The sequence below is a fragment of the Solimonas flava DSM 18980 genome (genome assembly GCF_000426685.1).
In the GTDB taxonomy this organism is placed as follows: domain Bacteria; phylum Pseudomonadota; class Gammaproteobacteria; order Nevskiales; family Nevskiaceae; genus Solimonas; species Solimonas flava.
This window is the reverse complement of record NZ_AUFV01000001.1, coordinates 114388-228490: the sequence shown is the minus strand read 5'-3', so window position 1 is coordinate 228490 and position 114103 is coordinate 114388. Positions and strand designations below refer to the sequence as shown.

The 114103-nt window shown below is 69.0% G+C and carries 101 protein-coding genes and 3 tRNA genes (2 of these 104 running past the window's edge); 51 read left to right on the top strand and 53 right to left on the bottom strand.

All coding sequences use genetic code 11. The features are described from left to right. From K343_RS0101030 to K343_RS0101000, 6 genes are all read left to right on the top strand, one after another. Positions 1-295: the final stretch of a TetR/AcrR family transcriptional regulator gene (locus K343_RS0101030; RefSeq protein WP_028006492.1), read on the top strand. The gene continues 341 nt to the left of window position 1, outside the view; the window shows 295 of its 636 coding nt (coding positions 342-636); its start codon lies off the left edge, out of view; its stop codon occupies positions 293-295. A gap of 138 nt (positions 296-433) precedes the next feature. Then, entirely contained in the window at positions 434-2800 is a 2367-nt protein-coding gene (locus tag K343_RS0101025) for an efflux RND transporter permease subunit (protein WP_028006491.1), read from the top strand. A gap of 52 nt (positions 2801-2852) precedes the next feature. Continuing rightward, positions 2853-4199, top strand: a complete 1347-nt coding sequence (locus K343_RS0101020; RefSeq protein ID WP_028006490.1) for a DUF1329 domain-containing protein — start codon at positions 2853-2855, stop codon at positions 4197-4199. A 254-nt stretch (positions 4200-4453) separates the two neighbouring features. Beyond that, a complete protein-coding gene (locus K343_RS20320) occupies positions 4454-4747 on the top strand; it encodes a hypothetical protein (RefSeq protein ID WP_154662411.1) in 294 nt (97 codons plus the stop codon). A gap of 52 nt (positions 4748-4799) precedes the next feature. Further along, on the top strand, positions 4800-5477 hold the full coding sequence (locus tag K343_RS0101005; protein WP_028006489.1) for a response regulator transcription factor: 678 nt from the start codon (positions 4800-4802) through the stop codon (positions 5475-5477). Then, positions 5456-6835, top strand: a complete 1380-nt coding sequence (locus K343_RS0101000; RefSeq protein ID WP_245585085.1) for an ATP-binding protein — start codon at positions 5456-5458, stop codon at positions 6833-6835. The genes K343_RS0101005 and K343_RS0101000 overlap by 22 nt, the downstream gene beginning before the upstream one ends. A 20-nt stretch (positions 6836-6855) precedes the next feature. Here the strand turns inward: K343_RS0101000 and orn are convergent, their stop codons facing one another. Next, positions 6856-7428 (bottom strand): oligoribonuclease, encoded by a 573-nt coding sequence (gene orn / locus K343_RS0100995; protein ID WP_043111811.1) that lies wholly within the window; start codon positions 7426-7428, stop codon positions 6856-6858. 197 nt (positions 7429-7625) lie between these two features. Here orn and K343_RS0100985 point away from each other — a divergent pair, with 197 nt between their 5' ends. Continuing rightward, positions 7626-7961 (top strand): 4a-hydroxytetrahydrobiopterin dehydratase, encoded by a 336-nt coding sequence (locus K343_RS0100985; RefSeq protein WP_028006486.1) that lies wholly within the window; start codon positions 7626-7628, stop codon positions 7959-7961. 56 nt (positions 7962-8017) lie between these two features. Here the strand turns inward: K343_RS0100985 and recR are convergent, their stop codons facing one another. The 3 genes from recR to ppsR all read right to left on the bottom strand — a co-directional run bounded on the left by recR (position 8018) and on the right by ppsR (position 11333). After that, on the bottom strand, positions 8018-8617 hold the full coding sequence (gene recR, locus K343_RS0100980) for a recombination mediator RecR (RefSeq protein WP_028006485.1): 600 nt from the start codon (positions 8615-8617) through the stop codon (positions 8018-8020). Between the two features lie 93 nt (positions 8618-8710). Further along, positions 8711-10405 carry an alkaline phosphatase D family protein gene (locus K343_RS20315; RefSeq protein ID WP_043111809.1) on the bottom strand — a complete coding sequence of 565 codons (1695 nt, stop codon included), beginning with the start codon at positions 10403-10405 and terminating at the stop codon, positions 8711-8713. Between the two features lie 115 nt (positions 10406-10520). Beyond that, positions 10521-11333, bottom strand: coding sequence for a posphoenolpyruvate synthetase regulatory kinase/phosphorylase PpsR (gene ppsR / locus K343_RS0100970; RefSeq protein WP_028006484.1), 813 nt, complete (start codon positions 11331-11333; stop codon positions 10521-10523). A 256-nt stretch (positions 11334-11589) separates the two neighbouring features. On the opposite strand from ppsR, the gene ppsA reads away from it, so the two are divergent. From ppsA to K343_RS20310, 3 genes are all read left to right on the top strand, one after another. Continuing rightward, positions 11590-13962 carry a phosphoenolpyruvate synthase gene (gene ppsA / locus K343_RS0100965; protein ID WP_043111921.1) on the top strand — a complete coding sequence of 791 codons (2373 nt, stop codon included), beginning with the start codon at positions 11590-11592 and terminating at the stop codon, positions 13960-13962. 125 nt (positions 13963-14087) lie between these two features. Then, the gene (locus K343_RS0100960; RefSeq protein WP_028006482.1) at positions 14088-14708 is read left to right on the top strand and encodes a ribonuclease T2 family protein; all 621 of its coding nucleotides are present in this window, start codon (positions 14088-14090) and stop codon (positions 14706-14708) included. Between the two features lie 172 nt (positions 14709-14880). After that, a complete protein-coding gene (locus tag K343_RS20310) occupies positions 14881-15276 on the top strand; it encodes a response regulator transcription factor (protein WP_051277805.1) in 396 nt (131 codons plus the stop codon). 104 nt (positions 15277-15380) lie between these two features. Here the strand turns inward: K343_RS20310 and K343_RS0100950 are convergent. Beyond that, a tRNA-Glu gene (locus K343_RS0100950) sits at positions 15381-15456 on the bottom strand. A 15-nt stretch (positions 15457-15471) separates the two neighbouring features. Continuing rightward, a tRNA-Ala gene (locus tag K343_RS0100945) sits at positions 15472-15547 on the bottom strand. Between the two features lie 155 nt (positions 15548-15702). Here K343_RS0100945 and K343_RS0100940 point away from each other — a divergent pair. Continuing rightward, positions 15703-18690 carry a discoidin domain-containing protein gene (locus K343_RS0100940; RefSeq protein WP_028006481.1) on the top strand — a complete coding sequence of 996 codons (2988 nt, stop codon included), beginning with the start codon at positions 15703-15705 and terminating at the stop codon, positions 18688-18690. A 1-nt stretch (position 18691) separates the two neighbouring features. Next, positions 18692-21955 carry a GH36-type glycosyl hydrolase domain-containing protein gene (locus tag K343_RS0100935; protein ID WP_028006480.1) on the top strand — a complete coding sequence of 1088 codons (3264 nt, stop codon included), beginning with the start codon at positions 18692-18694 and terminating at the stop codon, positions 21953-21955. Here K343_RS0100935 and K343_RS0100930 read toward each other — a convergent pair. Beyond that, positions 21948-23648 (bottom strand): ABC transporter ATP-binding protein/permease, encoded by a 1701-nt coding sequence (locus tag K343_RS0100930; protein ID WP_028006479.1) that lies wholly within the window; start codon positions 23646-23648, stop codon positions 21948-21950. The genes K343_RS0100935 and K343_RS0100930 overlap by 8 nt on opposite strands. A 277-nt stretch (positions 23649-23925) precedes the next feature. Between K343_RS0100930 and K343_RS23780 the strand changes: the two genes are divergently transcribed. The 10 genes from K343_RS23780 (at position 23926) to K343_RS0100885 (ending at position 37234) form a co-directional block, all read left to right on the top strand. Continuing rightward, positions 23926-24297: a c-type cytochrome gene (locus K343_RS23780; protein WP_161628842.1), complete on the top strand. Its 372-nt coding sequence runs from the start codon at positions 23926-23928 to the stop codon at positions 24295-24297. A gap of 342 nt (positions 24298-24639) precedes the next feature. Continuing rightward, on the top strand, positions 24640-25512 hold the full coding sequence (locus K343_RS0100920) for a transporter (RefSeq protein WP_051277804.1): 873 nt from the start codon (positions 24640-24642) through the stop codon (positions 25510-25512). A 7-nt stretch (positions 25513-25519) separates the two neighbouring features. Further along, positions 25520-25696 carry a hypothetical protein gene (locus K343_RS24295; protein WP_154662410.1) on the top strand — a complete coding sequence of 59 codons (177 nt, stop codon included), beginning with the start codon at positions 25520-25522 and terminating at the stop codon, positions 25694-25696. Next, positions 25693-27129, top strand: coding sequence for an aldehyde dehydrogenase (gene aldA / locus K343_RS0100915; RefSeq protein WP_028006476.1), 1437 nt, complete (start codon positions 25693-25695; stop codon positions 27127-27129). Before K343_RS24295 ends, aldA begins: the two co-directional genes overlap by 4 nt. A gap of 53 nt (positions 27130-27182) precedes the next feature. Continuing rightward, the gene (locus K343_RS0100910; RefSeq protein ID WP_043111807.1) at positions 27183-29360 is read left to right on the top strand and encodes a PQQ-dependent dehydrogenase, methanol/ethanol family; all 2178 of its coding nucleotides are present in this window, start codon (positions 27183-27185) and stop codon (positions 29358-29360) included. Positions 29361-29612: 252 nt separating this feature from the next. Then, entirely contained in the window at positions 29613-30548 is a 936-nt protein-coding gene (locus tag K343_RS20300) for a PD40 domain-containing protein (protein ID WP_051277803.1), read from the top strand. Positions 30549-30731: 183 nt separating this feature from the next. Further along, entirely contained in the window at positions 30732-30938 is a 207-nt protein-coding gene (locus K343_RS0100900) for a hypothetical protein (protein ID WP_154662408.1), read from the top strand. Next, on the top strand, positions 30935-33403 hold the full coding sequence (locus tag K343_RS0100895) for an AAA family ATPase (protein WP_028006473.1): 2469 nt from the start codon (positions 30935-30937) through the stop codon (positions 33401-33403). Before K343_RS0100900 ends, K343_RS0100895 begins: the two co-directional genes overlap by 4 nt. A gap of 9 nt (positions 33404-33412) precedes the next feature. Next, positions 33413-35677: an nSTAND3 domain-containing NTPase gene (locus K343_RS0100890; protein WP_028006472.1), complete on the top strand. Its 2265-nt coding sequence runs from the start codon at positions 33413-33415 to the stop codon at positions 35675-35677. Between the two features lie 111 nt (positions 35678-35788). Then, positions 35789-37234 carry an IS1182 family transposase gene (locus tag K343_RS0100885; protein WP_028006471.1) on the top strand — a complete coding sequence of 482 codons (1446 nt, stop codon included), beginning with the start codon at positions 35789-35791 and terminating at the stop codon, positions 37232-37234. Between the two features lie 198 nt (positions 37235-37432). On the opposite strand, the gene trhO is transcribed toward K343_RS0100885, so the two are convergent. Beyond that, on the bottom strand, positions 37433-38302 hold the full coding sequence (gene trhO, locus K343_RS0100880; RefSeq protein WP_028006470.1) for an oxygen-dependent tRNA uridine(34) hydroxylase TrhO: 870 nt from the start codon (positions 38300-38302) through the stop codon (positions 37433-37435). A gap of 432 nt (positions 38303-38734) precedes the next feature. Between trhO and K343_RS0100875 the strand changes: the two genes are divergently transcribed. Next, a complete protein-coding gene (locus K343_RS0100875; protein ID WP_028006469.1) occupies positions 38735-39385 on the top strand; it encodes a glutathione S-transferase family protein in 651 nt (216 codons plus the stop codon). Between the two features lie 90 nt (positions 39386-39475). Here K343_RS0100875 and K343_RS0100870 read toward each other — a convergent pair whose 3' ends face one another. From K343_RS0100870 to K343_RS0100855, 4 genes are all read right to left on the bottom strand, one after another. Next, positions 39476-41455, bottom strand: a complete 1980-nt coding sequence (locus K343_RS0100870; protein WP_028006468.1) for a sigma-54-dependent Fis family transcriptional regulator — start codon at positions 41453-41455, stop codon at positions 39476-39478. 86 nt (positions 41456-41541) lie between these two features. Next, complete coding sequence (locus tag K343_RS0100865; RefSeq protein WP_028006467.1) at positions 41542-43023, bottom strand: LutB/LldF family L-lactate oxidation iron-sulfur protein; 1482 nt, start codon at positions 43021-43023, stop codon at positions 41542-41544. Next, entirely contained in the window at positions 43020-43706 is a 687-nt protein-coding gene (locus tag K343_RS0100860) for a LutC/YkgG family protein (RefSeq protein WP_028006466.1), read from the bottom strand. Before K343_RS0100860 ends, K343_RS0100865 begins: the two co-directional genes overlap by 4 nt. Then, positions 43703-44488, bottom strand: coding sequence for a (Fe-S)-binding protein (locus K343_RS0100855; protein ID WP_028006465.1), 786 nt, complete (start codon positions 44486-44488; stop codon positions 43703-43705). Before K343_RS0100855 ends, K343_RS0100860 begins: the two co-directional genes overlap by 4 nt. 88 nt (positions 44489-44576) lie before the next feature. On the opposite strand from K343_RS0100855, the gene K343_RS0100850 reads away from it, so the two are divergent. Continuing rightward, positions 44577-45284 (top strand): FadR/GntR family transcriptional regulator, encoded by a 708-nt coding sequence (locus K343_RS0100850; protein WP_028006464.1) that lies wholly within the window; start codon positions 44577-44579, stop codon positions 45282-45284. Positions 45285-45492: 208 nt separating this feature from the next. On the opposite strand, the gene K343_RS0100845 is transcribed toward K343_RS0100850, so the two are convergent. The 6 genes from K343_RS0100845 to K343_RS23080 all read right to left on the bottom strand — a co-directional run bounded on the left by K343_RS0100845 (position 45493) and on the right by K343_RS23080 (position 53873). Then, a complete protein-coding gene (locus K343_RS0100845) occupies positions 45493-45714 on the bottom strand; it encodes a DUF1161 domain-containing protein (protein WP_028006463.1) in 222 nt (73 codons plus the stop codon). Between the two features lie 107 nt (positions 45715-45821). Next, entirely contained in the window at positions 45822-49220 is a 3399-nt protein-coding gene (locus K343_RS0100840; RefSeq protein WP_051277876.1) for a pyruvate carboxylase, read from the bottom strand. A 260-nt stretch (positions 49221-49480) separates the two neighbouring features. Beyond that, on the bottom strand, positions 49481-50755 hold the full coding sequence (locus tag K343_RS20295) for a serine hydrolase domain-containing protein (RefSeq protein ID WP_051277802.1): 1275 nt from the start codon (positions 50753-50755) through the stop codon (positions 49481-49483). Positions 50756-50782: 27 nt separating this feature from the next. After that, on the bottom strand, positions 50783-52129 hold the full coding sequence (locus tag K343_RS0100830) for an amidohydrolase (RefSeq protein WP_028006461.1): 1347 nt from the start codon (positions 52127-52129) through the stop codon (positions 50783-50785). Next, positions 52126-53106, bottom strand: a complete 981-nt coding sequence (locus tag K343_RS0100825) for a nucleoside hydrolase (protein WP_043111804.1) — start codon at positions 53104-53106, stop codon at positions 52126-52128. Before K343_RS0100825 ends, K343_RS0100830 begins: the two co-directional genes overlap by 4 nt. 41 nt (positions 53107-53147) lie before the next feature. Next, entirely contained in the window at positions 53148-53873 is a 726-nt protein-coding gene (locus K343_RS23080) for a GntR family transcriptional regulator (RefSeq protein ID WP_051277801.1), read from the bottom strand. A gap of 96 nt (positions 53874-53969) precedes the next feature. On the opposite strand from K343_RS23080, the gene tsgA reads away from it, so the two are divergent. Next, the gene (gene tsgA, locus K343_RS20285) at positions 53970-55199 is read left to right on the top strand and encodes an MFS transporter TsgA (RefSeq protein ID WP_161628841.1); all 1230 of its coding nucleotides are present in this window, start codon (positions 53970-53972) and stop codon (positions 55197-55199) included. Positions 55200-55252: 53 nt separating this feature from the next. Here the strand turns inward: tsgA and K343_RS0100810 are convergent, their stop codons facing one another. The 3 genes from K343_RS0100810 to cysC all read right to left on the bottom strand — a co-directional run bounded on the left by K343_RS0100810 (position 55253) and on the right by cysC (position 58179). Then, positions 55253-56233, bottom strand: a complete 981-nt coding sequence (locus K343_RS0100810; RefSeq protein WP_028006459.1) for a hypothetical protein — start codon at positions 56231-56233, stop codon at positions 55253-55255. A 91-nt stretch (positions 56234-56324) separates the two neighbouring features. Continuing rightward, on the bottom strand, positions 56325-57521 hold the full coding sequence (sat, locus tag K343_RS0100805) for a sulfate adenylyltransferase (protein WP_028006458.1): 1197 nt from the start codon (positions 57519-57521) through the stop codon (positions 56325-56327). Positions 57522-57561: 40 nt separating this feature from the next. Continuing rightward, on the bottom strand, positions 57562-58179 hold the full coding sequence (gene cysC, locus K343_RS0100800) for an adenylyl-sulfate kinase (RefSeq protein WP_020650334.1): 618 nt from the start codon (positions 58177-58179) through the stop codon (positions 57562-57564). Positions 58180-58310: 131 nt separating this feature from the next. On the opposite strand from cysC, the gene K343_RS0100795 reads away from it, so the two are divergent. After that, positions 58311-59201 (top strand): LysR family transcriptional regulator, encoded by an 891-nt coding sequence (locus K343_RS0100795; RefSeq protein ID WP_028006457.1) that lies wholly within the window; start codon positions 58311-58313, stop codon positions 59199-59201. A gap of 23 nt (positions 59202-59224) precedes the next feature. Here K343_RS0100795 and K343_RS0100790 read toward each other — a convergent pair whose 3' ends face one another. The 5 genes from K343_RS0100790 to K343_RS0100770 form a co-directional block, all read right to left on the bottom strand. Continuing rightward, a complete protein-coding gene (locus K343_RS0100790; RefSeq protein ID WP_161628840.1) occupies positions 59225-59737 on the bottom strand; it encodes a thermonuclease family protein in 513 nt (170 codons plus the stop codon). Between the two features lie 10 nt (positions 59738-59747). Further along, positions 59748-61019: an ATP-dependent Clp protease ATP-binding subunit ClpX gene (gene clpX, locus K343_RS0100785; protein ID WP_028006455.1), complete on the bottom strand. Its 1272-nt coding sequence runs from the start codon at positions 61017-61019 to the stop codon at positions 59748-59750. Positions 61020-61118: 99 nt separating this feature from the next. Continuing rightward, positions 61119-61739 carry an ATP-dependent Clp endopeptidase proteolytic subunit ClpP gene (gene clpP, locus K343_RS0100780; RefSeq protein WP_028006454.1) on the bottom strand — a complete coding sequence of 207 codons (621 nt, stop codon included), beginning with the start codon at positions 61737-61739 and terminating at the stop codon, positions 61119-61121. 120 nt (positions 61740-61859) lie between these two features. Next, positions 61860-63185: a trigger factor gene (gene tig, locus K343_RS0100775; RefSeq protein ID WP_028006453.1), complete on the bottom strand. Its 1326-nt coding sequence runs from the start codon at positions 63183-63185 to the stop codon at positions 61860-61862. A 50-nt stretch (positions 63186-63235) separates the two neighbouring features. Continuing rightward, positions 63236-63320 (bottom strand) — tRNA-Leu (locus tag K343_RS0100770). Positions 63321-63463: 143 nt separating this feature from the next. On the opposite strand from K343_RS0100770, the gene hemP reads away from it, so the two are divergent. The 3 genes from hemP to K343_RS0100750 are packed head-to-tail and all read left to right on the top strand — an operon-like array spanning position 63464 to position 65494. Beyond that, complete coding sequence (gene hemP, locus K343_RS0100760; RefSeq protein WP_020650316.1) at positions 63464-63643, top strand: hemin uptake protein HemP; 180 nt, start codon at positions 63464-63466, stop codon at positions 63641-63643. 37 nt (positions 63644-63680) lie between these two features. After that, complete coding sequence (locus K343_RS0100755; protein ID WP_043111802.1) at positions 63681-64718, top strand: FecCD family ABC transporter permease; 1038 nt, start codon at positions 63681-63683, stop codon at positions 64716-64718. Continuing rightward, positions 64718-65494, top strand: coding sequence for a heme ABC transporter ATP-binding protein (locus tag K343_RS0100750; RefSeq protein WP_043111801.1), 777 nt, complete (start codon positions 64718-64720; stop codon positions 65492-65494). The genes K343_RS0100755 and K343_RS0100750 overlap by 1 nt, the downstream gene beginning before the upstream one ends. A gap of 6 nt (positions 65495-65500) precedes the next feature. Here K343_RS0100750 and qhpR read toward each other — a convergent pair whose 3' ends face one another. Next, entirely contained in the window at positions 65501-66520 is a 1020-nt protein-coding gene (qhpR, locus tag K343_RS23075; RefSeq protein WP_051277798.1) for an AraC-like transcriptional regulator QhpR, read from the bottom strand. 183 nt (positions 66521-66703) lie between these two features. On the opposite strand from qhpR, the gene K343_RS0100740 reads away from it, so the two are divergent. From K343_RS0100740 to K343_RS0100725, 4 genes are read left to right on the top strand one after another with little or no spacing between them, the layout of a single operon-like run. Beyond that, positions 66704-67270 carry a TetR/AcrR family transcriptional regulator gene (locus tag K343_RS0100740; RefSeq protein ID WP_028006450.1) on the top strand — a complete coding sequence of 189 codons (567 nt, stop codon included), beginning with the start codon at positions 66704-66706 and terminating at the stop codon, positions 67268-67270. Between the two features lie 41 nt (positions 67271-67311). Next, positions 67312-67680: a c-type cytochrome gene (locus tag K343_RS0100735; protein WP_028006449.1), complete on the top strand. Its 369-nt coding sequence runs from the start codon at positions 67312-67314 to the stop codon at positions 67678-67680. A gap of 20 nt (positions 67681-67700) precedes the next feature. Further along, on the top strand, positions 67701-69089 hold the full coding sequence (locus K343_RS0100730) for a D-arabinono-1,4-lactone oxidase (RefSeq protein WP_028006448.1): 1389 nt from the start codon (positions 67701-67703) through the stop codon (positions 69087-69089). 45 nt (positions 69090-69134) lie between these two features. Further along, positions 69135-70412, top strand: a complete 1278-nt coding sequence (locus K343_RS0100725; RefSeq protein WP_028006447.1) for a DSD1 family PLP-dependent enzyme — start codon at positions 69135-69137, stop codon at positions 70410-70412. Between the two features lie 17 nt (positions 70413-70429). Here the strand turns inward: K343_RS0100725 and K343_RS0100720 are convergent, their stop codons facing one another. Then, entirely contained in the window at positions 70430-71131 is a 702-nt protein-coding gene (locus K343_RS0100720) for a Crp/Fnr family transcriptional regulator (RefSeq protein WP_028006446.1), read from the bottom strand. An 88-nt stretch (positions 71132-71219) separates the two neighbouring features. Here K343_RS0100720 and K343_RS0100715 point away from each other — a divergent pair, with 88 nt between their 5' ends. After that, the gene (locus K343_RS0100715; RefSeq protein ID WP_028006445.1) at positions 71220-71693 is read left to right on the top strand and encodes an Mpo1 family 2-hydroxy fatty acid dioxygenase; all 474 of its coding nucleotides are present in this window, start codon (positions 71220-71222) and stop codon (positions 71691-71693) included. A gap of 69 nt (positions 71694-71762) precedes the next feature. Here K343_RS0100715 and K343_RS20275 read toward each other — a convergent pair whose 3' ends face one another. Both K343_RS20275 and K343_RS20270 read right to left on the bottom strand, forming a co-directional pair. Beyond that, positions 71763-72605: an SDR family NAD(P)-dependent oxidoreductase gene (locus K343_RS20275; RefSeq protein WP_043111800.1), complete on the bottom strand. Its 843-nt coding sequence runs from the start codon at positions 72603-72605 to the stop codon at positions 71763-71765. Between the two features lie 42 nt (positions 72606-72647). Next, positions 72648-74171 (bottom strand): flavin-containing monooxygenase, encoded by a 1524-nt coding sequence (locus tag K343_RS20270; protein WP_043111799.1) that lies wholly within the window; start codon positions 74169-74171, stop codon positions 72648-72650. A 75-nt stretch (positions 74172-74246) separates the two neighbouring features. Between K343_RS20270 and K343_RS0100700 the strand changes: the two genes are divergently transcribed. The 6 genes from K343_RS0100700 (at position 74247) to K343_RS0100675 (ending at position 79302) form a co-directional block, all read left to right on the top strand. Then, positions 74247-74942 carry a TetR/AcrR family transcriptional regulator gene (locus tag K343_RS0100700; RefSeq protein WP_028006444.1) on the top strand — a complete coding sequence of 232 codons (696 nt, stop codon included), beginning with the start codon at positions 74247-74249 and terminating at the stop codon, positions 74940-74942. A 58-nt stretch (positions 74943-75000) separates the two neighbouring features. Further along, positions 75001-75942 carry an alpha/beta fold hydrolase gene (locus tag K343_RS20265; RefSeq protein ID WP_043111798.1) on the top strand — a complete coding sequence of 314 codons (942 nt, stop codon included), beginning with the start codon at positions 75001-75003 and terminating at the stop codon, positions 75940-75942. Positions 75943-75973: 31 nt separating this feature from the next. After that, the gene (locus K343_RS0100690; RefSeq protein WP_028006443.1) at positions 75974-76801 is read left to right on the top strand and encodes an alpha/beta fold hydrolase; all 828 of its coding nucleotides are present in this window, start codon (positions 75974-75976) and stop codon (positions 76799-76801) included. Positions 76802-76878: 77 nt separating this feature from the next. Then, on the top strand, positions 76879-77895 hold the full coding sequence (dusA, locus tag K343_RS0100685) for a tRNA dihydrouridine(20/20a) synthase DusA (RefSeq protein ID WP_084615570.1): 1017 nt from the start codon (positions 76879-76881) through the stop codon (positions 77893-77895). 33 nt (positions 77896-77928) lie between these two features. Continuing rightward, positions 77929-78438 carry a peptidylprolyl isomerase gene (locus tag K343_RS0100680; RefSeq protein ID WP_028006441.1) on the top strand — a complete coding sequence of 170 codons (510 nt, stop codon included), beginning with the start codon at positions 77929-77931 and terminating at the stop codon, positions 78436-78438. A gap of 141 nt (positions 78439-78579) precedes the next feature. Continuing rightward, positions 78580-79302, top strand: coding sequence for a UDP-2,3-diacylglucosamine diphosphatase (locus K343_RS0100675; protein WP_028006440.1), 723 nt, complete (start codon positions 78580-78582; stop codon positions 79300-79302). A gap of 21 nt (positions 79303-79323) precedes the next feature. Here the strand turns inward: K343_RS0100675 and K343_RS23070 are convergent, their stop codons facing one another. The 21 genes from K343_RS23070 to leuC form a co-directional block, all read right to left on the bottom strand. Further along, complete coding sequence (locus K343_RS23070; protein WP_028006439.1) at positions 79324-80223, bottom strand: hypothetical protein; 900 nt, start codon at positions 80221-80223, stop codon at positions 79324-79326. 106 nt (positions 80224-80329) lie between these two features. Then, positions 80330-81361 carry a cation diffusion facilitator family transporter gene (locus K343_RS0100665; protein WP_028006438.1) on the bottom strand — a complete coding sequence of 344 codons (1032 nt, stop codon included), beginning with the start codon at positions 81359-81361 and terminating at the stop codon, positions 80330-80332. Between the two features lie 51 nt (positions 81362-81412). After that, positions 81413-82216, bottom strand: coding sequence for a ferritin-like domain-containing protein (locus tag K343_RS0100660; protein ID WP_028006437.1), 804 nt, complete (start codon positions 82214-82216; stop codon positions 81413-81415). Between the two features lie 6 nt (positions 82217-82222). After that, a complete protein-coding gene (locus K343_RS0100655) occupies positions 82223-83434 on the bottom strand; it encodes an O-succinylhomoserine sulfhydrylase (protein ID WP_051277797.1) in 1212 nt (403 codons plus the stop codon). 282 nt (positions 83435-83716) lie between these two features. Next, a complete protein-coding gene (gene purF, locus K343_RS0100650; protein ID WP_028006435.1) occupies positions 83717-85228 on the bottom strand; it encodes an amidophosphoribosyltransferase in 1512 nt (503 codons plus the stop codon). A 3-nt stretch (positions 85229-85231) separates the two neighbouring features. After that, entirely contained in the window at positions 85232-85765 is a 534-nt protein-coding gene (locus K343_RS20255) for a CvpA family protein (protein WP_051277796.1), read from the bottom strand. Positions 85766-85948: 183 nt separating this feature from the next. Continuing rightward, complete coding sequence (locus K343_RS0100640) at positions 85949-86767, bottom strand: SPOR domain-containing protein (RefSeq protein ID WP_028006434.1); 819 nt, start codon at positions 86765-86767, stop codon at positions 85949-85951. Then, the gene (locus tag K343_RS20250) at positions 86760-88049 is read right to left on the bottom strand and encodes a bifunctional folylpolyglutamate synthase/dihydrofolate synthase (RefSeq protein ID WP_043111796.1); all 1290 of its coding nucleotides are present in this window, start codon (positions 88047-88049) and stop codon (positions 86760-86762) included. Before K343_RS20250 ends, K343_RS0100640 begins: the two co-directional genes overlap by 8 nt. 27 nt (positions 88050-88076) lie before the next feature. Continuing rightward, positions 88077-88973, bottom strand: a complete 897-nt coding sequence (gene accD, locus K343_RS20245) for an acetyl-CoA carboxylase, carboxyltransferase subunit beta (RefSeq protein WP_084615568.1) — start codon at positions 88971-88973, stop codon at positions 88077-88079. A gap of 39 nt (positions 88974-89012) precedes the next feature. Beyond that, positions 89013-89846: a tryptophan synthase subunit alpha gene (gene trpA, locus K343_RS0100625; protein ID WP_028006433.1), complete on the bottom strand. Its 834-nt coding sequence runs from the start codon at positions 89844-89846 to the stop codon at positions 89013-89015. Positions 89847-89886: 40 nt separating this feature from the next. Then, positions 89887-90765 carry a hypothetical protein gene (locus K343_RS0100620; protein WP_028006432.1) on the bottom strand — a complete coding sequence of 293 codons (879 nt, stop codon included), beginning with the start codon at positions 90763-90765 and terminating at the stop codon, positions 89887-89889. Next, positions 90762-91961 (bottom strand): tryptophan synthase subunit beta, encoded by a 1200-nt coding sequence (trpB, locus tag K343_RS0100615; protein ID WP_028006431.1) that lies wholly within the window; start codon positions 91959-91961, stop codon positions 90762-90764. Before trpB ends, K343_RS0100620 begins: the two co-directional genes overlap by 4 nt. Next, on the bottom strand, positions 91958-92602 hold the full coding sequence (locus K343_RS0100610) for a phosphoribosylanthranilate isomerase (protein ID WP_043111794.1): 645 nt from the start codon (positions 92600-92602) through the stop codon (positions 91958-91960). Before K343_RS0100610 ends, trpB begins: the two co-directional genes overlap by 4 nt. Before the next feature lie 119 nt (positions 92603-92721). Beyond that, the gene (gene truA, locus K343_RS0100605) at positions 92722-93507 is read right to left on the bottom strand and encodes a tRNA pseudouridine(38-40) synthase TruA (RefSeq protein WP_028006429.1); all 786 of its coding nucleotides are present in this window, start codon (positions 93505-93507) and stop codon (positions 92722-92724) included. Positions 93508-93537: 30 nt separating this feature from the next. Then, positions 93538-96021 carry a motility hub landmark protein FimV gene (locus K343_RS23065; RefSeq protein WP_028006428.1) on the bottom strand — a complete coding sequence of 828 codons (2484 nt, stop codon included), beginning with the start codon at positions 96019-96021 and terminating at the stop codon, positions 93538-93540. A 96-nt stretch (positions 96022-96117) separates the two neighbouring features. Then, positions 96118-97140 (bottom strand): Asd/ArgC dimerization domain-containing protein, encoded by a 1023-nt coding sequence (locus tag K343_RS0100595; protein WP_028006427.1) that lies wholly within the window; start codon positions 97138-97140, stop codon positions 96118-96120. Positions 97141-97362: 222 nt separating this feature from the next. Next, positions 97363-98478 carry an aspartate-semialdehyde dehydrogenase gene (gene asd / locus K343_RS0100590; RefSeq protein WP_028006426.1) on the bottom strand — a complete coding sequence of 372 codons (1116 nt, stop codon included), beginning with the start codon at positions 98476-98478 and terminating at the stop codon, positions 97363-97365. An 82-nt stretch (positions 98479-98560) separates the two neighbouring features. Next, positions 98561-99646 (bottom strand): 3-isopropylmalate dehydrogenase, encoded by a 1086-nt coding sequence (leuB, locus tag K343_RS0100585; protein WP_028006425.1) that lies wholly within the window; start codon positions 99644-99646, stop codon positions 98561-98563. Positions 99647-99694: 48 nt separating this feature from the next. Next, positions 99695-100483 (bottom strand): class I SAM-dependent methyltransferase, encoded by a 789-nt coding sequence (locus K343_RS0100580; protein ID WP_245585084.1) that lies wholly within the window; start codon positions 100481-100483, stop codon positions 99695-99697. After that, complete coding sequence (gene leuD / locus K343_RS0100575) at positions 100465-101106, bottom strand: 3-isopropylmalate dehydratase small subunit (protein WP_028006423.1); 642 nt, start codon at positions 101104-101106, stop codon at positions 100465-100467. Before leuD ends, K343_RS0100580 begins: the two co-directional genes overlap by 19 nt. Positions 101107-101295: 189 nt before the next feature. Further along, entirely contained in the window at positions 101296-102714 is a 1419-nt protein-coding gene (gene leuC, locus K343_RS0100570; protein WP_028006422.1) for a 3-isopropylmalate dehydratase large subunit, read from the bottom strand. Positions 102715-102873: 159 nt separating this feature from the next. On the opposite strand from leuC, the gene K343_RS0100565 reads away from it, so the two are divergent. The 11 genes from K343_RS0100565 (at position 102874) to K343_RS0100515 (ending at position 113241) form a co-directional block, all read left to right on the top strand. Further along, complete coding sequence (locus K343_RS0100565; protein WP_028006421.1) at positions 102874-103740, top strand: LysR family transcriptional regulator; 867 nt, start codon at positions 102874-102876, stop codon at positions 103738-103740. Positions 103741-103816: 76 nt separating this feature from the next. Continuing rightward, positions 103817-104197: a hypothetical protein gene (locus K343_RS0100560; protein ID WP_028006420.1), complete on the top strand. Its 381-nt coding sequence runs from the start codon at positions 103817-103819 to the stop codon at positions 104195-104197. Between the two features lie 64 nt (positions 104198-104261). Continuing rightward, positions 104262-106664 carry a TonB-dependent receptor family protein gene (locus tag K343_RS0100555; RefSeq protein ID WP_051277795.1) on the top strand — a complete coding sequence of 801 codons (2403 nt, stop codon included), beginning with the start codon at positions 104262-104264 and terminating at the stop codon, positions 106662-106664. Positions 106665-106678: 14 nt separating this feature from the next. Further along, positions 106679-108064: a PepSY-associated TM helix domain-containing protein gene (locus tag K343_RS0100550; protein WP_028006418.1), complete on the top strand. Its 1386-nt coding sequence runs from the start codon at positions 106679-106681 to the stop codon at positions 108062-108064. Next, positions 108061-108450 carry a DUF2946 family protein gene (locus K343_RS0100545; RefSeq protein WP_028006417.1) on the top strand — a complete coding sequence of 130 codons (390 nt, stop codon included), beginning with the start codon at positions 108061-108063 and terminating at the stop codon, positions 108448-108450. Before K343_RS0100550 ends, K343_RS0100545 begins: the two co-directional genes overlap by 4 nt. A gap of 89 nt (positions 108451-108539) precedes the next feature. Beyond that, positions 108540-110711 carry a TonB-dependent receptor gene (locus K343_RS0100540; RefSeq protein ID WP_028006416.1) on the top strand — a complete coding sequence of 724 codons (2172 nt, stop codon included), beginning with the start codon at positions 108540-108542 and terminating at the stop codon, positions 110709-110711. Then, entirely contained in the window at positions 110711-111412 is a 702-nt protein-coding gene (locus tag K343_RS23775; protein ID WP_084615566.1) for an energy transducer TonB, read from the top strand. Before K343_RS0100540 ends, K343_RS23775 begins: the two co-directional genes overlap by 1 nt. Before the next feature lie 183 nt (positions 111413-111595). After that, the gene (locus K343_RS0100530) at positions 111596-112174 is read left to right on the top strand and encodes a Tll0287-like domain-containing protein (RefSeq protein WP_028006415.1); all 579 of its coding nucleotides are present in this window, start codon (positions 111596-111598) and stop codon (positions 112172-112174) included. Then, positions 112171-112413: a DUF2798 domain-containing protein gene (locus K343_RS0100525; RefSeq protein ID WP_043111791.1), complete on the top strand. Its 243-nt coding sequence runs from the start codon at positions 112171-112173 to the stop codon at positions 112411-112413. The genes K343_RS0100530 and K343_RS0100525 overlap by 4 nt, the downstream gene beginning before the upstream one ends. Further along, positions 112410-112640 carry a heavy-metal-associated domain-containing protein gene (locus tag K343_RS20230; RefSeq protein ID WP_043111789.1) on the top strand — a complete coding sequence of 77 codons (231 nt, stop codon included), beginning with the start codon at positions 112410-112412 and terminating at the stop codon, positions 112638-112640. The genes K343_RS0100525 and K343_RS20230 overlap by 4 nt, the downstream gene beginning before the upstream one ends. Then, a complete protein-coding gene (locus K343_RS0100515) occupies positions 112633-113241 on the top strand; it encodes a class I SAM-dependent methyltransferase (protein WP_028006413.1) in 609 nt (202 codons plus the stop codon). The genes K343_RS20230 and K343_RS0100515 overlap by 8 nt, the downstream gene beginning before the upstream one ends. A gap of 10 nt (positions 113242-113251) precedes the next feature. Here the strand turns inward: K343_RS0100515 and K343_RS0100510 are convergent, their stop codons facing one another. Further along, the gene (locus K343_RS0100510) at positions 113252-113713 is read right to left on the bottom strand and encodes a nucleoside deaminase (protein WP_028006412.1); all 462 of its coding nucleotides are present in this window, start codon (positions 113711-113713) and stop codon (positions 113252-113254) included. Positions 113714-113783: 70 nt separating this feature from the next. Next, a protein-coding gene (locus K343_RS0100505) for an ABC transporter permease (RefSeq protein WP_028006411.1) crosses the window boundary here: on the bottom strand, positions 113784-114103 show its final stretch. Its footprint extends 847 nt past the window's final position; 320 of the gene's 1167 nt are visible here — the last part of the coding sequence; the start codon falls outside the window, past its right edge; its stop codon occupies positions 113784-113786.

The window sequence follows — 114103 nt, the reverse complement described above, 5'->3', positions numbered from 1 at the left end:
CCCGTCGCGCCCGGAAACCGCGGCGCTGACCGCCGCGCAGCGCGCGTTCGAGGCCGCCTCGGTCGACACGCTGCGCCAGGCCCTGGCGCAGGCCAGCGAGCGCAAGCTGCTGGAACTCGGCGGCGACGCCGACGAGATGGCGCGCGCCGTGATCGCCCTGATCGAAGCCTGCGTGGTGCCGCTGCGGCATTACAGCAGCGAGGAGATGCGCGGCATCCTCGCCGTGCTCGCGCGCACCCTGTTCCGCGCCTACGCCAAGTCCGACGAGCTGCTGCAGCTCGCGCGCAGCATCTGAGGCGGCGCGGCGGCGGCTGACGCCGTCGCCACAGCCGGCTGCCGGCACGGCGCTTGTCGGCGCGGGCGGCGCGCGCCGACAATCGAGCGCGCGCGGACAGGATCGCCGCGTCAAACCAAGAACGTCGGGAGGAGCACGGTGGGTCAATACGCCGGACGCGTACTGCGCTTCGTCGAACCGCTCATCTATGCGCGGCGCTGGCTGACGTTCGGCGTGCTGCTCGGCTTCACGATCTGGATGGCGTGGCTGGCGCTGCACCTGCAGCCGGACGCCGGCTTCGAGAAGCAGATTCCGCTCGACCACCCGTACATGCAGGTGTTCAAGCGCTACGAGCAGGCCTTCGGCGGCGCCAACCTCGTGTCGATCGCCGTGATGCGCAAGCCCGGCGCGGCGGGCGACATCTACGAGCCCGGCTTTCTCGACACCCTGCGCAAGGTCACCGACGACGTCTTCTTCCTGCCGGGCGTCGACCGCTCGCGCGTCACCTCGCTGTTCACGCCCGGCGTGCGCTACCTGGAGAACGTCGAGGGCGGCTTCGAATCCGGCGACGTGGTGCCGCGCGACTACCAGCCGACGCCGGCGATGCTGGCGCGCATTCGCGCCAACGTCGGCAAGGCCGGCCTGATCGGCCGCCTGGTGTCGCTCGACCAGCGCGGCGCGCTGGTCGTCGCCGAACTGCTCGAACACGATCCTTCGAGCGGCGCCAAGCTCGATTACCGCGAAGTCGCCCGTCAGCTCGAGGCGATCCGCTCGCGCTACCAGAGCGACACCGTCGACATTCGCATCATCGGTTTTGCCAAGGTGGTCGGCGACGTCGGCGACGCCAGCCACGAGGTCATCGCCTTCTTCGCGTTCGCACTGCTGGCGACCTTCTTCCTGCTGTGGATCTTCTGCGGCAGCTGGCGGCTTGCGCTGCTGCCGCTGTTCGCGGCACTGACCGCGGTGATCTGGGAGCTGGGCCTGCTGCACCTCGCCGGCTTCGGCCTCGATCCGTTCGCGATCCTCGTGCCGTTCCTGATCCTGGCGATCGGCGTCTCGCACGGCGTGCAGTACGTCAACGCCTGGCGCTTCGAGGTCGCCGTCAACAGCCTCGACTCCTACCACGCCTCGGTCGCGACCTTCCGCCAGCTGTTCATTCCCGGCACCGTCGCGATCCTGACCGACGTGATCGGCTTCGCGACGCTGGCCTTCATCCAGATCGAGATCGTGCGCGAGATGGCGCTCAACGCGGCGATGGGCATGGCGGCGGTGATCGTCACCAACAAGTTCATGCTGCCGATCGTGCTGTCCTGGGTACGTGTCGACGACGTCGCCCGCTTCCGCACGCGGCAGCGCGCCCGCGTCGCGTTCTCCGACCATCTCTGGCGGCGCCTGTCGGTCTTCGCGACCGCGCGCGCCGCGGTGCCGGCGCTGCTGCTGGCCCTCGCCGCGCTCGCCTGGGCGCTGTGGATGTACCCGAAGCTGATCGTCGGCGATCGCCAGGCCGGCGTGCCGGAGCTGCGCCCCGACAGCCGCTACAACGTCGATTCGCGCGAGATCGGCCGCAACTTCGCGATCGGCGTCGACGTGCTCAAGGTGCTGTCGGTCGCCGGTCCGTACGGCTGCGTCGACCCGCACAAGATGGACGTCGTCGATCGCCTCGCCTGGCACCTGCAGAACACCGACGGCGTGCAGTCGGTGCTGTCGCTGCCGCAGATCGCCAGGCAGGTGCGCGCCGGCTGGTTCGAGGGCGCGCCGAAATGGCGAGTGCTGCCGCGCAACCAGGATCTGTCGCAGCTGGTCTCGCCGATCCCGAGCCAGCTCGGCCTCGCCAATCCGGACTGCAGCGTCATGCCGGTGCTGGTGTTCACGCGCGACCATCGCGCCGAGACCATCGACCGCGTCGTCGCCGCCGTGAAGTCTTTCAACAAGGCCAACGCCGGCGCCGGCGTCGACTTCCAGCTGGCGTCCGGCAACGTCGGCGTGTGGGCGGCGACCAACGAGGAAATTCGCGCGCGCGAGCTGCTCGTCATCATCTGGGTCCACGCCACGCTCGCGCTGTTCGCCTGGCTGAGCTTTCGCAGCGGCGTCGCGGTGCTGTGCATCCTCACGCCGCTGGTGCTGTGCTCGCTGCTGACCTACGGCCTGATGGCGATGCTCGGCATCGGCATGAAGCCGGCGACGCTGCCGGTCGCCGCGTTCGGCGTCGGCATCGGCGTCGACTACAGCATCTACCTGTGGAGCGTATTCGCCCGCCATCTCGAACTCGGCGCCGCGCTGCGCGACGCCTACTACGAAGCGCTGCGCCATACCGGCAAGGCCGTGGTGTTCACCTCGGCCTCGCTGCTGCTGAGCGTCTTCACCTGGCTGTTCTCGGGCCTGCAGTTCCAGGCCGACATGGGCCTGCTGCTGCTGTTCATGTTCAGCACCAACCTGCTCGGCGCCATCCTGCTGCTGCCGGCGCTCGCCTGGCTGGCGCTGGGCCGACGCCAGAACCCGGCACCGCCGGCGGCAGTCCAAGCCTGAAAGCCGTACGATCGAGCCAGGAGACCGCCGCAGGCGCGGCGAGGAAAACGAAATGAAAAAAGGCATTGCCCCGCTCGCCGCTGCGCTCTGCATCCTGCTGGCCGGTCCCGCGCCGGCCAAGGTCGGTGCCGACGAAGCAGCGCAGCTCGGCCACGAGCTGACGCCGCTCGGGGCCGAAACCGCCGGCAACGCCCAAGGCACGATCCCGAAATGGAGCGGCGGCCTGCCCAAAGCCGACATGCCGCGCGGCAGCAATCCGTACGCATCGGACAAGCCGCTGTACACGATCACGGCGCAGAACGCCGCGCAGCACGGCGAGATCCTCACCGAAGGCTACAAGGCGCTGTTCAAGACCTTCCCCGACTACAAGATGATCGTCTACCCGACGCATCGCAGCGCGTCGTATCCGCAGTGGTTCTACGATGCGACGCGGCGCAACGCGACCAGCGTCGAGCTGACCGACAACGGCTACGGCTTCTGCTGCGCCGCGCAGGGCTATCCGTTCCCGATCCCGAAGAACGGCACGGAAGTGATGTGGAACCACATCATGCGCTACAACACGCGCGGCTTCCGCGGCTATCTGAACTCGGCGGCGACCGCCGCCGACGGCAGCTTCGTCGTGCAGCGCGACTACGTCGAACTGGCATTCATGTACAACGACCCGACGGCGACGCCGGACTCGATCAAGGGCATGAACCTGTACGCGTTCCAGAAGACGATCGCGCCGCCGAATCTGGCCGGCGAGGCGCATCTGCTGCACGTGCCGATCGACCGCATCGCCAACCAGACCAACGTCTGGGTCTACAACAACACCGTCGGCCGCGCGCGCCGCATCGGCGAGGTCGGCTACGACAACCCGCTGTTCGACGGCCTGATGACGCACGACCAGCTCGACATGTTCAACGGTCCGCTCGACCGCTACACGATCAAGCTGGTCGGCAAGAAGGAAATGCTGATTCCGTACAACAGCTACCGGCTCTACGACCCGAAGCTGAAGTACAAGGACATCGTCACCCGCGGCCACATCAACCAGGACCTCGCGCGCTACGAGCTGCACCGCGTCTGGGTCATCGAGGCCAGCGTCAAGCCGGGCTTCGCGCACCGCTACAAAAAGCGCGTGTTCTATCTCGACGAGGATTTGTGGATCGTCCATGCGCAGGACATCTACGACGAGCGCGACCAGTTCTGGCGCACCGCCGAATCGCATTCGATCGCCTTCGCCAACGTGCCGGTCGTCGTCAACGGCGTGCAGGTGCACTATGACCTGCAGTCGCGGCGCTACGTCGTCATCAACCTGACGAACGAGGAGCGCAAGCTGATCGAATACGACTGGAAGGCGGAGCCGTCCTACTTCTCGCCGGCCACGCTGAAGCGCTTCGCGACCACCGCGCAGCAGTAGGCCGGTGCAAGAAGTCGCTGAAATTTCGTGAAAAATTAAGGGCGAATTCAGTTTCTCAGGCTAGGCTTCGCGCATCAGCCCGCCATCGCGGGCGCCCTGGCCTCAGCGGAGGCACGCCCATGGATCAGTCGTCGATCACCGCGCGCGGGCACCGTGAGGGGCCGCGGCGGCCGCATGACGGCGGCATCAAAGCGGCGCCGGCCGCCGTCCGCGTGGACGCGCCGGACGCCGATCAGTAAATTTCCGCGATGCGCTTGAATCGGACCCTCGCCGCCTTCGTGCTCAGCGGTGTGCTGCTGCACGCCGGCACGGGCCTTGCGCGCCCGGCGGGCAAGGAACGGGAGCGCCCGGGACTGATGCCGCCGACCACCCTGCTGCCGAGCACGCGCGACACGAGTCCGCCATCGACGTTCACGCCGGACGAGGCGGCGCGCGAGATCCAGCGCCGCCACGGCGGTCGCGTGCTCGCCGTACAGCCGGACGGCGCCGGGTACCGGGTCAAGCTCCTCAAGGACGGTGAAGTGCGGATCTACCAGGTCGACCCGTGAGCGACGCGTCGCGTCCGCCCACCACCACAACGCAGCACCAGGGAGAAATGGCATGCGTGCCCTCGTGATTGAAGATGATCCGGACCTGCGCGAGCAGGTCGCCCGCTTTCTCGGCGACGAGGGCTTCGCCGTCGACGTCGCCGCCGACGGCGACAACGGCGCGTACATGGCCGAGGAATATCCGGCCGACGTCGCCATCATCGACCTCGGCCTGCCCGGCCTGCCCGGCATCGAGCTGATCCGCCGCGTGCGCAAGGCCGGCCGCAAGTACCCGATCCTGATCCTGACCGCGCGCGACGGCTGGCAGAGCAAGGTCGAAGGCCTGGAAGCCGGCGCCGACGACTACCTCGTCAAGCCGTTCCACAAGGAAGAACTGATCGCCCGCGTGCGCGCCCTGGTGCGCCGCGTCGGCGGCTGGACGCAGGCGACGCTCAACTCCGGGCCGTACGCGGTCGACACCAGCGCCAAGTCGGTGCTGGTCGACGGCAAGCCGGTCGACCTGACCAGCTACGAGTTCCGCGTCCTCGAATATCTGCTGACGCACGCCGGCAAGGTGATCTCCAAGAGCGAGCTGACCGAGCACCTCTATACCGAAGACGAGGAGCGCGACAGCAACGTCATCGAGGTCTTCATCCGCCGCCTGCGCGCCAAGCTGGACCCGGACAGCCAGTACAACCCGATCACGACGCTGCGCGGCGCGGGCTACCGGTGGGACCTGCCGCGCGCCTGAAAGCGGGAGCTGCCCGCCGCCCGCGCGTCACATCGCTGCGGGCGCGCCTGCTGCTGTCGACGGCGGTGGTCCTGTTCGCCTTCGTCGGGCTCGGCGGCCTGGCGCTCGAAAAAGCCTTCGAAAGCTCGCTGCTGCAGGCGCAGCAGGACAAGCTCGAAGGCCTGATTTACGCGCTGCTCGGCGCCGCCTCGACGACCGCCGATGGCGAACTGACGATCGCGCTCGATGCCGTCCCCGACCGCCGTCTGCGCGAGCCGCTGTCCGGTCTGCAGGCGGCGCTGTTCAACGAGCTCGGCGTCATGGTCTGGAGTTCGTCGCGCTCGCTCGACATCTCGCCGCCGCCGCCACTCAAGGTCGGCGAGTGGTATTTCCAGCGCCTGAGCAAGCCGGACGCATTCCGCCTGAGCTTCGGCCTGCGCTGGATTGACTCCGAAAGCGACGCGCCGCGCCAGTACACGGTCAGCGTGATCGACGACACCAGCGCCTTCGACCGGCAGCTGAAGATCTTCCGCCGCACGCTGTGGGCCTGGCTCGGCGGCACGGCGCTGACGCTGGTCGCGATCCTGCTGCTGATCCTGCGCTGGAGCCTGGCGCCGCTGCGCCGCCTCGGTCGCGAGCTGCACCGCATCGAATCCGGCGTGCAAACCGAGATCGAGGGCTCCTACCCCGACGAGCTCAAGCCGCTGACGCGCGACCTCAACGCGATGATCGTCAGCGAACGCAGCCAGCAGACGCGCTACCGCAATGCGCTCGGCGATCTCGCGCACACGCTGAAGACGCCGCTCGCGGTGCTGCGCGGCATCAGCGGCGAGGCCGAGATTCCGCAAACGCAGCGTCAGCAGCTGCACGAACAGGTCGGGCGCATGCAGCACATCGTCGACCACCAGTTGCGTCGCGCCGCCGCCGCCGGCAGCCGCACGCTGACCGAACCGGTCCAGCTCAAGCCGCTCGCCGACAAGCTGATCGCCGCGCTCGCCAAGGTCTACGGCGATCGCCAGATCCAGTTCGACAACGCGCTCGACGCGGCGCTGAAGCTGCGCGCCGACCAGGGCGATCTCTATGAGCTGCTCGGCAACCTGCTCGACAACGCCGCGAAGTACGGCGATCGCCAGGTACGCCTGTCGGCGCAGGTCGACAAGAAGTTCTGCCGCCTCGACATCGACGACGACGGCCCGGGCTTTCCCGAGGCGCCGGAGAAACTGCTGGAGCGCGGAGCGCGCGCCGACACGCGCCAGCCCGGCCAGGGCATCGGCCTGGCTTCGGTCAGCGAGATCGTGCAGGCCTACGGCGGGCGCCTGCTGCTCGAACACTCGCCGCTCGGCGGCGCCCGCGTCAGCGTCGTGCTGCCGCTGCGCTGAGCACCGCCGCGCGGCGGTGCTCAGATCGCCGGAAAGCGCAGGAAGTGGTTGCGGTAATAGCGCAGTTCCTCGATCGATTCCTTGATGTCGTCGAGCGCGAGGTGCCGGGACTGCTTGTTGTAGCCGCGCGCAATGTCCGGCGCCCAGCGCACGCACAGCTCCTTGAGCGTGCTGACATCGAGGTTGCGGTAGTGGAAGAAGTGCTCCAGCTTCGGCATCCAGCGCGCCAGGAAGCGGCGGTCCTGGCAGATCGAGTTGCCGCACATCGGCGACTTGCCCGGCGGCACCCATTTTTCGAGAAAGGCGATCGTCTGGCGCTCGGCTTCGGCGTCGTCGGTCTGGCTTTCGTGCACGCGCTTGATCAGCCCGGATTTGCCGTGCTGGGCGACATTCCAGTCGTCCATGATCGCCAGCTCCTCGCTGCTGCGGCGGATCGCCAGCACCGGACCTTCGGCAAGGATGTTGAGATGCAGGTCGGTGACGATGGTGGCGATCTCGATGATGCGGTGATGCTCCGGGATCAGTCCCGTCATTTCGAGGTCGATCCAGATCAGGTTCAGCGGGTTCTGCTCGGTCACGGGGTTTTCTTTCATTCGTCGAGTTCGGGCGCGATGTTATCGTGCCCGCGCCTCAGGCACGATCACGGCGGGCCCGCGACACCGAGCGCGGAGCCGAGCGCGAGGCGCGCATCGGTCTTGCACGAAGGCGGCACGGGCGCAGCGTGCGCCCGGCTGACCGACATGAATGACGCGCTAGAATCCGCCCCCCGCAGGCGAACCGGAGCACGACGATGGACAAACTGGCCGAACGACGCTGCAAGCCCTGCGAAGGCGGCGTGCCCGCGCTCGACCTCGCTGCGGCGACCAAGCTCAAGGAGCAGCTGGCCAGACGCTGGAAGTGGGCGCGCGACGGCAAGGCGATCGAAGCCGCGTTCGAGTTCGACAACTACTGGCAGACGACCGCTTTCGTGAACGCAGTGGCGTGGATCGCGCATACCGCCGACCATCACCCCGATATCAGCTTCGGCTACAACAAGTGCAGCGTCAGCTACTGGACGCACGCCGTCGACGGGCTCACCGAGAACGATTTCATCTGCGCCGCGAAGATCGACGCGCTGCTCGACTAGCAGCCGCGCCACGACGCCGTTCGGGCCCGCGCGCGGGCCGATGCGGCGCGCGCGGATCACACCGCGCGACGATCGCTCAGCGCATGCGCGAGGGTGCCGCCGTCGATGTATTCGAGTTCGCCGCCCATCGGCACGCCGTGCGCGATGCGGGTGACGCGCAGGCTGCGGGTCTTCGCCATTTCGGCCAGATAGTAGGCCGTCGCCTCGCCCTCGACCGTGGGGTTGGTGGCGATGATGAGTTCCTGCACCCAGCCCTCGTCGAGCAGGGCGCCGAGCTGCGGCAGGCCGAGTTCGTCCGGGCCGATGCCGTCGAGCGGCGACAAGCGCCCCATCAGCACGAAGTAGCGACCGCGATACGGCGTGCCCTGCTCGATCGCCATCAGATCGGCCGGGCCCTCGACGATGCAAAGCTGGCCGTGTCCGGCGCGCGCGTCGCTGCAATAGCGGCAGGCTTCGTCCTCGCAGAACATGCGGCATTTCGGGCAGCGGCCGATGCCGGTGAGCGCGTCGCCGAGGCTGGCGGCCAGCTGCGCGGCCGCTTCGCGGTCACGGTCGAGCAGGTGGAAGGCCATGCGCTGTGCGGATTTCGGGCCGACGCCGGGCAGGCGGCGCAGGGCCTCGATCAGGCGGTTGAGGCGGGGGCTGTACAGACTCACGGGCGCGAAGGACGATGGCTCGGCGCCCGCAGCCGGGCGCAAGACCATAAGAATAGCGTGGACCGCCGCGGGCCGGCAGGCGCCCGCGGCCGCTTACGGCGCCGGTGCCGGCGCCTCGGCGATCGAATCGGACGGCGCGTCGGCGGCGACCAGATGCTGGCTGCCGGCCGCGACCCGATAGCCGGCGCCGTAGCTCTCACCCTCGTTCGGCGCGTCGATGGCGTCGACATACCACCATTCGCCCTGCGTGCGCTCCGGCGTGATGTCGAGCAGCAGATAGCCCTTCTTGGCGAGATTCACGTACTTCATGTGCGGATTGAGCAGCTGCAGCACCGGCGCCAGCGCCGCCGCCGCCTCCAGGCCCGGCGAGGTGACGGAGGTCGCCACGAACTCGACGCCCAGCGAGCCCATGCCGGTCAGCGCGTTGTAGACCAGCGGATTGCCCGGATCGCGCGACAGATCCATCGCCCAGGAGGAGTGGATGTCGCCGGTCAGCACGACCGGATTGGCGACGCTGTACGCCTCGAGCAGGTCGAACACGCGGCTGCGTTCGGCACGGTAGCCGTCCCACTGGTCGGTATTGATGACCAGGCCGCCGGTGCTGACGATCGGCAAGCCCTGCAGCAGCGCCTGCAGCTGCTCGACCGGGATATTGGTCAGCAGCGACAGCTCCGGCAGGCTCGGAACGCGCAGCTGCCCGAACATCACCTGCTGGCCGATGATCTTCCAGGTCACGCCGGGCGCCGCGAGCTGCTCGCCGAGAAAAGCCATCTGCGTGCTGCCGATCAGGTGACGGCTGTCGTCGTTGATCGAACCGGCGTCGACGAGGCTGGCCTGCAGATCGCGATCATAGAGCCGCGTGTCGAGCATGATGAAATCGGCCAGATCGCCGTAGCGGAAGCGGCGGAAGATGCGCTCGCGCGTGTTCGCGTCGACCTGCCGGATCGGCATCCACTCGTAGTAGGCCTGGATCGCGGCCGCCTTGCGGTCGACCCAGGCACCCTCGGCGCCCTCGGTGTGGTTGTGGGCGCCGTCGCGCCAGGAGTTGTCGGCGGTTTCGTGATCGTCCCAGACCGCGATCATCGGGTGCTGGCGATGCAGCGCCTGCACGTCGCCGTCGCCCTTGTACTGGCCGTGGCGGGTGCGGTAGTCCTCAAGCGTGAGAATCTCGTGCGCCGGCTCGTACGCGCGCGCATCGCCGTACTCGCCGCTGCCGTACTCGTAGATGTAGTCGCCGAGGTGCAGCACGACGTCGAGGTCGGCACGCGCGGCCAGGCGGCTGTAGGCATTGAAGTAGCCGTGCGCGAGACTGGCGCAGGAGACCACGCCGACGCGCAGGCGCTCGACGCTGCCTTCCGGCGCGGTCCGGGTGCGGCCGACCGGCGACTGCGCGCTGCCGGCACTGAAGCGGTAGTAATAGGTCGTCGCCGGTTCGAGCCCGGTCGGATCGACCTTGACGGTGTAGTCGCTGGCGCTTTCCGCGCGCGCCGAGCCGCGCTGGACGACCTCGGTCAGCGCCGGGTCGCGAGCGATCACATAGTGCACGTCGAGCGCGCGCGTCGCGCCGCTGACGCGGGTCCAGAGGATCACGCGGTCCGGCAGCGGGTCGCCACTGGCGACGCCGTGGCGGAATTCGACCGGCCCGGCATCGCCGCGGCCGCCGGGCGAGCTGCTGCCGCAGCCCGGCAGGATCGGCATCAGCCCGACCGCGGCCGACGACAGGCCGGCCTTTTTCAGAAACGAACGACGGCTGAGGCCGCGGCGGCGCGGCTTGCGTGGACCCGACATTGAAACCCCCGATTCCCCGGCGGCGGTGCATCGCGCCGCCGATCTGCTTGACGAAAGGCCCAGCATATGACGGCGATGTTGCGGCGGCTTGACAGTTTCCGCCGCGCTGCCGGCTTCAGCGGCGCAACTGTTTCTCCTGCATGACAGTGGCCGCGATCTCCTCGACCGACATGTTCGTCGAATCGACATACGGGATGTTGTAGCGGGCATAGAGCTGCTGCGCCTGACGCAGCTCGTACGAGCACTGCGCGAGCGAGGCGTAGCGCGAACCGGGCCGGCGCTCGTTGCGAATCTGCATCAGGCGCTCGGCGTCGATGATCAGGCCGAAGCAGCGCGATTCCAGGCCCTGCAGCGCGTTCGGCAGGCGCAGGTGCTCGAGATCGTCCTCGGTGAGCGGGAAGTTGGCGGCGAACAGGCCCTGCTGCAGCGCCAGATACAGCGAGGTCGGCGTCTTGCCGCAGCGCGACGGGGCGATGAGGATCACGTCGGCACGGCCGAGGTCGCGCGTCGAGGCGCCGTCGTCGTGCTCCATCGAGTAGTTCATCGCCGCGATGCGGGCGGTGTAGCGGGCGGTGTTGGCGCCGCCGTGCGCGCGGCCGGTCGCATGCGAGGAGGCCAGGCCGATCTCGGCCTCCAGCAGGTGAATGAAATGATCGAAGAGGTCGAGGAACAAGCCATTGACGCTGCGAAGGATTTCGCGAACCTCATCGTTGACCGTGGTGCTGAAGACAAGCGGCCTCACCCCGCTTTGGGTAGCGACGAAATTGATATAGTCGACTATGCTTCGCGCCCGCTCGACGGAGTTGATGAACGGCAGGGTGGTCTTTTCGACACCAAGGCCGTCGAATTGCGTCAGGAGCGTGTTGCCAAGGGTTTCGGCGGTGATGCCCGTGCCGTCCGAAACGAAGAAAACCGTGCGTTGTGTCATCGATGCAGTTTCGATTTTTTTCGTCGGGCTTTCCAGTCCGGTCCGCGGCGAGGGAAAATAGGCGTCTTCACGGTCGGCCCCAGCGGCAGCCGCGACTCGTCGGAACCCGCGTTGCGCCTCGGCGCCGCCCCCGGATCCCGGCCGGCCGCGTCCCCGCCTCCCCCACCCTGATGAGCGTCCTGTTACCCGACAGTCCGTGCATGTGCGTCCGACCGGGCGCCGTGCGCATCACCCCGTACAGCAGCGAGATTTGATCGTGACCCGCAACGTCCTCTGGTACTCCGAACTTGGCATGCACGACGTCGAGATCGTCGGCGGCAAGAATGCCTCGCTCGGCGAAATGATCCGCAACCTCGCGCAGTCCGGCGTGCGCGTGCCGAACGGGTTCGCGACCACGGCCGAGGCGTACCGCCACTTCCTGGCGCACGAGGGTCTCGCCCAGCGCATCAACGAAATGCTGGCCAAGCTCGATATCGAGGACGTCACCGCGCTGGCGCAGACCGGCAAGGCGATCCGCGAGGCGGTGCTCAAGGCGCCGTTCCCGGCCGCGCTCGAGCAGGAAATCCGCGAGCACTACGCGCAGCTGGTCGCCGAGTCGGGCGCCGAGATCTCGGTCGCCGTGCGCTCGTCGGCCACCGCCGAGGACCTGCCGGACGCCTCGTTCGCCGGCCAGCAGGAGACCTTCCTCAACGTGCACGGCATCGACAACGTCCTGCACGCGATCAAGGAAGTGTTCGCGTCGCTGTACAACGACCGCGCGATCGCCTACCGCGTGCACCATCACTTCGACCACGCCGCCGTCGCCCTGTCGGCCGGTGTGCAGCGCATGGTCCGTTCGGACCTCGGCGCCTCGGGCGTCATGTTCACGATGGACACCGAATCAGGCTTCCGCGACGCCGTGTTCGTCACCTCCAGCTACGGCCTCGGCGAAGCCGTCGTGCAGGGCTCGGTCAATCCGGACGAGTTCTACGTCTACAAGCCGAACATCCGCGCCAAGCGCCCGGCGATCCTCAAGCGCGGCCTCGGCGAAAAGGCCAAGAAGCTCATCTACTCGGCCGACCGGTCGGTCGGCAAGACCATCGAATTCGCGCCGGTGGCGACGGAAGACCGTATCCGCTTCTCGCTGAACGATGCCGAGGTCGAAGCGCTCGCCGTGCAGGCCCTGACGATCGAGGAGCACTACGGCCGGCCGATGGACATCGAGTGGGGCAAGGACGGCATCGACGGCCAGCTCTATATCCTGCAGGCCCGTCCGGAGACCGTGCAGTCGCGCGCCAGCGCCAACGTGCTGCGCCGCTACAAGCTCAAGGGCAAGGGTCCGAAGCTGGCCGAAGGCCGCGCCATCGGCCAGAAGATCGGCGCCGGCACCGTGCGCCTGCTGAGCTCGATCAGCGAGATGCACCGCGTGCAGGCCGGCGACGTGCTCGTCACCGACATGACCGACCCGGACTGGGAGCCGATCATGAAGCGCGCCAGCGCGATCGTCACCAACCGCGGCGGCCGCACCTGCCACGCGGCGATCATCGCCCGCGAGCTCGGCATCCCGGCGGTCGTCGGCTGTGGTAACGCAACCGAGGTGCTGAAGGACGGCGCCAAGGTCACGGTCTCCTGCGCCGAAGGCGACACCGGCTTCGTCTACGACGGCAACATCGACTTCGCGGTCGACGAGATCGCCCTCGACAAGATGCCGGACATCCCGGTCAAGATCATGATGAACGTCGGCACGCCGGAGCAGGCCTTCGGCTTCGCCGCGCTGCCGCACAAGGGCGTCGGCCTGGCCCGCCTCGAGTTCATCATCAACCGCCAGATCGGCATCCACCCGCAGGCGCTGCTCGAACTCGACCAGCAGCCGGCCGACCTGCGCCGCATCATCGACCCGATGATCGCGCCGTACGGCAGCCCGGTGGACTACTTCGTCAAGCGCCTCGCCGAAGGCGTCGCGACGATCGCCGCGGCCTTCGCGCCGGAGCCGGTGATCGTGCGCATGTCCGACTTCAAGTCGAACGAGTACGCCAACCTCATCGGCGGCAAGCGCTACGAGCCGCACGAAGAGAACCCGATGATCGGCTTCCGCGGCGCCTCGCGCTACATCGCGCCGTCGTTCCGTCCGTGCTTCGAACTCGAGTGCAAGGCGCTCAAGTACGTGCGCGACGAGATGGGCCTGACCAACATCAAGATCATGATCCCGTTCGTGCGCACGCTCGACGAGGCCCGTCAGGTCAACGAAATCCTCGCCGCCAACGGCCTCAAGCGTGGCGACAACGGCCTGCAGCTGATCATGATGTGCGAGCTGCCGAGCAACGCCGTGCTCGCCGACAAGTTCCTCGAATACTTCGACGGCTTCTCGATCGGCTCGAACGACATGACCCAGCTGACCCTCGGCCTGGACCGCGACTCGGGTCTGGTCGCGCACCTGTTCGACGAGCGCGACGAGGCGGTCAAGCGCATGTTGCACATGGCGATCGAAGCCTGCCGCAAGCACGGCAAGTACGTCGGCATCTGCGGTCAGGGCCCTTCCGACCATCCGGACCTCGCGCGCTGGCTGCTCGACGAAGGCATCGAGTCGATGTCGCTGAACCCGGACACCGTGGTGGAAACCTGGCTCTATCTCTCCCAGCAAGCCAAATGAGTGGAGCCATCCATGGCGCCGTGACCTGCTCCGCCATTGATGGCGGAGCGTTCACGGGGGAAAACGTCCGCCGGACGTTTACCTGGTTCCCGCTCACCTCGGCCGGCCAGAAGGCCTGAGGGCGCATGCGGCGCAGCGGATTCCTGCCGGCGCTGCTGCTTCTGTTGTGCAGCGCCCGGACGGCCGCCGACGGCCAGCCCGGGCGCTTTGATTACTGGGTGCTGGCGCTGTCCTGGTCGCCCGAATACTGCGAACTCAATGTCGGTGACGAGCAGTGCCGGCAGCGTTACGGCTTCGTCGTGCACGGCTTGTGGCCGCAGTACGAGCGCGGCTACCCCTCGCGCTGCGGCGGTCGCGGGCGCGTGCCGAAGGATCTCGTCACGCGCCTGCTGCCGACGATGCCGAGCGAAAAGCTCATCCAGCACGAGTGGGACACACACGGCACCTGCTCGGGTCTCAGCCAGGACGAATACTTCACGCTCATCGAGCGCGTGCGCCGCAAGGTCGCGATCCCGAGCGCCTACCAGGCGCCGGACGATTACCTCAGCACCAGCGTGACCGACATCGAACGCAGCTTCGCGCGCGAGAACCGCGGCTTCGATGCCGACGGCATCGCCGTGCAATGCCGCGGCCGCTGGCTGCGCGAGGTGCGGCTGTGTTTCGACACCGCGCTGAATCCGCGCGCCTGCGGCGCCGATCTCGACGATCGCTGCCGCGACCAGGTCGTGCTGCGGCCGAACCGCTAGAAGACCGCCGTCACGCGCACCGATCGTGCGCGACCTCGAAGCCAGCAGCGGTGGCCGCCCGCCGAGTGCCGGTACGAAATCTCTATGGCGCGTCCGGCGCGACTTGACCTGCGTCAGTTCCGTCATCGACCGCCGCCCTCACACTGCCTGCGCATCGTGAGGAACCGCCGTCATGCATACCGATCCGCAGCGTTTGATTTATGTCGTCGACGACGACGGACCGGTGCGCAACTCGCTCGCGAGCCTGCTCAAGTTCGATGCGTGGCGGGTCCGCGAGTTCGACTCGATCGCCAGTTGCATCGCCGCCACGCACAGCGAGACACCAGCCTGCATCCTCACCGACCTCAGCATGCCGGACGGCGGTGGCATCGAACTCATCACCGCGCTCGCCGAACAGCATGCCGACATTCCGGTGATCGTCCTCACCGCGCACTGGCCCGACAGCCGCGCCGTCGTACACGCACAGCAGGCCGGCGCCTATCGCGTCCTGTTCAAGCCGGTCACGGACCGCGAGCTCTTTTCGACGCTGCACGACGCCACGCAGCGCGAAGCACTCGCCGCGCGCTGAACGCCGCCGACGCGCGCGCACGAAGCAAGCGCTGAAAACAGCCGATGACAGAGCAAGGGAAACGTTCGAAGCAGATCGCCATGCGCCGCATTGCGCGGCCATGATGGCGTCCCCACGGGGATTCGAACCCCGGTACTTACCGTGAAAGGGTAATGTCCTAGGCCTCTAGACGATGGGGACGAGGCAATCCTGAAATGGTGGAGCTAGTCGGGATCGAACCGACGACCTCTTGCATGCCATGCAAGCGCTCTCCCAGCTGAGCTATAGCCCCACAACAGGGGCGCGCATTATACCCAATGAAAGCGCCTTGGGAAGCCCATTTTTCATCTTCGCTTCAAGAATGTTTTTCGGCGCACGCGCCGCCCGTCGTTCCGGCTTGACGGCGATCCATGCGCGACCCGCGGCCGGCCATTAATCTGCTGCGTCATGTCCCACAACATCGCCCCCGCCGATCTGCTCGACGTCGCCAGCTGGCGCCGCATCACGCCGGGCACCGCCCAGCTCGCACTGACGCAGGCCCGTGTCGCCGAACGCCCCGCCCTGCGCCTGGCCTTCGACTTCCTCGACGGCAGCGGCTATGTCATTGCCCATCGCGACTGGCACCGGCGCATGCCGGAGACCTACACCCTGGTGCTGCGCCTGCGCGGACAGGGTCCGCTGAACCATCTCGAAATCAAGTTCGCCGACCCGAGCGGCCTCAATGTCTGGCGCCACGTCCTGCACGATCTGCAGCTGCCGGCGCGCTGGCATCGCATCCGCATTCCGAGCAGCGCGATCCCGTTCGCCTGGGGCCCGGCCAGCGGCGGACGGCTCGAAGAACTCGGCTCGATCGAGTTCGCCGTGGTCGCCGGCGAAGGCGGACGCGGCACGCTCAGCATCGCCGACGTCGAACTGATCGACGAAACGGTGCGCACCGCGCCGAAAGCCGTCACGTCGAGCGGACACACGCCGCTCGACGGCGCCACGCCGCTGACGCTCGACTGGCAGCCGGACCGCGCCGATACCGCGCCCTGGCTCGCGCTCGACCTGCACACGCCGCGTGAGCTCGGTGGCCTGCAGCTCGACTGGCACGGCGGCGCGCCGGCGCGCGGCTTTCGGGTGCGCATCTCGGCCAGCGGCCGGCGCTGGCAGACCGTCTACGCCACCGATCGCGCCGGCGGCGAGCGCAGTTACGTGTTCCTGCCGGGGCTGCGCACGCGGCATCTGCGCATCGAAGTGCACGAATCGTCACCCGGCGCTCACCTGCAGCTGCAGGATTTCGAGTTCTCGCGCTCGCTCGAATCGTTCTGGCAGCACATCGCGCAGCACGAGCCGCGCGGCTGGCATCCGCGCTGGCTGCATCGCGAGCAGCGGCCGTGGACGCCGACCGGCAGCGCGCACGGCCACGACTGCGCACTGCTGTCGGCCGACGGCAGCGTCGAACCGCAACGCGGCGCCTACACGCTGGAGCCGATGCTGTGGATCGGCGGCCACCTGTACACCTGGGCCGACGTGCAGACCCGTCCGGCGCTGAAAGCCGGCTGGATGCCGCAGCCGAGCGTGAACTGGGAGCACGAGCGCTGGCATCTGCAGATCGAGCTCGACGTCGACACGCAGGGCACGCCGCGCGTGCACTATCGTTTCGCGCATGACGGCGCCAGCCCGCTCGCGGCGCGGCTGTTCGTCGTGCTGCGGCCGTTCCAGGTCACGCCGCCGTGGCAGCACTTCGACGAGATCGGCGGCGTGCGGCCGATCCGCACGCTGGCCTGGCGCGACGGCGCCGTCGAGATCGACGGCCGGGCGCGCGTGCGGCCCCGACAGGCCCCGACACGCTTCGGCGCGCAAAACTTCGCGCAGGGCCCGATCGCCGCGAGCCTCGCCGGCGGCGACGTGCCGGCCGCCGCGCAAACGGAGGACGCGTTCAGCTTCGCCAGCGGCGCGCTGCGCTTCGACCTCGCGCCGGCCGCCGGCGAGACCGCCGAAGTGACGCTGTACTGCCCCGCCGAGACCGCCGAATGGAGCGACGGCGACGCCGCCACGCGCCCGGCCTACGACTGGAACACGCTGTTCGACACCTCGCGCTGGTCGGCGCCCGGCTGGGGCGGCGACGCGCTGCGCTGCATGCACACGGCCGCCGCGCACATCCTCGTCACGCGCAGCGGCGCGGCGCTGCAGCCGGGGCCGCGCCGCTACACGCGCGCGTGGATCCGCGACGGCGCGACGATGGGCGGCGCGCTGCTGCGCATGGGCATCGACGCGCCGGTGCGCGAGTTCGTCGACTGGTATGCGCCCTACCAGCGCGCCGACGGCTTCGTGCCCTGCTGCATCGACCGCAACGGCCCGGACTGGCTGGTCGAGCATGACAGCCACGGCCAGCTCGTCGCCCTGATCGCCGATCTCTACCGCTTCGGCGGCGACCGCGCCGCGCTCGACCGCCACTGGCCGCATCTGGAACGCGCGCTCGCCTGCATCGAAAACCTGCTCGACGACAGCGGCCTGCTGCCGCGCTCGGCGAGCCACGAAGGCTATCTCGGCAATCCCTCGCACTCGTACTGGGACGACTTCTGGGCGCTGCGCGCACTGCGCGACGGCGGCCATCTCGCCGCGCTGCGCGGCCGCGCCGACCTCGCCCGCCACTGGCAGGCGCTCTACGAGCGGCTGGCCACCGCGACGCTGGCGTCGATCCGCAAGACCCGCGCCGACCATGGCATCGACTACGTGCCCGGCAGCGTCGAGAACCACGACCTCGACCCGACCGCCACCGCCGACGGCATCTCGCGGCTCGAAGTGCCGCCGGGCCTCGACCGCACCGCCATCAACCGCACCTTCGACCGCTACCTCGACAACTGGCGCGCACGGCGCGACGGCACGCTGGCCTGGTCCAACTACACGCCGTACGAGATCCGCATCATCGGCGCGCTCGTGCGCCTCGGCCGTCGCGACGACGCGCTCGATCTGCTGCGCTACTTTCTCGACGAGCGCGATCCGCCGGCCTGGAACCAGTGGCCCGAAATCGTCTGGCGCGAGCGCGGCGCACCGGCGCACCTCGGCGACCTGCCGCATACCTGGATCGCCGCCGAGTACGTGCTCGCGCTACGCGCGCTGTTCGTCTACGAAAGCGATCTCGAACAGGCGCTGGTGCTCGGCGCCGGCCTCGCGCCCGAATGGCTCGACGGCGACGGCGTGCAGGTCCGCGACGTGCCGACCGGCGCCGGCGCGCTGCGCTACGTCCTGCGCCGCCTCGGCGACGGCAGCCTGCACTGCGAGATCGGCGGCGGCGTGCACGGCGCGCTGGTCCTGCGGCCGCCGCTCGGCGGCGCCGCGATCGTCGCCGTCGACGCCGAAGACGGCGGCGAATTCCACTTCGACGCGCAGTCCGTGACGCTGGCCTCGGCGCCGGCGCGCCTGCGCCTCCATCTCACGAAGACCGACTGACATGAACGCTCCATCGGCGATCCCGCTGCACGAACTCGCGCGCGGCGAGTACCGCGTCCACCTCGGCGAGGCCGGCGGCGGCGGCTCGCTGTGGAACGGCCTGGCGCTGAACCGCTGGGCCGCGGACCCCGTCGAGGATGCGCACGGCTTCTTCATCTATCTGCGCGATCTCGACGACGGCCGCCTCTGGTCGGCGGCGCAGCGACCGACGGCGACCGTGCCCGAGCACTACGCCTTCGACGCCCAGCCGCAGCGCCTGCGCATCGCGCGTCGCGACGCCGGCATCGCGACGACGCTCGACGTCGAGCTGATCGACGACAGCGTCGAACGCCGCCGCCTGCAGCTGCGCAACGACTCACCACGCCGCCGCCGCCTCGAGCTGACCAGCCTGCTCGAAGTCGCGCTGGCGCCGCCGCAGGCCGATCTCGGCCATCCCGCGTTCCTCAAGCTGTTCGTGCAGACCGCGTGGCAGGCCGCGCCCGCCGCCCTGTTCGCGCAGCGCCGGCCGCGCGCCGCCGGCGAGCACTGGCCGACCTTGTTCCACACGCTGCGCGGCGCGCCGATCCTGCAGTGGGAGACCGACCGCGCGCGCTGCATCGGCCGCGGCCGCAGCGTCGCGCAGCCGGCGCTCGACCTGCACGGCAGCGTCGGCAACGTACTCGACGCCGCGTTCTGCCTGCGCACGCAGATCGAGCTCGCGCCCGGCGAGACGCGCACGCTGGACTTCCTGCTCGGCGCCGCCGCCGATCCCGACGGCGCACGCATGCTGCTGCAACGTCACGCCGCCGATGCCAGCGCCGCCGCGCCGGCCACGGACACCGGCCTTGCGACCTGCGCGATCCGCTCCGGCTTCAGCGCCGACGGTCGCGAATACCGCATCACGCTCGAAGCCGGCGACGACGGCCTGCGCCTGCCGCCGATGCCGTGGATCAACGTCATCGCCAATCCGCGCTTCGGCACGCTGCTCAGCGAAACCGGTGCGGCCTGCACCTGGGCCGGCAACAGCCAGGCCGGGCGCCTGACGCCCTGGGCCAACGACCCGATCGGCGATCCGCATGACGAAGCCCTCTACCTGCGCGACGAGGACGACGGCCGCCGCTGGTCGCCGCTGCCGGGACCGCTGCCGGCCGCGCAGTCCTACGAGGTCCATCACGGCTTCGGCTACTCGCGCTACGAACTGCGGGCCGACGACCTGCACCACGAGACCACGGTCTTCGTCGCCGCGCAGGACCCGCTCAAGCTGGTGCGCTTGCGCCTGCGCAACGACGGCGCGCGGCCGCGTCGCCTGTCGCTGTTCGCCTACCAGCGCCTCGTCCTCGGCACGCTGCCGGACGCCGCCGGCGTGCACAGCTGGCACGCCGACGGCGTGCTCTGCGCGCAGCGCGACGGCGGCCCGATCGCGTTCGCGCTGGCGCTCGGCGGCGGCGAAACGCTCGGCGCTGCCGCCGACCGCGCGCACTTCCTCGGCATTGGCGGCAGCCCGCGCGCACCGCGCGCGCTCGGCGACGCACGCCTCGACGGCCCGTTCGGCGCCGGGCTCGATCCCTGTTTCGCGCAGCAGATCGGACTGCATCTGCCGCCCGGCGGCAGCATCGATTGCTGCATCGCGCTCGGCGCCGCCGCCGACGCCGATGAACTCGAACGCCTGCTGGTCGCGTACCGGCGACCCGGTGCGGTCGATGCCGCCTGGGCCGCCGTCAGCGCCGCGTGGCGCGACGGGCTCGACGGCCTGCGTGTGCAGACGCCGGCGCCGGAGATCGACGCGATGCTCAACGGCTGGCTGCCGTATCAGACGCTGTCCTGCCGCATCCACGGCCGCAGCGCGCTGTATCAGTCGAGCGGCGCCTACGGCTTCCGCGACCAGTTGCAGGATGCCGGCAACCTGAGCCTGCTGTGGCCGCAGCTGACGCGCGCGCAGATCCTGCTGCACGCCAGCCGCCAGTTCGCCGAGGGCGACGTGCTGCACTGGTGGCACGAAGAAACGCCGCCGCGCGGCGTGCGCACGCGCTTCTCCGACGATCTGCTGTGGCTGCCGTTCGTGGCGCTGCGCTACGTGCGCGAAACCGGCGACGCCACCGTGCTCGATGAGCTGGTGCCGTTTCTCAGCGGCGCCCCGCTCGCCACCGGCGAGGACGAGCGCTACGCGGCGTTCGCCAGCGGCACCGAAAGCGCGAGCGTCTACGAACATTGCGCGCGCGCCATCGAGCGCTCGCTGAGCGCCGGCGCGCACGGCCTGCCGCTGATGGGCACCGGCGACTGGAACGACGGCATGAACCGCGTCGGCCGCGAGGGTCGCGGCGAGAGCGTGTGGCTGGGCTTCTTCCTTTGCGAAATCCTGGCCGGCTTCATCCCGCTCGCCCGCGCGCGCGGCGACGTCGCCCGCGCGCAGCGCTGCGCCGCCTACCGCGAACGGCTCGCGCTGGCGCTCAACGACAGCGGCTGGGACGGCGCTTGGTATCGCCGCGCCTACTACGACGACGGCACGCCGCTCGGCACGCACAGCGCATCCGAATGCCGCATCGACGGCCTCGCGCAGGCCTGGGCAGTGCTGTCCGGCATCGCGCCGCCGGCCCGCGCCGCGCAGGCGATGGACGCCGTCGAGGCGCAGCTCGTCGACGACGAGCACGGCCTGATCCGCCTGCTGACGCCGGCCTTCGTCGACGCCGCCGAAGACCCCGGCTACATCAAGGGCTACGTCGCCGGCGTGCGCGAGAACGGCGGCCAGTACACGCACGCGGCCTGCTGGATGGTCGCCGCCTTGGCCGCGCTCGGCCGCCGCGATCGCGCCGCCGCGCTGCTCGCGCGGCTCGGACCGCTGTGGCACACGCGCGACGCCGAGGCGATCGCCCGCTATCAGGTCGAGCCCTACGTGATCGCCGCCGACATCTACAGCGTCGCCCCGCATGCCGGCCGCGGCGGCTGGACCTGGTACACCGGCTCGGCCGGCTGGGCCTACCGCGTCGCGATCGAATCGGTGCTCGGCCTGTCGCTCGAAGACGGCCGCACGCTGCGCCTGCAGCCCTGCGTGCCGGACGACTGGCCCGGCTATCGCATCGACTACCGTGTTCCCGGCCGTGCGACGCGCTACGCGATCGAGGTCCGCAACCCGCGACGCTGCGCCGCAACGGTGATCGCGGCGACGCTCGACGGCGCCGCGCTGGCGATCGAGAACGGCGTCGCCCGCGTGCCGCTGCGCGACGACGGCGGCACGCACCGCGTCACGCTCGAACTCGGCGCCGCCGAGGGACGCGCGCCGCCTACCTGACGGCGCTCAGCGGCCGCCAGCTCCAGCGGCCTTCGCCGTCGATGTCGAGCAGCGCGTTGAAGTGGCCGCCGGCCACGTCCTCGGGCTTGCCGAGCACGAGGTAGCCGATGCCGCAGGCGGCGACCGCCTGCAGCACGCGGGCGACCTGGTCGGGATGGAACGCCAGGCTCATGCGGTCGAAGAACACGAACTGCGGGCGATCGAGCAGCACGCGCACGACCGCCATCGACAGCTGCTCGCCGGCACCGAGCAGACCGCTCCAGTCGTGCTCGGCGTCGAGGCCGCCGGCCTGCCGGACCGCGGCGTCGAGATGCATCTGTTCGAGCGCCGCCCAGATCTCGCTGTCGACGCCCGCGTCGCGGCCGTCGTCGCGGCGCAGCAGCTCGCGCACGCTGCCGCGCGGCAAAAACGGCATGTCGGGCACGAACAGCAGGCCCTCGGCGCCGGGACGGATGATGCGGCCCTGGCCCTCGCCTTCGGCCAGCAAGCCGGCGGTGGCCTTGAACAGCGCGACCTTGGCGTGGCCAAAGGTGCCGGTGACGAGCACCCGCGCACCGGCGTCGATCGCCAGCGTCAGCTGGTCGAGCAGCAGGCGGCCGTCGGGACGACGCAGGCTCAGGCCTTCGTAAGCCAGCCGGCCGTCCTCCTCGCGGATCTCAAGCGCGGTCGGATGCGGACCGGCCTGCTCCAGCGATTCCGCCAGCTTGCCGAGACGGCCGACCACCGCCGCGTAGGTCGAGATCGACTGGAACTGCGTGATGGCGATCGAGAACGCGCCCATCAGCGTCGAGAACGCCATCGCCGCCTGCGTGACGACGCCGAACTGCACCTCGCCGCGAATGAACATCGGCGCGACGATCAGCGTCGGGATGATCTGCACGAGGTAGTTGTAGCCGTTGGTGAAGCCGTTGAGGTTGCGGTTGATCGAGATCATCCGCCGCGTGTTGTCGACGATCGCGCCGAGCCGCTGCAGCAGCCGCCGGTGCTCGTGCTCCTCGCCGTGCGTCAGCGCCAGCGGCGCGGCGTTGTCGCGGACCAGGATCAGCTCGGTGCGGAAGTTCGCTTCCTTGTCGAGCTGCGCGCTGTTGAGGCCGATCAGGCGCCGGCCGAGCAGCACCGCGATCAGCGAGCCGACCAGCGCGTAGGTGACGGCGACGATGAACAGCTGCGGACTGATCGACCACAGCACGCCGGAAAACGCGATGATCGTGAACGAGGCGTTGAGCACCAGCAGCAGGAACGACAGCGAGGTGGTCGTGAACGAGCGCACGTCCTCGGCGATGCGCTGGTCCGGGTTCGGCAGCTGGCCGTTTTCCTCGATGCGGAAATAGCGCCGCTGCGCGAGGTAGCGGTCGAGCAGCTGCCGCGTCTGCCAGGTGCGCCACAGCAGCGCCAGCCGTTCCTCCAGATAGCGCCAGGTCACGGCCACGACCGTCGAGGCGGCGAATACCGCCACGTACAGCCAGGCCTCGCGGATGAAAGCGGCGAAATCGCGACGCTCGATCGCCGACATGAAGTCGCGGCCGACATAGCTGTTCAGCACGTTGAGCGCGTTGAACGAGATCAGCGAGGCGACCAGCAGGCCCAGCATCGCCAGCGCCTTGAGGCCCTCCGGCGTCGCCACGAACAGCCGCAGATAGCGCGCGACGCGCAGCCAGGCCTCGCGGCCGAAGCGTTCGCCGTTGCCGTTCATCGCCGGGAGCCGCCGCGGACCGGCGTCCAGGCACGGCGCTGCGGCACCTCAGGGCCGGCCTCGGGTAGCGGCCGGCGGGCCGGAGCAGCGGAGCCAGGGTGCATGCGGTCGCGAAAAAGTGATGCGCAGGAAGGGCGCCGCGGCATTCTCGCCGCAAGGCCGCAGGCGCAGCAATCGCGAAAGCCGCAGCCCGGGATTGACCGTCGTCATGGCGTCGCAGATGGCGGCAGCTATGATAGGAAGGCCACAAGGCAAAATAACTCTGGGAGGAGCGACCATGCGGATTCTGGTTTCATCTGCACTGCTGATGCTGGCAGCCGCCGGCCCCGCGTTCGCGGCCGACAAGTCGGCCGAAAAGCCGTCCGAGCCGATGAGCCCGGGCGAGGCGCTGGCCAACGAGAAGGACTGCCTGCGCTGCCACGGCGTGCGCCACGAAGTGATCGGTCCGTCGTTCCTCGAAATCGCGCGCCGCAACCGTTCGCGCAAGAACGGCGACATCTTCCTGCGCGACGCGGTCGCGCACGGCACCGAGATGCACTGGAAGAGCGGCCCCTGGCCGGGCCAGATGCCAGCGCCGGCGGTGCGCGGCGTCAAGCTCTCGGACGAGGACGTCAAACAGCTGGTCGACTGGATCCTGAGCCTGAAGTAAGGCTTTCCCCGCCAGCCGGGCGGACGCCGAGCGGCGCCGTCCGGCTTTTTCTTGCGTGGCGCGCGCCGCAGGCGAGCGGCCCGCCGCCGCTTCCATCCCCCTGAATTGCTGTCGCCGCCGCTGCGACAGCTGCCGCGGCGCACGCGCCGAGCTGCGACATCTGGCGCGCACGGCCGCCCAGGCCGGCCGCCTCGCCTTTCAGACAAACCTCCTGGATTCATGAGCTTGCCGTGAGGGCGCAACGTGCCCGCGGCATGGCACGGGCGTTGCCCTCCTGCCGGCACAAAGCCGGAAGCGCCCGCGCAGCGCTCCGGCATCAGAAGCCAAACAGGAGGAGCAACGATGCCGTTTTCATCCCGGGCCGCCCGCGGCCTGACCCTTGCCGGACGCAGCCTCGCGGCGCTCGCCGGCCTGTACGCCGGCCACGCCGCCGCCGACACGACCTTCGACGTGATCGGCCCGCGCGAATACGAGCTGCCGGTCGACTTCCAGCCGTTCAACGTCTTCGTGCAGTACGCGATGGTCCAGAACGACGACCGCGCCTTCGACGCCGACGGCGACCGCGTCGACGGCTCCGGCCTCGAACGGCTGGTCGGCATGTCCAAGTACGTACGCTTCTGGACGCCCGGCTTCGACCGCCGCATCGGTCTGGCCTGGGAGGTGATCGTGCCGGAGGTGTCGATCCGCGACCGCGCGGCGGCGAGCGCCGACGAACGCCAGGCCAGCGGCCTCGGCGATCCGCTGACCGGCTTCGCGGTCTGGTTCAAGCCCGGCGAAGGCGCGACGCTCGGTTTCCAGTCCTTCCTGCAGATGCCGGTCGGCAGCGACGAGGTCAGCGACAGCAACTGGAAGAACCTCAGCTCGCTGTTCTGGGATCTGCGTCTGCCGGCCAGGCTCGGCTGGACCGCCGATGCCGGCTTCGTCTACCAGAGCCGCCGCACGCACGACCGCGTGCGCCCCGGCCTCAACTGGCATACCAACCAGCGCTTCGCCTGGCGCGCGACCGAGCTGTTCGAGCCCTATCTCGCGCTCGACGCCGAGTACAGCGACGGCCGCGACGGCCTGGCCAGCGGCTGGGTCGTCGACGCCGGCCCCGGCCTGATGCTGCACACCTTCGAGAACCAGTCGCTCAGCCTGCGCTACTCGACCAGCCTCGGCGGCAGGAACCATGTCGTCAACAACAGCGCCAACCTGAAGTACGCATATGCCTGGTGAGCGCACGGTGCAGCGCAACGTTGCCCGTCATGGCGCGGCGGCGCAGGCGACGACGCCGTCCCGCACCGCCATCCCCGAACGCAGGACTGCATCGCCGCGGCCGCTGCGCGGCTTCGCGATGACCGATGCCGTCCGCGCCTGCGTCGCCTTCCCCTTCAACCCCCAGAGTCCGGAGTCCGCATGACCGACTATCAGAACTACATCGACGGCCGCTTCGTCGCCGCCGACCACGCGCAATGGATCGAGGTCGAGAATCCCGCGACGCATGAAGTGCTCGCGCGCGTTCCCGACAGCGACACGGCAAGCGTCGACGCCGCCGTCGCCGCCGCCCGCCGCGCGCAGCCCGCGTGGGAGAAGCTGCCGGCGATCCAGCGCGCCGGCCTGCTGCGCCAGATCTCGGCCAAGGTCCGCGAGCAGCGCACGCGCCTGGCCGCGATCATCGTCGCCGAGCAGGGCAAGACGCAGGGCCTCGCGCAGGTCGAGGTCGACTTCACCGCCGACTACATCGACTACATGGCCGAGTGGGCCCGGCGCCTCGAAGGCGAAGTGCTGAGCTCCGACCGCGCCGGCGAGAGCATCTTCCTGCTGCGCAAGCCGCTCGGCGTGGTCGCCGGCATCCTGCCGTGGAACTTCCCGTTCTTCCTGATCGCGCGCAAGCTCGCGCCGGCGCTCATCACCGGCAACACCATCGTCATCAAGCCGAGCGAGGAAACGCCGATCAACGCCTACGAGTTCGCCAGGCTCGTGGCCGAAACGGAGTTGCCGGCCGGCGTGTTCAACCTCGTCGGCGGCCGCGGCGCGACGACCGGCAGCGCGCTGTCGACGCACCGCGACATCGACCTCGTCACCTTCACCGGCAGCGTCGCGACCGGCACGCGCATCATGCAGGGCGCGGCCGCGAACCTGACGCGCGTCAATCTCGAACTCGGCGGCAAGGCGCCGGCCATCGTCCTCGCCGACGCCGATCTCGATCTGGCGGCCAAAGCCATCTACGACTCGCGCGTCATCAACACCGGCCAGGTCTGCAACTGCGCCGAGCGCGTCTATGTCGACAAGAAAGTCGAGGGCGCGCTGGTCGAGCGGCTCGCCAAGCTGATGAAGGCCACGCGCTACGGCGATCCGGGCCAGACGCCCGATCTGGAAATGGGCCCGCTGATCAACCGCGCGGCGCGCGACAAGCTGGTCGGCGTCGTCGAACGCGCGATCGCGGCCGGCGCGCAGCTCGTCACCGGCGGCAAGGTCGCCGACATCGAGCAGGGCTGGCACTACGAACCGACGCTGCTCGCCGGCTGCCGCAGCGGCTCGGAAATCATGACGAAGGAAACCTTCGGTCCGGTGCTGCCGGTGCAGGCCGTCGACGGTCTCGACGAAGCCATCGAACTCGCCAACGCCACCGACTACGGCCTGACCTCTTCGATCTACACGCGCGACCTCGCGTCGGCGTTCCGCGCCGTCAACGCGCTGAAGTTCGGCGAGACCTACATCAACCGCGAGAACTTCGAGGCGATGCAGGGCTTCCACGCCGGGCGCAAGAAATCCGGCATCGGCGGCGCCGACGGCAAGCACGGGCTCTACGAGTTCACCGAGACGCACGTCGTCTACCTCAACCACGGCTGACGCGCATGCAGCACCACAACAGCGGTATCCCAAAGTCCTCAGAGGAGAAGCCCATGCAGCACACGAACCCCCACCCGGCCGCGCCGGCGCGCGCGCGATCCGCGCGCCCGCTGCGCGCGCTGGGCCTGATGCTCGGCACGGCCGCGTTCGCGCTAGCCGCCGCCGCGCCGGCCGCGCCCCGTCCGCCGGCCGACGTCGACGGCGCGCGCATCGTCAATGCCGATGCTGAACCCGGCAACTGGATGAGCACCGGCCGCACCTACGACGAGCAGCGCTACAGCCCGCTCAAGCAGATCACCGACGCCAACGTGAACAAGCTGGGCCTCGCCTGGCAGTACAAGCTCGACTACGACCGCGGCGTCGAGGCGACGCCGATCGTCGTCGACGGCGTGATGTACACCACCGGCTCGTTCTCGGTGCTCTACGCCTTCGACGCGGCGAGCGGCAAGCTGCTGTGGAAGGGCGACCCGAAGGTCGACCGCTTCAAGGCCGGCGAGTTCTGCTGCGACGCCGTCAACCGCGGCCCGGCGGTCTGGAAAGGCAAGGTTTTCGTCGGCACCAACGACGGCCGCCTCGTCGCCTGGAACGCCAAGGACGGCAGCAAGGCCTGGGACGTCGACACCGTCGAAGATCACTCGCGCAGCTACGGCATCACCGGCGCGCCGCGCGTGGTCAAGGGCAAGGTCATCATCGGCAACGGCGGCGCCGAGTTCGGCGTGCGCGGTTACGTGACCGCCTACGACGCCGAGACCGGCAAGAAGCTGTGGCGCTTCTATACGGTGCCCGGTGATCCGAGCAAGCCGCAGGAAACGCCCGAGCTCGACATGGCGGTCAAGACCTGGACCGGCACCCAATGGTTCGAGCAGGGCGGCGGCGGCACCGCCTGGGACTCGATGGCCTACGACCCGGAGCTGGACCTGCTCTACATCGGCACCGGCAACGCCTCGATGTGGAACTACTCGCTGCGTTCCGAAGCCAAGGGCGACAACCTGTTCCTGTCGTCGATCGTCGCGGTCAAGCCGGATACCGGCAAGTACGTCTGGCACTACCAGACCACGCCGGGCGACGCCTGGGACATGACCGCCACGCAGCACATGATCCTGGCCACGCTGAAGATCGACGGCAAGGACCGCAAGATCATCATGCAGGCGCCGAAGAACGGCTTCTTCTACGTGATCGACCGCGAGACCGGCAAGCTGATCTCGGCCGAGAAGTACGCGCCGGTGAACTGGGCCGATCGCATCGACCTGAAGACCGGCCGCCCGGTGTTCAACGACGAAGCCAAGTACTGGGAGAAGAAGGGCCCGGTGCTGGTGAAGCCCGGCTTCTGGGGCGGCCATGACTGGCAGCCGATGTCGTACAACCCGACCACCGGCCTGGTCTACATCCCCAAGCACGTGTTCGCCGTCGAGTACGAGAACAACCCGGACTACAAGTACCTCAAGAACAAGAAGCACTTCTACCAGCTCGGCGTCGGCGCCGCGGCGATGGGCGATGCCGACAAGGACATGCAGAAGTGGTCCGATCAATGGACCGGCGCGCTGCTGGCCTGGGACCCGGTGAAGCAGAAGAAGGTCTGGGAAGTGCCGTACGTGACCATCTTCAACGGCGGCACGCTGTCCACTGCCGGCAACCTCGTCTTCGAAGGCACGGCCGACGGCCGCGTCGTCGCCTACCGCGCCACCGACGGCAAGAAGCTGTGGGAATCGCCGGCGCAGTCCGGCGTGATGGCGGCGCCGGTGACGTATGACGTCAACGGCGAGCAGTACGTCGCCTTCATGGTCGGCTGGGGCGGCGCGTTCTCGACCTTCGCCGGGCAGGCCTCGCTGAAAGCCGGCGTGAAGCCGTACGCGCAGGTACTGGTCTACAAGCTCGGCGGCACCGCCAAGCTCAAGCCGGCCGTCTATCCGGAACTCAAGGCCCCGGAACCGCCGAAGCAGACCGCGAGCGCCGAGCAGATCGCACACGGCAAGGACGTCTTCAACGGCCACTGCTCGCAGTGCCACGGCATCAACGCCGTGTCCGGCGGCGTCGTGCCCGACCTGCGCCGCCTCAGCGCCGAGAAGCACAACATCTTCCCCGGCATCGTCATGGGCGCCTACAGCGACAAGGGCATGCCCTCCTTCGCCGGTGTACTGACGATGGACGAGATCGCCGACCTGCACGCGTACCTGATCAAGCGCGCCTACGACCTGCAGGCCGATCTCAAGAAAGATCCGAACGCCAAGTAAGTCTCTCCTGCGCACCCTGCGCATTCGCCGCGCCCCGGACTTCCGGGGCGCGGTTTTTTTTTGCGCGTTGTCGATCGTGATGCGGCGACCCGGTATCCGCGACCGCCGGCGATTCGTCATTGCGAGATCCCGAAGGCGCCGAAGCAATCCGGTGGCGCACCACGTGATCGACTCATCGGCTTGCCAAGGACAACACGCCGCCGCGCGGATCATGCCGCTGGAGGAATGACGGGCTCGGTGCGGCCTCACATAATGCCGACCACCCAATCGACCGACGGTGACGCCGTGCTGAAGACGCTGCTGAAGATTCCACTGACGGCCGTGCTGGCGGCCCTGGGCCTCACGGCGCTCCCGGCCGCGGCCGGTGATGACGCCGGCATCGCACCCGGCAGCAAGATCGCCTACATCGACGCCGTCGATCACGGCCAGACGCGGCACTGGCAGTTGGTGATCGCCGAGGCCGACGGCAGCGAACCGCGCGCCGTCATGCGCTCCGATGCCCTGCTGATGTCGCCGGCCTGGTCGCCGGACCGGCAGCGCATCGCCCTCGTCGCCTACGACCGCGGCCAGGCCGGCCTCTACCTCTACGAACTGGCGAGCGGCGCCCTCCGGCGCATCACGTTCCTGCCCGGCATCAACGGCTCGCCCGCGTGGTCGCCCGACGGCAATACGCTGGCGATGACGATCAGCGACGGCAAAGGCAACACCGACATCGCCCTGATCGACCCGCGCAAGGAAACCAAAACCTTCGCCGACGTCCGCAAGCTGACCGACTCGCCGGCCATCGACACCGAAGCCTCGTGGTCGCCGGACGGCCGCAGCATCGCCTTCACCTCCGACCGCAGCGGCACGCCGCAGATCTGGCTGATGAACGCCGACGGCAGCGAGCCACGCATGCTGACCCGCGAAGGCCAGAACATGCGCCCGCGCTGGTCGCCGGACGGAAAATCGATCGCCTACGTCAGCAACAGCGAAGGCCTGCTGCGCATCGCCCGCATCCGCATCTCGACCGGGCAGACCGAACTGCTGACCCAAGGCCCCCGCGACAGCGGACCCAGCTTCTCGCCGACCGGCGATGCGCTGCTCTACTCGCAGAGCGGCCATCTCGCCGTGCTGACGTTCGACGGCGTACCGCGGGTGATGATGAGCACGGCGACGGAGGTGCAGGAGACGGATTGGGTGCGGTGAGAGTGGGGCTGGGATTGGAGAGGCGGTTTTCAGCCCGAAGCGGACAGTTACAGTGCGCCCGATTGGGGGCGTGTCACAGTGCTTGGTGGGTTGGCGGCAACGCTCATCCATTTTCGGCTGGACGCCACAGGCAAAGACATGGCAGCTTCCTCTTGCATGAAGGCAAGGCTGAAGGGGAAAGCCATGACTGCGCCGCAAAACCCGTTCGACATTGATGACGCCAAGCTGGCAGATGACAACCTCATAGAGTTCGCCAAGAGCCTTGAGAAGCTCGATGCACCGTTGGCGGCTGTCCTGTCCGCAAGGCTGGCTGAATTAAGCCAGGGGACGCCCGTAAAGAATGACGACATCTGGAGCGAGTTGCTGACCGTCGCAGAGAAGAATTCATGAGCGGATGGTACATTCAGGAAGTCGCAATCGAGGGGCTCCGCGGCATCAATAACCAGGGCGCCCCCCTAGAACTGAAGTTCAAGACGGATCACGTCAACTCTGTGTTCGCGCCCAATGGAGTCGGTAAATCATCGATCTTCGAGGCGGTGCACTACGCGGTCTTCGGCAGAATTCCCAAACTCGATGATCTGCCGCTGACGGAGAAAGGCAAAGACTACTACTTGAACCGGTTTCACCCCGGCGCCATGGGGAAGATCTCGTTGGCGCTGATTCCCGCAGCCGGTGGTGCGGCCGTCAGGGTCACGGTAACCCGTGATGCTGCCGGAGCGCGAACCGTCAAGGCATCGCCGGGTGTCGACGGTGAGAAAATCCTCTCGGAACTTAGGCGGGAGTTTATTCTGCTCGACGGAAAAACGTTCCGCGAATTCATTGAGCTGAAGCCTACCGACCGCGGACGTTCCTTCGCGGGCTTGCTGGGGCTCCGGCCTTATTCGACGCTCAACCTCGCCTTGCAGAGCCTGTCCAATACACGGGCATTTAACAATTACTGTGGGGTGGCCACCAAAGACCAGGCGAAGGCCACGGCGACCGCCAGCCGAAGGGTTGCGGCCGAAAATATTGCGGCGGCTTATAAGAGTCTCGTGGGAGAAGACTTGGATCCTGCCTCCAAGGAGCCCGACCTACTCTTAAAGGCCTATTCCGCGCTCTGCGGCATCGAGCTTCTCAAGCAGTTGTGTTCCGGAAAAAAGTTCGAGGAGATCGATGCCAATGCCTGTAACGAAGCGGCCAAGAACGCCGAGGGCGGCCCCGAGCGCGATCGCCTTTCTGTCTTAGTCAAAGCTCAGACCGAATGGTTAGAAGCAATCGGAAAACTACCGACGGCCGAGATCATGGACCGGTTGGTTCTATGCTCGCAGGCACGCGACCAAGCCCTGCAGCAGACCCAAGGGGAGGTTTTCCGGGATCTCTATACCACGAGCGAACAGATTCTGGCGTCAGAGGTATGGACGGATAAGACCCACTGTCCAACCTGCGATCGCACCGGCCAGGATTCAGTCCTAGACTACGTCCGCAAGCGCTTGGATGTGTTCGAGGCTGTCAAGGACGCGGCAACGAAATTGGCGGGCGAATGGACAGCCGCCAATGTCCTTGCCTCGGCAAAGCTCGAGGGTGACTGCCTCGCGGCCGGAGAAATGCGTCTGATTGAAGCGGTTGGCAGAGCTGGCTCGCAGGGTGAGCTGACCGAAGCCCAGGCCAAGCAACTCAAGGACCGGGTCGAATTGATCCGGGCGCGCACCAAGGCGAAGCTCGACGAAATTGCCAAGGAAAAGACCGCGCTCGAAAAGAAGTTGCCGGAAAAGCTGACCATTGTCGTCGAGAAGATCGAAGCCGCCAGACGTTTGCAGACGAATCTACAAGTGCTGCGTAAGTCCGATGCTGATCTTAAGAAGCTCAACGAGCAAATCGCGGCCATCAATCGGGTCAAGGTCTTCCTGGATGCCGCATCGAGGCAGATCGCTGGTGCGGACTCTCGGGCAGCCGCTCGACGCCTCAAGGCTATCGAGCCAAAGTTCCGCGAATTCTTCCGCGCCATCATGCACGCGGATGTGGTGCCTGCTATTTCAAAAAAAACGGGATCGGAAGAACTGCACATTTCCCTCGCAGAGTTCTGGACATTGAAGGATCTGTCCGCGCCTGCGCTGCTGTCTGAGAGCTTTCGTAATGCCTTCGCGATTAGCGTTTATCTCGCGGCTGCAGCGCTGTATGCCGGCGATGCACGATTCCTGATCTTGGACGACATCACCTCGAGCTTCGATTCAGGGCACCAGTTCCTACTAATGAATGTGCTGCGCGACCAGTTCGCTCGTCCCGGCAATGCTGCGGGACCGCAGGTGATTATCCTTAGCCATGACACCGCCTTAGAAAAGCTTTTCAATACCCACAGCAATGGTGGCGGCTGGTACCACCAAAATATTCAGGGGACGCCGCGCACAGCGGTCCTGCCGCAGTCGAACGCGGTCACCAAAGTCCGAGATGCCACGATCGCACACCTGGATGCTGGCAACGTCGATGACGCCGCACCGCGCATCCGGCAGTACCTCGAATTTAAGCTCATGGAGGTCATCTCAAAGCTCAACATCGCTGTGCCGATAGAGATTGCCTTCAGCGACGATAAACGGATGGCAGGGAATCTCATCAGCGCTATCAAGGCCGAGGTCGAACTCCACGAGGCCGCCGGTAAGTTGATCCTTACGCCGGTGCAGAAGACGGGACTCAATACAGCGCTGGCGACCATTGTCGGCAACTACTTAGCCCACTGGTCGACTGGACAGCTTCATGCGTTCACAGCGGCAGCGCTGACAGGCGTCATGTCCTCAATCGAGGACTATTGCCGCTGCTTTCAGTTTGAAGATCCGCCTAGCTCTGGCTTCCGCTACTACAAGGCGCTCTCGAAAAAGGCTTAGATCACGCGAATGTACGAATTGCACCGCTTGGGGTGGAACAGTTTTCAGCAGTTATGCCAGACGATCTGCCGCGAGGTTTTAGGACAAACTGTCGAAGCGTTCCTTGACTCCAACGACGCTGGCAAGGACGGCGCATTTTCTGGCACCTGGACTCCTGCGCAAGGCGAGTTCTATTCAGGTCGCTTCGTGATCCAATGCAAGTTCACAGCGGACGCTCGACATAACCTAAAGCCATCAGACATCAGGGACGAGATCGGGAAAGTTCGGAAGCTCGTCGCCGCAGGTCAGTGCGACATTTACGTACTGATGACGAATGCCGGAGTGTCGGGGGTGCAGACAACTAAGGTCAAGTCCCTGCTGCACCAAGCGGGGGTTCAGCATGTTTTGATCTTTGGCTCCACTTGGATCGGTCAGCAAATCAGTGAGAGGAAGAGTCTGCGCATTCATGTGCCGCGCCTTTATGGTCTCGGGGATTTAAGCCAAATTCTAGATGAGCGCGCTTACGCACAAGCCCGAGCGGTGCTGGATTCAATGCGCGAAGACTTGGCAAAGGTGGTCATAACGGCCTCTTATGGAAAAGCAGTGGAGGCGATAAACGAACACGGATTCGTCATGCTGATCGGTGAGCCCGCGGCAGGAAAAACAACGATCGCCTCCATGTTGGCCATGGCTGCTGCCGACAGATGGGGTTCATCAGTGCTGAAGCTGAACGAGCCCGCGAAGGTAGAGGAGCGATGGAATCCGGAAGAACCGTCGCAGTTCTTTTGGGTCGATGATGCCTTCGGCATTATGCAATATGAATCATCTCTGGCGCACTCTTGGAACTCCATCCTGCCTCAGGTAAGGACGATGCTGCGCCGAGGGGCCAAGATCGTGATGACTTCCAGGGACTACATCTATAAGCGTGCGCGGCGTGACCTTAAAGAAAGTGCTTTTCCTCTTTTTAACGAAAGCCAAGTAGTTATCGATGTTCACGATCTCTCAATCCAGGAAAAACAGCAGATCCTCTACAACCATCTGAAGCTTGGCAGTCAGTCGCCTGCATTCAAGACCGAGATCAAGGCGCATCTTCCCGCCGTGGCTGCACACCCTCGTTTTGTCCCCGAAATCGCCAGACGACTTGCGGACCCGACCTTCACCAAGCGGCTCTATGTGACGGAGCATCACCTTGGTCAGTTCGTGCAGAAGCGGGAACAATTGCTGCAGGAAGTACTTGACGGACTCGACAGCGACAGCATGGCAGCACTAGCGCTCATTTATATGAAAAAGGACCGTCTCGAAACTCCAATTTCATTGCAGGAAGCGGAAGAAGATGCCCTGCGCAGGCTGGGCAGTAGTCTAGGGGGATGCATTACGGCGCTTGAATCCTTGAATGGCAGTCTTGTCCTGCACCAGCAGGCCGATGGTGAATCGGCATGGCGCTTCAAGCACCCTACGATTGGCGACGCGTTCGCTGCGGCTTTGGCACGGAGTCCAGATCTTCTAGGCATCTTCCTGCTGGGAAGTTCCACCGAAAATCTGATTGAGCAGGTGACCTGCGGCAATGTCGGCATTGAGAAAGCGGTGATGGTGCCGAAGGCGCTCTATCCGAAAATGATCGCGCGACTCTCGGAGTTTACCGCAAGCGAGAAATACAAGTCCCCGTATTTATCGATCTGGGGCGCGAAGTGGTCGCTGCATTCTTTCCTAACCCGGAGGTGTTCGAAGGAGTTTCTTACGCTTTACCTTCAAACGAACCCAGATTTGATTGACAAGGTTTGCTGCCCCGGCCTGCTTTTGAGCGCCTCATCAGAGGTGGCCCTCGCCATCCGTTTACATGCGTTCGGGTTGCTGCCGGAAGAGAACCGGAAACTCTTCGTTCAAGTTGTCAGCACATATGCGATTAATGGCGAAGACGTGTACGCGCTCGAAAGCAAGGACATTCGCAGTATGTTTACCGAGCCCGAATTCAAAGCGCTCGTCGCCAGAGTTCGCGCAGAGCTGTTGCCCAAGCTAGGTATGGTGCGCGAAGGGCAGCAAGATGGATACAGATCTGACGAGCCTGCCGACGAATACATGGAACACTTGCTCGAGAGCTTCAAGACGCTGAAGGACAAGTTCGGCGACGACGCGGAAGCTGTTCGGATCATTGAACGCGAGATTGATCTGGCGACAGGATGGATCAGTGATAATGAACGTGAATGGCCAGATAGGGCGCCCCGATCACTAGGTACGACCGAGACCATCGCTAGGCCGCATTGCTCTCGGAGCATATTCGAGGATGTCGATGTTTGATCGGGCGTAGAGAATGAGTAAACCGGATGGCCGCTTCTGGCAGAGGCTGTGTGAAAACGTGGTGTGAAGCTTGCGAGTCTTTATTCCGTCATATGTAAGGCGGAGCGGCCGATGAAGCGATTTATCAAAGGCGAGGAACGGTCGCAAAGCGCGCTCTTTCCGGAGCGTCTTGATGACTACATCGTCGAAGACAATCCGGTTCGGATCGTTGACGTCTTCGTTGAAGAGCTTCACCTTGCCGACCTCGGATTTGTGGGCACGGAGCCGGAGGCCACGGGCCGTCCGTCCTATCATCCGAGCACACTACTCAAGCTCTACATCTACGGCTATCTGAATCGCCTGCAGTCCAGTCGTCGACTGGAGCGTGAAACCCAGCGCAACGTCGAGCTCATGTGGCTGCTCGGTCGACTCTGTCCCGACTTCAAGACCATCGCGGATTTTCGCCGTGACAATGGACCGGCGATTCAGAAGGTGTGCGGCCACTTTGTGAAGCTGTGCCGTGAAGCCAAGCTGTTTACCGAGGCCGTCGCTGCTGTCGACGGCAGCAAGTTCAAAGCCGTGAATAACAGCGATCGTGCGTTTACCGCCCGCAAGCTGCAGGTGCGCCAGGAGCAACTTGAAGAGAACGTTGCCCGGTATCTCGCCGAATTGGATCGTGCGGATCGCGAGCCCACTCGGATCACGGAAGATCGAGTCGCGCATATCCAGAAGCGAATGGAGACGATCAAAACCAGGATGCGTGAACTCGACGGCATTCGTGTCCAGCTGGAAGCAGCTCCCGACGGTCAGGTGGCACTGACCGATCCCGATGCTCGTTGCATGGCGAGCCGAGGCCGCGACACGCCGATGGTCGGTTACAACGTCCAGACCGCCGTCGATGCACAACATCACCTGATCGTGGCGCACGAAGTCACCAATGTCGGCAACGACCGGACCCAGCTCGCGCCGATGGCGCAGAAGGCCCGCGAGGCGATGGGATGCGATCCGGAAGCGGCCTTCACGGCCTTGGCGGATCGCGGCTACTTCAATGGCGATCAGATTCTGGAATGTGCCGAAGCTGGCATCACGGCACTAGTACCGAAATCGCTGACCTCGAATAACCGCGCGAAAGGCCTCTTCGACAAGCAGGACTTTCGCTACCAAGCTGAAAGCGACACCTTCTTGTGTCCTTCCAATCAGCAAGCGATCCGTCGTTTCGAAACCGTCGAGAACGGCCGCAAGATCATCAAATACTGGTCATCATCCTGCCCGCGGTGCCCGATTAAATCCCGCTGTACCACCAGCGACTATCGACGCATCGCCCGCTGGGAACACGAGCATGTGCTCGACACGATGCAGCAGCGATTGGACGACACACCTGACGCGATGCGCGTGCGACGGCGAACCGTCGAGCATCCCTACGCCACGCTCAAGTCTTGGATGGGGGCAACGCATTTTCTAACGAAGACCTTGCCGAAGGTCAGCACAGAGATGAGCCTGCATGTTCTGGCGTACAACATAAAGCGTGTAATGCAGATCCTGGGCATGCAGAAAACGATGCAGATAATCAGAGCGTAGAACGCTCGACTCAAATCATCTGCCGCCCAGAGCAGAGAGATTTCCTGCCGATGATGGCCACCTGCTGACGTTACGTCGGCGAGCGTGAAATTTTGGTTTTCACACAGCCTCGGCACAAAGCGGCCGCCATCCGACACCTTATCTACTTCTGAACGCGGGGCACGCAGCAGAAGTCGCACCGCCTTACGACGCTTGCGCCTACTGCTGCGCCCGCCGCATCTCCAGCATCGCCCGCCGCTCCGGCGTCAGCGTCGCCACGCAATGCGGGCAATGGATGCCGGGGTCGTAGTCCGCTGATTGCTGTTCTTCCGGCGTGAGCGGTTCGCCGCAGGCGTCGCAGCGGCATGCCTTTCCTGGCTGCAAGCCGTGGCCGACGGCGACGCGGTCGTCGAAGACATAGCACTCGCCGTTCCACAGGCTTTGTTCGGCCGGCACTTCTTCCAGGTATTTGAGGATGCCGCCGCGCAGGTGGTAGACCTGCTCGAAGCCGCGTTCGCGCAAATAGGCCGTGGCCTTCTCGCAGCGGATGCCGCCGGTGCAGAACATGGCGATCGGGCGCTGTTCCTGGCCGCGCAGTTCGCGTTCGACGTAGTCGGGGAATTCGCGAAAGCTGTGCGTCTCGGGCGAGACGGCGTTTTCGAACGTGCCGATCTTCACCTCGTAGTCGTTGCGCGTGTCGATGACGAGCACGTCGGGCTGGGCCAGCAATTCGTTCCACTGCTGCGGATCGATGTAGGTGCCGACGATGCGTGCCGGGTCGATGCCGGGCACGCCCATCGTCACGATCTCCTGCTTGAGCTTGACCTTCAGCCGCGCGAACGGCAGTTCCGCGGCCGGCGACTCCTTGTGTTCGAGTCCGGCGAGGCGCGGATCGGCGCGCAGATGCGCGAGCACGGCGTCGATGCCGGCGCGCGTGCCGGCGATGGTGCCGTTGATGCCTTCCGCGGCCAGCAGCAAGGTGCCGCGCACGCCGGCCTGCCGGCAGACGGCCAGCAGCGGCTCGCGGAGTTCGGCGCAATCCGGCAGGCGCGCGAAGTGATAGAGGGCAGCGACAACGAACTGGGACATCGGCGGCAACGACTGATCCGGGGGCGCGGATTGTAGTCGTTCGGGCACTGCATCTCAGCGGAGCCGCTCGTCATGCCGGAGCGTCATTCTCACCATCGGTTCGCCGCCCGCAGAACGTCATCCGGCGTATGCCTCGATGAGTGACGGCCGCGCCGTGGCGCGGCCGTCGTATGCTCGCCAGGCCGGTCTTGACGAGCATGCGAACGCCGCCGGCACGACGAGGCCTCCGCCCTCGTGAAATCGTCGAGCCAACCGGCGGATTCGACACGGGCGGCGACTCATTCCCCGCCGCGCCGACGCGCTGAACCGGAACTTTCACACCGGAGCGTGTCGATTCATGCAGGCCCCGATCGACGTGCAGGTATCAGCCGGCTCTTGGGGCAGCATCGTCCGCTGCCCGCCGGCTGCGGAGCCTGAACAAGGAGCATGACGATGACGATCACCATTACCGCCTTCGACCATTCGCCCGACGGCGGCCGCGGGCTGGCGCGGGACACGCGCGTGCGCTGGGCACTCGAAGAAGTAGGTGCGCCGTACGAGGTGCGCCCGGTGGCGTGGGCCGAGATGAAAGCGCCGGCGCACCTGGCGCGGCATCCGTTCGGCCAGATTCCGACCTTCGAGGACGGTGATCTGACGCTGTTCGAGACCGGCGCGATCGTCCTGCACATCGCCGATCGCCACGCCGGCCTGCTGCCGGACGAGGCCGATGCGCGGGCTCGCGCGATCGCCTGGATGTTCGCCGCGCTCAACACGGTGGAGCCGCCGATCCTCGAAATCCAGACGGCCCTGTTCCAGGAGGGCGACCGGCCATGGACACGGGAGCGCATGCCCCTGATGCACGAGCGCGTGCGCGGCCGCCTGCGGCAGCTCGCCGCCCGGCTCGGCGACGCCGACTGGCTCGATGGCGCGTTCAGCGCCGGCGATCTGATGATGGCGTCGGTGCTGCTGCGCCTGCGCGGCTCGGGACTGCTCGACGAATTCCCCGCCCTCGCCGCCTACGTCGCGCGCGGCGAGGCACGGCCCGCGTATCGGCGCGCGTTCGAGGCGCAGCGGGCGTTCAACACTCGGCCGCCATCGCGCTGATCGCGCAACGGCATCCGCTCCCTGCTCGCCGGAACCGGCGCTCATCCGGGCCGCACACACGCCGCCAGCTGCATGCAGCGGAACGGACCGCTAATGCAGCTGCGTCGGCGACACGATTCCGTGGCGCTTCATTTGCCGGTAGACGGTGGCGCGGCAGAGCCGCAGTTCGCGGGCGACCTTGGTGATGACCCAGTGGTGACGGCGCAGGGCGTCGAGCAGTTGCGCGCGCTCGGAGCGCGGCACTGCGTCCGCCGCGGCGGCTGGCGCGGCTACCGGCGCGGTCGGCGGCGCGATGCCGGACGCTTGGCTGGCGTCGACCACTTCCGGCGGCAGGTGCTCCACGTCGATGCCGTCGGCGTCGGCCATCGACAGCGCGTAGCGGAGCGCATTGCGCAGCTGGCGGATGTTGCCGGGCCAGGGGTGGCGCAGCAGGCAGTCGAGCGCGGCCGGCGTGATCGCGGCACTGGCGTCGAGACGCTCGGCCTCGTCGCGCAGCAGCGCACGGATCAGGTAGGCGCGGTCCTGGCGTTCGCGCAGCGGCGGCAGCGGCAGCACGGCGCCGCTCAGACGGTAGTAGAGGTCTTCGCGGAACTCGCCGGCGGCGATGCGCGCCTGCAGGTCGCGGTGCGAGGCGGCGAAGACGACGAGCTGCAGCGGCACCGGCTTGTCGGCGCCGAGCGGCAGCACCTCGCCTTCGGAGAGCACGCGCAGCAGGCGCGTCTGCAGCGCCAGCGGCATGTCGCCGATCTCGTCGAGGAACAGCGTGCCGCCGTCGGCGCGCTGGATCAGGCCGACCATGCCGCGGCTGCGCGCGCCGGTGAAGGTGCCGGGCTTGTAGCCAAACAGTTCGCTCTCGATCAGCGATTCCGGAATCGCCGCGCAGTTGACGGCGACGAACGGTTTGGCGGCGCGCGGACTGGCCTCGTGCAGGGCCTTGGCCAGCACTTCCTTGCCGGTGCCGGTCTCGCCCTGGATCAGGATGTTGAGCGGCCGCGCCACGAGGCGGCGTGCGCGCTCGATCAGCGTTTCCATCCGCGGATCGTCGCCGGCGAGCGTCTGCAGCGTCGGCGCCGGCGCAGCCGCAGCCGCGGGGGCCGGCGCGTCGACGACGGCCGCCGGCCGGGCGGCGGCGCGCGGCGCGAGCACCGTGGCGTGGTAGCCCTCGCCGGCCCAGGTGTGCAGCAGGCCGCGCTCGGCGGCGTCGGCGCCGCGCGCCAGGCGCCAGATCTCGGCGACGCGATCGCGGAACACGGCGGACAGGCTGTGACCGATCAGATCGCCGGTGAGCGTGCTGTCGAACAGGCCGAGGCGGCGGCGCGCGCCGCTGTTGGCGCCGACGATCACGCCGTCGGCGTCGAACGCGAGCATCAACTCGGCGTTGACGTCGATCAGCGCGCCGACGGTGCCGAGACGCAGGATCCAGCGCTCGCGGAAGCGCTGCATGAAGTTGGCGTCCTCGATCATGCGGCCGTACAGCGCCGTCAGATGCCGCGCCAGATGCTGGCTCTCGCGCGCTTCCGGCGACGACAGAGAGGAGACGTCGAGCACGCCCATCAGCTCGCCGTGCGGATCGAACAGCGGCGTCGCCGTGCAGCTGAGGCCGAGATTGCCGGCGTAGTAGTGATCGTCGCGATGGCAGGTCAGCGTGCGCCGCTCGGCGAGGCAGGTGCCGATGCCGTTGGTGCCGGCGTGCAGCTCGTTCCAGTCGGCGCCGAGCACCAGCCCGGCGGACAGCGGCGACTGCGCCGAATCGTCGCCGACGCAGTCGAGCGTGATGCCGTCGGCGTCGGCGAGCAGCAGCACGTAGCCGAGATCGGAGACGTGGCGGTACAGCTGCTCCATGCCGGCGCGCGCGACCTGCAGGTAGCGCTCGTGGCGCGCGCGCCGCTCGCGCAGGCGCGGCGACGGCTCGATGCGCGCGGCGTGGCGGCTGGCCGGATCGAGACCGTAATCGCGGTAGCAGCGTATCCATGAACGATGGATCAGGTGCTCCTCGGCTTCCGCCGGCACGGCGATGGCGCCGCTGACCACGTTCATGACCGTCTCGATGTGCTGTCGTGACGATGGCATCGCCTCTCTCTCCTTATCGGTTCCGCGGCGTCTGCTCGCGCGACACCGTCTGGCCGCAGTGTAGCGCCGGCGGCGGCGCGGCCCGCTCAGCGGCCGGGCACCGTCCTGCCGGCGCGGCGTCGGGCGAGCTGCTCGCGCAGCGAGCGCGGCGCGGGCTTGAGCGCGGCGCGGCTCGCGGTCCAGCCGCCCTGCCAGGCCGGCGTCAGCCAGCGCAGCCGCGGCGCGAGCCACGCGAACAGCCGGTACAGCGCCGCGTGCGAATAGAGCACGCGCCAGGCGCGCCAGGCCAGCACTTCGCCGGCGCGGCGCACGCTGCCCTGACCGACCAGCGCCTGCGCCGGCGGCGTGATCGATTCGGCGACCGAATGGCGGCCCGCTTCGCGCAGCTTCATCAGCATGTCGGGTATCGGGATGCCGACCGGGCACACGTCGCCGCAGGCGCCGCACAGGCTCGACGCGGTCGGCAGATCGCGCGTCGACTGCAGGCCCATCAGGTGCGGCGAGATGATCGCGCCGATCGGGCCCGGATACGTGGTGCCGTACGAAAGCCCGCCGACGCGCGTGTAGACCGGGCAGTGATTCATGCAGGCACCGCAGCGGATGCACTGCAGCGTCGCGCGGAAGCGTGCTTCGCGGTAGGCCTGCGTACGGCCGTTGTCGAGCAGGATCAGGTGCATCTCGCGCGGGCCGTCCTTCTCGCCGGCGCGACGCGGACCGGTAATCAGGTTCAGGTAGGTCGTCACCGCCTGGCCGGTCGCGCTCTTCGGCAGCAGCGCGTACAGCGGCAGCACGTGCTCCAGCCTGTCGACCACCTTCTCGAGCCCGGTGATCGCCACGTGCACGTCCGGCACCGAGGTGCACAAGCGGCCGTTGCCCTCGTTCTCGACCAGCGCCAGCGTGCCGGTCTCGGCGACCATGAAGTTGACGCCGGAGACACCGATCTTCGCGCTCGCGAACTTCTCGCGCAGCGCGCGCCGGCCGATCGCGATCAGCTCGTTGACGTCGTCGCTCAGCGGCGCGCCGTCGATGTGCTCGTGGAAGATCGCGGCGACGTCTTCCTTGGTCTTGTGGATCGCCGGCATGATGATGTGGCTGGGACGGTCGCCGTCGAGCTGCAGGATGTACTCGCCCATGTCGGTCTCGATGCACTCGACGCCGTGCGCAGCCATCTCGTGGTTGAGGCCGATTTCCTCGCTGACCATCGACTTGCCCTTGACCATCAGCGTCGCCGCGTGGCGCCGCGCGATGTCGAGGAAGATGCGGTTGGCGTCGGCCGGCGTCTCGGCCCAGTGCACCGCTACGCCGAGCTCGGTGAGCCGCGCTTCGAGCCGTTCGAGCAGGTCCGGCAGCTGCGCGAGCGCGTGCTGGCGCACGTTCTCGCCGAGCTTGCGCAGTGTGTTGAAGGCCTGCAGGTCCGGAAACTGCAGCGCGCGGCGCTCGACGAGAAAATCCATCGCGCCGCGGAAGCTCTGGCGCAGGTGCGCGTCGTGCAGCGATTCGTGGCTGCGCTGTTTGAAGTCCTCCGGGCTGACGCGCGCGTCGGCCTGCGGCAAGCTCGCGGCGCTCATGCGGCGTCTCCGTCGCGCAGCAGCAGGATCACCAGCTCGCGCGGGCCGTGCGCGCCGTAGACCAGCATGCGCTGGATGTCGGCGGTCTTCGACGGGCCGGTGACGAGCAGCGCGTTGCTCGGCATGCGTGCGGCCCAGCCCTGCCCGACCATCGCGTCGAACAGCGTTTCGTGCAGGCCGCTCTCATGCAGCACGGCGATGTGCAGCGGCTGCACCAGCGACAGCGTGCGCGGCTCGGCGGCATCCGGCCACAGCAGCAGGCTGCCGGTTTCGGCGACGGCGCCGAGCGTGGTCGTGATGCCGGCGTCGATCGCGCCGAACAGCTCGGGCTTGAAGCTTGCGAGCGGCGCGTCGTACCAGCGCAGGCGCCCGGCCGGCAGCCGCGCCGCCAGCGTATCGGCGATCGTCGTGCCGCGGCCGGCGAGCAGGCGCCGCACGTTTCTGGCGTCGAGCACGGCGTCGAGCGCCGCCGGCCAGTCCCCGGCCGTGGTCTCGATCACCTCGGCGCGCCAGCTGCGCGCGTTGCGCACGAAGCGCTCGCGCCGCGACTCGCCGCTCGGCGCGGCGCGGTTCCGGTAGTAGCCGGCGACGTCCGGCACCGCAACCGGCTCGACGTCCGGCGCCGCGCGCAGGCGCGCGAAGATCGCCGCGCGCGCGCGCGGTTCCGCCGCCGCGCCGCTCACGAGGCGGCTCCGTCCATCCGTGCGCGGACGAGGCTGGCGATGTGCTGGCCGCGCAGCGCGGCGCCGCGCTTTTCGAGGCTCAGGTTGAGATTCAGCAGGCAGCCGCAGTCGGCGCTGACGAAGGACTCGCAGCCGCTGGCGGTGAGCGCATCGAGCTTGTCGGCCGCCATCGCCGCCGAGATTTCCGGATGCTTGACCGAGAACGTGCCGCCGAAACCGCAGCACTCGGCTTCGTGTCCGTGCTCGACGCGCTCGACGCCCGGCAGGCGCTCCAGCAGCGCGCGGCCGCAGCCGAGCGTGCCCATCTCGCGGCGCGCGCTGCACGAGGTGTGCAGCGCCACGCGCAGCGGCGCGCCCGATGCCGCCGGCGCATCGAGCCGGAAGCCGAGCGTGTTGACGAGGTAGTCGGTGAACTCGACGGTGCGCGCGGCGATCGACTCGGCCTGCACGCGCCGCGCCGGATCGTCGGCGAACAGGCGCGGCCAGTGCTGCTTGAGCATGCCGCCGCAGGAACCGGACGGCACGATCACCGGCCACGGCTCGGGAAACAGATCGAGCTGCGCGGCCGCGACCTTGCGCGCTTCCTCCGGAAAGCCGGTCGTGTAGGCGGGCTGGCCGCAGCAGGTTTGCGCGGCTGGAAAATGCACGGTGACGCCGAGGCGTTCGAGCACCTCGACGACGTCGACGCCGGCCTGCGGCGCGAACAGATCGATCACGCAGGTGGCGAACAGGTAGACCTGCCGGGTCTCTGTGGACCCTGCGGCATGGGGGCTGGCGGACATCGGCTCCTCGCTGGCTTCGTGATGGCCGCAGTCTGGCGCGCGCATCCGTCGCTGTTATATTGGTCAGACCAATTTTTCCGGCACTCGCATGGCCCTGCCCGCCTCCGAACGCATCGCCCGCTCGCTCGAAGCCGCGATCCTCGCGCGCCGCTACGAGCAGCGCCTGCCGGCCGAGCGCGAGCTGGCCGCCGCGCACGGCGTCTCGCGCGCGACGGTGCGCGAGGCGATCGGCCTGCTCGTCGCGCGCGGCCTGCTGACGCGCCGCCGCGGCGCCGGCACCTACGTCAACGACCGCAGCGACCAGCAGCTCGCCGGCATCTGGTCGGACATGGCCAGCCGCCATCCGCGGCTGCAGGAAAATCTGATCGAGTTCCGCGCCATGCTGGAGCGCGAGGCGGCCGGCCTCGCCGCCGCGCGCCACGATGCCGCCGACGCGCGCCGCCTGCGCCAGGCGCATGCCGAGGTCGAAGCAGCGTATTCGGGCAGCGACCGCGCCGCGCAGATCCGCAGCGACGTCGGCTTTCACCGCGCGATCGCCGAGGCCACGCGCAACCCGGTGTTCGCCTACCTGATGGCCTCGCTGCTCAAGCTGCTGCACGAGCACGTGCAGCTGAGCCTCGCCGGGCTGGCGCCGCAATCGGCGGCGGCGGCGCAGCTGCGCCACCAGCACCGCGCGCTGCTCGACGCGATCCTGGCGCGCGACGTCGCCGCGGCCGAGCGCGTCGCGTCCGGGCACATCGAGTTCGTGCGCGTGCACCTCAACGATCTCGGTCCCCGCCCCGCGGCGCGGCACTGAAACCACCCGCGCGAGGTCGTCGCGCGGCACCGGCGGCCGTCCGGCGCGACAGCCGGACGCAAGCGGTGCAGTGACGATATTGCCTAGCCGATACGCGCTGTCGGCGACGAAACCGCTGCCGGTGAACCGCGGCGCGGCCACCGGCGGGCCGATGCAGCGCGGCAGCGGCTATGCCGGCCGCCGCGCTGAACGCGAGCGCCCGGCGGCCTCAGCCGCGACGGTAGACGATCTTCTTCTGGCCGCCTGCGCAGCTGCCGACGACCTTGCCTTCGGCTTCGGCGGCGGTGTCGACGATCTCCAGCGTGTACTTGGCCACGCCGTGCGACTGGATCTTGGCGTCGATTTCGGACTTCAGCTCCGCGCAATCCTTGGCGGCCCAGACCGGCGCGGCGAAAAGCGTCAGAACGGCGGCGAACAGAATCGGTTTCATGGCGCAGCTCCCCATAGCTGGCGTCGGCCGCCGGACTGACGGCCGACACCAATCTAGCGCGTCGGGGCGGGTCGCGCGACCCTCATGTCCGCGTCCAGCGGCGGCGCTCAGTCCTCGAGCACGACGAGCAGATCCTTCGCCTGCACGGCGACGCCGGCGTGCGCGAGCACCTGCTTGACGCGCGCGGCGCGCGGCGCGGCGATCACCGTTTCCATCTTCATCGCCTCCAGCGAGACCAGCGGATCGCCCTTGGCGACCGTGTCGCCGACCTTGACCGCGACGCGCGAGACCATGCCCGGCATCGGCGCACCGATCTGGCTCGGATCGGACTCGGCGGCTTTCGGCCGCTCCTGCTGCGCGTTCTTCGCGTCGGCCTTGTCGACGCGCACGGCGCGCGGCTGGCCGTTGAGTTCGTAGAACAGCTTCTCGTTGTCCTCGGCGTCGGCGCGGCCCTGCAGGCGGATGATCAGCGCCTTGCCCTGGTCGATGTCGACGCAGATCTCTTCCTGTTCGCGCAGGCCGTAGAAGAAGGTGGTGGTCGGCAGCTTGGAGACGTCGCCGTACAGCTTCACGTGCTCGGCGTAGTCGCTGAAGACTTTCGGGTACATCAGGTAGGACGCGAAATCGTGGTCCGACAGCTCCTGGCCGAGCGCTTTCTCGGCCTTGGCGCGCGTCGCGTCGAGATCGACCGCCGGCAGGCTCTTGCCCGGACGCTCGCTCAGCGCCGGCTTGCCCTTGAGGATCTTGTCCTGCAGCGCCTTCGGCCAGCCGTCCGGCGGCAGGCCCAGCTCGCCCCGGAACAACTGCACGACGGATTCCGGGAAGTCGATCGGCCGTTCCGGGTTCTCGACGTCCTCGGGCTGCAGATCGTTGCCGACCATGAACAGCGCCATGTCGCCGACGACCTTCGAGGTCGGCGTGACCTTGACGATGTCGCCGAACAGGCGATTGACGTCGGCGTAGGCCTTCGAGACTTCCGCCCAGCGCGATTCCAGGCCGAGCGCGCGCGCCTGCTCGCGCAGGTTGGTGTACTGGCCGCCCGGCATCTCGTGGCGATAGACATCGGCGGTGCCGGCGCGGATGTCGGCCTCGAACGGCGCGTAGAGGCGGCGCACGTCCTCCCAGTAATCCGACAGCTGCTGCAGCGCGTGAAGATCGAGGCCCGGATCGCGCTCGGCGCCGGACAGGCTCGCGGCGATCGCGCCGAGGTTCGGCTGCGAGGTCAGGCCGGACATCGCGTCGAGCGCGCCGTCGACGGCGTCGACGCCGGCCTCGACTGCCGCCAGCACGCTGGCCGCGGCGATGCCGCTGGTGTCATGCGTGTGGAAGTGGATCGGCAGGCCGACCTCGGCCTTGAGCGCGCGCACCAGCTCGCGCGCCGCGCGCGGCTTGCAGACGCCGGCCATGTCCTTGATGCCGAGCACGTGCGCGCCGGCCTTCTCCAGCGCCTTGGCCATGTCGACGTAGTACCGGAGGCTGTACTTGGGCCGCGCGGCGTCGAACAGATCGCCGGTGTAGCAGATCGTGCCCTCGCAGACGGCGCCGGCCTCGATCACCGCATCCATCGCCACGCGCATGTTGTCGACGGCGTTGAGCGAATCGAAGACGCGGAAGATGTCGATGCCGCTGCGGGCCGCCTGCTGCACGAAGTAGCGCACTACGTTGTCGGCGTAGTTGGTGTAGCCGACGGCGTTGGCCGAGCGCAGCAGCATCTGGAACGGAATGTTCGGGATCTCGCCGCGCAGCTGCGCGAGGCGCTGCCACGGATCTTCCTTGAGGAAGCGCAGCGCGACATCGAAGGTCGCGCCGCCCCAGCATTCCAGCGAGAACAGATCCGGCGCCAGACGCGCGTAGTACGGCGCGACCGGCAGCATGTCTGCGGTGCGCATGCGCGTCGCGAACAGCGACTGGTGCGCGTCGCGCATCGTCGTGTCGGTCAGCAGCACGCGGCGCTGCTCCTTCATCCACTGCGCGAAGCCGGCCGGGCCGCGTTCGAGCAGCACCTGCCGCGTGCCGGCCGGCGCCGGCGACGCGAGGCTGATCTTCGGCAGACGCGGCTCGGGCAGCGGCAGCTTCGGCGGCTGGCGGCCCTTCATCTCCGGATTGCCGTTGACGATGACCTCGCCGATGAAGCGCAGCAGCTTGGTCGCGCGATCGCGCTTGGGCGTGAAGACGAACAGTTCCGGGCTGGTATCGATGAAGCGCGTCGTGCACTCGCCGGACTTGAACAGCGGGTGGTTGATGACGTTTTCGAGGAAGGCGAGATTCGTCGACAGGCCGCGGATGCGGAACTCGCGCAGCGCGCGGTCCATGCGCGCGATCGCATCGCCGGTGGTCGGCGCCCAGGTCGTGACCTTGACTAGCAGCGAGTCGTAGTACGGCGTGACGACCGCGCCGCCGTAGGCGGTGCCGCCGTCGAGACGCACACCGAAGCCGGCCGGGCTGCGGTACGCGAGCAGGCGGCCGTAGTCCGGCGTGAAGCCGTTCTCCGGATCCTCGGTCGTGACGCGGCACTGCAGCGCGTGGCCGTCGAGCCGGACCTGTTCCTGCGTCGGCAGCGCCGGCACGTGCTCGTGCGCCGGATCGCCGATGCGCGCGCCTTCGGTGACGCGGATCTGGCTCTTGACGATGTCGACGCCGGTCACTTCCTCGGTGACGGTGTGCTCGACCTGGATGCGCGGATTGACCTCGATGAAATAGAAGCCGCCGGTGTCGGCGTCCATCAGGAACTCGACGGTGCCGGCGTGCGAGTAATGGACCTGCCGGCACAGGCGCAGCGCGGCCTCGCACAGGCCGCGGCGCTGGTCGTCGGCGAGGTACGGCGCCGGCGCGCGCTCGACGACCTTCTGGTTGCGGCGCTGCACCGAGCAGTCGCGCTCATAGAGGTGGATCAGATTGCCGTGCGTGTCGCCGAGCACCTGCACCTCGACGTGCCGTGCACGACGCACCAGCTTCTCGACGTAGACCTCGTCATTGCCGAACGCGGCCTTGGCCTCGCGCCGCGCGGTGTCCATCTGCACGGCCAGATCGGCTTCGGACTCGATGACGCGCATGCCGCGGCCACCGCCGCCCCAGCTCGCCTTCATCATCACCGGATAGCCGACTTCGGCGACCAGCTTCTTGCACGCTTCGAGCTCGTGCGGCAGCGCGGCGGACGCCGGCAGCACCGGCACCTGTGCGGCGATCGCCGCCTGGCGCGCGGCGACCTTGTCGCCGAGCGTGCGCAGCACCTGCGGCGACGGACCGATGAAGCGGATGCCGGCCGCGGCGCAGGCCTCGGCGAAAGCCGGATTCTCGGACAGGAAGCCGTAGCCGGGATGGATCGCATCGACGCCCGCCTCGCGCGCGATGCGGATGATGTCGGCGATGTCCAGATACGCGGCGATCGGCTTCTGGCCCTTGCCGACCCGATACGACTCGTCGGCCTTGAAACGATGCAGCGCGAAGCGATCCTCGTGCGCGTAGATCGCCACCGTGCGGATGCCCATCTCCGCCGCCGCGCGCATGACGCGAATCGAAATCTCGCCACGGTTGGCGACCAGCAGCTTGCGGATGCGGGGGGACGACGGCTCGCTCACGAATCTCTCTCCTTGGATGTGCGACGGCCGGGCCCCGCAGGCGATTGGCAGCGGGGCCCAGACACGACGAACCCGCGGCCAATGCTGACGGCCGCGGGTTCGATTAGCGCCAAAGAGTATCGTCTGGGGTCCGGGCTGTCACCCTCCCCCGCCGCCGCGCCGGGCTGCCGCCCGGTCTGCGGCGACCCTCATTCGAGGGCCTGGTAGACCGTGTTGCTGAAGCGCTCGAACAGCATCTTCGCATCGAACGGCTGACGCTGGGTCATCACGATCATCAGCAATCGCTCCTTCGGATCGATCGATACGTAGGTCGTCGTCACGCCTTCCCAGCCGAAACTGCCCGGCGTGCCGAGCGCGTCGCTCATGCCGGCGTCGTCGAGCCGCACGCGCACGCCGAAGCCGAAGCCCTGCGGCACGAAACGGTCGCGCGGCCGCGGATTGAGGTAGCCGACCTGATTGCTGCGCATCGTCTCGACGGTCTTGCGGCCGAGGATGCGCACGCCGTCGAGCTGACCGTCGTCGAGCAGCATCTGCGCGAAACGCGCGTAGTCGTGCAGCGTCGAGTACAGGCCGCCGCCGCCGCTCTGCAGCCCGGGTCCGGTGTGCACCGGGCTGGCGATCGGTGTCAGGCGGCCGTCAGCGGTTTCCCCGTACATCCGCGCCAGCGGCACGCCGGCCGGGGGCGTGAAGCCGGTATGGCGCATGCCGAGCGGCGCGAGCACGCGCGCGCGCATCGCCGCTTCCAGCGACTGGCCGGTGACGCGCTCGATGACAATGCCGAGCAAATCGGTGTTGATGCCGTAGCTCCAGGCCGCGCCCGGCTGATGCTTGAGCGGCAGCGACGCGGCGCGACGCACGAAGTCGGCCGCGTCGGCGCTGTTCCAGAGGTCGGCGCGGGCGTAGATCGTCCGCCACGGTTCGCCGTCGAAGAAGCCGTAGCTGTAACCGGAGGTCTGCGTCAGCAGCTGGCGGATCGTCACCGGCCGCAGCGCCGGCACCGTCTGCGGCGCGTCGGCGTCGCCGCCGACCAGCACGCGCGGCTGCGCCAGTTCCGGCAGGTAGCGCGAGACCGGATCCTCGAGGTCGAGCCGCCCTTCCTCGAGCAGCGTCAGCGCCGTGACCGTGGTGACGATCTTGCTCATCGAGGCGATCGCGAACGCGGTGTCCTCGCCCATCGGCGCGCGCGCTTCGAGATCACGGAAACCGACGGCGCCGTGCTGGACGACGTGGCCATCGCGCGCGATCAGCCAGACGGCGCCGGCGTAGTCGCCGTCGTCGACGAGGCGTCCGAGCAGCGCTGGCACGCGCTGCAGGCGCGCCGCCGAGAAGCCGGCCGGCGCCGCGGCGCGCGTGCCGGCATCGGCATCGCCGCTTGCGGCGGCCCCACTGGCGCCGAACAGCAGGGCGCAGGCCGAGAACAGGAACGGCCGCAGCGCGCGGCGCAGGTCGCGGAAAGTCTTCATCGGCAAGCGGCTCGGCAGGGAATCGGCTCAGTAGCCTTCGATCGTCGGTACGTAAGGCTCGCGGCGCGCGATCAGCGCCTCGGTCGCCTGCTGCGCCTGGCGCATCAGCTCGTTGACGTCGGCGCGCAGCAGGACGCCGTCGCGGACCAGCACCTGGCCGTCGACCATCACCAGGCGCACGTCGCTGCCGCGCGCCGCGTAGACGAGGTTGCTGACGACGTTGGCATAAGCGCCGTGGAGCACCGGCGTCAGGTGCGGACGCATGAAGTCGACGAGGATCAGGTCGGCCTTCTTGCCGCGCTCCAGCGAGCCGATCTCGTCGGCAAGGCCGAGCGCGCGGGCGCCGTCGATCGTCGCCATGCGCAGCACCTGCGGCGCCGGCATCGCGCGCGCGTCGAGCAGGCGCACTTTCTGCAGCAGCGGCACGAACTTCATTTCCTCGAGCAGATCGAGGTTGTTGTTCTCCTTGACGCCGTCCGAGCCGATGCCGACGGCGACGCCGGCGTCGAGCAGCTCCGGCACCGGGCAGATGCCGGACGCCAGCTTCATGTTGCTGACCGGGCAGTGCGCGACCGACGTGCCGGTGCGCGCCAGGATCTCGATCTCCTGCGGCTGCAGCCAGACGCAGTGCGCGAGCACGGTCCGCGGACCGAGGATGCCGCGCTCGTGGAACAGCTCGATCGGCCAGAGCCCGGTCTCGGCATGCAGGCGCGACGCCATCTCGCGCGACTCCTCGCCGTGCGTATGGATGCCGACGCCGTAATGCTCGGCGAGACGCGCGGCCTCGCGGAACGCCGCCTCGGTGCAGTACGTCAGGTGCTCCAGGCCGAACCACACGCGCACGCGCCCCTGCGCCGAGCCGTGCCGCTCCTCGACCAGGCGGGCATTGGCCTCCAGCGTCTCGAAGTAGGTGTACGGCGGCTGGTCGGCGACGTACGGCGCCAGCACCGCGCGCAGGCCGAGCTGTTCGGCGGCGTCGGCGCAACGGTGCATGTAGCGGTACATGTCGAGCACCGTCGTGGTGCCGGACAGCAGCGCCTCGGCGTAGCACAGACGCGAGGCGGCGTAGGCGTCGTCGGCGCTCAGCACGCGGTGCTTCGGATCGACATGGCGCGCGAGCCAGGCGAACACCGGCATGTCCTCGGCGGTGCCGCGGATCAGGCCCGAGTGCAGATGCAGATTGACGAGGCCCGGCAGCAGCACCTGCCCGCTTGCGTCGTGGCGGTCGACGCCCGGCCAGCGCTGCAGCAGCGCCGCGCTCGGGCCGATGTCGGCGATGCGGCCGTCCTCGACCAGCACCGCGCCGTCGGCGATGACCTCGTCGCTGGCGTTGACGGTCAGCACCGTCGCGCCGTGGATCAGCAGCGCGCTCATGCCGGGCTGTACTCCGAGAAGTCGCCCTTCAGCAGCGCGCTCAGCATGCGGTAGAAGCCGTGGTAGTCGACCTCGTGGACGACCTCGGCATTGGGCTCGCCGCCCTGCCAGAACTCGTTCGGCTCCGGATGGAAGCGCGTGTCGACCGCGGTGTAGCCGCGCATCTGGTTGCTCTGGCACTCGACTTCGACGAAGTAGCGGCCGGACTTCTGCAGGATCGCCGGATTGATGCAGATCGCCGTCGTCTGCGAATCCGGATGGCTGATGCCGTCGAGGCCGCCGAGCTCACGGTTGAACTTCAGCGCGGCACTGTTGATCTGGTGATAGAAGCGCGCCAGCGGCGTGTCGATCGCCTGCAGCGCGGCGAGGTCCTCGCCGCCGACGATGCCGTAGCGGCAGCAGATCTCCCAGCCGACCATGACGATCGGAAAGCCGGCGCGGAACACCATGCGCGCCGCTTCCGGATCGGCGTAGACGTTGTACTCGGCGGCCGGCGTGATGTTGCCCTGGAAGTGGCAGGCGCCGCCCATGATCCACAGCTTCTTGATCTTGTGGACGATGCTCGGATCGAGCATGTACGCGACCGCGAGATTGGTCAGCGGGCCGTGCGCGACGATCTCGTACTCGCCCGGCGCGGCGTTGACGAAGCGCACCAGTGCCTGCGCGGCGTGCAGCGGCTCGGCCTTGCCGCGCGGCGGCACAAAGAAGCTGTTGCCCATGCCGTCCTTGCCGTGGACGAAGTCGGAATGGATCGGCGGCCGCATCAGCGGGCGGTCGCAGCCGGCGAACACCGGCACCTCGCCGCTGCGGCCGGCGTGGTCGAGCGCGGTCAGCGCGTTGCGCGTGCACAGCTCCAGCGGCACGTTGCCCATCACCGTGAAGATCGCGTCGAGCTGGACGCCGGGCCAGAGCAGGCCGAACAGCAGGGAGGTGACGTCGTCACCGGCGGTGTCGGTATCGATCAGCAGGCGTTTCATGGCGATCCGGGTGTGGGGGGAATGGGGGAGTTAGTCGGCGCTCAGACGTGGCGGCGCAGCAGGCTGAAGTCGACGATGCCGGGCCGGTAGTGCTCGACGCAGGCGAACACCGGGCGGTTGTCGGCGCGATAGGCCGTGCTGGTGAACGACAGCAGCGGCGTGCCTTCGGCCAGATCGAGATCGCGGGCCAGGCGCGCCTGCGCGAGCTGGGCGCTGACGCGCGAGAACGCGTAGTCGATCGGCGGATGACGGTGCGCGGCGAGCACGTGGAAGGTGTCGTCGCGGCTCAGCTCGGCCGGATCGAAATCGTCGGGCAGCAGCGCGCAGGGCACGAAGTCCTCGCAGTGGATCGCCGGCTGGCCGTCGGCGAGGAACACGCGGCGCACGGCCCAGGCTTCGGTGCCGGGCTCGTGACCGAGCGCGCGGGCGATGTCGGCCGGCATCGCCCGGCGCTCGGTGCCGAGCACGCGCACCGAGGGCGCGAAGCCGGCCCGCGCGACCAGCGCGCTGAATTCCTCCCACAGCTCCAGCCGCGCTTCGATGCGGGCGGCGACCGGATTGATGAAGGTGCCGCGGCCGTGGCGGCGCTGGATGTAGCCGGCCGCCTCCAGCTCACCGAGCGCGGCGCGCACGGTCGGCCGGCTGACGCCGAGCTGGGTCGCGAGCGCGTCCTCGGACGGCAGGCGATCGCCGTCGGTCTCGCGAATCAGCGCTTCGAGACGGCGCCGCGCTTCGGCGACGCGGGACGAGACATTGGCGGTTTTCATGTCGATTCCTCGTTTATTTGTAAGACGTCAGACGTCTTACCTTTAGAGAAATCCTAGGCTATGCTCGGGGCACCGGTCAACGCCACCGAGCTTTCGATGCGCCCTTCCCGCTCCGCCGCCGTACCGCTGCAGTGGCTCCGCCACGCCACCGACAACCGCGGCCGGCTGACGCTGGCCAGCTTCCTTGCCTACTTCGCGATGTCCGGCCTGCTGTCGCAGACCGGCGTCGTCACCGGCGCGCTCGCCGCGCACTTCGGCCTGTCGGTCGCGGACGCGGCGGCGCGCTTCTCATGGTTCACCGGCGGCATCTTCTGCGGCTCGCTGCTGAGCCTGTTCGGCTACGGCTGGCTGCCGCTGCGACGCCTGTTCGCTGGCTCGTACCTCACGCTCGCGCTGCTGATCGGCGCGATCCTGCTGGTCGATGACTGGAACGCGCTGGCGCCGCTGCTCGGTCTGCTCGGCCTCGCCTGCGGCCTCGGCCTCGCCGGCGCGGCGATCACGCTGACGCTGATCTATTCCCCCGAGCGCCGCGCCGCGGCGCTGCTGTCGACCGACGTCTCCTTCAGCCTCGCCGGCGTGCTGTGTCCGCTGCTGGCCGGCGCCGCGATCGCCGCCGGCTGGCGCTGGAGCGCGGCCTACGCGGCGCTCGCCGCGGTGTCGCTCGCAGTCGTCGCGCTGGCGATGTCCTGCCGCTATCCGGCGGCCGGCGGACCACAAAGCGATGGCGCCACGCGCTGGCCGCTCGGCGCCGTGCTCTGCGCCGTCGCCCTGTTCGCCTACATGCTCGGCCAGGTCTCGCTGTTCCTGTGGCTGCCGAATCATCTGCAGACCGCGCTCGGCGCCGAGCTGGCGGCCAGCGCCGACGTGGTGAGCCGCTACTGGAGCGGCATGGCGATCGGCCAGATCGTGCTGGTCGGGCTGAGCCTGCGCTTCTCGCCGCGCCTGCTGCTGAACCTGATCGTGCCGCTCGCGGTGCTCGACTCGGCGCTGTTCTGGCTGCTGCACGACGTCGCCGCGCTGCGCCTCAACGCCCTCGTGTTCGGGCTGATCAACGCCGGCATCCTCAAGCTCTGCATCAGCTACGCGACGAGCCTGCTGGCGCGGCCGCCGGCGCGCATGGTGTCGACGCTGATCTTCGCCGGCACGCTCGGCACGGCGCTGAGTCCGGCGCTGAGCGCACGCCTCGTCGCGCTCGGCGACACGACGGTGGCGCTGCAGTTCGCGAGCGCCTGCTATCTCGCCACCGCCGTGCTCGTCGGCCTGGCCCAGAGCACGCGACGGTCGCCAGCCGCCGAGGCCTCCGCACCGGCGACGCCGGCCGGCTGAACGCAAAAAGCCGCGCCGCAGCAGACCCGCGGCGCGGCTTTTCGTTTGCGCCTTCAGCGTGCGAACTGCGCGGTGAACTGACGCGTGAACTCGCCGAGCTGCGCCGCCGGCAGATCATTGATGCCCGCCGCCGCGGCGCGGCCGCCGCCGGTCGGGAAGCGACGGCACAGCTCGTCGGCGCCCCTCTTGCGGTTCAGCGGCGCGCGCACGCTGATCAGATAGTGGCCGTTGGCCTTCTCGGTCAGCACGGCGTGCGCGCGATCCGGATACTGGTTGACCAGATCGTTGCTGTAGACGCCGCTGACGCGACGCGCCCATGGCGCGTCCGGCAGGATGAACAGCGCAGCGTCATCGGTCGAGCCCGCCTGCGGCCGCGCCGCCGCGGCCTGACCCATGTCGGTCTTGTAGCCGTCGGCGAGCTGCTCGAAGTGCCGGCGGCCGTCGCCGGCGATGAACTCGAGCGGCGATTCATGCCGGCTGACGAGGCGGAACAGCGCGTCCGGCGCGAAGTGCAGATCGCCGACCGATTCGCCGTAGCCGTTGTAGTTGAGATAGGTGCCCAGATCCTCGAGCTGGCGCAGCTGCGCCTCGCTGACGGACAGGCCGCGGGCCAACGTCTCGGCGCTCTTCTTCAGGTTGTCGCCGAACGCGCCGACCACGGCCCAGGCCAGGTAGCGGTTCTTCAGATACCCGTTGACGAGCAGGCTGGTGCAGACGTCCGGCGCCTCGTTGATGATCGTCGTCAGGCGCCCGCCCTGCGCGCCGGCATCGGGAATGGCGCCGGCGAAGTGATGATCGACATAGAACAGCTCGGCGCCGGCGGCGAGCAGCCGCACGACGCCGTCGCGGTTCTTGTCGAGCGAGATGTCGAGCACCGTGACGCGATCGCCGGCCGCCGCCTCGACCTGATCGAGCAGCTCGATGTCGCGCTTGACGCCGGTGACGAGCCGTGCGTCGCGCGGCTCGGCGAGATGCAGCTGTGTCAGCGCGCAGATGCCGTCGGCGTCGCCATTGAATACGTCGATGTAAGCCATTTCGTCCTCACGGCACCCGGCCTCGCCGGACCATCACCCACCACCACGCGGGCGACCGGATCTGCGTGGCAGACCCGGCCCGGCGCGCGTCTCAGGCCTTCTTGGCGTCTTCGATCTGGTAATACTCCATCAGCACCTTCGCCACTTCCGGACGCGAGAATTCCGGCGGCGGTGCGATGCCGGCACCGAGCATCTGGCGCACCTTGGTGCCCGACAGCGCGACGAAGTCGTCGGGCACGTGATCCGGCGCCTCGCGCATCATCACGACGCGACCGAGCTTCTTGCTGAAGGCGGTGTTGTCGGCGCGGAAGATCTCGATCTGCAGCGCGCCCTTCGGCACCTTCTCGTCGAAGATCGTCTGCGCGTCAAACGGGCCGTAGTAGTCGCCGACGCCGGCGTGATCGCGGCCGACGATCAGGTAGTCGGCGCCCATGTTCTGGCGGAACACCGCGTGCAGCACCGCTTCGCGCGGACCGGCGTAGAGCATGTCGAAGCCGTAGCCGGTGATCATCACCGTGTTCTTCGGGAAGTAATGCTCGACCATCGTGCGGATGCAGGCATCGCGCACCGGCGCCGGAATGTCGCCTTCCTTGAGCTTGCCGAGCAGCATGTGAATGACGATGCCGTCGGTGCCGAGACGCTCGTGTGCCATGCGGCACAGCTCTTCGTGCGCACGGTGCATCGGGTTGCGCGTCTGGAACGCGACGACCTTGTTCCAGCCGCGTTCGGCGATCTCGTTGCGGATCTCGACGGCGGTGCGGAAGGTGTCGGGGAACTCGGTCTGGAAGTAGCTGAAGTTCAGCACGTCGATCGGGCCGGACAGCAGCGTGTTGCCGAGCGACAGGAAAGTCTTCACGCCCGGATGCTTGTCGTCGAGGTTGCCGAAGATCTCCTTGGCCATCTCGCGCAGCTGCTCGTCGCTGACGTGCTCGACGCCCTGCACGTCCATCACCGCGAGCACCGGATGGCCCTCGACGTTCGGATCGCGCAGCGCGATGCGCTGGCCGGCCTTGATGCCGCTGTCCCGGGTGAGATTGACGATCGGCACCGGCCAGAACAGGCCCGACGCGGTCTTCAGATTCTTGGCGACGCTCAGCGCGTCGGCAAGGTTCATGTAGCCGGACAGCGGATTGAAGTAGCCGGCGCCGAGCATCACCGCATTGGCGGCGGCGGCCGAGTTCAGCAGCAGGCTCGGCAGCGTCTCGGCTTCCTTGCTGAGGGCTTCATGCTTGGCGGTGTCGTAGACGAAACGCGGCTGCAGCGCGTCGGAACCGTGGGGCTTGATCATCGATAGGACTCGGTAACGGAATTCGGAAGAACGAAAAGAATCAGGCGGCGACGATGCCGCGCGCGGCGAGCAGTTCGAGCAGCGCCTCGACTTCGGCTTCAAGGCTCATCTGGTGGCTCGGCAGCACCAGTTCCGGCTTCTCCGGCGCCTCGTACGGATCGCTGATACCGGTGAAATTCTTGATCTCGCCGGCACGCGCCTTCTTGTAGAGGCCCTTCGGATCACGCTTCTCGGCCTCTTCGAGCGGCACGTCGACGTAGACCTCGATGAAATCCATGCCGGCGTCCTCGTGCAGCTTGCGCACCAGGTCGCGGTCGGCGCGGTACGGCGAGACGAAGCTCGACAGCACGATCACGCCGGCGTCGACGAACAGCTTGGCGACTTCGCCGATGCGGCGGATGTTCTCGGCACGGTCCTCGGCCGAAAAGCCGAGATTCTTGTTGATGCCCATGCGCACGTTGTCGCCGTCGAGGCGGTACGCGAGGCGGCCCTGCGCATGCAGCACCTTTTCGAGCGCCACGGCGACCGTGCTCTTGCCGGAGCCGGACAGGCCGGTGAACCAGAGGGTCGCGCCCTTCTGGCCGAGCAGCTTGCCGCGGTCGGCGCGGGTCACCTCGCCTTCGTGCCAATGGACGTTGGTCGCTTTCTGGATGGTCATGATCGTTCTGCAGGCGGTGGAAGCGTCGCGACAGCGACGAAGGCCGACATGATAGGCGCTGGCCTGACATGTTTAAAAGGCAATATATTCAAGCCTTCATTCTCTTTTATTCATGGCAGGATCGGCGTTCCGTGAATCTCAACCATCTCTCGATCTTCCGTGCCGTCGCCGCCGCCGGCAGCGTCAGCGGCGGCGCGCGCGAACTGCACGTCAGCCAGTCCGCGGTATCCAAGCAGCTCGGCGAGTTCGAACGCACGCTCGGCGTCGCGCTGTTCCAGCGCCTGCCGCGCGGCATGCGCCTGACCGAGGCTGGACGACTGCTGTTCGGCTACGCCAACCGCCTGTTCGCGATCGAAGCCGAGGCCGAGCAGGCGCTGCGCGACCTGCGCCGCGTCGCGCGCGGACGCATCGCGATCGGCGCCAGCCGCACGATCGGCGCTTACGTGCTGCCCAAGGCGCTCGCCGCGTATCGTCGCGAACATCCGGGCGTCGAGCTGAGCCTGCAGGTCGAGAATACCCAGGCGATCGAGGACAAACTGCTCGCCGGCGAGATCGACATCGGCTTCGCCGAGGGCATCGAGCGCAGCGACGTGCTCGACTATCAGGTATTCGCGCAGGACGAGCTGGTACTGATCGCCGCGCCGCGTCACCCGGCGATCGGGCCGAAAGCGCTGACACTCGCCGCGCTGGCAAAACTGCCGCTGCTGATGCATGAAACCGGCTCGGGCACGCGCGCCGTCACCGAGCGGGCGCTCACCGAACGTGGTCTCGTGGTGCGCCCGGCGATGACGCTGGCCAGCACCGAGGCGATCAAGCACACCGTTGCGACCGGCGCCGGCGTCGCGATCCTGTCGGCGCTCGCGGTCCGCACCGAGCTGCGGGCGCGCACGCTGGTGGTCGTGCCGGTCAAGGACCTGCGCATCGTGCGGCCGCTGTATCGCGTGCAGCTCAAGAACATGTGGCCGAGTCCGTCGTTGGAAGCCTTTCTGCCGTTCGTACGACAGGCCGTGCCCGCAAGCTGAGGCGGGCCGCCGCGGACGCGCTTTCAGTCGGTGCGCGGATGCGCGCGGCGCCACTGCCAGGGCGGCTGCGGCGACGGCTCCGCCCACAGGCCGCGCCGCGCTGCGCGCGCCTGCGCCTGGGCGTCGCGGCAGGCCGCGCTCGGCCGCATCCCGCACCAGGCCTGGCCCTGTTCGACGAGACACAGGCCGACCTCCTCGCCGTCGACATGCAGCTCGGCGATGAGGCGTTCGTAGCGGTCGACGGCGCGCGTGTGCACGCGCACCGTGCCGTGCGCCAGCAGCGCCGCCAGCGCGTCGCGCGATGCCGCGCCGCCGATCTGATGCAGCTCCGGCGCATCGACCGACGCCAGGCGCAGCTTCACCGGCTTGCCAGACCCGCAGCGCACCGTGACGGTATCGCCGTCGTGCACGCGCAGCACCTGCGCCGCGTCGCACTCCCAGGCCGCCGCCGGCAAGGCGCATAGCGCCAGCGACAGCGCACCCGACAGGCGCCACAACGCAAAGAGCCCCGCGATGCGGGGCTCTTTGGCGTACACGGAACGAAACTCAGGCTGCGCTTTCACGCGGCTTGGCTTCACTGTTCTCGTAGACGATGAACGGCTTGGCTTCGCCCTTGACGACCGCCTCGTCGACGACGACCTTGCTGACGTTCTGCATCGACGGCAGGTCGTACATGACGTCGAGCAGCATGTTCTCCATGATCGTGCGCAGGCCGCGGGCGCCGGTCTTGCGATCCTTGGCCTTGCGCGAGATCGCACGCAGCGCGTCCTCGCGGATTTCGAGCTGCACGCCTTCCATGTTGAACAGCTTGGCGTACTGCTTGACCAGCGCGTTCTTCGGCTCCTTGAGGATCGACATCAGCGCTTCCTCGTCGAGTTCCTCGAGCACCGCGCAGACCGGCAGACGGCCGATGAACTCCGGGATCATGCCGAAGCGGATCAGGTCATCCGGCTCGACCTTGGCCATCAGCTGGTTGACGTGCCGGCTGTCCTTCTCGGACTTCACCTCGGCGGAGAAGCCGATGCCGGTGCGTTCCGAGCGCTGCTGGATCACCTTGTCGAGGCCCGCGAACGCACCGCCGCAGATGAACAGAATGCCGGCCGTGTTGACCTGCAGGAACTCCTGCTGCGGATGCTTGCGGCCGCCCTGCGGCGGCACGCTGGCGATCGTGCCTTCGACGAGCTTGAGCAGCGCCTGCTGCACGCCCTCGCCCGACACGTCACGCGTGATGCTCGGGTTCTCGCTCTTGCGCGAGATCTTGTCGATCTCGTCGATGTAGACGATGCCGCGCTGCGCCTTCTCGACGTCGTAGTCGCACTTCTGCAGCAGGCGGGCAATGATGTTCTCGACGTCCTCGCCGACGTAGCCGGCTTCGGTCAGCGTCGTCGCGTCGGCGATCGCGAACGGCACGTCGAGCAGGCGCGCCAGCGTTTCGGCCAGCAAGGTCTTGCCCGAGCCGGTCGGACCGATCAGCAGGATGTTCGACTTGGCGATCTCGACGCCGTCCGTACCCTTCAGCGACAGACGCTTGTAGTGGTTGTAGACGGCAACCGACAGAATCTTCTTGGCGGTGTCCTGGCCGATCACGTATTCGTCGAGGACCGCGCGGATTTCGTGCGGCTTCGGCAGGCCCTTGGTCTGCGGCTTGGCGTGGACCTCCTCGCGGATGATGTCGTTGCACAGGTCAACGCATTCATCGCAGATGTAAACCGAGGGGCCGGCAATGAGCTTGCGCACTTCGTGCTCGCTCTTGCCGCAGAAGGAGCAGTACAGAACCCGACCGCTGTGGGTACCGCCGCTCCGCGTTTCGTTCGTCATCTCACATCCTCATCCAGGCGTTGATGCCCGGCGACTCCTGTATAGCACAGGGTCATTTTTCTGCAAAACTCGCCTCGCCGGGCGTCCTGACAACGCCGTTCAGGCGGCGGAACCGCCCCGCTGGACCAGGATCTGGTCGATCAGACCGTATTCCTTGGCCTGCTCGGCATTCATGAAATAGTCGCGCTCGACGTCGCGCTCGATCTTGTCGAGCGGCTGCCCGGTGTGCTCGGACATCAGCTTGTTCAGCTTCTCGCGCAGATACAGGATCTCACGGGCCTGGATCTCGATGTCGCTGGCCTGGCCCTGCGCGCCGCCGGACGGCTGATGGATCATCATCCGCGCATTCGGCAGCGCGAAGCGCTTGCCCTTGGCGCCGGCGCCCAGCAGGAAAGCGCCCATGCTGGCCGCCTGGCCGATGCACATCGTCGACACATCGGGCTTGATGAACTTCATCGTGTCGTAGATCGACAGGCCGGCCGTGATCACGCCGCCCGGCGAGTTGATGTAGACGTGGATGTCCTTGTCCGGATTCTCGGATTCAAGAAACAGCAGCTGCGCCACGATCAGGTTCGCCATGTGGTCCTCGATCGGACCGACGATGAAGATCACGCGCTCCTTGAGCAGGCGCGAGTAGATGTCGAACGAGCGCTCGCCACGAGCCGTCTGCTCGATCACCATCGGCACGAGGTACTGGGCGCGGGTCACAATGTCGGTCATGGCGTTGCTCGGAAATCGGGGTGGGAGATCGGAAGCGCGCGAGGGCTTTCCGGACAGCATGGAGGCGGAACCGCGCCGTTCAAGCCGGCGCGGCTCCGCCCGATGCCGAGACTACGTGAATCAGGCGCCGGCCGCCGCCTGCGGGTTGAGCAGCTCTTCGAGGCTCAGCGGCTTTGCGAGCGGCGTGACGCCGGCGATCAGGGCGTCGACCACCTGATCCTCGAGCACCATCGCGCGCAGACCCTGCATCAGGTCCGGACGCGAACGGTAATAAGCCTTGACCTGCTCCGGCTGCTCGTAGTCGGCCGCCATCGCGTCGAGCGCGGCGTCGACACGGGCCGCATCGAGCTTGATGTCCTTGGCCTTGATGACTTCGCCGACCAGCAGACCGAGCGCCACGCGCTGGCCCGCCGTCTTCTCGAACAGAGCGTCGGGCAGCAACTGCGCGCGCTTGGCCGGATCGAGGTTCGCCATGTTCATGCGCGCCGCCGCTTCCTCGCGCAGACGCGGGATTTCCTGCTGGATCAGCGCCTGCGGCAGCTCGATCGGGTTGGCCTTCAGCAGCTGTTCGAGCGCCTGGCTCTTGAGGCGGTTCTGGACCGCCTTGTCACGCTCCTTCTCGAGCGCCGCCTTGCACTTGGCGCGCAGACCCGCCTCGCCCTCGGCCTCGTCGACCTGGTGGGCCTTGAGGAACTCGGCGTCGATCTCCGGCAGCTTCGGTTCGCGGACTTCCTTGACGGTCACCTCGAACTGCGCCGTCTTGCCGCGCAGGTTCTCGGCGCGGTAGTCGTCCGGGAACTTGACGTCAACCGTGAACGTCTCGCCGGCCGCGTGGCCGATGATGCCGTTCTCAAGATCGGGCAGGAAACGTCCCTCGCCGAGTTCGAACTGCACGTCCTTACCCTCGCCGCCGGCGAAGGCCTCGCCGTCGACCTTGCCGAGAAAGTCGATCTTGATCAGATCGCCATTCTGCGCGGCGCGGCTGACGTCATTGAATTCGCGACGCGCCTTGCGCAGGTTGCCGATCAGGCGGTCGATGTCGGCCTCGGTCACCTCGACCGCCGGCTTTTCGATCTGCAGCGCGTCGAGCGCGGTCAGCTGGATCTCCGGATAGACCTCGAAGTGCGCGACGTACTCGAAGGCCTCGCCCGCGTTTTCGGCGGTGATGTCGATCTGCGGCTGGCCGGCCGGATTGACGCCCGCCTGGTTCAGCGCCTGCGGATAAGTCTGGTTGACCAGATCGGAGATCGCCTCCATGCGTGCCGAATCGCCGAACTGCTGCTCGACGACCTTGCGCGGCGCCTTGCCCGGGCGGAAGCCCGGCAGCTTGGCACGGCGGGCCAGCTTGTTGAGACGCTCATCGACCGCCTTGGCGACCTGCTCGGCGGGCACACGGACACGCATCTGCCGGCGCAGTCCGCCCGGCGAATCAACATGAACTTCCATTTCTAACACTCTGAGGTCTTGTGAGTTTTGGCTTTCTTCGAAAGCGGCTCTGGTGCGAAAGGCGAGACTCGAACTCGCACGCCTTGCGGCGCTGGAACCTAAATCCAGTGCGTCTACCAATTCCGCCACTCTCGCGAAGCGCGTGAGTATATCAGTGGCTCAGGCCGTGGTGGCTCGGAGCAGGATCCGCCGGCAAGCGGGAGCGGCGGCGCCCATCATCCTCATTGACTATCAAATGATAATGATTATTATTTGAATCTCATCCCAGGAGAGACGCCATGGACGACTTCCGCGCCACCCCGCCGAGCACCCCGATCATCCCGAGCCGCGACGGCCTCGCGCCGCGCGTGCGCAGCGACGAACTGCTGCGCGGCTCGCGCGAGCTGGTCATCGAGCATCGCGGCCAGGAGTACCGGCTGCTGCGCACGCGCAATGACCGCCTGATCCTCAATAAATAGGCCGGCGAGCGAAGCGGCTGGCACAATGCCGGCCGCAATGATTCCTGCCTTCCGTCTCACGCCGCTGCGCTGCGGCCTGTTGCTCGCCGCCGTCGCCGTCGCGGCCTTCGTCTGGGCGCTCGCGAGCGGCCCGCTGACGATCCCGGCCAGCCACGTGCTCGCCGGCCTGTTCCGTCCCGACGCGCTCGATCCGACCGAGCGCACCGTGATCCATGCACTGCGCCTGCCGCGCGCGCTGGCGGCGATGCTGGTCGGCGGCGGCCTGGCGATCGCCGGCTGCAGCTTCCAGGCGGTGCTGCGCAATCCGCTCGCCGACCCGAGCTTCATCGGCGTCTCCGGCGGCGCCGCGGTCGCCGCCGCCGCCTGCCTTGCCCTGCTCGGCTCGCAAGCCGCCGGGCCGTTACCGGCGCAGGCCCTGATCGGCCTCGCGGCGCTGCTCGGCGGCCTGGCCAGCGCCGCGCTGGTGCTCGGCATCGCGCGCGTCGACGGTGATCCGCAACCGGTCACGCTGCTGCTCGCCGGCCTGGCGGTCAACGCCTTCGCCGCCGGCCTGCTCGGCCTGATCGCCTACGCCGCCAACGATCCGACGCTGCGCGCGATCACCCTGTGGCTGTTCGGTTCGCTCGGGCGCGCCGGCTGGGCGGAGCTCGCGATCGCGGCGCCACTGATCATCGCCGCTGCGCTGCAGCTGTGGCGCGACGCCCCGGCATTGAACGCGCTGCTGCTCGGCGAAGCCGAAGCCGCGCACATCGGCGTCGACGTGGCGGCGCTGAAGCGCCGCGCGATCGCACTCGGCGTGGTTTGCACAGCGCTGGCCGTCGCCGTCGCCGGCGTCATCGGCTTCATCGGCCTGATGGTGCCGCACATGCTGCGCATGCGTCTCGGCCCCGACCATCGCGCGCTGCTGCCGCTGTCATTCCTCGGCGGCGCCGCCCTGCTCGGCTGCGCCGACACCGTCGCCCGGCTCGCGCTGCAGCCGACCGAAGTGCCGGTCGGCATCGTCTGCGCGCTGCTCGGCGCACCGTTCTTCCTGGCCCTGCTGCTGCGCTGGCGCCGCTCGCCGGATCTGGCCTGATGCTCGAAACCTGCGATCTCGGCCACGCGCGGCACGGCCATGACCTGCTGGCCGCCGTCAGCCAGCGCTTTGCGCCGGGCCGCCTGCACGCCGTCATCGGCCCGAACGGCGCCGGCAAGTCGACCCTGTTGCGCCTGCTCGCCCGCGAGTGGCCCGCGACGCACGGTCAGGTGAGGCTCGACAAGCGACCGCTCACCGACTGGCCGGCCGCCGAGCTGGCGCGCCGCCGCGCGCTGCTGCCGCAGCAGCACGGCCTCGCGTTCGCGTTCAGCGCGACGGAAGTCGTCGCGCTGGGCCGCCTGCACGCACGCCGGCGGACGCCGCCAGCCGAGCGCGCGATCGTCGCGGCGGCCCTGGACTCCGCCGGCGCCGCGCACCTGGCGGCGCGTCGCTATCCGGAGCTGTCAGGCGGCGAGCGCGCCCGCGTGCAGCTGGCGCGCGTCCTGGCCCAGATCTGGGACGAGGCGGAGGGCCCACGTTACCTGCTGCTCGACGAGCCGACCGCACATCTCGACCTCACCTTCCAGCACGCCTGCCTGCGCCTGGCGCGTGCCTGGGCAGCGCGCGGCGTCGGGGTGATCGCCGTGCTGCACGATCCGAATCTGGTGCTGGCTTATGCCGACGAGGTCAGCGTCCTGCGCGGCGGGCGCCTGTTCGCGCACGGCGAGCCCCGCACGATTCTCGATCCGGCGCTGATGCGCGAGGTTTACGGCCTGGCTACGCAGCGCATCGACGGCAGCGACGGCCAGCGCTGGCTGGCCGTCGCCCGTGACTGAGGCCGGCTACGACAGCTGGCGCCGGTAGGCCAGCGGGCTGGCGCCGCTCCAGCGGCGGAAGGCGCGGCTGAACGCGCTCGGCTCGGAATAGCCGAGCAGATAGCCGATCTCGGTCAGCGGCAAATGGCCCTGCTGCAAGTAGCGGCAGGCGGTCTCGTAGCGCAGCTGCTCGACGAGCTGCTGGAAATTCAGGCCCGCCTCCTGCAGGCGGCGCTGCAGCGTGCGCTCGCTGAGTGCGAGCTGCTCGGCGATCGCCTCGATCGTCACGCCGCCCTGCGGCAGGGCGCGCAGGATGCGCCCCTTGAGCGCGGCAACCAGATCGGGGGCGCTTTCGGTGCACGGCAGCACCGCGCCAGCCGCCTCGCCGGCGCCGAGCCCCTCGGCGCCGCGCATCGGCGCGTCGAGCAGCGCGCGGTCGAAGATCAGCGCGTTGCGCGGCTGCGAGAAATGCACCGGCGCACCGAACAGCCGGCGCTGCGCCGACGGATCGGCCGGCGCCGGATGCTCGAAGTGCACCTGCGCCGGCGCCCAGTCGGCGCTGGGCCCGAGGCGCCGCGCCGCCGACAGCATCTTGCCGATCGACAGCTCGGCATCCTGCGCATATTCAATGCCGTGCAGATGGCGGATCGAATACGACAGGCTCGCCCAGCGACCGTCGACTTCGAGATCAATACGGACGCCATCCTGGTGCAGCGGCAGGTCGGCGATCAGGATACGGACCGCTTCACCGAAACTGCGCGCGCGACCCATGCGCACCGCCCCCGGACCGATCGAACTCAGCGGCTGGGTATAGCCGAGACGCAGGCCCAGCGCGGCATTGCCGCTGACCCGCGCGGCATCTTCGAGCAGATCCACATAGCGGCCGACCGGCAGGCGGGCGTCGGCGTTGTCGAGCAGAGCCGGATCGACACCGCGGCGCTCGCACAGCGGCTCCGGCTGCAGTCCGCGCGGCGCCAGTGCCGCCCTGATTCCGGTCAGTGCCCCGGCGCGTATCGTTGCGCCGGCATCGTTCCATCGCGCTTGCATGGCATCTCCTCGCCATCGGCTGCGGCACTCCGCCATGGAGGGCCGCGTTCGCGTATTCGGATACGCATTTTCTATGCCGACCAGACGGTACAGTAATTGAAGCGCACAACGAGCGCCAGTCAGGGTTTCGGGCTGGCGCCTTCTGTCAAGCAAGCAGGGGGCGTCGCGCCTACCTTGCCCGCCATGAAGAAAGCCTCCGGTCCCGGACGTCCCAGCTCGCGCGACGCCATGCTCGACGCCGCCGAAGCGGTCGTCGTCGAACACGGCGCGGTGCGCCTGACACTCGATGCCGTGGCCCGCGAGGCCGGCGTCAGCAAGGGCGGCGTCATGTACCACTTCCCGAGCAAGAACGCGCTGCTCGAGGCCCTGGTGGCGCGCGCGATCGAGCGCTCGCACGCGGCGCGCGAAGCGCAGCTGGGCAAACTGCCGGGCGCCCCGGGCAGCGCGCTGCACGCCTACGTACGCGCCTCGATCAACGACCCGCTGCACAATGATCGCGTCAGCAGCGCCCTGCTTTCGGTGGTCGCCAGCGACCCCAAGCTGATGTCGCCGGTCCGCGAATTCTTCGCGCAGCGCCTGCCGGCGATCAGCGAGGGCGTACCCTTCGATCGCGCCGCGCTGGTGCATCTGGCGACCGAGGGGTTGTGGCTGATGGAGCTGTTCCGCGTCAGCCCGTTCAACAAGACGCAGCGCAGCCGCATCAAGCAGCTGCTGGCCACGCTCGCCGCCGAAGGCGGCACGGTGCCATGAGTCGAATCTTCCGTTTCACTGCCGCACAGGGGGCCACCACGATGTTTCGAATTCCAGTGCTGACGATCGCCGCGCTCGCGCTGCTCGCCGGCGCCGCTTGCGGCAAGCAGGAAGCCGCCGCGCCGGCGGACAGCAGCGCCACGGTCGCCGCGCGTCCGGCCGACCCGGCACTCGCCGAGGTCTACGACGGCAGCTGCAAGCTCTGCCACACCAACCCGGCCGCCGGCGCACCGCTGTCGGGCGACCGCAAGGCCTGGGCACCGCGCGTCGCACAGGGCACCGACACCCTGCTCGACCACACGATCAACGGCTACCAGGGCATGCCGCCGATGGGCATGTGCATGCAGTGCTCCGAAGAAGAGCTGATTGCCCTGATCGAATTCATGTCGGGCGCCAAACTGGACCAGTAAGCAGGACACGAGGAAGCACCATGCAAGTCACCAGACGGGATCTGATCCGCCAGCTCGCAGCCGGCGTCGCGCTCGGCGCCGGCGGCGGCTGGAACGCGCTCGCCGCCACAGCCGCGCCGACGCACCGCATCATTCCGTGGCGCAACTGGTCGGGCGGCCAGGCCTGCATCCCGTTCGCGCGCATCGCGCCGAAGACCGAGGATGAACTGAGCGCGCTGATCCGTGGCGCGACCACGACGATCCGCCCGGTCGGCGCCGCGCACTCCTTCAGCCCGCTGGTGCCGACCGACGGCACCATCGTCTCGATGGCCCACCTCAGCGGCCTGCTCGGCCACGATGCCGACAAGCTGCAGTCCGAGTTCGGCGGCGGCACGCCGATGTCGACGATGGGCGAAGCGCTCAAGGCCGTCGGCCTGGCGCTGCCGAACATGTCCGATATCGACTACCAGACGCTGTCCGGCGCGATCTCGACCTCGACGCACGGCACCGGCGTCAGCTTCGGCTCGTACTCGTCGCAGGTCGCCGGCCTGCGTCTGGCCACCGCCAGCGGCGAGCTGATCGACTGCGACGCCGAGCACCATCCGGAGATCTTCAACGCCGCGCGCTGTGGTCTCGGCGCGCTCGGCGTCATCACGCGCGTGCGCCTGCAGAACCGCAAGGCCTTCCGCCTGCGCGAAAAGATGTGGATCGCCAAGACCAACGACCTGCTCGACGACGTCGAACGCCTGACGCGCGAGAACCAGCATTGGGAAATGCAGGTCATCACCCACTCCGATTACGCGGCGGCGATCGCGCTGAACGAGACCGAGGACCCGCCGACGCCGGTCGCCGATCCGGCCGCCGAGGGCGGCAATGAGTACGTCAAGGCGATCGAGAAGCTCGACAAGTACGGCAGCGACTGGCCGGCAGCGCGCTCGGCGATCCTCAACCTGATCGCACGCACGGCGAGCTTCGACGACCGCGTCGGCGACTCGTACGCGATCTTCGCCAACGTGCGCAACGTGCGCTTCAACGAGATGGAGTATTCGGTGCCGGCCGAAGCCGGCCCGGCCTGCCTGCGCGAGATCCTCAAGAAGATTCACGACAAGCAGCTGCCGACCTGGTTCCCGCTCGAATACCGCTACGTGCACGCCGACGACATCCCGCTCAGCATGTTCGAAGGCGGCCCGCGCTGCGCGATCTCGGTCCACCAGCATTACACGATGGATTACCACAATTACTTCGCGGCGGTCGAACCGATCTTCTGGAAGTACGGCGGCCGTCCGCACTGGGGCAAGCTGCACACGCTCGGCGCACGCCAGCTGGCGCCGCTCTACCCGCGCTGGAAGGAATTCACCGACGTGCGTGCCGCGCTCGACCCGCAGGGCCGCTTCCTGAACGGCCACCTGCGCACGGTCTTCGGCGTCTGACGACGTGCACCAGGGACACGCCGTGAGGCGCAGAGGAGAAACACGATGAACAGACGCAAATTCCTGCTCGGCACGCTGGGTGTCGGCGCCGTCGCGATCGGCGGCGGCGCGGCGCTCAAGCCGGGCGACAAGGGCGCGCCGTACGACGATTACTTCCGCGCGTTGAACGACGAGCTGAAGAAGAACGGTCCGATGCGGCCGAGCGTGCTCATCGATCTCGACCGTCTCGACCACAACATCGCCGAGCTCAATGCCTTCACCGCCGCCAGCGGCAAGCATTACCGCATCGTCGAAAAATCGCTGCCGTCGCTGGGCCTGATGCAGTACATCGCGCAGCGCACCAACACGAACCGGCTGATGTCCTTCCACCAGCCGTTCCTGAACCACGACGCCGAGAACATGCCGGAGGCCGACATCCTGCTCGGCAAGCCGCTGCCGGCGCGCTCGGCGCAGCTGTTCTACGAAAACCACAAGGGCAGCTTCGACCCCACACAGCAGCTGCAGTGGCTGATCGACACGCCTTACCATCTCGGCCAGTACCTCGACGTCGCGCGCGGGCTCGGCACGAAGATGCGCATCAACATCGAGCTCGACGTCGGCCTGCACCGTGGCGGCGTTCAGGATCTGGGAATGCTCGGCGAGCTGCTCAAGACCATTGCCGCGAACCCGGAGCACCTGGAGTTCTCGGGCTTCATGGGTTACGACCCGCACATCGTCGCGATCCCGTCGGTCGTCGCGTCGCGCGAGGCGCTGCTGCAGCGCGTGCTCGACCGCTATCAGGCGAGCGTCGACTTCACGCGTCGCGCGTACGCCGCGCTGTGGCACGACGGCCTGACGCTGAACACGGCCGGCAGCCCCTCGTACCAGCTGCATCGCGACGAGAAGATCAGCAACGAGGTCTCGGTCGGCACCGGCATGCTCAAGCCGACGCACTACGACATCGACACGCTGACCAATCACGTCCCGGCCGCCTACATCGCCACGCCGGTGCTCAAGGCCACTGGCCCGACCGAACTGCCCGGCCTCGACGAAAAGTCGGCGATCCTGTCGTGGTGGGACCCGAACCAGCGCGAGACCTACTTCATCTACGGCGGCAACTGGATGGCCGACTACGAATCGCCGAAGGGTCTTCAGTTCTATTCGAGCTTCGGTCACAGCTCGAACCAGGAAGGCATCAACGGCTCGCCGGCCACCGGGCTGAAAGTCGACGATCAGGTTTTCTTCCGGCCGCGCGTCGTCGAGGAAGTCCTGCTCGAATTCGGCGACCTGCTTGCGCTGCGCGGCGGCAAGATCGTCGATCGCTGGCCGGTCTACCGCCAGTAGACCGCGAGCGGGCGCGCTCAGCCGGCGGCGCCGACCAGCGCCGCCAGCGCGCCCGGATCGCGGATCAGGATGCGTCCGTAGTCGAGCCCGATCCAGCCGCGCGACTCGAACGTGCGCAGCTCCTTGCTGATCGTCTGCCGCGAGGTGCTCAGCATGTGGCCGAGCTCCTCCTGCGGCAGGTGCAGCTTGATCAGCACCGCGCCGTCCGCCTGCGTCTCGCCGTAATCCCGCGCCAGTTCGAGCAGGCGTGCGGCGATGCGCGCCGGCATCGGCAGGAACGCCGCGTATTCGATCCACGCGAAGCTGCGCCGCAGCTTGCCGCACAGCATGCGCATGAAGTGCGGATACAGCGCCGGATGCTCGGCGAGCAGCGCATGAAAGCGCACGCGCGGAATCAGCAGCAGCGTCGAGGCGCCGATCGCGTAGGCGTTGTGCGTGCGCGGCAGCCCGTCGAACATCGAGATCTCGCCGAACCAGCTGCCCGGCTCGAACAGCTGCACGACCAGATCCCGGCCGTCCGCCGTCGTCGCGCTGATGCGGATGCGCCCGGAGATCAGACCGTACAGACCGTCGGCGGCGTCGCCCTTGGCGAACAGCAGCGCGCCGTCGTCGAGCTGCCGCGGCACCGCCAGCAGCGCGAGCTGCTCCAGCGCCGGCGGCGGCAGATCATGAAACCACTCGCTCTGCGCGATGAACGATCGGATATCGGCGGGCGTCATGAGGGGCGGGCGAAAGTGTCGGCAACTTGACAGAGTCCGGGCACGAGCGCCGGGACAATGGCCGCACCTTATCCGACCGGAGCGCGCCATGCGAAACCTGCAGACCTTCCTCGACGCCTACGTCGAGCACCACCGCCATCCGCTGAACGCACTCATCCACTGCGTCTGCGTGCCGCTGATCACCTTCACCAGCCTGGCACTGCTGTGGCTGGTGCCGGTCGGGCGCTGGCTCGGGCTCGACGCCGCGCTCGCGCCCTACGTGAATCTGGCGACGCTGCTGGCCTTGCCGATCTTCGTCTTCTACATCCGCCTGAGCGTGCGCGGCGCGCTGCTGATGGCGTTGTGGTTCTTCGCGTCGGTGGCGGGGATCGTTGCGATCCAGGCGGCGGGCCTGCCGCTGCTGGCGATCAGCGCCGGGCTGTGGCTGTTCGCCTGGGTCGTGCAGATCTATGGCCACAAGATCGAAGGCAAGAAGCCCTCCTTCTTCGACGACCTCGTGTTCCTGCTGATCGGCCCGCTGTACGTCAACGACAAGCTGTTCGTGCGCCTGGTGCGCCGCTAGAAAGGCGGTCGCGGACGACACGCAGGCCGCCCCATCCGCCAAGCGGATGGCGCGGCCTGCGTCGACCGTTCAGGCGCGCTGGGCCTGCTGGCGCGCGAAGAAGGTGATCAGCGGCTGGTAGAGCGCCGGCAGCAGGCGCACCACGATATCGAGGAACTTCGCGTCCGGGCCGACCAGCACGCGGCGCTTGTTGCCCTCGACGGCCTTGAGGATGATGCGCGCCGCGCGATTCGCCGAGGTGATGAACAGCTTGTCGAAGTTCACTTTCGCCGAATCGACGTCGCGCGCGAGCACGCCCTCGATGCTCTTGCTGGTGCGCGCGGCCTTGGCAATGCCGGTCTTGATGCCGCCCGGATGCACGCTGGTCAGGCTGACCGGCGCCTTCGTCAGCTCCAGTTCCTGGCGCAGGCACTCGTTGAAGCCGCGCACCGCGAACTTGCTGGCGTTGTAGCAGCCGTTGCCGGGCACCGCGAACAGCCCGAAGATGCTCGAGGTGTTGACGATATGGCCCTCGCCCGACGCGCGCAGATGCGGCAGGAAAGCCTTGGAGCCGTAGACGACGCCCCAGAAGTTGATGCTCATGATCCACTCGAAGTCGCCGTAGTCGGCGCCTTCGAGCGTCGTCGCCAGCGCCACGCCGGCGTTGTTGAAGATCAGGTTGACCTTGCCGTGATCGGCGACGACCTTGTCGGCCCAGGCGTAGACCGCGTCGCGATCGGCGACGTCCAGCTTCTGCGTGCTGACGCGCACCGGATAGCGCTTGACCATCTCGGCGGTCTGCGCGAGCCCCGCTTCGTTGACGTCGCTGATCGCGACGTGGCAGCCGCGCTTGGCAAGCTCGATCGCCAGTTCGCGGCCCATGCCCGAGCCGGCGCCGGTGATCGCGGCGACCTTGTCCTTGAAGGACTTCATCTGTCTCTCCCCTCTTTGCAGTTCGAAAGAAATCTGGTGGATTCAGGCGTTCGCCGGCGTCGCCGCGGACGCCGCGGCGGCGCGCTCGACGAGATAGTCCTGCAACTGGAAATGCCGCGTCCGGCGCCGGAACATGAAGGTGAAGCCCGGCCAGATCGTGGTATTGCGGCCACGCGCGTCGAGGTACCAGCTCTTGCAGCCGCCGGAGTTCCAGACCGCGGTGTTGACGTTGCCCTGCACGCGCGCGTTGAAGCGCTGTTGCACGTCGGCCCGCACCTCGACCGCGCGCAGACCCTGGGCCCGCATCTGGCGGATGGCGTCCATCACGTAGGCGATCTGCGATTCGATCATGTAGACCTGCGAGGTATGGCCGAGGCCGGTGTTCGGCCCCATCAGCATGAAGAAGTTCGGGAAGCCGTGGACGCTCGCGCCCAGATAAGCCTCGACGCCGTGATCCTTCCAGGTATCCCAGAGATCGCGGCCGCCGCGGCCGAAGATCGCGCCGCGCGGAATCGGGTCCTGCACGGTGAAACCGGTGCCGAGGATGATGGCGTCGACCTCGCGCCCCCGGCCGTCGCCGCTGACCACCGCATGCTCGCGGATCTCGCGCACCTCGTCGGTGATGACGTCGACCTGCGGCTGCATCAGCGCCGGATAGTAATCGTTGGAGATCAGCACGCGCTTGCAGCCGATCCGGTAGTTCGGCGTCAGCTTGGCGCGCAGCGCCGCGTCCGGCACCTGCCGCTGCATGTGCTTCTGCGCCTGACGCTGCACCAGCGCCATGATCTTCGGATTGACGACGAAGCCGAGCACGCGCGTCTCGAGAAAGGCGTAGAGCCCGGCGCGCATCAGCGTCTGCGTGAACGGCAGGCGGCGGAACAGCTTGCGCTCGAAGGCCGAGATCGGCCGGTCCGGCTTGGGCATGATCCACGGCGGCGTGCGCTGGTACAGATCGAGGTGCGCGACCTTCGGCACGATCTGCGGCACGAACTGGATCGCGCTGGCGCCGGTGCCGATGACGGCGACGCGCTTGCCGGCGAGATCGTAGTCGTGATCCCACTGCGCCGAGTGGAACAGCTTGCCCTGGAAGCGGTCGAGGCCGGCGATCTTCGGCAGCGCCGGATTGCTCAGCGCGCCCATGCCCGAGACCAGCACACGGCCGGCAAACTCGCGGCCGTCGGCGCTGCGCACGCGCCACAGCGCGGCGGCCTCGTCGTAGTGCGCGCTGCGCACGTCGGTGCCGAAGCGCACATGGCGCAGCAGGTCGTAGCGCTCGGCGACGCCCTGCAGGTAGCGCTCGATCTCCGGCTGCTGCGCGAACATGCGCGACCAGTCCGGGTTCTGGTCGAACGAGAACGAATACAGGTGCGACTGCACGTCGCAGGCGCAGCCCGGATAGCGGTTGTCGCGCCAGGTGCCGCCGACGCTTTGCGCGCGCTCCAGCAGCGCGAAGTCCTCGATGCCGGCCTGCCGCAGCCGTACCGCCATGCCAAGCCCGGAGAACCCGGTCCCGATGATCAGCACCGACATCGGCTGCTCCGCTGCCCGGCTCGTATCGAACGCCATCGCCGCTCCTCTCGTTAATTGACAACCAGTGTTGTCACGTTACATTTTGACAACCGTTCATGTCAACATTGGCCGATGACAAGGTCGAAGCCCCCCGCACCCGGCCGCCGCTTCCGCGGCCTCGATCCGCAGGAACGCCAGCGCCAGCGCCGCGAGCAGCTGATCGCGGCCGGCCTCAACGCCTTCGGCGGCAAGGGCTATCACGCCGTCGGCGTGCGCGAGATCTGCGCCGAGGCGCGCCTCACCGAGCGCTATTTCTACGAGTCTTTCGCCAACCGCGAGGACCTGTTCCTGGCCGTCTACCACCACGCGATCGGCACCATTCGCGCGGCGGTGATGCGCGCGCTCGGCCAGCCGCCGCGCGACGTGCAGACCATGGCGCGCGCCGCGGTCCGCGCCTTCCTGGAAACGCTGCGCGACGATCCGCGCCTGTCGCGCATCCTGCTGATCGACGCGCTGACCGTCAGCGCCGAGGTCAGCCGCCAGTCGCAGCTGGCGACGCAGAGCTTCGCCGACATCGTCGGCTCGCTGATCCTGTCGCTGTATCCGCAATTGCCCAAGCACGGCGTCGACGCGCAACTGGTCGCCAACGGCCTGGTCGGCTCGACCGTCTACCTGGTCATGCACTGGGCCTTCAACGGCTTCAAGGCGCCGCTCGAAACCATCGTCGAGCACTGCGTGCTGTTCTACGACGCCGCCGGCACCGAAGCCGAGCGCCGCATCGGCCAGGTCGCGGCGGCCGGCAAGCCGCCGCCCGCCCGGCGCGGCTGAGCGCCGCCAGCACCGATCGGCACATCATTCAAACCATCACCAAAGGGGGAGTTTCCAGATGAAGTTTCTGTTCAAGCTGCTGGCCGCGCTCGTGCTCGTCGCGATCGTCTACGTCGGCGCCGATCACCTGTTCCCGAAACCGATGGCGCACGGCGCGATGGCCGTGCAGCACGCGCTCGGCGGCCTGACGCGCAAGACCGTGCAGATTCCGGGCTTCGAGATCGCCTATCTCGACGGCGGCCGCGGCGAGCCGCTGGTGCTGGTGCACGGCATCGGCGCCGACAAGGACAATTTCGCGCAGGTCGCGCCGTTCCTGCGCGGCGTCGGCCGCATTGTCGCGCTCGACCTGCCGGGCTTCGGCGAGAGCAGCAAACCGGCCGACGCCGACTACTCGATCCAGGCGCAGGTCGAGCACCTGGCGCAGTTCCTCGACGCGCTGCAAATCCCGCGCGCGCACCTCGGCGGCAGCTCGATGGGCGGCGCGATCGTGCTCGCCTTCGCGCGCATCCACCCCGAGCGCGTGCAGAGCCTGTGGCTGCTGGCGCCGGCCGGCGTCGGTTCGGCGCAGGAATCGGAAATGTTCCGCGCCTATCGCGAGCACGGCGAGTTCCTGCTCTTCGCCAAGACGCCGGACGACTTCGCGCGCGTCATGTCCATTGCCATGCACCATCAGCCGCCGCTGCCGTACAGCGTCAAGCACGAACTGGCCGAGGCGGCCGCCGTCAACTATCCGCTGCACACGCGAATCTTCCGCGAGCTTTCCGCCACGCCCGCCTTCCTCGAACAGCAAGTCGCCGGCCTGCCGACGCCGACGCTGATCGTCTGGGGCCAGAACGACCGCGTGCTCGACGTCTCCGGCGCCGAGATCCTGCACCAGGCGCTGCCGAACTCGCAGCTGATCGTCATGCCGGACACCGGCCATCTGCCGATGCTCGAGGCGCCGTACCGTGCCGCCGCCGACTACAAGGCGTTCCGCGCCGGCCTGGCGCCGGCCCCCTGAGCCCGCCGGGCAGAGAACGAGGAGCATGGCCATGGACGGCATCGAATACCGCCGGGTTGCGGCGAACGGTCTGAACTTCAACGTGGCGCTGGCGGGCGAAGGTCCGCCGGTGCTGCTGCTGCACGGCTTCCCCGACACGCACCGCGTCTGGCAACAGCAGATCGGCGTACTCGCGGCGGCCGGCTACCGCGTCATTGCGCCCGACCAGCGCGGCTGCGGCGACAGCGATCTGGCACCGCGCGTGCGCGACTACCGCCTCGAACACCTGCGCGACGACGTGCTCGGCCTGCTCGACGCGCTCGACGTGCGCGAGCCGGTGCGCCTGGTCGGTCACGACTGGGGCGCGGTGGTCGGCTGGCAGCTGGCGATTGACGCGCCGCAGCGCTGGCACAGCTACGTGGCGATGTCGGTCGGCCATCCGGCCGAGTACCGGCGCGGCATCGAACAGAAGCTGCGCGGCTGGTACGCGTTCATGTTCCTCGTGCCCGGTCTCGCCGAGACGCTGCTGCGCGCCGGCAACTGGCGCGCGCTGCGCAGCCTCAGCGCCGCCGCCGAGGCCGAGGTCCGCGTCGCGGCGCTGTCACGCCCGGGGCGGCTGACGGCCGGCCTGCGCTGGTACCGCGCCAACGCCTGGCACATCCTCACCGGCCGCTACGGCAAGACGCCGCTGCCGGTCTTCGGCCTGTGGAGCGACGGCGATTTCGCGCTCGCCGAAAGCCAGATGCGCAATTCGCGGCGCCAGGTCACCGGGCCGTGGCGCTATGCGCGCATCGAGCGCGCTTCGCACTGGCTGCAGATCGACCGCGCCGACGACATCAACCGCCTGCTGCTCGACTGGTTCGCCGCGCGCACCCCTTGAGCCCGGCGCCGGCGGGCGCGGCCGCATGGCGCCCGCCGGATCGACGATAATGCACGGCCGCCCCGCCGCGCCTGCCGATGCCCGTTTCCGCCCGCCCCGATCCGTCCAGCCCCTGGCGCTTCTGCGTCGCGCCGATGCTCGACTGGACCGACCGCCACTGCCGCTATTTCCTGCGCCAGATCTCGCGGCACGCGCGGCTGTACACGGAGATGGTGACGACCGGCGCGATCCTGCACGGCGACCGCGAGCGGCACCTGCGCTTCGACGCTGCCGAGCAGCCGCTGGCGCTGCAGCTCGGCGGCTCGGACGCCGATGCGCTGGCGCGCTGCGCCGAGATCGGCGAGCAGTTCGGCTACGACGAAATCAACCTCAACTGCGGCTGTCCGTCCGACCGCGTGCAGGGCGGCGGCTTCGGCGCCTGCCTGATGCACGAACCGGTCCAGGTCGCCGCCGCCGTGCGCGCGATGCGCGCCGCGACCGCGCGGCCGGTCACCGTCAAGCACCGCATCGGCGTCGATGATTCCGACGAGTACGACTTCATGCGTCGCTTCGTCGATGCCATCGCCAATGCCGGCTGCGAGGTCTTCATCGTCCATGCGCGCAAGGCCTGGCTCAAGGGCCTGTCGCCGAAGGAGAACCGCGAGATTCCGCCGCTGCGCTACGAGGCGGTCTACCGCCTGAAACAGGAATTCCCGCAGCTGACGATCGTGCTCAACGGCGGCGTGCGCAGCCTCGACGCCTGCACCGCGCATCTGGCGCAGGTCGACGGCGTGATGCTCGGCCGCGAGGTCTACGAGAACCCTTACGTGCTCGCCGACGTCGACGCGCGCCTGTTCGGCGACGAGCATCCGGTCGCGAGCCGCGACGAGATCCTGGTGCGCATGCAGGACTATGCCGCGCGGCAGCTCGCCGGCGGCAGTACCGCGCTGAACCACGTCACCCGTCACATCCTCGGCCTGTACCGCAACCAGCCCGGCGGCCGCGCCTTCCGCCGCGTGCTCTCGGAGCGAGCGACGCGCCCGGGCAGCGACGCCACGCTGCTCGCCGCGGCACGCGAGGCGATGGATGCGCTACCCTCGCCGGCCGCTGCATAACGACATTCGAAATCCCACCACCGGAAAACCGCCATGACCGACACCAGCCCCGTCCGCGTCCGTATCGACACCACGCTCGGCGCGATCGAACTCGAACTCGACGCCGCCAAGGCGCCGAAGACCGTCGCCAACTTCGTGCAGTACGCCAACGACGGTCACTACGACGGCCTCGTCTTCCATCGCGTGATCAAGGGCTTCATGATCCAGGGCGGCGGCTACGACAGCGACTACGGCCAGCGCCGCACGCGCGCGCCGATCGGCATCGAATCGAACAACGGCCTGAAGAACGAGCGCGGCACCATCGCCATGGCGCGCACCTCGGATCCGAACTCGGCGACCTCGCAGTTCTTCATCAACCACGGCGACAACGACTTCCTGAATCATCCGGGCCAGGACGGCTATGGCTACGCGGTGTTCGGCAAGGTCACCTCGGGCCTCGACGTCGTCGACAAGATCGCCGAAACGCCGACCGGCAACGCGCGTCCGTTCGGCCGCGACGTGCCGGTCACGCAGGTCGTCATCGACAAGGTCACGGTGCTCTGAGCGCCCGGCTTCGTCATTGCGCGCACGAGCGCCGCGAATGGGAAGCTGTCCAGTCGCGCAGCCGGATCGGATGACGATGCGGGATGGCATCGTCGCCGCGCGCCGCGCACTGCCGGGGCATCCCGCGACGGGAACCGCCGCATGATCCTGCTGCTGTCGGACCTGCACCTGCCGAACGAGCCCTCGCCGCTGCGCGAGGGCTTTCTGCATTTCCTCGCCGGCCCGGCGCGGCAGGCGCAAGGCGTCTACATCCTCGGCGACCTGTTCGAGTACTGGGTCGGCGACGATGTCGGGCTCGAGGACTACGCGCCGGAGATCACCGCACTGCGCGCGCTGACCGCGAGCGGCGTGCCGGTCTACTTCATCGCCGGCAACCGCGACTTCCTGGTCGGTCGCCGCTGCGCGCAGGCGAGCGGCATGCAGATCCTGCGCGATCCCGTCGTCGTCGAACTCGGCGGCGTGCCGACGCTGCTGTCACACGGCGATCTGCTCTGCACCGACGACCGGGGCTATCAGCGCTGGCGGCGCTTCGCGCACAACCGCGTCGCGCAATGGCTGTTCCTGCGCCTGCCGAAAGCGCGCCGCCACCGCATCGCCGGCGGCCTGCGCCGGCAGAGCGGCGCCGAGAAGCGCAACAAGCCGGCGGCGATCATGGACGTCAACGCGCAGGCCGTGCAGGCGACGATGCTGCGCTACGGCGTGACGCGCCTGATCCACGGCCACACGCACCGGCCGGCCGACCATCTGCTGCGGCTCGGCCCGCAGCGCGGCACGCGGCTGGTACTGGCCGACTGGCATCCGCAGCGCATGGAGTATCTCAGCGTCGACGCGCAGGGCTGCGTGCGGCGCTGCATCGAGCGCTGAGGCGGCGCCGCGAGCGGACCTTCAGTCGACGCGCAGCCGCGCCGCCGGCGTCGGTTCGCCCTCCGAGGTCAGCAGCAGCTCGCGAGCGTCGGCGCTCCAGGCGATCGCCTCGATCTGCGGATCGTCCGGCACCGCGTACGCCGCCGGCGGACGCGCAAAGGCCTGCGCCCAGCTCTCGCCCTCCGCGCGCGTGTAGACGTAGGCGCGGCTCAGCGTGACGACGGCGGCGCGGCGCGCATCGGCTGCGAAATCCATCGACGTCACCCAGTTGATCGCCTCCGGGTTCGGTGCGTCGGCCGCCGCGCGCGGGATGCTGATCTCGCCGAGCGCTTCGGCGACGACCAGCGGCGAGCCCGGATGCAGCGGCACGCGATACAGCCGCGGCACGGCGTCGCGCTTGCTGAGCAGATAGACGCTGCCTTCCTCGGCATCGACCGCGACCGCTTCGCAATCGCGCGGCCCGTCCGGATAGACCAGCGCGAAGCTGCGCGACGCGCGTGCGTCGAGCGTGCCGCCGGCCGCGTCGAGCGCCGGCTCGTCGAGCACATACAGCCGCACCGCCGGACGCAGGGCGTTGTTGTCGCCGACGTCGGCGACCAGCAGGCGCGGCACGCCATCCTCGACGAAGCCGCTGATGTCTTCCCAGTCGAGATTGAGCGCACCCTGCACATGCAGCACGCCGCGCGACGCCCCTTGCGCGTCGAAGGCGTAGAGGTCGGTCGGACCGCCGCTGTCGTTGTGGCTCCAGTACACGCCGGGGTTGCGCCCGGAGCGGGCCAGGCCGGACGATTCATTGAGCGCCGGCTGCGCGACGACGAAGCGCTCGATCGCCGCGGCGCCCGGCGCACCGCTGCCGCCGCCCTGGCAGGCCGACAAGAACGCCAACGCGCAGGCGAAAAACAGCGGAGCAAGCAGGCGCATCGGTTCGGCCCCCGGAAGTCGTGGATAGCGGGTCGCGCACGCTAGCCGGCGGGGATGACAGACACGTGAAAACGCGCGCGCCGTACCGGCGCGTCGCGCCGGAGGCTCAGGGTACGCAGCCGACGCCGGCGCAGGCCTGCTCTTCGATCTGGATCGTGCTGTGCGTGATGCCGAAGCGGGCCTGCAGCACGCGCTGGATCGCCGACAGCGCAGCGTCGCGGCCGACGTTCTCGCGCAGCGTCGCGTGCAGCGTGACGACCGGCCGGTCGTCGGTCAGCGACCAGGCATGCACGTGATGAACGCTGGCCACCGCCTCGACGTCGGCTTCGATCGCGCTGGCGATCGAACGTTCGTCGAGCCCATCCGGCGTGCCCTCGAGCAGCACGTGCGCGGCCTGGCGCGCGATCGACCAGCCGGTGCGCAGCATCAGCAGAGCGACCAGCGCCGACAGCAGCGGATCGGCGATCATCCAGCCGAAACCCCAGATCAGCGCGCCGGCGACCAGCGCTGCGACGCTGCCGAGCAGATCGCCCATCACATGCGCGAGCGCGCCGCGCACGTTGAGGTTCTGCTCGCCGCCGGACAGGATCGCGAACGAAGCGAGATTGACGAGCAGGCCGAGCACGGCGATGACGACGACGACGCGTCCCTGCACGGCGACCGGCGCCCAGAGCCGGGTCGACGCCTCGACCAGGATCCAGACCGCGAGCGCCAGCAGGCCGAGGCCGTTGACGAAGGCGGCGAGCACCTGCCAGCGGTGATGGCCGTAGCTCATGGTCGGCGTCGCCGGCCGGCGCGCGGCACGCACGGCGACGAAGGCCATCGCCAGCGCCGCGGCATCGGTCAGCATGTGCGCGGCGTCGGCCAGCAGCGCCAGCGAACCGGCGATCAGGCCGCCGACCACCTCGGCGAACATGAAACCGCCGGTCAGCAGCAGCGCCCAGAACAGCTTGCGCTCCGACGCGCCGGCGCCGTGCAGATGCGGACCATGACCGTGATGGTCGTGACCGTGCTCATGATGGCCGGCGCCGTGGCCGTGGACGTGCGGCGCAGCATGCACGGTATGCGGCGCATGCCGGTGCGCGGACGCGTGATCGTGCTCGTGGGGGTGATCGGCAGGGGCGTGATCGTGCGGCATCGCGGACGGCGGGGTGACGAGACGGTCTACAGTATCGCCGTTCGGCGTCTGTCACGCATGCGCCGGCGGCACAGCGGGTTCGTGGCCGCACAGCTCGGCGTCGGCGAAACCGGCGGCGCGGCGCGCATCGAGATTGAACGGCGGATGCAGTCGCACGCCATGCGCGTCGAGCAGACGCCGGAACGTCGCGTCCGGCTCCAGACCACGCGCTGCGCACAGATGCCGGAACCAGCGCGTGCCGATCGCGACGTGTCGCACTTCCTCACGCAGGATCAGTTCGAGCACGGCGATGGTGTCGTGATCGCCGACCTCGCGCAGGCGCTGGATCATGCCCGGCGTGACGTCGAGGCCGCGCGCCTCGAGCACGCGCGGCACCAGCGCCATGCGCACGAGCGGATCGTGCGCGGTCTTCTCCGCCGCTTCCCACAGGCCGTTGTGCGCCGGCAGCGCGCCGTAGTCGCTGCCGAGCTCACGCAGCCGCGTCCGCATCAGCTGGAAGTGGCGCGCCTCGTCCTGCGCCACGCTGAGCCAGTCGGCGTAGAACGCCGCCGGCAGAGCGTCGAAGCGCCAGCCGGCGTCGAGCGCGAGATTGATGGCGTTGAATTCGATATGCGCGACCGCGTGGGCGAGCGCCGCCCGCCCCTCGCGCGTACCGAGACCGCGGCGCGGCACCGCGCGCGGCGCGACCAGCGGCGGCTGCGCCGGGCGCCCCGGCACCGGCCGCGGATCGTCGGCGCTCTCGGCGCCCGCGTCCGGCGCCGCCGCGGCGCGCAGCGCCGCGACGCGCGCGCACTTGACGTCCGGATCGGTCTCGACCAGCGCCGCGTGCCAGGCACGCCGCGTCCGCGCGTCCACGGCGCCTCAGGCCTGCAGGCCGCGCGCCAGATCGGCGCGAAGATCCTGCAGATCCTCGAGCCCGACGGCGAGGCGCAACAGACCTTCGGTGATGCCGGCCTGCGCGCGCGCCTCGGCGCTGATGCGGCCGTGCGTGGTCGTCGCCGGATGGGTGATCGTCGTGCGCGTGTCGCCGAGATTGGCGGTGATCGAAATCAGCCGCGTCGCGTCGATGACGCGCCAGGCCGCTTCGCGTCCGCCGTCGACCTCGAAGGCGACGACCGCGCCGAAGCCGGACTGCTGGCGACGCGCCAGCGCGTGCTGCGCGTGCGTGATCAGACCCGGATAGAACACGCGGCGGACCGCAGTCTGCTCTTCCAGCCACTCGGCGAGGCGATGCGCGTTCTCGCAGTGCGCCTTCATGCGCACCGCCAGCGTCTCCAGGCCCTTGAGAAAGACCCAGGCATTGAACGGACTCATGCACGGCCCGGCGGTGCGCATGAAGCCGAACACGTCCTTGCCGACGCGCTGGGCGTCGCCGACGATCGCGCCGCCGACGCAGCGCCCCTGCCCGTCGATGTACTTGGTCGCCGAATGGATCACGAAGTCGGCGCCCAGCGTCAGCGGCCGCTGCAGCACCGGCGTCAGGAAGCAGTTGTCGACCGCCAGAAGCGCGCCGTGGCAATGCGCGATGTCGGCGAGCGCGGCGATGTCGACCAGCTCGACCAGCGGATTGGTCGGCGTCTCGGCGAACAGCAGCTTCGTGTCCGGACGGAGCGCACGCTCCCAGGCCGCCGTATCGGTCTGGTCGACAAAGCTGACCTCGATGCCGAACTTCGGCAGGATGTTGCCGAACAGACCGAGCGTCGAGCCGAACAGGCCGCGCGACGACACGATGTGGTCGCCCTGCCTGAGCAGCGCCAGGCACAGCGTCAGCACCGCCGCCATGCCGCTCGCCGTCGCCACGCAGCTCTGCCCGCCTTCCATCGCCGCGAGGCGCTTCTCGAAGGCCTCGGTGGTCGGATTGGTGAAGCGCGAATAGATGTAACCGGACTCCTGCCCGGCGAACACGGCCGCCGCCTGCGCGGCGCTCTCGAACACGTAGCTGGACGTCATCGAGATCGATGCCGAGTGCTCGCGGTTGCCGGTACGCGGCTCCGCCGCGCGCACGCCGAGCGTCGCGCTGCCCCAATCCGGATCGAAGAATTCACTGCTCACGGCCTGACTCCTGCGGGCCATGCAAAAGCCCGCCAGCATCGTTCCATGCCAAACGGGCTCACGCCCCGTTTAGCGACATTTGTTGGAAGACCGCGACGGTCTTCCGCGCCTGCAAGCTGGGAGCAAATCGGCGCGCGCGCAAAGGTACGGCCAAATCCTGCCCGCTTCAAGCGGCCGGTCGAAGATGTGCGCGATGGCGTAGCGAGCAAGCGCCAAGGCCGCGTCCGCGGCACACGGCTGTGCGAAGCACAGCGAGCACCACGGGCGCAGCCTTGGCGCGCGCAGCAGCCGGATCGCACATCTTCAGGCGTTGGGCAGTTCGAGCAGGGTCTGCGCCTTCTTGCGCGCTGCCCGCGCGGCATCGGAGCGGAACAGCTCCAGCTGGTTCAGATACTCGGTGGTGACGTCCTGCGTGATGTACTCGCCGTTGAACACCGAGCAATCGAAGCGCGTGATATTCGGGTTGCCGGTGCGCACGGCCTCGATCAGGTCTTCCAGATCCTGGTAGATCAGGCGGTCGGCGCCGAGCATCTTCTGCAGCTCCTCGACCGAGCGGCCGTGCGCGACCAGCTCGCTCGACGTCGGCATGTCGATGCCATAGACGTTCGGGTAGCGCACCGGCGGCGAGGCCGACGCGAAGTAGACCTTCTTGGCGCCGGCGTCGCGCGCCATCTCGATGATCTCCTTCGAGGTCGTGCCGCGCACGATCGAGTCGTCGACCAGCAGCACGTTCTTGCCGCGGAACTCGACGCCGACCGGGTTCAGCTTCTGGCGCACCGACTTCTTGCGCTGCGCCTGGCCGGGCATGATGAAGGTGCGGCCGATGTAGCGGTTCTTGATGAAGCCCTCGCGGTACAGCACGCCGAGGCGCGTCGCGAGTTCGGCACCGGCGACGCGCGAGGTGTCCGGAATCGGGATCACGACGTCGATGTCGTGGTCCGGCCACTCGCGCAGGATCTTCTCGGCGAGCTTGACGCCCATGCGCAGGCGCGCCTTGTAGACGTAGATATCGTCGATCACCGAGTCCGGGCGCGCCAGGTAGACGTGCTCGAAGATGCACGGCGAGTAGATCGGATTGGCCGCGCACTGGCGCTTGTAGAGCTTGCCGTCGAGCGTGATCAGCACCGCTTCGCCGGGCGCGATGTCGTCGATCAGCTCGTAGCCGAGCGCGTCGAGCGCGACCGACTCGGAAGCGATCATGTACTCGGGCCCCTTGCTGGTCTCGCGCCGGCCGTAGACCGCCGGGCGGATGCCGTACGGATCGCGGAAGCCGACGATGCCGAAGCCGGTGATCATCGCCACGCAGGCGTAGGCGCCGCGGCAACGCAGGTGCACGCCGGAGACGGCGGCGAAGATGTCGTCGGCGGTCAGGCGCAGCACGCCGCGCTGCAGCAGCTCGTGCGCGAAGACGTTCAGCAGCACCTCGGAATCCGACTCGGTATTCAGGTGACGGCGGTCTTCGAGAAACAGTTCCTGCTTGAGCTCCTCGGCGTTGGTCAGGTTGCCGTTGTGCGACAGCGAGATGCCGAACGGCGTGTTGGTGTAGAACGGCTGCGCCTCGGCCGAGGTCGAAGAGCCGGCCGTCGGATAGCGCACGTGGGCGACGCCCATGTTGCCGCGCAGCTTCGCCATCTGGTCATCGGCATGAAAGACGTCGCGGACCAGGCCGTTCTCCTTGCGCAGATACAGGCGGTGACCTTCATTGGTGATGATGCCGGCGGCGTCCTGTCCGCGGTGCTGCAGCATGGTCAGGGCATCGAACAGGTCCGAATTGACGGCTGCACTCTGCGAAACGATTCCGGCTATTCCACACATGGCTTAAGAATCCGTAGAAGAAGACTGGGTTGCCGTCGGCGATGCGGCGGGAGACTGCAGGAAATCGAGCCAGCGCTGCGGCACGAGCGTCTCGACACCGCGCGCGATGCCGACGAAATGCGGGACGATCGCCGAGCGCTGCCACCAGTTGTCCTGGGCCGCGCCGAGACGGCCGGCGACGAGCACGAAGACGACCAGCGCGATCGCGGCGCGCAGCACGCCGATACCGCCGCCGAGCGTACGGTCGGAGGCCGAGAAGCGGCTGTCGCGGACGGCCTGCACGGCGATGTGGGTGACGATGGCGCCGACGATCAGCGCGGCGAAGAACACCAGGCCGCAGGCCACCGCCTCGCGCAGCGCCGGATCGGCGATGCGATCGGCGAGCACGCCGGCCGCCTGGCCACCGAACAGGGCGGCTGCGGCGAAAGCGACGATCCAGGTCAGCAGGCTGAGCACTTCACGGGTGAAACCACGCAATACGCCGATGAGGACAGAGATCAGCGCGAGGGCGACGATGCAGTAGTCGATCCAGGTCATGCGGCACGCGCGGCGTGGGCTGGGCGGGATTTTACCACTGCGTGACGCCCGCTGCGGCGGGAAAAACCCGCGGACGCGACAAGGTGGTGCATGAATTCAGACCGGACGGCGCAAAGCCGGGCTCGGAATGCCTGCTTCATTCAAGGTTCTGCAGCGTCAGAGACCGCGAGCGCGACCAGGCGCTCAGGGCGCCACCAGCTTGGCATCCGGATAACCGCTGCCGGTCAGCTTGCCGAGCGCCGCCTGCGCCGGCTCGCGACCGGCATAAGGACCGGCGCGGACCCGGTACAGCGTGCCCTTGCTGGTCTCGGTCGGCGACAGGATGCTCGGTTGCCCGAGCGCCTGCAGCCGCGCCTGAACCTGCCGCGCGTTGCCGATGTCGGCGAAACCGCCGACCTGCACGAACCAGCTGCCGGTGCCGGCGGGCGCCGGCTTGGCGGCCGGCTTGACCTCGGCGGGCTTCGCGGCCGCGACGGCCGGCTTCGTTTCGACGCTTCTGGCTTCGGCGGCCGGCACCGGCGACGGCTTGGCGGCGGCCGGCTTCGGCACGCTCGCCTGCGCTTCGGGCTTGCCGGCCGGTTTCAACGGCGTCGCGGTGCTTCCCGGCGTGGCCGGCCGCGGCGCGGCCGCGGCGCCGTCGGGCGATGCAGCCTTCTTCGGCGTTTCATCGAGCGGCGCTTGCAGCGGCTTCTGCGCGTCGCCGGCGTCGGCGCCGGCATCGTCGTCCCCCGAGATCACGGTCTCGGCGTCGCCCTCGCCGTCGTCGCCGACGGGCATTGCGCCGCCGGCGTCGGACGGGGCCGCCGCGATCGTGGCCGGCGTCGCGGTGGCCGACGGCGGCGGCGGCTCCGGGTTGGCCACTTCATGCAGCGGAATGGTCACGACATCGCTGTCGTCCGGTTGTGCCGCCTGCTCGGGCGTCGGCAGTATCGACACGACGACGAACGTCGCCAGCAGCAGCACCGCTGCCCCGGCGAGCCGCCGCTTCAGCTTGTCATCCATGTGCATCCGGACTTCTTTCCAGTTCATTGAGGGCGGCAGCGACGGTCAGGAACGAGCCGGTCACGACGACGCGCCCGCCGGCACCGGCCTCGCGACGCGCCTGCGCCAGCGCGGCACCGATATTCTCGCAGGTCTCGGCGCGGACTCCGGCGTCGGCGAGTCGCGCCTGCAGCGCGGCGGCATCGAGGCCACGCGGACCGCCGAGGCCGACGGCGAGCACGCGCGTCGCCGCGGCGGCGAGCACGCGCCCGACCGCCTCGACCGGCTTGTCGGCCAGCATGCCGAGCACCACGACCGTCGGCGCCGGCGGCTGCGCCGCGAGAAAGCCCGCCAGCGCCTGCGCCGACTCCAGATTGTGGGCGACGTCGAGCAGCACGCCGCGATACGTCTCGCAGCGGCCACGCAGGTGCAGCTGGGCCAGACCGCGCTCGCAGTCGTCGCGCCGCAGCGGACGCAGCGCCAGGCCGGCGTGCACGGCGGCGAACACGCCGGCCGCGTTCTGGTACTGCACCGCGCCGGCCAGCGCCGGCGGCGGCAGGCGCGTCCAGGTCTCGGCGCGCAGGCGCCAGCTCCAGCTGCCATCCGGCAGCACCACGTAATCGAAGTCGGCGCCGAGCCGCAGCGCGCGCGCGCCGAATCCGTCGGCGGCGGCGAGCACCGACGCCGGCGGCTCGCGCTCGGCGATCACGGCGACGTGGCCGCCGCGGAAGACGCCGGCCTTCTCGCGGCCGATCTGCTCGCGGTCGTCGCCGAGCCAGTCCTGATGGTCGAGGCCGACATTGGTCAGCAGCGCAACGTCGGCGTCGATCAGATTGACGGCGTCGAGGCGGCCGCCGAGTCCGACTTCGAGCACCTGCACGTCAACGCGCGCCCGGCGGAACAGCCAGAGCGCCGCCAGCGTGCCGAACTCGAAATAGGTCAGTGCCACCTCGCCGCGCGCCGCGTCGATCGCCGTGAAGGCCTCGCACAGCGCCGCGTCGCCGACCGCGGCGCCGTCGATCTGCACGCGCTCGTTGTAGCGCAGCACGTGCGGCGAGGTGTAGAGGCCGACGCGATAGCCGGCAGCGCGATAGATCGCCGCCGCCAGCGTCGCGCTCGATCCTTTGCCGTTGGTGCCGGCGACCGTCAGCGTGTACGCGCCGCCGGCTTCGCGGCGGGTCGGCAAGCCGAGACGCGCGGCGACCGCGCGCACGCGCTCCAGCCCGAGCGCGATCGCCCGCGGGCTCAAGGTCTCCTGAAAGCGCAGCCACTCGTCGAGGCTGCGCAGGCGCGGCGGCGGCACTGCGGGGGAAACGGCCTTGCTCGGCGATTACTCGGAGGTGGCGCTCTTGGCCTCGGCCGGCGCGAAGTGCGTCAGCATCGCCAGCAGGCGGAAGATCTTCTCGCGCATCTCGCGGCGATCGACGATCAGGTCGATCGCGCCCTTCTCGAGCAGGAACTCGGCGCGCTGGAAGCCTTCCGGCAGCTTCTGGCGCACGGTCTGCTCGATGACGCGCGGACCGGCGAAGCCGATCAGCGCCTTGGGTTCGGCGATCTGGATGTCGCCGAGCTGCGCGAAGCTCGCCGAAACGCCGCCCATCGTCGGGTGCGTCAGCACCGAGATGAACGGCAGGCCGCGGTCGGCAAGCCTGGCGAGCGCCGCCGAGGTCTTGGCCATCTGCATCAGCGAGAACAGCGACTCCTGCATGCGCGCGCCGCCGGAGGCACTGAAGCAGACATACGGCACGCCATACTCCAGGCAGGCGTTGACGCCGCGCACGAACTTCTCGCCGACGACGCTGCCCATCGAGCCGCCCATGAAGCTGAACTCGAAGGCCGAGACCACCAGCGGCAGGCCCATCAGCTGGCCGCGCATGACGACCAGCGCGTCCTTCTCGTCGGTGTCGGCCTGCGCTTCCTTGATGCGGTCGCTGTACTTGCGGCTGTCCTTGAACTTCAGCGGATCGCGCGGCGCGATGTCGCCGCCGATCTCGACGCGCGGCTCGGGATCGAGAAAGGTGTTGAGGCGGTCACGCGCCGAGATCGGGCGGTGGTTGCCGCACTTCGGGCAGACTTCAAGCGTGCGCTCGAGCTCGGCGCGGTACAGCACCGACTGGCAGCTCTCGCACTTGGTCCAGAGGCCTTCCGGCACGTTGCGCTTGCGCGCCCCGGAAGTCAGCAGCTTCGATCCCGCGATCTTGTCGAGCCAGCTCATCGAATCCGTCATGGCGTTGGGGAAGCGCTAATGGTAACCGGTCTGTCGGTTTTAGCGTTGTGCCGCGTCGGGGCCGAGGCTGTCAAGCGCCGTGCGCAACGCCGCGAGCTTTTCCTGCAGGACCGCCGGCAATTCCTGCGGCCGCTCCTGCAGGCGCTCGATCTCGGCGACCAGCGCGCTGCCGACCACCACGCCGTCGGCGACGCCGCCGACCGCCCGCGCCGACGCGGCGTCGCGGATGCCGAAGCCGACCGCGACCGGCAGCCCGGTATGGCGGCGGATCTCCGCCACCTTGGCGGCGACACTGGCCACATCGAGCGTGGCGGCGCCGGTCACGCCCTTGAGCGAGACGTAGTAGAGATAGCCGCTGGCCTCGCGGGCGATCGCCTCGATGCGCGCCGGCGGGCTGGTCGGCGCCAGCAGGAAGATGCAGTCGAGTCCGTGCGCACGCAGCGTCGGCAGGTAGTCCGGCGCCTCCTCGACCGCCAGGTCGACGAGCAGCACGCCGTCGACGCCGGCCGCCCGGGCGCGCGCCGCGAAGGCTTCGAGACCGCGCATCTCGACCGGGTTCAGATAGCCCATCAGCACCACCGGCGTGTCGGCGTCGCTGCGCCGGAACTCGGCGACCATGTCGAGGATCTGCCAGAGCCCGGTGCCGTACTTGAGCGCGCGCTCGCAGGCGAGCTGGATGGTCGGACCGTCGGCCATCGGATCGGAGAACGGCACGCCCAGCTCGATCACGTCGGCGCCGCCGCGCACCAGCGCGTGCATCAGGCCGACCGTGACGTCCGGCTGCGGATCGCCGGCGGTGATGTACGGAATCAGGGCCTTGCGGCCCGCGGCGCGCAGGCGCTCGAAGCGCGCGGCCAGTCGACTGCTGTTCATGGCGTCAATCGGTGGGAAACGGGAAATGGAAAATCCGGGATCACGTCCCGAAGCCTTTTTCGAACACCAGCTTCGCGCCGAGGCGGCGCAGCTCCGGGCCGCCGGCGTCGAGCGCGTCGATGATGCGTGCGACGGCCCAGCAGCGGTCCGGCGAGCCGGGCTCGGCGAAGGCCTTGCGCAGGCGTTCCTGCTCGGCCGGACTCTGCTCGACGACGAACTGGCGCACGGCGATCTGCACCAGCAGCCGGTCGTCGTCGCCGAGCGGCGGCGAGGCGGCGCCGTCGTCGCTCGCCGCCGCCATCAGCACGGCGACGAATTCGTCCTGCGCGGCCGCCGGCAGGCGATCGAGCATCGTGAAATAGAGCGGGGCCTTGGCGTCGCTCATGATCGCGTCGCATTCGGCCGGCGTGGCGTTGGCGAACACCGGCCGGAACGCCGACAGCATGCGCACCTTGAGCGCGTCGCTGGCGGTGCGCGTACGGTCATGCATCAGGCGCCGGCCGATCGCGTAGCCGAGCTGGCGCGAGTCGCCCTGACCGAAGCCGGCGACCTCCTCGTCGCTCATGCCTTGCACGAAGTCGCGCGCGAAAGCCGGATCGCCGAGCAGCGCGAACCACGCGGACGCGTACTTGCGGGCGGTCTGCGAAGTGCCGGGCGCGCCCATCAGGCGGGCGCCGAGCGCCGGATCGCGCGCCAGCACGACGGCAATGCGGTTCAGTTCGCCGGCGAGCTTGTCGCGAGCCGGCGTCAGCGGATAGCGCGGCGCCGGCGCAGGCGCGGCGACGGCCGCGGCCGGTACCGATGCCTGCACCGGGGCCGCCGGCGTGGCGGCCGCGCCCGGCGCCGGTCGCGGCGCCGGGCCGGCGCAGGCGGCCAGCGTCGCCAGCACGCAGACGAGCGCGGCGCGCGGCGACCTCATGTCAGCGTGATGCCCTCGAGCCTGGCGATCGTGAAGATGTCCTTGTCGCCGCGGCCCGACAGGTTGACGACGATGCGCTTGCCGGCGCCGAGCCGCGGCGCGAGCTTCTTGGCGTAGGCGATGGCGTGCGAGGACTCGAGCGCCGGGATGATGCCCTCGGCGCGCGTCAGCTCGTGGAACGCGGCGAGCGCCTCGTCATCGGTCGCCGAGACGTAGCTGACGCGACCGCTGTCCTTGAGCCACGAGTGCTCCGGACCGACGCCCGGATAGTCGAGGCCGGCGGAGATCGAATGCGTGCCGAGGATCTGGCCGTTCTCGTCGGCCATGATGTAGGTGCGGTTGCCGTGCAGGATGCCCGGCCGGCCGGCCGTCAGCGGCGCGGCGTGGTCCGGGGTGTCGACGCCGCGGCCGCCGGCCTCGACGCCGTACATCGCCACGTTCTCGTGCGCGATGAACGGGTGGAACAGGCCGATCGCATTCGAGCCGCCGCCGACGCAGGCGACCAGCGCGTCCGGCAGGCCGCCGAACTTCTCCTGGCTCTGCACGATCACCTCGCGGCCGATCACCGCCTGGAAGTCGCGCACCAGCATCGGATACGGATGCGGGCCGGCGACGGTGCCGATCACGTAGAAGGTGTCGTCGACGTTGGTCACCCAGTCGCGCAGCGCCTCGTTCATCGCGTCCTTGAGCGTCTTCGTGCCGCTGTGCACCGGACGCACCTCGGCGCCGAGCAGCTTCATGCGGAACACGTTCGGCGACTGGCGCTGCACGTCCTCGGCGCCCATGTAGACGACGCACTGCAGACCGAGGCGCGCGGCGATCGTGGCGCTGGCCACGCCGTGCTGGCCGGCGCCGGTCTCGGCGATGATGCGCTTCTTGCCGAGATGCTTGGCGAGCAGCGCCTGGCCGATCGTGTTGTTGATCTTGTGCGCGCCGGTGTGGTTCAGGTCCTCGCGCTTGAGCCAGATCTCCGCCCCGCCCCAGCGCTGCGTCAGGCGTCGGGCCGGATACAGCGGCGACGGCCGGCCGACGTAGTCGCGCAGATCGGCATCGAACTCGGCGAGAAAGGCCGGATCGTCCTTGAGCCGCAGATAAGCCGCTTCGAGCTCGCGCAGCGGCTCCATCAGCGTCTCGGCGACGAACTGGCCGCCATACGGGCCGAAGTGCCCCTTCTTGTCCGGAAAGTCGTAACTCATCGTTTCACCGCTTGCAGTTTCTTTTCGGCGCGCCGCACGGCGTCGACGAAGGCGCCCATCTTCGCCTCGTCCTTGACGCCCGGCTTGCGCTCAATCCCGCTGGAGACGTCGACCGCGTACGGCGCGAGCATGGCGATGCCGCGGCCGACGTTGCCGGCGTTGAGGCCGCCGGCGAGCACCAGCGGCTTGTTGATCTTCGGCACCGCCGCCCAGTCGAAGGCCTCGCCGCGTCCGCCGAGTCCGCCCGGCGCATGACCGTCGAGCAGCAGCGCCGCGGCGCTGCGGTAACGCCGCGCCGCGCCGCGCAACGAAACCTTGCCGCCCATCGCGATCGCCTTCAGGTACGGCATGCCGAAGCTCGCGCAGAACGCCGGCGACTCGTTGCCGTGGAACTGCAGCAGGTCGGGACGGACCGCGTCGATCGCGTCCTGCACGTAGCTGGCATCCGGGTCCTTGAACAGCAGCACGCTGCTGACGAACGGCGGCAGGCTGGCGCGCAGGCGCGCGGCGAGCGCGAAGTCGACGGCGCGCGGGCTCGCCGGCACCAGGATCAGGCCGATCGCATCGACGCCCAGCGCCACGGCGGCCTCGACGTCGCGGAGACGGCGCAGACCACAGAACTTGATGCGGATGCGGGACACTGGAACCTTGTTCGTTGCTTCACGACCGCTGCGCGGCCCTCACCCCACCATTCGCTCCGCGAACGGTCCTCCCCTCTGCCGCTGTGCGGGCGAGGGGCGGTGGCGCCGCCGCGCGACACTTACGCTCCGGGGAACCACGGCTGCGGCGGTTTCGGGAGCGCGAATTCTGCCGGATATCGCGGCCCTACGAAATAGAGCCCTTCGGCCGGCGCCGTCATGCCGGCTTTCGTGCGGTCGCGTGCGGCGAGCACCTGCGCGACCCAGACGACCGGCTGTTTGCCGAGTCCGACCTCGACCAGGGTGCCGGTGATGTTGCGCACCATGTGGTGCAGGAAGGCGTTGCCGGCGATGTCGAGCACGACGAAATCGTCGCGCCGCTGCACCTCGATGCGGCGCACGTTGCGCATCGGCGTCGGCGACTGGCACTGCGAATCGCGAAACGAGCTGAAGTCGAGTTCGCCGATCAGCGCCTGCGCGGCCTCGTGCATCGCCGCGGCATCGAGCGGCCGCGGCCAGTGCGCGGCGCGGCCGCCGAGCAGCGCGCTGCGCGCGCGCCGGTTGTGGATCACGTAGCGGTACGAACGCTCGACGGCGCTGTGGCGGGCGTGAAAGCCGGACGGCACCGCCTGCACCCAGCGCAGGCTGACGTCGGCGGCAAGATTGCTGTTGGCCCCGAGCAGCCAGGCGTAGTCGCTGCGCGCGGCATCGCTGTCGAAGTGCACGACCTGCTGCATCGCGTGCACGCCGGCATCGGTACGGCCGGCCGCGGTCACCGTCAGCGGATGGTCGGCGACGCGGCCGAGCGCGCGTTCGAGCTCGGCCTGGATCGTGTGCAGGCCGGTCAGCGCCTGCCAGCCCGAGTAGGCCGTGCCGAGATACTCGACGCCGGCCGCGTAGCGCGCCACGCGCCCGGACCTGTCAGCGCACTGCGCGCATCAGCCGAGCCGGCCGAGCAGGCTGCGCGCTTCCTGCTGCTGCGTGTCGTTGCCCTGCTGCAGCACCTCGTTCAGCAGGCCGCGCGCCATTTCGTTGTCGCCCATGTCGACGTAGGCCCGCGCCAGATCGAGCTTGGTGCCGGCCTCGTCGCCGGAAATCTCGCCGGAATCGGTCGGCACTGCGTCGAAATCGAACTCATCGAGACGGAACTCGGCGGTTGCCGCCGTGTCGGCCGCTGCAGCCGGAGCGGCCGCGGGCGCGGCCGGCGCCTCGACATCGAAGGCGCCGAGGTCGAACTCGACGCTGTTGCCGGCGTCGGCCGTGGCCGGAGCCGGCTCGACCGCGGGCGCCGTCGCCGGCGCGGGATCGAGATCGAACTCACCGAGGTCGAACTCGACCGTCTCGGCCGGCTTCGGCGCCGGCTCGTCGAGCTTGCCGGCGTCCAGCGACGACAGCTCGAGATCTTCGAGGCGGAATTCCAGCGGTTCCTCGCTCGCGGCGCGCGCGCCCGTCGTCGGCGTCGGCTCGGCCGCGGCATCCGGCGTTTCCAGCGGCGTATCGAAGCTGAAATCGAGATCGGTCTCGAGCGGCGCATCGGCGTCCGCGCCGTCGGCGAACAAGGCCGAATCGGGCGCGATCTGCCGTCCCATGATCGCCAGCTTCTGCCACTCGGCGGGCGGCACGCGATCCTTCAGCGCCGCGGCGGTCTGCTCGAAATCCTCGGCCTTGCCGGCGGCGAAGTAGGTCTCGGCCAGCTTGAGGCCGATGTCGAGGCGCTCCGGCTCCTTCTCAGCCGCCTGACGCAGCAGCAGCGCAGCTTCATCGTAAAGCCCGTAGGCCAGATGGAAATCGGCTTCCGACACCGGATCGTTGGCATCGAGATCGATCTGCACCGTCTGCGTCGCGAACTGCCCGGTCAGGTCGAAATCGACCGGCGGCAGGTTCGCGTCGGCGGCTGCGGTGGGCGCCGTGCCCGACGGCGGCGCAGCGGCGGGCGCGGCCACCGCCGCTTCCGGCGCCTTGTCGAGGCTTTCCTGCAGGCGTTCCAGCTCCTCGCGCGCGCTGAGCTTGTCCGCCGCCTCGGCGACCGGCTCGGCGGCAGCCACGGCGGCGACGCCGGCTGCGGCCATCTTGCCGGCCGAGGGCCGCGAGCGCATGTCGCGCATCTCGGGCGCGAGCGGCGCCGGCGCGGTCCTGGCGTCGCGGCGCTGCTTCCAGCGCGTGTAGAGATAGCCGATACCGCCCAGCGCGAGCAGGCCGAGCACCAGCGGGATCAGCAGGCTTTCCAGCAAGCCGCCTTCGTCAGCGCGCGCAGCCGGCGCGGGCGGATTCGCCGGCTTCGGCGCCGGCGCGGCACTCGGTTCGCTCGCTGCCGGGGCCGGGCTCGCGTCCGGGGCCGGCGCGGCGCTCTCGGCCGCGGCTTCAGCGCCGGCGGCGGCCGGTGCGGCGGCGGATGACGGCGACGCGTCGCCCGTCGCTTCGGCGGTCGTCGGTGCCGGTGCCGGTACTGGCTCGGGCGCCGCGGCGGCCGGCGCGGCGGCTTCGGGGACCGGCGCGGCCGGCGCTTCGGCGGCCGGGGTCACGGCCGGCGGCGGCGCGATCTGCGCCGGTTCGATCTGCGGACGCCGCGGCCGCGGCGCAGCGCGGCGAGCGGCGGCGCCGGCCGGCAGCGCGCGCAGGCGCGCGACCTCGGCCTTGGCGTCGGCGGCGCCGGTCGCCGTCATGTCGGCGGCGCTCGGCACGCGCAGCATCGCACCCTTGAGCAGACCATTGAGGCCGCCCTCGAACGCGCGCGGATTGCTGTTGTAGATCGCCAGCAGCACCTGATCCATGGTGATGTCGGGACTCGGCCGCATGCGCGTGGCGATGCTCCACAGCGTCTCGGCCGGCTTGACCGGACCGTACAGCTCGCCGGCGCCGGCCATGCCGGTTTCGGCTGCGGCGGACGGCGCGGCGCTGGCTGCCGCCGGTGCCTGGGCGCGCGGCGCCTGGGTGCGCGGGGCCGGACGCACCGGCTCCTCGAACACGATCGTCGGCCTGGCTTCGGCGGCCGGCGCCACCGGCGCCACCGGCGCCGGGGCGACGCTCGCCGCCATGCCCGGCGGATCGAGCAGCACCGTGTACTGGCGCAGGATGCGGCTGCCGCCGCCGCGAATCTCCAGCAGCAACTGCAGATACGGCTCGCGCGCGGGCTGCGCGCTGCTGATCTCGATGCGCGCCGGACCGTCGGTGCGCACGGCGAAGCGCAGCGTCGACAGATAGGCGTTGCGGTCGAGACCGGCGCGGGCGAAATCGTCGACGCTGGCCAGCGTCACGCGCAGGTCGCCCGCCTCCTCGGTGCTGACCGAGGTCAGCGGAATCGAGGCGCTGAAATGCTGGTTCAGGTGCGAACGCACCTCGATGTCGCCCAGGCCCAGCGCGGCCGCCGACGACAGCCACAGTCCGGCGACGATGGCCGCCGCAGGCTTCACGATGCGCTTCATAGCCCTCCAAGCCCCCCTTGGACCCGTCGCGAGCGCCGCATCGGATTTCATGCTGCGGCTTAAATAAAGCATATAAGCCCTTTTATACATGATGATTTATAAATAGTCACGGACGACGATTTCGGCATTCGCCAATGCATTCAAGGCACTGCAGCGGCGGATGTTATCGGCGGTCAGCCACAGCGCCAGCGCGTGCGGCTCGCCGCGCACCGCGCGCAGCCGGCCGAGGCGCACGTCGGTGCTCATCGCCGCGTCGGTGACCGGGGTCGCGCCATCCTCGGCGAGGCGCGAAGCCTCGAGCGAGAAGCCGGGCAGCGCCGACAGGCGCTCGGCCGCGAGTTCGAGATCGACCGGCCGCTCGAAGCGCAGCTCGATGCTGGCGGCGTCGCCGTAGAACACCGGGACCTGCACCAGCGTCGCCTGCACCGCAAGCCGCGGCCGGCCAAGCAGGCCCGGCAGTTCATCGGCGATGCGACGCTCGCGCTCGGTATAGCCGTCGACGCCGGCGTCGGCGTCCTGGCCGAGCACGTTGAAGGCGATCTGCCGGGCGTAATAGCGGCGCTCGTAGAAACGGGCGTTGAGCAGCGCCGTGGTCTCGCGGGCGAGATCCTCCAGCGCGGCGCGGCCGCCGTCGGAGGCGGCGATCAGCCCGGTCAGCGTCACCGCCGTCAGGCCGAACGCGGCATCGAGCGCGGCGAGCGCCGGCGCCAGCGCGACGTTGAGGCGGTCCGGCGAGGCCACGATGCCGCGCTCGTTGAAAGCGGCCAGCGCCTTCGGGTTGACCTCGGGCACGACGACCGGGATCGCCGAATCCGGCCAGGCCTGGCCACTGGCGTCGATCACGACGACGCCGGCATCGGCGGCGCGCTCGGCCTGCGCCGACAGCTCCGGATCGTCGTCGGCGAGGAACGCGAGCTGCACCTGCGTGAAATCGAACTGGCGCGCGTCTTCGAGCAGCAGCGCCTGCCCGGCGAAGCGGACGTCGGCCTCCGCGGCCGGATCGAGCACCAGCGCCGAAGTCTCGCCGGCCGGGAAGCGACGCTCGGCCATCAGCTCCAGCAGCGCCTCGGCGATCGGGCTGTCGGCGCCGATCACCGCGATCTCATACCGCTTCGACATGCAGTCTCCTCTGTAAACGATCCATACGGCGGCCTTGCAGCGTAGCGCGAACCGGGCGCGCGCCGGCGACCCGGCTGACGCGCGGCGTGCAAGGCGCCGTCCAACGAAAAAAGACCCGCCGGCGAGACGCCGGACGGGTCTGCGCGAAGGGGCGCCATTCTAGAGCCTGTCGGCGCGGCTAACATCGCGCCGACAGGCCCGCGGGCGACCGCGCCGCGACGATCAGCGCTCGAGCAGGATGCGCAGCATGCGGCGCAGCGGCTCGGCGGCGCCCCACAGCAGCTGGTCGCCGACGGTGAACGCGCCGAGATAGGTCGGGCCCATGTTGAGCTTGCGCAGGCGGCCGACGGCGACGTTCAGCGTGCCGGTAACGGCGACCGGGGTCAGCGCCTTCATCGAGTCCTCGCGCGTGTTCGGCACCACGCGCACCCATTCGTTGTGAGCGCGGATCATCTGCTCGATCTCGGCGACCGGCACATCGCGCCTGAGCTTGATGGTCAGCGCCTGCGAGTGGCAGCGCATCGCGCCGATGCGCACGCACAGACCGTCGACCGGGATCGGGTCGGCCTCGCGGCCGAGGATCTTGTTGGTCTCCGCCTGGCCCTTCCATTCTTCCTTGGACTGGCCGTTGTCGAGCTGCTTGTCGATGTACGGGATCAGCGAACCTGCCAGCGGCACGCCGAAGTGCTGCACCGGGAAATCGGCCGAGCGCTGCGCGGCGGCCACCTTGCGGTCGATGTCGAGGATCGCCGACGCCGGCGCGGCGAGTTCGGCGGCGACCGTGCGTTCGAGCACGCCCATCTGCGCCAGCAGCTCGCGCATGTTCTGCGCGCCGGCGCCGGACGCCGCCTGGTAGGTCATCGCGCTCATCCACTCGACGAGGCCGGCTTCGTACAGCGCGCCGACCGCCATCAGCATCAGCGACACCGTGCAGTTGCCGCCGATGTAGTTCTTCACGCCCTTGTCGAGCGCGGCGTCGATCACGGCGCGGTTGACCGGATCGAGAATGATGACGGCATCGTCGGCCATGCGCAGCGCCGACGCGGCGTCAATCCAGTAGCCGTCCCAGCCGTCGGCGCGCAGCTTCGGGAACACCGCGTTCGTGTAGTCGCCGCCCTGGCAGGTGATGATGACGTCCATCGCCTTCAGCGCCTCGACGCTGTTCGCGTCCTTGAGCGCCGGCGTGTCGCGACCGCCAATCTTCGGACCCGCGCCGCCAACCGCGGACGTGCTGAAGAAATGCGGCTCGACGTGAACGAAGTCGTTCTCCTCCTGCATGCGCTGCATCAGCACCGAGCCGACCATGCCGCGCCAGCCGACCAGACCTAGCTTCTTCATCTCTCTACCCTTCAGGACATCTCGTGTGCGGGGCGCCGGCGCCCCGCGTTGGAAACCATTCGCGCGCCGTGCCGCGCGCGTCTCAGGCCAGGCGCTGCAGCGCCGCGACCACCGCGTCGCCCATCTCGCGCGTGCCGATCACCTTTTCGCCCGGCTGGGCGATGTCGCCGGTGCGATAACCGTCGCGCAGCACCTGCTTGACGGCGGCGTCGATGCGGTCGGCGACGTCGCCGCGGCCGAAGCTGTAGCGGAACATCATGCCGACCGACAGGATCGTCGCCAGCGGATTGGCCTTGTTCTGGCCGGCGATGTCCGGCGCGCTGCCGTGGATCGGCTCGTACATGCCCTTGTTGTTCGCATCGAGCGAGGCCGAAGGCAGCATGCCGATCGAACCGGCCAGCATCGAGGCTTCGTCGGAGAGGATGTCGCCGAAGATGTTGCCGGTGACGATCACGTCGAACTGCTTCGGCCGCTTGAGCAGCTGCATCGCCGCGTTGTCGACGTACATGTGCGTCAGCTCGACGTCCGGATACTCCCGGCCGATGCGGATCACCACCTCGCGCCACAGGCGCGAGGTCTCCAGCACGTTCTCCTTGTCGACCGAGCAGACGCGCTTGTGGCGCTTGCGCGCGGCCTCGAAGGCGACGCGGGCGATGCGCTCGATCTCCGGCACGCTGTAGTGCATGGTGTCGTAGCCTTCGAGCTGGCCGTCGGCATTGGTGCGGCGGCCGCGCGGCTGGCCGAAGTAAATGTCGCCGGTCAGCTCGCGCAGGATCAGGATGTCGAGCCCGGCGATCACTTCCTTCTTCAGCGACGACGCCTCGGCGAGTTCCTCGAAGGCCAGCGCCGGACGGAAGTTGGCGAACAGGTTCAGATCCTTGCGGATGCCGAGCAGACCGCGCTCCGGGCGCAGCTCACGCGGCAGTTCGTCGTACTTCGGGCCGCCGACCGCGGCGAGCAGGATCGCGTCGGCCTCGCGCGCCGCCTTCTGCGTGCTCGGCGGATACGGATGGCCCTCGGCGTCGTAGGCGGCGCCGCCGAGCAGGCCGAAGCGCCATTCGATCGCCTCGCCGCCCGCCTTCAGCACTTCGAGCACCTTGACCGCTTCGCCCATGATCTCGGGGCCGATGCCGTCGCCGGTCAGGATCAGGATCTTCTTCGTCGTCATTGTCGTGTCGTCTTCGTTCGTGAAATCGATGGGGCTGCGCACCGGCCCTCAGGCCGGCCGCTTCTTCGTGGCGATGAAACGCAGCCGGACGTAGTCGGCGGTCCACTGCCCCGCCGCGTTGGCGAGCCGTGGCGCCAGTGCACTGCGCACCTCGTCGACCAGCGCCGCGCGCCCGGCCTCCGGCACCGCAGCGAGAAAGGCCTGCGCGAAGGTCTGCAGCCAGCCGCGGATGTCGCCCGGCAGCAACGTCGGCCGCGCGAAGGTCTCGATGCCGGCGACTTCGAAACCGGCCGCCTGCAGGCGGCGACGATAGTCGGCGAGCGTCGGGAAGAACCAGGGATCGGCGGCGGTGGCGTCGAGGCCGCGCCGCGCCATCGCCTCGTGCACGGCGCCGCGGATCGCGGCGACGTTGCCGGCCGCGCCCATCTCGGCGACGAAGCGGCCGCCGGGCTTCAGCGCGCGCGCCACGCCGGCCAGCACCGCGTCGGGATCGCGCTTCATCCAGTGCAGCGCCGCGTTCGAGAACACGGCGTCGAACTCGGCGTCGAACGGCAGCGCCTGACCGTCGAGCACGCGCGCGTCGAGGCCGCGCGCCCGCGCCGCCGCAACCAGTTCGGGGCTGGCGTCGGCGCCGACCACCGTGGCGCCGCGCTCGACCAGCTGCTCGGTCAGCGCGCCGTCGCCGCAGCCGAGATCGAGCACGCGCTCGCCCGGCGACGGCGCCAGCCAGTCGACGAGATCGGCGGCCAGATCGGCGACGAAACGGCCGTTACGCGCGTAGGCGCCGGCGTCCCAGGCCTGACCGGCGGCGACGGCGTTCACGCCTGGAACAGCCACGGCGCTTCGCCGCGGCGGCGCGCCTCGTAGGCGCGGATCGCGTCCGCCTGCTGCAGGGTCAGGCCGATCTCGTCGAGACCGTTGACCAGGTTGTGCTTGCGGCCGGCGTCGATCTCGAACGAGAAGGCCTTGCCGCACGGCAGCCGCACCTGCTGCGCCGGCAGATCGATCGTGAACTGCGCATCCGGATTCTTGGCGACGCCGTCGAAGATCGCCTGCACTTCCTCGGCCTTCAGCACGACCGGCAGCACGCCGTTCTTGAAGCAGTTCGAGAAGAAGATGTCGGCGAAGCTCGGCGCGATCACGGCGCGAAAGCCGTAGTCGTCGAGCGCCCACACGGCGTGCTCGCGCGAGGAGCCGCAGCCGAAGTTGTCGCGCGCGATCAGGATCTGCGCGCCCTTGTGCGCGGGCTGGTTCAGCACGAAATCCGGATTGACGCGGCGCGTGGCCGGATCGATCTCCAGATCGCCGGCGTCGAGATAGCGCCAGTCGTCGAACAGGAACGGGCCGAAGCCGGTACGGCGGATCGACTTCAGGTACTGCTTCGGGATGATCGCGTCGGTATCGACGTTCGGACGATCGAGCGGCGCGATCTTGCTGCTGACGACGGTGAAAGCTTTCATTCTGATTCTCCCCGTGCGCCGCTCAGAACGAGCGCACGTCGACAAAGTGACCGGCGATGGCGGCGGCGGCCATCGCTGGGTGAGCCGGGGTTTTCAAGGACTGCCCGTGGCGGTCCTGGCCCGGCGAAGGCCCGCTCGCCGGCGCTCGGGCCGGGGCGGTGCTCCGGCGATGCAAGGCAGCGCTTGCCATCACGACAAAGTCCTGACGTCGACGAAATGCCCGGCAATCCCCGCCGCGGCCGCCATCGCCGGCGACACCAGATGCGTACGACCGCCGGCACCCTGACGGCCTTCGAAGTTGCGGTTGGACGTCGACGCGCAGCGCTCGCCCGGCTCCAGACGGTCGGCGTTCATCGCCAGGCACATCGAGCAGCCCGGCTCGCGCCATTCGAAGCCGGCCTCGACGAAGATCCGGTCGAGCCCTTCGGCCTCGGCCTGCTGCTTCACCAGACCCGAACCGGGCACGACCATCGCCAGCTTGACGTTCGCCGCCTTCTTGCGACCCTTCACGACGGCCGCGGCGGCGCGCATGTCTTCGATGCGCGAGTTCGTGCACGAGCCGATGAAGACCTTGTCGATGGCGATCTGCTCGATCCTGGTTCCGGCCGCCAGGCCCATGTAGGCCAGCGCCTTTTCCATGCCGTTGCGCTTGACCGGATCGGCCTCGCGCGCCGGGTCCGGCACGCGGGCGCCGACCGGCAGCACCATTTCCGGCGAGGTGCCCCAGCTGACCTGCGGCTCGATCGACGCGGCGTCGATCTCGATCACGCTGTCGAAGCGCGCGCCCGGATCGCTCTTCAGCGTCGTCCAGTCGGCGACCGCCGCGTCCCAGTGCTCGGGCTTCGGCGCGTACGGCCGGCCCTTCACATAGGCGATGGTCTTGTCGTCGACGGCGACCAGGCCGGCGCGCGCACCGCCCTCGATCGCCATGTTGCACAGGGTCATGCGGCCTTCCATCGACAGGTCCTCGATCGCCTCGCCGGCGTATTCGATGACGTGTCCGGTGCCGCCGGCGGTGCCGATGCGGCCGATGATCGCCAGCGTGATGTCCTTGGCGGTGACGCCGGGGCCGACGTGACCGCTGACGCGGATCAGCATGGTCTTGGCCTTCTTGAGCACCAGCGTCTGCGTCGCCAGCGCATGCTCGACCTCGCTGGTGCCGATGCCGAAGGCCAGCGCGCCGAACGCGCCGTGCGTCGAGGTGTGCGAATCGCCGCAGACCACGGTCATGCCCGGCAGCGTCGCGCCCTGCTCCGGGCCGATCACGTGGACGATGCCCTGGCGCAGGTCGTTCATGCGGAATTCGGTGATGCCGTACTCCGCGCAGTTGGCGTCGAGCGCATCGACCTGGGCGCGCGAGATCGGGTCCTTGATGCCCTGCGCGCGGTCCGGCGTGGTCGGCACGTTGTGGTCGGCGACCGCCAGGTTGGCGCCCAGGCGCCAGGGCTGGCGATGGTTCAGGCGCAGGCCGTCGAAGGCTTGCGGGCTGGTCACTTCGTGCACCAGATGGCGGTCGATGTAGATCAGCGCCGAGCCGCCGCCGAGGTCCTTGACGACGTGGGCGTCCCAGATCTTGTCGTACAGGGTGCGGGGGCTGGCTGCGGTCATCGTGGCTCTCCGGTAAGTCGTGTCGGGCGGCGTCGCGGCGGACGCAGCCCTCATCAGGCGGCGGCGATTCTAGGTCCGCCGCTTCGATAACTCCAATGAATCGTTTTTATGCAGTCCATTCCACAATAGAATACGAAGGTCCCGCCGCCCGGAGCCCCGATGGAAACCCAGTTCCTCGCCGCCTTCGTCGAAGTCGCCGACGGCGGCTCGTTCACCCAGGCCGCCGAAACCCTGCATCTGTCGCAGCCGGCGATCAGCAAGCGCATCACCGCGCTCGAAGCGCAGATCGGCCATGCCCTGTTCGACCGCGTCGGCCGCCGCGTCACCCTGACCGACGCCGGCCGCACGCTGCTGCCGTATGCGAAGAAGACCCTGCAGGACATCGAGGACGGCAAGCGCGCGCTGTCGAAACTGCACGAGGAAGTCGGCGGCCGCCTGTCGATCGGCACCAGCCATCACATCGGCCTGCATCGCCTGCCGCCGGTGCTGCGCGCCTACACGCAGCAGTATCCGAACGTCGACCTCGACATTCACTTCATGGATTCGGAAGTCGCCTGCGAGGCGGTGCTGGCCGGCAAGCTGGAACTCGGCATCGTCACCTTGCCGACCGTGCCGCTGCCGCAGCTCGAACAGCGCGTCGTCTGGCCGGACCCGCTGGTCGTCGTCATCGCCGCCGGCCACCCGCTGCTCGGCCGCCGCCGCGTACCGCTCGCCGAGCTCGCGGCGCTGCCGGCGGTGTTCCCGGACGAACAGACTTACACGCGGCGCATCGCCACCCGCGAGTTGGAGCGCCACGGCCTGAAGCCGCGCATCCGCCTGTCGACCAATTATCTGGAGACGCTGAAGATGCTGGTCGGCATCGGCCTCGGCTGGAGCGTGCTGCCGGAATCGATGATCGACGACACGATCCGGCCGCTGCCGATTCCGGAGCTGAAGATGCACCGCGAGCTCGGCGTCGTCTGGCACGAGCGGCGCACCGTCTCCGGCGCCGCCCAGGCGCTGCTGCGCGAGCTGGCCGCGGCCTGAGCGCGCGCCGCCGCGTGATGCCGGCGGCCGGAGTTGATAGCATCGCGCCCCAGTCCGCCATTCGATCGCCGTCGCCTTGATCGCCCGTCTCCGCCGCAACTGCCTGATGCTCTGGCTCGCGCTCGCCGCGATGCTGGGCCACGGCCTGTTGCCGCAGGGCTTCATGCTCGGCCGCGACGCCGCCGCACCCGACCGCTACGGCCTGATCTTCTGCAGCGGCGGCGCAGCGCAGGCCGTGCGCGGCGGCGACCACGCCCTGCCCGACGGCGGCGCGACGATCGAACCCGGCAAGTCCTGCGCGTTCGCGATGGCGGCGATGGCGGCGCTGCCGCCGCCACCCGCCATCGCCCTCGACGTGCCGACCCGCACGCCGTCGCCGCCGGCGCGGACGTCCTGCGATCGGCCGGCGACACCCTGCCCGCAGCCGCACGCCACCGGTCCTCCCGCTCTCGCCTGAAGCCCGCCTCCGCCACCGGCATTGCCGGGCGGCGCGTCTTGTCCGCTTCCCAGGGAGAGTCTTCATGTCGTACGCACGCGCGGCGCTGGCCGCGTTCGGTTTCACCATGGCCGCGCTGCCGGCGGCCGCACTGGCGCAAAACGCCGCCGTCTCCACGTCCGACGCCGCCTCCGGCGCTGCCGCCGCCGAGGCGCGCCGCGCCGAACTGCTGCGCCAGCGCGATGCCATCGAGCGCGAACTGCGCGCGCTGCAGGCCCCGACCGGCGCCGACGGCGATCGCGCCGCGACGGCCGATGCGCCGGCGCGCGGCGACGGCATCGAAACCGTCGTCGTCACCGGCCGCAGCAGCGATCCCGCGCCGGCGCAGAGCGCGACGACACTGACGCGCGAGGACTTCGCGCACGTGCCGGCGCTGAACATCGCCGAAGTGCTGGCGATGAGCCCGGGCGTCAGCTTCCAGCCCGGCAACGGCCCGCGCGACGTGTCGATCTCGGTGCGCGGTTCGAACAACCGCCAGACCTATGGCGTACGCAACATCAAGGTCTTCGAGGACGGCTTCGACGTCACCCAGCCGGACGGCCTGGCGCGCACCGACCTCAGCGATCCGCATGCCTACGGCGCGATCGACGTGGTGCGCGGCCCCTCGTCGGCCTGGTTCGGCAATTACGCGACCGGCGGCGCGATCGACTTCCACAGCCGCCGCGGCAGCGAGATCGGCGGCGTCGAAGCCGGCCTCGACGCCGGCAGCTACGGCACGCTCAACGTCTACGCGCTGGCCGGCGACCGGCTCGACGCGCTCGACTACGCGGCCTTCGTCAGCAACGTCCGCGGCCGCTCGGCGACTGCGCACACCGACTATCTGACGACGACGGCGAACCTCTCCGCCGTCTGGCAGGCGACCGCCCGCGACCGGCTGGTCTTCAAGTTCATCGACAACGAACTCGACGCCGACCTCTCGCTGCGCCTGTCGCTGAACCAGTACCGGCTCAATCCGTACCAGCGCGGCTGCGGCGAGCTCGCGGCGGACGGCTGCGCCTCGGTGAACCTGCTCGTCAACGGCTACACCGGCGCGCGCCAGGCGACGAGCGCGGCCGCCGCCGGCCTCGGCCGTCACGACCGCCGCACGATCGCCGGCGCGCGCTGGGAGCACGCCGTCGACGCGCGTACCGCGTGGCGGACCCAGCTGGTCTTCGACAACCGCGACATCAAGCAGCCGACCAGCGCGCAGTCGTACGACGGCACCTATCCGTCGTTCAATCTGCGCAGCGATCTGACGCGCCGCCACACGCTGTTCGGCGCCGACGCCGAGACGGCCGGCGGCCTGTTCTACAACTACGAGGAACTCAACTCCTCCGTCTACAACGTGATGCCGGACGGCCACGCCACGCGCGGCGGCCTGACGCAGTCGGTCAACGGCCATCATCTCAACGCCGGCCTGCGCCTGCGCGAGCAGATCCGCTTCGCTGCGCGCTGGAGCGCCGTGCTCGGGCTCGGCGGCGAGTACACGCAGATCGAAGGGCTCAGCACCAGCTACCGCTACACCGCCGACGCCACGCCGACGCTGCAGCGCATCGACGCGCGGCGCGAGTTCCACAACCTCGCGCCGGAACTGGCGCTGCAGTACGCGCCGGACGAGGCGTGGACGCTGCACGCGCGCCTCGCCGCCGGCTACGGCACGCCGCAGCTCGGCAATCTGTTCGTGACGCCGGCCGGCGTCGCCGGCAACAACACGAAGCTCGATTCGCAGCGCAACTACGGCCTCGATCTCGGCGCCGAATGGCGGCTCGGCGAAATCCTGCGCATCAGCCTGTCCGGCTTCTACGAATTGTTCCGCGACGAGCTGGTCTCGCAGTCGGCCGGCGTCAGCCTGCAGAGCTATACCTTCAACGCGCCGCGCTCCGAGCACCGCGGCGTCGAGCTGGGCCTGCACGCGCAGCCGCTGCCGCGGGCGTTGCCGGGCCTGTACCTGAGCGCCGCCTACACCTACGACGACCAGATCTACCGCGACTACGACGAGCGGCTCAGCGCCGGCAGCTACAGCAAGGTGTTCAAGCGCGACGGCAACAAGATCCCCGGCATCCAGCCGCAGGTGCTCAGTGCGCGGCTCGGTTACGAACAGCAGCGCGGCGCGCTGCAGGGCCTCGGCGCGTATCTGGAATACCACTGGCGCGATGACTTCTACCTCGACAACGCCAACCTGCTGAAGGCCCCGGACTACGAGCTGATGAACCTGAACCTGCACTACGACCGGCCGGGCACCGGCGGCGGGGCCTCGCGCTTCGGCCTGTACCTCGCCGTGCAGAACCTGTTCGACAAGACCTACATCGGCTCGGCCGGCAATCTGTCGAACAGTCTCGATGCGGCGACCGGCGAACAGAACGGCGCCGACCTGCTGTCGCTGGCCGGCGGCTCGATCTACGCCGGCACGCCGCGCACCTACTACGGCGGCATTCGCGTGCGCTTCTGATGGAGACCTCGGCAATGGAATCCCGGGCATCCGCGACGCCGCGCCGCGCCGCCGCGCACCGCACGATCTGGCGCTGGCACTTCTATGCCGGGCTGTTCTGCCTGCCGTTCGTGCTGTGGCTGGCCGCGACCGGTGCGATCTACCTGTTCAAGCCGCAGATCGAGGCCCGTCTCGAACGCGGCTACGAGAACCTCGCGGTCGACGGCGCGCCGGCTGCGCCGCGCGAACAGGTCGCCGCGGCGCTGGCCGCGGTGCCGGACGCGACGCTGAACGCCTACGAACTGCCGCGCACGCCGCAATCCGCGGTGCGCGTGCTGGTCGGCCGCGGCAGCGAGCTGACGCGCGTCTACGTGCATCCGCAGACCGCGCAGGTGCTCGGCGCGATTCGCGAGGAGGACCGTTTCATGCGCCAGGTCTTCCGTCTGCACGGCGAGCTGATGCTCGGGCCGCGCGGTTCGTGGCTCGTCGAGCTGGCGGCGTGCTGGGCGATCGTCATGCTCGCGACCGGCCTGTACCTGTGGTGGCCGCGCGCAGCGCGCGGACTCGCCGGCATCGTCTATCCGCGGCTCGGCGCCGGCGGCCGCACGTTCTGGCGCGACCTGCATGCCGTCACCGGCCTGTGGGTCTCGGCCTTCGCGCTGTTCCTGCTGCTCAGCGGCCTGCCGTGGGCGAACTTCTGGGGCGGCTACCTCAAGGCGCTGCGCGCGCTCGGCGACGGCGCCGTGGTCGAGCAGGACTGGACCACGAGCCGTGCCGAAGAGCGCGCGCGCAACCTCGCCGCCAATACCCCGCCGGCCGGCCATGAAGGCCACGCGATGGCGGCGTCCGGCCCGCAGGCGCTGCAGGGCACGGCGGGGGCGGCCTACGCCGAACTCGATCGCCTGGTCGCGCCGGTCGCATCGCTGCGGCTCGCGCCGCCGGTACTGATCGCGCCGCCGTCGCGGGCCGCGGCGTCGTGGACGGCGCGCTCGGACGCGGCGAACCGTCCGCAGCGCGTCAATCTGACGCTCGACGGCGAGCGCGGCACGATCGTGCGGCGCGTCGACTTTCACGAGCGGCCGCTGCTCGACCGCATCGTCGGCACCGGCGTCGCCGCGCACGAGGGCCAGCTGTTCGGCTGGCCGAACCAGCTGCTCGGCCTGCTCACCGCGCTCGGCCTCGCGATGCTGAGCGTCAGCGCCGCAACCCTGTGGTGGCAGCGCCGGCCGGCCGGCGTGCTCGGCGCGCCGCCGCCATCCGGCACGCGCGTCGCGCCGGGCCTGATCGCGCTGGCGCTGATATTCGCGCTGCTGTTCCCGCTGCTCGGCGCCTCGATGCTCGCCGTCCGGCTGCTCGAAGCGCTGCTGCTGCGACGGCTCGGCGCGACGCGACGCTTCCTCGGTCTCGCCGACGCCCGATGAGCGCGATCCGCCGCCATCGTCCGCTGGCGCTGCTGCTTGCGCTGACGGCGCTGCTCGGCCAGCTGCTGCTGCCGCAGCTCTACAGCGGACTGCGCGCCGAGCGGCTCGCCGATCCGCGTCTCTACGCGTTCTGCGGCGTGGATCGGGCCACGCCGGACGCTCGGGCGAGCGCGACGCGCGGCGCCGCGCGGGCCCCGGCGCATGACGGCGGCGACTGCGCCTGGTGCGGCGTCCTGCATGCCGTCCACCACGCCACGCCGACGGTCCCGGCCTTCCATCTGCCGTCGCAGCGTCATCCGGTCCCCGAGGTCGCGCCGCTCGCGCGCGCGCCGGCGGTCCGGCTCGTACATCTGCCGCAGCTGCGCGGCCCCCCGTTTTCGTTCTGAACCCGCCGTCACCGAGCGACACCCGCGCATCGCATCCTGCGCCGCGCCTCGCGTCCACCCGACGCCACGCTGCATCGAGAGAACGAAACATGTCACTGCATCATTCCGAACCGGCGACCCCGCGCCGCCACCTGATCGCCCTCGCCGCCTCGCTGTTCGCCGCGCCGGCGTTCGCCCAGACCGCCGCAGCGCCGGCGGCCACCGCGACCGAACTGCCGGCCGTCGCCGTCGAATCCGCCGCCCGGGCGCTGCGCGACGCACCGCTGGCGAGCGCCACGCTGACGACGGCCGAGCTCGAACGCCAGCGCTCGCGCAGCAGCGACGTCGCCGAACTGCTGCAGGGCCTGCCCGGCGTCAGCGCCTACGGCGGCGGCGGCGTGGCCAGCCTGCCGGCGCTGCACGGCCTCGCCGACGACCGCGTGAAGGTCGTCGTCGACGGCCTGCCGATCGACAACGCCTGTCCCAATCACATGAACCCGCCGCTGTCGTACAGCGATCCGCAGACGCTGAGCCGCGTGCAGGTCATCGCCGGCATCACGCCGGTCAGCCTCGGCGGCGACAGCCTCGGCGGCACGATCGTCGTCGACAGCGCCGCACCGCGCTTCGCCGCCGCCGGCGCGACGCTGTTCGACGGCTCGCTGAACAGCTTCTACCGCAGCAACGGCGACGCCTTCGGCGGCGCGCTCGCCGCGACGCTGGCCAGCGAGCGCTACCACCTCGGCTACAGCGGCTCGGGCACGCGCTCGCGCCATTACGACGGCGGCGGCGACGACGGGCTGGTGCGCTCGACCGAATACGAGAAATACGATCAGACGCTGAAGCTGGCGACGCAGAACGATCTGGGTCTGTTCGAGCTGGCCGGCAATCTGCAGCACTCGCCGTACGAGGGCTTTCCGAACCAGTACATGGACATGACTTTCAACCGCTCGGCGCAGGGCAGCGCGCGCTACCGCGGCGTGTTCGACTGGGGCGATGTCGAGGCGCGCGGCTACTACCGCGACACCGAGCACAAGATGAACTTCCTCGACGACAAGGGCGGCACCGCCAGCGGCGGCATGCCGATGGACACCCGCGTGCGCGGCGCCGGCTACCTCGTCAAGGCCGATGTGCTGCTCGACGGCGGCGACACGCTGCGCATCGGCAACGAACTGCAGCGCCAGAGCCTCAACGACTACTGGCCGCCGGTCGCCGGCAGCATGATGATGGGCCCGGACACCTACATCAACGTCAACGGCGGACACCGCACCCGGCTCGGCACCTTCGTCGAGTGGGAGGCACGCTGGAACGAGCGCTGGTCGACGCTCGCCGGCGTCCGTAACGACATGGTCTGGATGAATACCGGCGACGTGCAGCCGTACGCGACGACCGGCATGATGAGCGCCGCCGACATCGCCGCGGCCGCTGCGTTCAACGCCGCCGATCACAAGAAGACCGACACCCACTTCGACGCGACCCTGCTGGCCCGCTACCAGGCCTCGGCGGCGACCGCGATCGAGTTCGGCTACGCGCACAAGACGCGCTCGCCGAACCTCTACGAGCGCTACGCCTGGGGCCGCGGCTCGATGTCGAGCCGCATGATCGGCTGGTACGGCGACGGCAACGGCTACGTCGGCAATCTCGATCTCGATCCGGAAGCCGCCGACACCGTCAGCGCGACGCTGCGCCACAGCGGCGGCCTCGCGCAGCCGTGGACCGTCAGCGTCACGCCGTACTACAGCCTCGTGCACGACTACATCGACGCCGACAAGCTCGCCGATCTGTCGAACGGCTTCGTGCAGCTGCAGTTCGCCAACCACGACGCCGAGCTGTACGGGCTCGATCTCGCCGGCGCGCTGCAGCTCTGGGACACGCCGGCCGCCGGCCGCACCCAGCTCAAGGCCACCGCATCCTGGGGCCGCGGCCGCAACAAGGATGACGGCGGTTCGCTCTACCACCAGATGCCGCTCAACGGTCGGCTCGCGCTGCTGCACGCGCTCGGCAGCTGGGACAGCCAGGTCGAGCTGGTGCTGGTCGACGCCAAGACGCGCGTCGATGCGACGCGCCAGGAACCGCAGACCGGCGGCTACGCGCTGCTCAACCTCGGCACGCGCTATCGCTGGCAGCGCTACCACGTCGACTTCGGCGTCGACAACGTCCTCGACCGCGCCTACGCCGCGCCGCTCGGCGGCCAGTCGATCGGCGACTACAAGGCGACCGGCGAGCTGCGCCCGGTGCCGGGCCGCGGCCGCTCGCTGAATCTCGGCCTGGGGCTGAGCTTCTGATGCAGGCCGCGCCGCGCGCCGCGGACGATCGCGAGGCCGGCGTGCCCCGCGATCCGCGGCGCGCGCGCCGGCTCGCCGGCGCCGGCCTCACCGCGCTGCTGCACCTCGTGGTGATCGCCGCCTTGCTGCACGCCGGACCGTCGCCGCCGCCGGCGGCGGCGCCCGGCGCGGTCAGCGTGCGCCTGCTGCCGGCGGTCGCCGCACCGCCGCCGACGGCTCGTCCCGAACCCCGACCCGCGGCCCCGGTGCCCCGCGCGGCGCCGCGCGCGTCGGCCGTGAAACCCGCCGCTTCCCCTGCGCATCCGGAGCCCGCGCCTTCCGCAGCGGCGTCGACCGCCGCCACGCCGGACCTCACGCGTTCGCCATCACTGCGCGCGCCGGCAGCAGCGGAAGCAGCGACTGCAGCCGATACGCAGGCCGTGGCAGCGGTCGACGATGCCCGCGTCGCCGCGGCTTACGTGCAGGCCCTGTGGACGCAGATCGCCGCGGCCCGGCCGACCGGCACGGCCCTGCAGGGCGAAGCCCTGGTCGGCTTCACGCTCGATGCCGACGGCCGGCTCGTCGCGCTCGAACTGCTGCAGTCGAGCGGCAACGGCCTGCTCGACCGTCTGGCGTTGCGCACGGTGCGCCGCGCCGCGCCGTTCCCGCCGCCGCCGGCCGCCGCCGGCCGCGAGTTCCGCATCGCCTTTCACTTCGGCTGAGAACGTCCCGTACTGCCAGAGCGGCGCCAGCGCACTGCCAATGTCAGCAACGGACTGGCAGTCAGCACGCCCGGCACCCTCTGCGTCGAAGTTCAACAAGCTGATTCGAAAGCGCTTTCCGGATTACCGTCGGCTGGCCCGTTTTTTGTTGCTGCGATGCCGGGCTCGACGCTGCCGCTCGCCATGCGCCTATCTTCTATCGTGGTTGCCGCAACCCTCGCGCTGACGCCGCTCGGCGCCGGCGCCGACACCACCAAAACGCCGGCGGCCGAAGCGCAGGCCATCGCCACGCGTTTCCAGCAAACGCTCGGCGCCCGCCTGCAGGCGGCGATGGCGGACGGCGGGCCGGTCAACGCCGTGCACGTCTGCCGCGACGAGGCGCCGGCGATCGCCGCCCGCCTGTCGCGCGAAAGCGGCTGGCAGGTGCGTCGCATCGGCACCCGCGTGCGCAACCCGCTGACCGGCGTCGCCGATGCCTGGGAGCAGACCCAGCTCGCCGACTTCGACCGCCGGCTCGCCGCCCACGCCGCGCCGGACGCGCTGGCGACCTACGCCGAGCTCGACGAACCGGCCGGCCGCTACCAGCGCTACATGAAGGCGATCGTCGTCGCGCCACTGTGCCTGGCCTGCCACGGCCAGCCCGACGCGCAGTCGCCGGCGCTGCGCGCCGCGCTGCAGGCGGACTATCCGTACGATGCCGCCGTCGGCTACCGGCTCGGCGAACTGCGCGGCGCCTTCTCGCTGAAGCGACGCGCACCATGAGCCAGGAACGGCGTCGCGCCGCCCTGCCCTGGGTGTTCGCGCTGATCATGGGGGCCGGCATGACCGCCGTCATCAGCGGCGTGCTCAACGCCGTCAACGGCGGAAACCTGCGCCACTGGCTGCTCAACTGGCTGCTGGCCTGGAGTCTGGCGGTGCCGATCATCGTCTGGCTCGCACCGCGGGCGCAGCGCCTCGCCGCCCGTATCGTCCTGCCGCCGACGTCCGGAGGTCCCCGATGAGCGCCACCGATTACCGCTATCACCTGCCCGACCTGCATTGCGAATCCTGCGAGCGCGCCGTGCGCCGGCGTCTGGCGCGCGAGCCGCAGGTCGAAAGCGTCGACGTCGATCTGGCCGGCCGGCAGATCGTCGTCCACGGCCGCGCCCCGGGTCTCGACGCCGAACTGCGCGCGGCGCTGCAGTCGGCCGGCTTCCAGCCGCAGCCGGGAGCGCCGGGCGATGCGTGAGTTCTGGGATCAGCGTTACGCGGCGCCGGAATACGCCTACGGCACCACGCCGAACCGTTTCCTCACCACCGCCGCGGCGGTGCTGCCGGCGCATGCCGACGTGCTGCTGCCCGGCGACGGCGAAGGCCGCAACGGCGTGTGGCTGACGCAGCAGGGCCATCGCGTGCTGTCGGTCGACCAGTCGCAGACCGGCCTCGACAAGGCGCGACACCTCGCCGAGCAACAGGGCGTGACGATCGACACGCTGTGCGCGGACCTCGCCAGCTGGCAGCCGCCGCCGGCCGCGTTCGACGCGCTGGTGCTGATCTTCCTGCATCTGCCGCCGGCACAGCGCCACGACATCCACCGCCGGCTGCTCGGCGCGCTGCGCCCGGGCGGCCGCCTGATCCTCGAAGGCTTCGAGCGCGGCCACTTCGGACTGCCGGGCGGCGGCCCGCGCGACATCGACTGGCTGTTCACCACCGAGGACCTGCGTCGCGACTTCGGCGGTCTCGAGGACCTGCGCATCGAACCGGTCGAGACGGTGCTCGACGAAGGGCCGTTCCACCACGGCGCGGCGCGCGTGATCCGCTGCACCGGCCGCATGCCGGTGGCCCGCTAGCCCGGCGCGGCTAGCCTTCGCCGATGTCCTCGTTCCACACCTCGGGCTGCGCGCGGATGTAGTCCGCCAGCAGCTGCGCGCATTCCGGCGAGTCGAGGTCGATGACCTCGACGCCGTTGTCGCGCAGCCAGTCAACGCCGCCGCTGAAGTTGCGCGATTCGCCGACGACGACCGTGCCGATGTGGAACTGGCGGACCAGACCGCAGCAGTACCAGCACGGCGCCAGCGTCGTGACCATGATCTTGTCGCGGTAGCTGCGCTGCCGCCCGGCCTTGCGGAAGGCGTCGGTTTCCGCGTGCACGGACGGATCGCCCTCCTGGACGCGGCGATTGTGACCGGCGCCGAGCAGGCGGCCGTCGCGCGTGAAGATCGCCGCGCCGATCGGCACGCCGCCCTCGGCGAGACCCTGCCGCGCTTCGGCCAGCGCGACGCGCAGCATCGCCTGATAGTCCGGCTGTTGCGTCGATGTCATCGTCTGCTCCCGATCGTCTTCATCCCGAACCTTGCATTCGCGCGCGCCGAACCGCGTACGCGCCCCGCGTTCAGCCGAACTGCCGCCGGAAGCGCGACAGGCCGCTGGCGACGATCAGCACGCCGAGACCGGCGATGCCGAGCACCGACGGCCAGATCACGTCGAGTCCGGCGCCCTTGAGCAGGATCGCGTAGCCGGCATCCGAGTAGTAGTACAGCGGCGAGATGTGCACGAGCATGCGCACCGCCGGCGGCATCGCCTCCGGCGGCGTCCACACGCCGGACAGGAACATCATCGGCGCGAGCACGAGGATGCCCAGCATCGCCGCCTGCGCGAGATTGCGCGTCAGCGTCGCGATCAGCAGGCCGAGCCCCGACAGCGTGACGATGT

Bases quoted from the DNA above. Each gene is read 5' to 3' on its own strand.
- clpP (WP_028006454.1), bottom strand. From the start codon at position 61,739: ATGACCGACATTGTGACCCGCGCCCAGTACCTCGTGCCGATGGTGATC.
- K343_RS23080 (WP_051277801.1), bottom strand. From the start codon at position 53,873: ATGAAAACCGCCAATGTCTCGTCCCGCGTCGCCGAAGCGCGGCGCCGT.
- asd (WP_028006426.1), bottom strand. From the start codon at position 98,478: ATGAAGAAGCTAGGTCTGGTCGGCTGGCGCGGCATGGTCGGCTCGGTG.
- ppsR (WP_028006484.1), bottom strand. From the start codon at position 11,333: ATGACACAACGCACGGTTTTCTTCGTTTCGGACGGCACGGGCATCACC.
- K343_RS0100960 (WP_028006482.1), top strand. From the start codon at position 14,088: ATGCGGCGCAGCGGATTCCTGCCGGCGCTGCTGCTTCTGTTGTGCAGC.
- K343_RS0100875 (WP_028006469.1), top strand. From the start codon at position 38,735: ATGACGATCACCATTACCGCCTTCGACCATTCGCCCGACGGCGGCCGC.
- tsgA (WP_161628841.1), top strand. From the start codon at position 53,970: ATGCGCCCTTCCCGCTCCGCCGCCGTACCGCTGCAGTGGCTCCGCCAC.
- K343_RS0101020 (WP_028006490.1), top strand. From the start codon at position 2,853: ATGAAAAAAGGCATTGCCCCGCTCGCCGCTGCGCTCTGCATCCTGCTG.
- accD (WP_084615568.1), bottom strand. From the start codon at position 88,973: ATGACGGATTCGATGAGCTGGCTCGACAAGATCGCGGGATCGAAGCTG.
- K343_RS0100885 (WP_028006471.1), top strand. From the start codon at position 35,789: ATGAAGCGATTTATCAAAGGCGAGGAACGGTCGCAAAGCGCGCTCTTT.
- K343_RS23780 (WP_161628842.1), top strand. From the start codon at position 23,926: ATGCGGATTCTGGTTTCATCTGCACTGCTGATGCTGGCAGCCGCCGGC.
- K343_RS0100620 (WP_028006432.1), bottom strand. From the start codon at position 90,765: ATGAGGTCGCCGCGCGCCGCGCTCGTCTGCGTGCTGGCGACGCTGGCC.
- trpA (WP_028006433.1), bottom strand. From the start codon at position 89,846: ATGAACAGCAGTCGACTGGCCGCGCGCTTCGAGCGCCTGCGCGCCGCG.
- K343_RS20300 (WP_051277803.1), top strand. From the start codon at position 29,613: ATGCCGACCACCCAATCGACCGACGGTGACGCCGTGCTGAAGACGCTG.
- leuC (WP_028006422.1), bottom strand. From the start codon at position 102,714: ATGACCGCAGCCAGCCCCCGCACCCTGTACGACAAGATCTGGGACGCC.
- K343_RS23775 (WP_084615566.1), top strand. From the start codon at position 110,711: ATGCAGGCCGCGCCGCGCGCCGCGGACGATCGCGAGGCCGGCGTGCCC.
- K343_RS0100665 (WP_028006438.1), bottom strand. From the start codon at position 81,361: ATGCCGCACGATCACGCCCCTGCCGATCACCCCCACGAGCACGATCAC.
- cysC (WP_020650334.1), bottom strand. From the start codon at position 58,179: ATGACCATCCAGAAAGCGACCAACGTCCATTGGCACGAAGGCGAGGTG.
- trhO (WP_028006470.1), bottom strand. From the start codon at position 38,302: ATGTCCCAGTTCGTTGTCGCTGCCCTCTATCACTTCGCGCGCCTGCCG.
- K343_RS0100545 (WP_028006417.1), top strand. From the start codon at position 108,061: ATGAGCGCGATCCGCCGCCATCGTCCGCTGGCGCTGCTGCTTGCGCTG.
- trpB (WP_028006431.1), bottom strand. From the start codon at position 91,961: ATGAGTTACGACTTTCCGGACAAGAAGGGGCACTTCGGCCCGTATGGC.
- K343_RS0100700 (WP_028006444.1), top strand. From the start codon at position 74,247: ATGACAAGGTCGAAGCCCCCCGCACCCGGCCGCCGCTTCCGCGGCCTC.
- K343_RS0100510 (WP_028006412.1), bottom strand. From the start codon at position 113,713: ATGACATCGACGCAACAGCCGGACTATCAGGCGATGCTGCGCGTCGCG.
- K343_RS0100640 (WP_028006434.1), bottom strand. From the start codon at position 86,767: ATGGATGACAAGCTGAAGCGGCGGCTCGCCGGGGCAGCGGTGCTGCTG.
- K343_RS0100565 (WP_028006421.1), top strand. From the start codon at position 102,874: ATGGAAACCCAGTTCCTCGCCGCCTTCGTCGAAGTCGCCGACGGCGGC.
- leuD (WP_028006423.1), bottom strand. From the start codon at position 101,106: ATGAAAGCTTTCACCGTCGTCAGCAGCAAGATCGCGCCGCTCGATCGT.
- K343_RS0100935 (WP_028006480.1), top strand. From the start codon at position 18,692: ATGAACGCTCCATCGGCGATCCCGCTGCACGAACTCGCGCGCGGCGAG.
- K343_RS0100910 (WP_043111807.1), top strand. From the start codon at position 27,183: ATGCAGCACACGAACCCCCACCCGGCCGCGCCGGCGCGCGCGCGATCC.
- K343_RS20230 (WP_043111789.1), top strand. From the start codon at position 112,410: ATGAGCGCCACCGATTACCGCTATCACCTGCCCGACCTGCATTGCGAA.
- K343_RS0100690 (WP_028006443.1), top strand. From the start codon at position 75,974: ATGGACGGCATCGAATACCGCCGGGTTGCGGCGAACGGTCTGAACTTC.
- K343_RS20295 (WP_051277802.1), bottom strand. From the start codon at position 50,755: ATGAAGACTTTCCGCGACCTGCGCCGCGCGCTGCGGCCGTTCCTGTTC.
- K343_RS0100855 (WP_028006465.1), bottom strand. From the start codon at position 44,488: ATGTCCGCCAGCCCCCATGCCGCAGGGTCCACAGAGACCCGGCAGGTC.
- clpX (WP_028006455.1), bottom strand. From the start codon at position 61,019: ATGACGAACGAAACGCGGAGCGGCGGTACCCACAGCGGTCGGGTTCTG.
- K343_RS0100755 (WP_043111802.1), top strand. From the start codon at position 63,681: ATGATTCCTGCCTTCCGTCTCACGCCGCTGCGCTGCGGCCTGTTGCTC.
- K343_RS0100675 (WP_028006440.1), top strand. From the start codon at position 78,580: ATGATCCTGCTGCTGTCGGACCTGCACCTGCCGAACGAGCCCTCGCCG.
- K343_RS0100930 (WP_028006479.1), bottom strand. From the start codon at position 23,648: ATGAACGGCAACGGCGAACGCTTCGGCCGCGAGGCCTGGCTGCGCGTC.
- K343_RS0100920 (WP_051277804.1), top strand. From the start codon at position 24,640: ATGCCGTTTTCATCCCGGGCCGCCCGCGGCCTGACCCTTGCCGGACGC.
- K343_RS0100715 (WP_028006445.1), top strand. From the start codon at position 71,220: ATGCGAAACCTGCAGACCTTCCTCGACGCCTACGTCGAGCACCACCGC.
- K343_RS0100900 (WP_154662408.1), top strand. From the start codon at position 30,732: ATGACTGCGCCGCAAAACCCGTTCGACATTGATGACGCCAAGCTGGCA.
- K343_RS0100595 (WP_028006427.1), bottom strand. From the start codon at position 97,140: ATGTCGAAGCGGTATGAGATCGCGGTGATCGGCGCCGACAGCCCGATC.
- K343_RS0100550 (WP_028006418.1), top strand. From the start codon at position 106,679: ATGGAATCCCGGGCATCCGCGACGCCGCGCCGCGCCGCCGCGCACCGC.
- K343_RS0100655 (WP_051277797.1), bottom strand. From the start codon at position 83,434: ATGGCCCGCAGGAGTCAGGCCGTGAGCAGTGAATTCTTCGATCCGGAT.
- orn (WP_043111811.1), bottom strand. From the start codon at position 7,428: ATGAAAGAAAACCCCGTGACCGAGCAGAACCCGCTGAACCTGATCTGG.
- K343_RS0100680 (WP_028006441.1), top strand. From the start codon at position 77,929: ATGACCGACACCAGCCCCGTCCGCGTCCGTATCGACACCACGCTCGGC.
- K343_RS20255 (WP_051277796.1), bottom strand. From the start codon at position 85,765: ATGACCTGGATCGACTACTGCATCGTCGCCCTCGCGCTGATCTCTGTC.
- K343_RS0100940 (WP_028006481.1), top strand. From the start codon at position 15,703: ATGTCCCACAACATCGCCCCCGCCGATCTGCTCGACGTCGCCAGCTGG.
- qhpR (WP_051277798.1), bottom strand. From the start codon at position 66,520: ATGCAAGCGCGATGGAACGATGCCGGCGCAACGATACGCGCCGGGGCA.
- K343_RS20270 (WP_043111799.1), bottom strand. From the start codon at position 74,171: ATGGCGTTCGATACGAGCCGGGCAGCGGAGCAGCCGATGTCGGTGCTG.
- K343_RS0100525 (WP_043111791.1), top strand. From the start codon at position 112,171: ATGAGCCAGGAACGGCGTCGCGCCGCCCTGCCCTGGGTGTTCGCGCTG.
- K343_RS0100725 (WP_028006447.1), top strand. From the start codon at position 69,135: ATGAACAGACGCAAATTCCTGCTCGGCACGCTGGGTGTCGGCGCCGTC.
- dusA (WP_084615570.1), top strand. From the start codon at position 76,879: ATGCCCGTTTCCGCCCGCCCCGATCCGTCCAGCCCCTGGCGCTTCTGC.
- K343_RS20315 (WP_043111809.1), bottom strand. From the start codon at position 10,405: ATGTCGGGTCCACGCAAGCCGCGCCGCCGCGGCCTCAGCCGTCGTTCG.
- sat (WP_028006458.1), bottom strand. From the start codon at position 57,521: ATGATCAAGCCCCACGGTTCCGACGCGCTGCAGCCGCGTTTCGTCTAC.
- K343_RS0100865 (WP_028006467.1), bottom strand. From the start codon at position 43,023: ATGAGCGCCGCGAGCTTGCCGCAGGCCGACGCGCGCGTCAGCCCGGAG.
- K343_RS23065 (WP_028006428.1), bottom strand. From the start codon at position 96,021: ATGAAGCGCATCGTGAAGCCTGCGGCGGCCATCGTCGCCGGACTGTGG.
- purF (WP_028006435.1), bottom strand. From the start codon at position 85,228: ATGTGTGGAATAGCCGGAATCGTTTCGCAGAGTGCAGCCGTCAATTCG.
- tig (WP_028006453.1), bottom strand. From the start codon at position 63,185: ATGGAAGTTCATGTTGATTCGCCGGGCGGACTGCGCCGGCAGATGCGT.
- K343_RS0100555 (WP_051277795.1), top strand. From the start codon at position 104,262: ATGTCGTACGCACGCGCGGCGCTGGCCGCGTTCGGTTTCACCATGGCC.
- K343_RS0100895 (WP_028006473.1), top strand. From the start codon at position 30,935: ATGAGCGGATGGTACATTCAGGAAGTCGCAATCGAGGGGCTCCGCGGC.
- aldA (WP_028006476.1), top strand. From the start codon at position 25,693: ATGACCGACTATCAGAACTACATCGACGGCCGCTTCGTCGCCGCCGAC.
- K343_RS0100720 (WP_028006446.1), bottom strand. From the start codon at position 71,131: ATGACGCCCGCCGATATCCGATCGTTCATCGCGCAGAGCGAGTGGTTT.
- K343_RS0100810 (WP_028006459.1), bottom strand. From the start codon at position 56,233: ATGGCTTACATCGACGTATTCAATGGCGACGCCGACGGCATCTGCGCG.
- hemP (WP_020650316.1), top strand. From the start codon at position 63,464: ATGGACGACTTCCGCGCCACCCCGCCGAGCACCCCGATCATCCCGAGC.
- K343_RS0101005 (WP_028006489.1), top strand. From the start codon at position 4,800: ATGCGTGCCCTCGTGATTGAAGATGATCCGGACCTGCGCGAGCAGGTC.
- K343_RS0100730 (WP_028006448.1), top strand. From the start codon at position 67,701: ATGCAAGTCACCAGACGGGATCTGATCCGCCAGCTCGCAGCCGGCGTC.
- K343_RS0100890 (WP_028006472.1), top strand. From the start codon at position 33,413: ATGTACGAATTGCACCGCTTGGGGTGGAACAGTTTTCAGCAGTTATGC.
- K343_RS20265 (WP_043111798.1), top strand. From the start codon at position 75,001: ATGAAGTTTCTGTTCAAGCTGCTGGCCGCGCTCGTGCTCGTCGCGATC.
- K343_RS0100830 (WP_028006461.1), bottom strand. From the start codon at position 52,129: ATGAGCGCGCTGCTGATCCACGGCGCGACGGTGCTGACCGTCAACGCC.
- K343_RS0100735 (WP_028006449.1), top strand. From the start codon at position 67,312: ATGTTTCGAATTCCAGTGCTGACGATCGCCGCGCTCGCGCTGCTCGCC.
- K343_RS0100840 (WP_051277876.1), bottom strand. From the start codon at position 49,220: ATGCGCGCGGCGGCGGAGATGGGCATCCGCACGGTGGCGATCTACGCG.
- K343_RS20310 (WP_051277805.1), top strand. From the start codon at position 14,881: ATGCATACCGATCCGCAGCGTTTGATTTATGTCGTCGACGACGACGGA.
- K343_RS0100825 (WP_043111804.1), bottom strand. From the start codon at position 53,106: ATGAAACGCCTGCTGATCGATACCGACACCGCCGGTGACGACGTCACC.
- K343_RS0100740 (WP_028006450.1), top strand. From the start codon at position 66,704: ATGAAGAAAGCCTCCGGTCCCGGACGTCCCAGCTCGCGCGACGCCATG.
- K343_RS0100750 (WP_043111801.1), top strand. From the start codon at position 64,718: ATGCTCGAAACCTGCGATCTCGGCCACGCGCGGCACGGCCATGACCTG.
- K343_RS20275 (WP_043111800.1), bottom strand. From the start codon at position 72,605: ATGAAGTCCTTCAAGGACAAGGTCGCCGCGATCACCGGCGCCGGCTCG.
- K343_RS0100850 (WP_028006464.1), top strand. From the start codon at position 44,577: ATGGCCCTGCCCGCCTCCGAACGCATCGCCCGCTCGCTCGAAGCCGCG.
- K343_RS0100870 (WP_028006468.1), bottom strand. From the start codon at position 41,455: ATGCCATCGTCACGACAGCACATCGAGACGGTCATGAACGTGGTCAGC.
- K343_RS0100985 (WP_028006486.1), top strand. From the start codon at position 7,626: ATGGACAAACTGGCCGAACGACGCTGCAAGCCCTGCGAAGGCGGCGTG.
- K343_RS0100530 (WP_028006415.1), top strand. From the start codon at position 111,596: ATGCGCCTATCTTCTATCGTGGTTGCCGCAACCCTCGCGCTGACGCCG.
- leuB (WP_028006425.1), bottom strand. From the start codon at position 99,646: ATGACGACGAAGAAGATCCTGATCCTGACCGGCGACGGCATCGGCCCC.
- K343_RS0100515 (WP_028006413.1), top strand. From the start codon at position 112,633: ATGCGTGAGTTCTGGGATCAGCGTTACGCGGCGCCGGAATACGCCTAC.
- K343_RS0100540 (WP_028006416.1), top strand. From the start codon at position 108,540: ATGTCACTGCATCATTCCGAACCGGCGACCCCGCGCCGCCACCTGATC.
- K343_RS23070 (WP_028006439.1), bottom strand. From the start codon at position 80,223: ATGCGCCTGCTTGCTCCGCTGTTTTTCGCCTGCGCGTTGGCGTTCTTG.
- K343_RS0100845 (WP_028006463.1), bottom strand. From the start codon at position 45,714: ATGAAACCGATTCTGTTCGCCGCCGTTCTGACGCTTTTCGCCGCGCCG.